114 protein-coding genes and 2 tRNA genes (1 of these 116 running past the window's edge) are annotated in these 115,343 nt (G+C 34.1%); 62 read left to right on the forward strand and 54 right to left on the reverse strand.

Annotated features, from left to right (window positions below; all coding sequences use genetic code 11):
- The 8 genes from V7719_RS15635 to V7719_RS15670 all read left to right on the forward strand — a co-directional run.
- A partial coding sequence (locus V7719_RS15635; RefSeq protein WP_335730879.1) for a hypothetical protein occupies positions 1-432 on the forward strand: 432 nt, incomplete at its 5' end.
- Positions 419-997 carry a hypothetical protein gene (locus V7719_RS15640; RefSeq protein WP_335730880.1) on the forward strand — a complete coding sequence of 193 codons (579 nt, stop codon included), beginning with the start codon at positions 419-421 and terminating at the stop codon, positions 995-997. The genes V7719_RS15635 and V7719_RS15640, both read left to right, overlap by 14 nt.
- Positions 998-1,031: 34 nt before the next feature.
- On the forward strand, positions 1,032-1,454 hold the full coding sequence (locus V7719_RS15645) for a hypothetical protein (RefSeq protein WP_335730881.1): 423 nt from the start codon (positions 1,032-1,034) through the stop codon (positions 1,452-1,454).
- 29 nt (positions 1,455-1,483) lie between these two features.
- Entirely contained in the window at positions 1,484-2,062 is a 579-nt protein-coding gene (locus V7719_RS15650) for a hypothetical protein (RefSeq protein WP_335730882.1), read from the forward strand.
- Between the two features lie 3 nt (positions 2,063-2,065).
- Positions 2,066-2,647 (forward strand): hypothetical protein, encoded by a 582-nt coding sequence (locus tag V7719_RS15655; RefSeq protein ID WP_335730883.1) that lies wholly within the window; start codon positions 2,066-2,068, stop codon positions 2,645-2,647.
- 242 nt (positions 2,648-2,889) lie between these two features.
- Positions 2,890-3,342, forward strand: coding sequence for a hypothetical protein (locus V7719_RS15660; protein ID WP_335730884.1), 453 nt, complete (start codon positions 2,890-2,892; stop codon positions 3,340-3,342).
- A 168-nt stretch (positions 3,343-3,510) separates the two neighbouring features.
- A complete protein-coding gene (locus tag V7719_RS15665) occupies positions 3,511-4,176 on the forward strand; it encodes a hypothetical protein (RefSeq protein ID WP_335730885.1) in 666 nt (221 codons plus the stop codon).
- 169 nt (positions 4,177-4,345) lie between these two features.
- Positions 4,346-4,864: a hypothetical protein gene (locus V7719_RS15670; RefSeq protein ID WP_335730886.1), complete on the forward strand. Its 519-nt coding sequence runs from the start codon at positions 4,346-4,348 to the stop codon at positions 4,862-4,864.
- Positions 4,865-5,452: 588 nt separating this feature from the next.
- Here the strand turns inward: V7719_RS15670 and V7719_RS15675 are convergent.
- From V7719_RS15675 to V7719_RS15720, 10 genes are all read right to left on the reverse strand, one after another.
- Positions 5,453-5,998: a hypothetical protein gene (locus V7719_RS15675; RefSeq protein ID WP_335730887.1), complete on the reverse strand. Its 546-nt coding sequence runs from the start codon at positions 5,996-5,998 to the stop codon at positions 5,453-5,455.
- A gap of 18 nt (positions 5,999-6,016) precedes the next feature.
- On the reverse strand, positions 6,017-6,691 hold the full coding sequence (locus tag V7719_RS15680) for a hypothetical protein (protein WP_335730888.1): 675 nt from the start codon (positions 6,689-6,691) through the stop codon (positions 6,017-6,019).
- 9 nt (positions 6,692-6,700) lie between these two features.
- A complete protein-coding gene (locus tag V7719_RS15685; protein ID WP_335730889.1) occupies positions 6,701-8,023 on the reverse strand; it encodes a tyrosine-type recombinase/integrase in 1,323 nt (440 codons plus the stop codon).
- A gap of 55 nt (positions 8,024-8,078) precedes the next feature.
- Positions 8,079-8,151 (reverse strand) — tRNA-Met (locus tag V7719_RS15690).
- Between the two features lie 178 nt (positions 8,152-8,329).
- Positions 8,330-9,241 (reverse strand): Two component regulator three Y domain protein, encoded by a 912-nt coding sequence (locus tag V7719_RS15695; RefSeq protein ID WP_335730890.1) that lies wholly within the window; start codon positions 9,239-9,241, stop codon positions 8,330-8,332.
- A 142-nt stretch (positions 9,242-9,383) separates the two neighbouring features.
- Positions 9,384-9,566: a CPXCG motif-containing cysteine-rich protein gene (locus tag V7719_RS15700; protein ID WP_335730891.1), complete on the reverse strand. Its 183-nt coding sequence runs from the start codon at positions 9,564-9,566 to the stop codon at positions 9,384-9,386.
- A gap of 19 nt (positions 9,567-9,585) precedes the next feature.
- The gene (locus V7719_RS15705) at positions 9,586-10,905 is read right to left on the reverse strand and encodes a TolC family protein (protein ID WP_335730892.1); all 1,320 of its coding nucleotides are present in this window, start codon (positions 10,903-10,905) and stop codon (positions 9,586-9,588) included.
- Positions 10,895-14,185, reverse strand: a complete 3,291-nt coding sequence (locus V7719_RS15710; RefSeq protein ID WP_335730893.1) for an efflux RND transporter permease subunit — start codon at positions 14,183-14,185, stop codon at positions 10,895-10,897. Before V7719_RS15710 ends, V7719_RS15705 begins: the two co-directional genes overlap by 11 nt.
- A gap of 3 nt (positions 14,186-14,188) precedes the next feature.
- Positions 14,189-15,376, reverse strand: coding sequence for an efflux RND transporter periplasmic adaptor subunit (locus V7719_RS15715; RefSeq protein ID WP_335730894.1), 1,188 nt, complete (start codon positions 15,374-15,376; stop codon positions 14,189-14,191).
- A gap of 122 nt (positions 15,377-15,498) precedes the next feature.
- Positions 15,499-17,406, reverse strand: coding sequence for an ABC-F family ATP-binding cassette domain-containing protein (locus V7719_RS15720; RefSeq protein WP_335730895.1), 1,908 nt, complete (start codon positions 17,404-17,406; stop codon positions 15,499-15,501).
- Positions 17,407-17,557: 151 nt separating this feature from the next.
- On the opposite strand from V7719_RS15720, the gene V7719_RS15725 reads away from it, so the two are divergent.
- Complete coding sequence (locus V7719_RS15725) at positions 17,558-17,878, forward strand: DUF983 domain-containing protein (protein WP_442969098.1); 321 nt, start codon at positions 17,558-17,560, stop codon at positions 17,876-17,878.
- Here V7719_RS15725 and V7719_RS15730 read toward each other — a convergent pair whose 3' ends face one another.
- The 10 genes from V7719_RS15730 to V7719_RS15775 all read right to left on the reverse strand — a co-directional run bounded on the left by V7719_RS15730 (position 17,879) and on the right by V7719_RS15775 (position 29,957).
- Positions 17,879-18,925: an NAD(P)/FAD-dependent oxidoreductase gene (locus tag V7719_RS15730; RefSeq protein WP_335730897.1), complete on the reverse strand. Its 1,047-nt coding sequence runs from the start codon at positions 18,923-18,925 to the stop codon at positions 17,879-17,881. It abuts the gene before it with no gap.
- A 74-nt stretch (positions 18,926-18,999) separates the two neighbouring features.
- Complete coding sequence (gene porN, locus V7719_RS15735) at positions 19,000-19,899, reverse strand: type IX secretion system ring protein PorN/GldN (protein ID WP_335730898.1); 900 nt, start codon at positions 19,897-19,899, stop codon at positions 19,000-19,002.
- Positions 19,900-19,940: 41 nt separating this feature from the next.
- Positions 19,941-21,503: a type IX secretion system motor protein PorM/GldM gene (gene porM / locus V7719_RS15740; RefSeq protein ID WP_335730899.1), complete on the reverse strand. Its 1,563-nt coding sequence runs from the start codon at positions 21,501-21,503 to the stop codon at positions 19,941-19,943.
- A 48-nt stretch (positions 21,504-21,551) separates the two neighbouring features.
- Positions 21,552-22,181 carry a type IX secretion system motor protein PorL/GldL gene (porL, locus tag V7719_RS15745; protein WP_335730900.1) on the reverse strand — a complete coding sequence of 210 codons (630 nt, stop codon included), beginning with the start codon at positions 22,179-22,181 and terminating at the stop codon, positions 21,552-21,554.
- Positions 22,182-22,254: 73 nt separating this feature from the next.
- Entirely contained in the window at positions 22,255-23,619 is a 1,365-nt protein-coding gene (gene porK / locus V7719_RS15750) for a type IX secretion system lipoprotein PorK/GldK (RefSeq protein ID WP_442969100.1), read from the reverse strand.
- A 191-nt stretch (positions 23,620-23,810) separates the two neighbouring features.
- Positions 23,811-24,977 carry a formimidoylglutamase gene (locus tag V7719_RS15755; RefSeq protein WP_335730902.1) on the reverse strand — a complete coding sequence of 389 codons (1,167 nt, stop codon included), beginning with the start codon at positions 24,975-24,977 and terminating at the stop codon, positions 23,811-23,813.
- A gap of 6 nt (positions 24,978-24,983) precedes the next feature.
- The gene (gene topA, locus V7719_RS15760; protein WP_335730903.1) at positions 24,984-27,488 is read right to left on the reverse strand and encodes a type I DNA topoisomerase; all 2,505 of its coding nucleotides are present in this window, start codon (positions 27,486-27,488) and stop codon (positions 24,984-24,986) included.
- Positions 27,489-27,711: 223 nt separating this feature from the next.
- Positions 27,712-28,152: a hypothetical protein gene (locus tag V7719_RS15765; protein WP_335730904.1), complete on the reverse strand. Its 441-nt coding sequence runs from the start codon at positions 28,150-28,152 to the stop codon at positions 27,712-27,714.
- A 173-nt stretch (positions 28,153-28,325) separates the two neighbouring features.
- A complete protein-coding gene (locus V7719_RS15770) occupies positions 28,326-29,075 on the reverse strand; it encodes a hypothetical protein (RefSeq protein ID WP_335730905.1) in 750 nt (249 codons plus the stop codon).
- 84 nt (positions 29,076-29,159) lie between these two features.
- Complete coding sequence (locus tag V7719_RS15775; RefSeq protein ID WP_335730906.1) at positions 29,160-29,957, reverse strand: hypothetical protein; 798 nt, start codon at positions 29,955-29,957, stop codon at positions 29,160-29,162.
- A gap of 136 nt (positions 29,958-30,093) precedes the next feature.
- Between V7719_RS15775 and miaB the strand changes: the two genes are divergently transcribed.
- The 8 genes from miaB (at position 30,094) to groL (ending at position 37,092) form a co-directional block, all read left to right on the forward strand.
- A complete protein-coding gene (gene miaB, locus V7719_RS15780) occupies positions 30,094-31,539 on the forward strand; it encodes a tRNA (N6-isopentenyl adenosine(37)-C2)-methylthiotransferase MiaB (protein ID WP_335730907.1) in 1,446 nt (481 codons plus the stop codon).
- 4 nt (positions 31,540-31,543) lie between these two features.
- Positions 31,544-32,809, forward strand: a complete 1,266-nt coding sequence (locus V7719_RS15785; protein WP_335730908.1) for a sigma-54 interaction domain-containing protein — start codon at positions 31,544-31,546, stop codon at positions 32,807-32,809.
- A gap of 98 nt (positions 32,810-32,907) precedes the next feature.
- Positions 32,908-33,099, forward strand: coding sequence for a hypothetical protein (locus V7719_RS15790; RefSeq protein ID WP_335730909.1), 192 nt, complete (start codon positions 32,908-32,910; stop codon positions 33,097-33,099).
- Positions 33,099-33,608, forward strand: a complete 510-nt coding sequence (lptE, locus tag V7719_RS15795) for an LptE family protein (protein ID WP_335730910.1) — start codon at positions 33,099-33,101, stop codon at positions 33,606-33,608. The genes V7719_RS15790 and lptE overlap by 1 nt, the downstream gene beginning before the upstream one ends.
- Positions 33,609-34,559, forward strand: a complete 951-nt coding sequence (locus V7719_RS15800) for a hypothetical protein (RefSeq protein WP_335730911.1) — start codon at positions 33,609-33,611, stop codon at positions 34,557-34,559. It begins immediately after the preceding gene.
- 4 nt (positions 34,560-34,563) lie between these two features.
- Positions 34,564-34,917, forward strand: coding sequence for a preprotein translocase subunit SecG (gene secG / locus V7719_RS15805; protein ID WP_335730912.1), 354 nt, complete (start codon positions 34,564-34,566; stop codon positions 34,915-34,917).
- Between the two features lie 168 nt (positions 34,918-35,085).
- Complete coding sequence (locus V7719_RS15810; protein ID WP_335730913.1) at positions 35,086-35,361, forward strand: co-chaperone GroES; 276 nt, start codon at positions 35,086-35,088, stop codon at positions 35,359-35,361.
- Positions 35,362-35,457: 96 nt separating this feature from the next.
- On the forward strand, positions 35,458-37,092 hold the full coding sequence (gene groL, locus V7719_RS15815) for a chaperonin GroEL (RefSeq protein WP_335730914.1): 1,635 nt from the start codon (positions 35,458-35,460) through the stop codon (positions 37,090-37,092).
- 116 nt (positions 37,093-37,208) lie between these two features.
- Here the strand turns inward: groL and V7719_RS15820 are convergent, their stop codons facing one another.
- The 6 genes from V7719_RS15820 to xrtF form a co-directional block, all read right to left on the reverse strand.
- Entirely contained in the window at positions 37,209-37,562 is a 354-nt protein-coding gene (locus V7719_RS15820; RefSeq protein ID WP_335730915.1) for a heavy-metal-associated domain-containing protein, read from the reverse strand.
- A 7-nt stretch (positions 37,563-37,569) separates the two neighbouring features.
- The gene (locus V7719_RS15825) at positions 37,570-39,810 is read right to left on the reverse strand and encodes a TonB-dependent receptor plug domain-containing protein (protein ID WP_335730916.1); all 2,241 of its coding nucleotides are present in this window, start codon (positions 39,808-39,810) and stop codon (positions 37,570-37,572) included.
- A gap of 1 nt (position 39,811) precedes the next feature.
- Positions 39,812-40,543 carry a heavy-metal-associated domain-containing protein gene (locus V7719_RS15830; protein WP_335730917.1) on the reverse strand — a complete coding sequence of 244 codons (732 nt, stop codon included), beginning with the start codon at positions 40,541-40,543 and terminating at the stop codon, positions 39,812-39,814.
- 72 nt (positions 40,544-40,615) lie between these two features.
- Positions 40,616-41,029, reverse strand: a complete 414-nt coding sequence (locus V7719_RS15835; RefSeq protein ID WP_335730918.1) for an HYC_CC_PP family protein — start codon at positions 41,027-41,029, stop codon at positions 40,616-40,618.
- Positions 41,030-41,087: 58 nt separating this feature from the next.
- Positions 41,088-41,516, reverse strand: coding sequence for an exosortase F system-associated membrane protein (locus V7719_RS15840; protein WP_335730919.1), 429 nt, complete (start codon positions 41,514-41,516; stop codon positions 41,088-41,090).
- Entirely contained in the window at positions 41,509-42,060 is a 552-nt protein-coding gene (xrtF, locus tag V7719_RS15845; protein ID WP_335730920.1) for an exosortase family protein XrtF, read from the reverse strand. The genes V7719_RS15840 and xrtF overlap by 8 nt, the downstream gene beginning before the upstream one ends.
- A gap of 74 nt (positions 42,061-42,134) precedes the next feature.
- Here xrtF and V7719_RS15850 point away from each other — a divergent pair, with 74 nt between their 5' ends.
- Positions 42,135-42,587 (forward strand): GAF domain-containing protein, encoded by a 453-nt coding sequence (locus V7719_RS15850; protein ID WP_335730921.1) that lies wholly within the window; start codon positions 42,135-42,137, stop codon positions 42,585-42,587.
- A 38-nt stretch (positions 42,588-42,625) separates the two neighbouring features.
- On the opposite strand, the gene V7719_RS15855 is transcribed toward V7719_RS15850, so the two are convergent.
- Positions 42,626-43,873: an ABC transporter permease gene (locus V7719_RS15855; protein WP_335730922.1), complete on the reverse strand. Its 1,248-nt coding sequence runs from the start codon at positions 43,871-43,873 to the stop codon at positions 42,626-42,628.
- A gap of 189 nt (positions 43,874-44,062) precedes the next feature.
- On the opposite strand from V7719_RS15855, the gene purH reads away from it, so the two are divergent.
- From purH to rodA, 5 genes are all read left to right on the forward strand, one after another.
- Positions 44,063-45,595, forward strand: coding sequence for a bifunctional phosphoribosylaminoimidazolecarboxamide formyltransferase/IMP cyclohydrolase (gene purH, locus V7719_RS15860; RefSeq protein WP_335730923.1), 1,533 nt, complete (start codon positions 44,063-44,065; stop codon positions 45,593-45,595).
- 216 nt (positions 45,596-45,811) lie between these two features.
- Positions 45,812-46,840 (forward strand): rod shape-determining protein, encoded by a 1,029-nt coding sequence (locus tag V7719_RS15865; protein ID WP_335730924.1) that lies wholly within the window; start codon positions 45,812-45,814, stop codon positions 46,838-46,840.
- 21 nt (positions 46,841-46,861) lie between these two features.
- On the forward strand, positions 46,862-47,692 hold the full coding sequence (gene mreC / locus V7719_RS15870) for a rod shape-determining protein MreC (protein WP_335730925.1): 831 nt from the start codon (positions 46,862-46,864) through the stop codon (positions 47,690-47,692).
- A gap of 495 nt (positions 47,693-48,187) precedes the next feature.
- The gene (gene mrdA / locus V7719_RS15875) at positions 48,188-50,149 is read left to right on the forward strand and encodes a penicillin-binding protein 2 (protein ID WP_335730926.1); all 1,962 of its coding nucleotides are present in this window, start codon (positions 48,188-48,190) and stop codon (positions 50,147-50,149) included.
- A gap of 2 nt (positions 50,150-50,151) precedes the next feature.
- A complete protein-coding gene (gene rodA, locus V7719_RS15880; protein WP_335730927.1) occupies positions 50,152-51,435 on the forward strand; it encodes a rod shape-determining protein RodA in 1,284 nt (427 codons plus the stop codon).
- A gap of 58 nt (positions 51,436-51,493) precedes the next feature.
- On the opposite strand, the gene V7719_RS15885 is transcribed toward rodA, so the two are convergent.
- Complete coding sequence (locus V7719_RS15885) at positions 51,494-54,127, reverse strand: valine--tRNA ligase (RefSeq protein WP_335730928.1); 2,634 nt, start codon at positions 54,125-54,127, stop codon at positions 51,494-51,496.
- A 186-nt stretch (positions 54,128-54,313) separates the two neighbouring features.
- Between V7719_RS15885 and V7719_RS15890 the strand changes: the two genes are divergently transcribed.
- Positions 54,314-54,739, forward strand: coding sequence for a DUF1573 domain-containing protein (locus V7719_RS15890; protein WP_335731023.1), 426 nt, complete (start codon positions 54,314-54,316; stop codon positions 54,737-54,739).
- 34 nt (positions 54,740-54,773) lie between these two features.
- On the opposite strand, the gene V7719_RS15895 is transcribed toward V7719_RS15890, so the two are convergent.
- Positions 54,774-56,129, reverse strand: a complete 1,356-nt coding sequence (locus tag V7719_RS15895; RefSeq protein WP_335730929.1) for an aspartyl protease family protein — start codon at positions 56,127-56,129, stop codon at positions 54,774-54,776.
- Positions 56,130-56,239: 110 nt separating this feature from the next.
- On the opposite strand from V7719_RS15895, the gene V7719_RS15900 reads away from it, so the two are divergent.
- The 4 genes from V7719_RS15900 (at position 56,240) to V7719_RS15915 (ending at position 60,022) form a co-directional block, all read left to right on the forward strand.
- Positions 56,240-57,430: a pyridoxal phosphate-dependent aminotransferase gene (locus V7719_RS15900; protein ID WP_335730930.1), complete on the forward strand. Its 1,191-nt coding sequence runs from the start codon at positions 56,240-56,242 to the stop codon at positions 57,428-57,430.
- Positions 57,430-58,443 (forward strand): UDP-N-acetylmuramate dehydrogenase, encoded by a 1,014-nt coding sequence (murB, locus tag V7719_RS15905; RefSeq protein WP_335730931.1) that lies wholly within the window; start codon positions 57,430-57,432, stop codon positions 58,441-58,443. Before V7719_RS15900 ends, murB begins: the two co-directional genes overlap by 1 nt.
- A 239-nt stretch (positions 58,444-58,682) precedes the next feature.
- Complete coding sequence (locus V7719_RS15910) at positions 58,683-59,222, forward strand: RNA polymerase sigma factor (protein WP_335730932.1); 540 nt, start codon at positions 58,683-58,685, stop codon at positions 59,220-59,222.
- Positions 59,223-59,224: 2 nt separating this feature from the next.
- Positions 59,225-60,022: an anti-sigma factor gene (locus tag V7719_RS15915; protein WP_335730933.1), complete on the forward strand. Its 798-nt coding sequence runs from the start codon at positions 59,225-59,227 to the stop codon at positions 60,020-60,022.
- 80 nt (positions 60,023-60,102) lie between these two features.
- Here V7719_RS15915 and aqpZ read toward each other — a convergent pair whose 3' ends face one another.
- A complete protein-coding gene (aqpZ, locus tag V7719_RS15920; RefSeq protein ID WP_335730934.1) occupies positions 60,103-60,801 on the reverse strand; it encodes an aquaporin Z in 699 nt (232 codons plus the stop codon).
- Between the two features lie 179 nt (positions 60,802-60,980).
- On the opposite strand from aqpZ, the gene V7719_RS15925 reads away from it, so the two are divergent.
- From V7719_RS15925 to V7719_RS15955, 7 genes are read left to right on the forward strand one after another with little or no spacing between them, the layout of a single operon-like run.
- A complete protein-coding gene (locus tag V7719_RS15925) occupies positions 60,981-61,184 on the forward strand; it encodes a membrane or secreted protein (RefSeq protein ID WP_335730935.1) in 204 nt (67 codons plus the stop codon).
- Positions 61,185-61,190: 6 nt separating this feature from the next.
- On the forward strand, positions 61,191-62,303 hold the full coding sequence (locus V7719_RS15930) for a glycosyltransferase (RefSeq protein WP_335730936.1): 1,113 nt from the start codon (positions 61,191-61,193) through the stop codon (positions 62,301-62,303).
- A complete protein-coding gene (locus V7719_RS15935) occupies positions 62,294-62,842 on the forward strand; it encodes an RNA polymerase sigma factor (protein WP_335730937.1) in 549 nt (182 codons plus the stop codon). Before V7719_RS15930 ends, V7719_RS15935 begins: the two co-directional genes overlap by 10 nt.
- On the forward strand, positions 62,842-64,053 hold the full coding sequence (locus tag V7719_RS15940) for an Nramp family divalent metal transporter (protein ID WP_335730938.1): 1,212 nt from the start codon (positions 62,842-62,844) through the stop codon (positions 64,051-64,053). The genes V7719_RS15935 and V7719_RS15940 overlap by 1 nt, the downstream gene beginning before the upstream one ends.
- Before the next feature lie 50 nt (positions 64,054-64,103).
- Positions 64,104-64,982, forward strand: a complete 879-nt coding sequence (lipA, locus tag V7719_RS15945; RefSeq protein ID WP_335730939.1) for a lipoyl synthase — start codon at positions 64,104-64,106, stop codon at positions 64,980-64,982.
- Entirely contained in the window at positions 64,982-65,977 is a 996-nt protein-coding gene (gene gap / locus V7719_RS15950; RefSeq protein WP_335730940.1) for a type I glyceraldehyde-3-phosphate dehydrogenase, read from the forward strand. Before lipA ends, gap begins: the two co-directional genes overlap by 1 nt.
- 51 nt (positions 65,978-66,028) lie before the next feature.
- Positions 66,029-68,260, forward strand: a complete 2,232-nt coding sequence (locus tag V7719_RS15955) for an ATP-binding protein (RefSeq protein WP_335730941.1) — start codon at positions 66,029-66,031, stop codon at positions 68,258-68,260.
- Here the strand turns inward: V7719_RS15955 and lpxK are convergent.
- A complete protein-coding gene (lpxK, locus tag V7719_RS15960) occupies positions 68,252-69,268 on the reverse strand; it encodes a tetraacyldisaccharide 4'-kinase (RefSeq protein WP_335730942.1) in 1,017 nt (338 codons plus the stop codon). The genes V7719_RS15955 and lpxK overlap by 9 nt on opposite strands.
- 46 nt (positions 69,269-69,314) lie before the next feature.
- Between lpxK and V7719_RS15965 the strand changes: the two genes are divergently transcribed.
- From V7719_RS15965 to V7719_RS15980, 4 genes are all read left to right on the forward strand, one after another.
- The gene (locus V7719_RS15965) at positions 69,315-70,409 is read left to right on the forward strand and encodes a Nif3-like dinuclear metal center hexameric protein (RefSeq protein WP_335730943.1); all 1,095 of its coding nucleotides are present in this window, start codon (positions 69,315-69,317) and stop codon (positions 70,407-70,409) included.
- A 2-nt stretch (positions 70,410-70,411) separates the two neighbouring features.
- Entirely contained in the window at positions 70,412-71,191 is a 780-nt protein-coding gene (locus V7719_RS15970; RefSeq protein WP_335730944.1) for a zinc ribbon domain-containing protein, read from the forward strand.
- 128 nt (positions 71,192-71,319) lie between these two features.
- Positions 71,320-71,979, forward strand: coding sequence for a peptide-methionine (S)-S-oxide reductase MsrA (msrA, locus tag V7719_RS15975; RefSeq protein WP_335730945.1), 660 nt, complete (start codon positions 71,320-71,322; stop codon positions 71,977-71,979).
- Positions 71,980-72,076: 97 nt separating this feature from the next.
- Positions 72,077-73,639: a T9SS type A sorting domain-containing protein gene (locus tag V7719_RS15980; RefSeq protein WP_335730946.1), complete on the forward strand. Its 1,563-nt coding sequence runs from the start codon at positions 72,077-72,079 to the stop codon at positions 73,637-73,639.
- On the opposite strand, the gene V7719_RS15985 is transcribed toward V7719_RS15980, so the two are convergent.
- The gene (locus V7719_RS15985) at positions 73,636-74,430 is read right to left on the reverse strand and encodes a class I SAM-dependent methyltransferase (protein ID WP_335730947.1); all 795 of its coding nucleotides are present in this window, start codon (positions 74,428-74,430) and stop codon (positions 73,636-73,638) included. The genes V7719_RS15980 and V7719_RS15985 overlap by 4 nt on opposite strands.
- Positions 74,431-74,505: 75 nt before the next feature.
- On the opposite strand from V7719_RS15985, the gene V7719_RS15990 reads away from it, so the two are divergent.
- On the forward strand, positions 74,506-75,195 hold the full coding sequence (locus V7719_RS15990) for a hypothetical protein (protein ID WP_335730948.1): 690 nt from the start codon (positions 74,506-74,508) through the stop codon (positions 75,193-75,195).
- 176 nt (positions 75,196-75,371) lie between these two features.
- On the opposite strand, the gene V7719_RS15995 is transcribed toward V7719_RS15990, so the two are convergent.
- Positions 75,372-75,791 carry a (4Fe-4S)-binding protein gene (locus V7719_RS15995; RefSeq protein ID WP_335730949.1) on the reverse strand — a complete coding sequence of 140 codons (420 nt, stop codon included), beginning with the start codon at positions 75,789-75,791 and terminating at the stop codon, positions 75,372-75,374.
- A gap of 126 nt (positions 75,792-75,917) precedes the next feature.
- Between V7719_RS15995 and kynU the strand changes: the two genes are divergently transcribed.
- From kynU to V7719_RS16035, 8 genes are all read left to right on the forward strand, one after another.
- Positions 75,918-77,186: a kynureninase gene (gene kynU / locus V7719_RS16000; protein ID WP_335730950.1), complete on the forward strand. Its 1,269-nt coding sequence runs from the start codon at positions 75,918-75,920 to the stop codon at positions 77,184-77,186.
- A gap of 61 nt (positions 77,187-77,247) precedes the next feature.
- Entirely contained in the window at positions 77,248-78,666 is a 1,419-nt protein-coding gene (locus V7719_RS16005) for an FAD-dependent oxidoreductase (RefSeq protein WP_335730951.1), read from the forward strand.
- A gap of 6 nt (positions 78,667-78,672) precedes the next feature.
- Positions 78,673-79,077 carry a RidA family protein gene (locus V7719_RS16010; RefSeq protein WP_335730952.1) on the forward strand — a complete coding sequence of 135 codons (405 nt, stop codon included), beginning with the start codon at positions 78,673-78,675 and terminating at the stop codon, positions 79,075-79,077.
- Complete coding sequence (locus V7719_RS16015; RefSeq protein ID WP_335730953.1) at positions 79,077-80,516, forward strand: aldehyde dehydrogenase; 1,440 nt, start codon at positions 79,077-79,079, stop codon at positions 80,514-80,516. Before V7719_RS16010 ends, V7719_RS16015 begins: the two co-directional genes overlap by 1 nt.
- A 204-nt stretch (positions 80,517-80,720) precedes the next feature.
- Positions 80,721-81,503 carry an SDR family oxidoreductase gene (locus V7719_RS16020; RefSeq protein WP_335730954.1) on the forward strand — a complete coding sequence of 261 codons (783 nt, stop codon included), beginning with the start codon at positions 80,721-80,723 and terminating at the stop codon, positions 81,501-81,503.
- 157 nt (positions 81,504-81,660) lie between these two features.
- Positions 81,661-82,194, forward strand: a complete 534-nt coding sequence (locus tag V7719_RS16025; RefSeq protein ID WP_335730955.1) for a 3-hydroxyanthranilate 3,4-dioxygenase — start codon at positions 81,661-81,663, stop codon at positions 82,192-82,194.
- A 143-nt stretch (positions 82,195-82,337) separates the two neighbouring features.
- Positions 82,338-83,426: an amidohydrolase family protein gene (locus tag V7719_RS16030; protein ID WP_335730956.1), complete on the forward strand. Its 1,089-nt coding sequence runs from the start codon at positions 82,338-82,340 to the stop codon at positions 83,424-83,426.
- Positions 83,426-84,067 carry an O-methyltransferase gene (locus V7719_RS16035; RefSeq protein WP_335730957.1) on the forward strand — a complete coding sequence of 214 codons (642 nt, stop codon included), beginning with the start codon at positions 83,426-83,428 and terminating at the stop codon, positions 84,065-84,067. Before V7719_RS16030 ends, V7719_RS16035 begins: the two co-directional genes overlap by 1 nt.
- Before the next feature lie 20 nt (positions 84,068-84,087).
- Here V7719_RS16035 and V7719_RS16040 read toward each other — a convergent pair whose 3' ends face one another.
- The 7 genes from V7719_RS16040 to V7719_RS16070 form a co-directional block, all read right to left on the reverse strand.
- Positions 84,088-86,355 (reverse strand): ATP-binding protein, encoded by a 2,268-nt coding sequence (locus V7719_RS16040; protein WP_335730958.1) that lies wholly within the window; start codon positions 86,353-86,355, stop codon positions 84,088-84,090.
- A gap of 260 nt (positions 86,356-86,615) precedes the next feature.
- A complete protein-coding gene (locus V7719_RS16045; protein WP_335730959.1) occupies positions 86,616-86,909 on the reverse strand; it encodes a Sec-independent protein translocase subunit TatA/TatB in 294 nt (97 codons plus the stop codon).
- Positions 86,910-87,009: 100 nt separating this feature from the next.
- Positions 87,010-89,301 (reverse strand): M1 family metallopeptidase, encoded by a 2,292-nt coding sequence (locus V7719_RS16050; RefSeq protein WP_335730960.1) that lies wholly within the window; start codon positions 89,299-89,301, stop codon positions 87,010-87,012.
- Between the two features lie 20 nt (positions 89,302-89,321).
- Positions 89,322-89,822: a DUF6702 family protein gene (locus tag V7719_RS16055; protein ID WP_335730961.1), complete on the reverse strand. Its 501-nt coding sequence runs from the start codon at positions 89,820-89,822 to the stop codon at positions 89,322-89,324.
- Positions 89,823-89,907: 85 nt separating this feature from the next.
- Complete coding sequence (locus V7719_RS16060) at positions 89,908-90,708, reverse strand: carboxypeptidase-like regulatory domain-containing protein (RefSeq protein WP_335730962.1); 801 nt, start codon at positions 90,706-90,708, stop codon at positions 89,908-89,910.
- Complete coding sequence (locus V7719_RS16065) at positions 90,695-91,462, reverse strand: carboxypeptidase-like regulatory domain-containing protein (protein WP_335730963.1); 768 nt, start codon at positions 91,460-91,462, stop codon at positions 90,695-90,697. The genes V7719_RS16060 and V7719_RS16065 overlap by 14 nt, the downstream gene beginning before the upstream one ends.
- Positions 91,449-92,261 carry a carboxypeptidase-like regulatory domain-containing protein gene (locus tag V7719_RS16070; protein WP_335730964.1) on the reverse strand — a complete coding sequence of 271 codons (813 nt, stop codon included), beginning with the start codon at positions 92,259-92,261 and terminating at the stop codon, positions 91,449-91,451. The genes V7719_RS16065 and V7719_RS16070 overlap by 14 nt, the downstream gene beginning before the upstream one ends.
- Before the next feature lie 113 nt (positions 92,262-92,374).
- Between V7719_RS16070 and pepE the strand changes: the two genes are divergently transcribed.
- The gene (gene pepE / locus V7719_RS16075; protein WP_335730965.1) at positions 92,375-93,082 is read left to right on the forward strand and encodes a dipeptidase PepE; all 708 of its coding nucleotides are present in this window, start codon (positions 92,375-92,377) and stop codon (positions 93,080-93,082) included.
- Positions 93,083-93,114: 32 nt separating this feature from the next.
- Here the strand turns inward: pepE and V7719_RS16080 are convergent.
- Both V7719_RS16080 and V7719_RS16085 read right to left on the reverse strand, forming a co-directional pair.
- Positions 93,115-93,187, reverse strand: a tRNA-Gly gene (locus V7719_RS16080).
- A 46-nt stretch (positions 93,188-93,233) separates the two neighbouring features.
- Positions 93,234-93,659 carry a GNAT family N-acetyltransferase gene (locus V7719_RS16085; protein WP_335730966.1) on the reverse strand — a complete coding sequence of 142 codons (426 nt, stop codon included), beginning with the start codon at positions 93,657-93,659 and terminating at the stop codon, positions 93,234-93,236.
- 85 nt (positions 93,660-93,744) lie between these two features.
- Here V7719_RS16085 and V7719_RS16090 point away from each other — a divergent pair, with 85 nt between their 5' ends.
- Both V7719_RS16090 and V7719_RS16095 read left to right on the forward strand, forming a co-directional pair.
- The gene (locus tag V7719_RS16090; protein ID WP_335730967.1) at positions 93,745-94,479 is read left to right on the forward strand and encodes a M15 family metallopeptidase; all 735 of its coding nucleotides are present in this window, start codon (positions 93,745-93,747) and stop codon (positions 94,477-94,479) included.
- Between the two features lie 27 nt (positions 94,480-94,506).
- Entirely contained in the window at positions 94,507-95,277 is a 771-nt protein-coding gene (locus V7719_RS16095) for a M48 family metalloprotease (RefSeq protein WP_335730968.1), read from the forward strand.
- 59 nt (positions 95,278-95,336) lie between these two features.
- Here V7719_RS16095 and V7719_RS16100 read toward each other — a convergent pair whose 3' ends face one another.
- Positions 95,337-95,720, reverse strand: a complete 384-nt coding sequence (locus V7719_RS16100) for an ankyrin repeat domain-containing protein (protein WP_335730969.1) — start codon at positions 95,718-95,720, stop codon at positions 95,337-95,339.
- A gap of 266 nt (positions 95,721-95,986) precedes the next feature.
- Here V7719_RS16100 and gpmI point away from each other — a divergent pair, with 266 nt between their 5' ends.
- Together gpmI and V7719_RS16110 are read left to right on the forward strand one after the other, a co-directional pair.
- The gene (gpmI, locus tag V7719_RS16105) at positions 95,987-97,504 is read left to right on the forward strand and encodes a 2,3-bisphosphoglycerate-independent phosphoglycerate mutase (protein WP_335730970.1); all 1,518 of its coding nucleotides are present in this window, start codon (positions 95,987-95,989) and stop codon (positions 97,502-97,504) included.
- A gap of 46 nt (positions 97,505-97,550) precedes the next feature.
- Positions 97,551-97,964: a BT0820 family HAD-type phosphatase gene (locus V7719_RS16110; protein ID WP_335730971.1), complete on the forward strand. Its 414-nt coding sequence runs from the start codon at positions 97,551-97,553 to the stop codon at positions 97,962-97,964.
- Between the two features lie 3 nt (positions 97,965-97,967).
- Here the strand turns inward: V7719_RS16110 and V7719_RS16115 are convergent, their stop codons facing one another.
- A complete protein-coding gene (locus tag V7719_RS16115) occupies positions 97,968-99,239 on the reverse strand; it encodes an acetyl-CoA hydrolase/transferase family protein (protein ID WP_335730972.1) in 1,272 nt (423 codons plus the stop codon).
- A 128-nt stretch (positions 99,240-99,367) separates the two neighbouring features.
- Between V7719_RS16115 and map the strand changes: the two genes are divergently transcribed.
- The 3 genes from map to V7719_RS16130 are packed head-to-tail and all read left to right on the forward strand — an operon-like array spanning position 99,368 to position 101,282.
- Complete coding sequence (gene map / locus V7719_RS16120) at positions 99,368-100,186, forward strand: type I methionyl aminopeptidase (RefSeq protein ID WP_335730973.1); 819 nt, start codon at positions 99,368-99,370, stop codon at positions 100,184-100,186.
- Complete coding sequence (locus V7719_RS16125; protein ID WP_335730974.1) at positions 100,186-100,503, forward strand: cupin domain-containing protein; 318 nt, start codon at positions 100,186-100,188, stop codon at positions 100,501-100,503. The genes map and V7719_RS16125 overlap by 1 nt, the downstream gene beginning before the upstream one ends.
- Complete coding sequence (locus V7719_RS16130; protein WP_335730975.1) at positions 100,503-101,282, forward strand: class I SAM-dependent methyltransferase; 780 nt, start codon at positions 100,503-100,505, stop codon at positions 101,280-101,282. The genes V7719_RS16125 and V7719_RS16130 overlap by 1 nt, the downstream gene beginning before the upstream one ends.
- A gap of 92 nt (positions 101,283-101,374) precedes the next feature.
- Here V7719_RS16130 and V7719_RS16135 read toward each other — a convergent pair whose 3' ends face one another.
- Genes V7719_RS16135 through V7719_RS16145 form a run of 3 tightly spaced genes read right to left on the reverse strand, consistent with a single transcriptional unit; the run spans position 101,375 to position 103,644 of the window.
- Positions 101,375-102,379, reverse strand: coding sequence for an FAD:protein FMN transferase (locus V7719_RS16135; RefSeq protein ID WP_335730976.1), 1,005 nt, complete (start codon positions 102,377-102,379; stop codon positions 101,375-101,377).
- Positions 102,380-102,757, reverse strand: coding sequence for a Na(+)-translocating NADH-quinone reductase subunit F (locus V7719_RS16140; protein ID WP_335730977.1), 378 nt, complete (start codon positions 102,755-102,757; stop codon positions 102,380-102,382). It lies immediately after the preceding gene.
- Positions 102,758-102,777: 20 nt separating this feature from the next.
- A complete protein-coding gene (locus V7719_RS16145; protein WP_335730978.1) occupies positions 102,778-103,644 on the reverse strand; it encodes a DUF4846 domain-containing protein in 867 nt (288 codons plus the stop codon).
- A gap of 180 nt (positions 103,645-103,824) precedes the next feature.
- On the opposite strand from V7719_RS16145, the gene V7719_RS16150 reads away from it, so the two are divergent.
- Genes V7719_RS16150 through V7719_RS16165 form a run of 4 tightly spaced genes read left to right on the forward strand, consistent with a single transcriptional unit; the run spans position 103,825 to position 106,096 of the window.
- Complete coding sequence (locus tag V7719_RS16150) at positions 103,825-105,312, forward strand: M28 family peptidase (protein ID WP_335730979.1); 1,488 nt, start codon at positions 103,825-103,827, stop codon at positions 105,310-105,312.
- Positions 105,313-105,336: 24 nt separating this feature from the next.
- A complete protein-coding gene (locus V7719_RS16155; RefSeq protein ID WP_335730980.1) occupies positions 105,337-105,738 on the forward strand; it encodes a cupin domain-containing protein in 402 nt (133 codons plus the stop codon).
- A 3-nt stretch (positions 105,739-105,741) separates the two neighbouring features.
- Positions 105,742-105,876 (forward strand): hypothetical protein, encoded by a 135-nt coding sequence (locus V7719_RS16160; RefSeq protein ID WP_335730981.1) that lies wholly within the window; start codon positions 105,742-105,744, stop codon positions 105,874-105,876.
- A 28-nt stretch (positions 105,877-105,904) separates the two neighbouring features.
- Positions 105,905-106,096, forward strand: a complete 192-nt coding sequence (locus V7719_RS16165; protein ID WP_335730982.1) for a hypothetical protein — start codon at positions 105,905-105,907, stop codon at positions 106,094-106,096.
- A 134-nt stretch (positions 106,097-106,230) separates the two neighbouring features.
- Here V7719_RS16165 and nqrF read toward each other — a convergent pair whose 3' ends face one another.
- The 6 genes from nqrF to V7719_RS16195 form a co-directional block, all read right to left on the reverse strand.
- Positions 106,231-107,544, reverse strand: coding sequence for an NADH:ubiquinone reductase (Na(+)-transporting) subunit F (gene nqrF / locus V7719_RS16170; protein ID WP_335730983.1), 1,314 nt, complete (start codon positions 107,542-107,544; stop codon positions 106,231-106,233).
- A 1-nt stretch (position 107,545) separates the two neighbouring features.
- Positions 107,546-108,259, reverse strand: coding sequence for an NADH:ubiquinone reductase (Na(+)-transporting) subunit E (nqrE, locus tag V7719_RS16175; RefSeq protein ID WP_335730984.1), 714 nt, complete (start codon positions 108,257-108,259; stop codon positions 107,546-107,548).
- Between the two features lie 51 nt (positions 108,260-108,310).
- On the reverse strand, positions 108,311-108,955 hold the full coding sequence (locus V7719_RS16180) for an NADH:ubiquinone reductase (Na(+)-transporting) subunit D (protein WP_335730985.1): 645 nt from the start codon (positions 108,953-108,955) through the stop codon (positions 108,311-108,313).
- Positions 108,956-108,959: 4 nt separating this feature from the next.
- A complete protein-coding gene (locus V7719_RS16185; protein WP_335730986.1) occupies positions 108,960-109,709 on the reverse strand; it encodes a Na(+)-translocating NADH-quinone reductase subunit C in 750 nt (249 codons plus the stop codon).
- Between the two features lie 2 nt (positions 109,710-109,711).
- Positions 109,712-110,938: an NADH:ubiquinone reductase (Na(+)-transporting) subunit B gene (locus V7719_RS16190; protein ID WP_335730987.1), complete on the reverse strand. Its 1,227-nt coding sequence runs from the start codon at positions 110,936-110,938 to the stop codon at positions 109,712-109,714.
- A 77-nt stretch (positions 110,939-111,015) separates the two neighbouring features.
- A complete protein-coding gene (locus V7719_RS16195; protein ID WP_335730988.1) occupies positions 111,016-112,365 on the reverse strand; it encodes a Na(+)-translocating NADH-quinone reductase subunit A in 1,350 nt (449 codons plus the stop codon).
- Positions 112,366-112,623: 258 nt separating this feature from the next.
- Here V7719_RS16195 and V7719_RS16200 point away from each other — a divergent pair, with 258 nt between their 5' ends.
- Entirely contained in the window at positions 112,624-113,877 is a 1,254-nt protein-coding gene (locus tag V7719_RS16200) for a type IX secretion system plug protein (protein ID WP_335730989.1), read from the forward strand.
- Here V7719_RS16200 and V7719_RS16205 read toward each other — a convergent pair.
- Positions 113,874-114,404, reverse strand: a complete 531-nt coding sequence (locus V7719_RS16205; protein WP_335730990.1) for a cysteine dioxygenase — start codon at positions 114,402-114,404, stop codon at positions 113,874-113,876. The genes V7719_RS16200 and V7719_RS16205 overlap by 4 nt on opposite strands.
- Before the next feature lie 85 nt (positions 114,405-114,489).
- Between V7719_RS16205 and V7719_RS16210 the strand changes: the two genes are divergently transcribed.
- On the forward strand, positions 114,490-115,343 hold the 5' portion of the coding sequence (locus V7719_RS16210; protein WP_335730991.1) for a pyridoxal phosphate-dependent decarboxylase family protein. It continues 508 nt past the right edge of the window; only the first 854 of its 1,362 coding nucleotides appear in the window; it begins with the start codon at positions 114,490-114,492; its stop codon lies off the right edge, out of view.

A 115,343-nucleotide genomic window follows, 5' to 3' on the forward strand; every position in this document is an offset into this window, starting at 1 on the left:
GCAGGCTCTAATATGGAAAAAATGATTTTAAATTTTATTGGAGTATCTAAAGAAGACCCAAATTATAAAGAAAAATTGACGAAATTTTGGAATGAAAATTCTGAAAAATTTATTTGCTATGAAGGTCCAGAGGATGAAACAAGAAACCCACAACACTTTATGAAAAGAATTGTTGATTTGGGGATGTATAACACTGTGCTTTATGATTTTCTTCTTTCAGATGAAGATGAATATTCTATTGATGTCAATGCTATAGAGATATACAAAGGCAAAGAAGAGACTTTGTTGGATTATTTAGATTCAATCATTGCAAATCCTGAGAAGGCAAAAGAGTATAATATGCCTGAAATAAAAGATTTAAGAGGTGTGATAATTGAAGATTATGGTGCCAAAACAGCATCTGAATTAAAAAAAGATTATGAGAAGTATTAAATATGTATTATTGGTATTCGTTGTTTTAGTTTCATTTAATACTCAAGCACAAAATGAGACTAAAATTAGTGAAGAGCGTATGGAAGATTTCATAAAAAATATGTGTAGTGCGGCTTTAGCTTTTAGAATAGCAGATGCATCAAAAGCAGGTCAAGGTGTCGAAGGATTAATTTTAAATTTTTTAGGAACCTCAAAAGAAGACCCAAATCATAAAGAAATATTTACTGCATTTTGGAATGAAAATTCTTATAGATTCATTTGCCACGAAGAAGGAACAACTAAATACACTAGAACCCCACAACACTTTATGAAACGAATTGTTGATTTAGGAATGTATAAGAGCGTAGGATACGATTTCCTGTTGTCTGATGAAGATGAGTACCCTATTGATGTAAATACAATTGAGATATACAATGGAAAGGAAGAAACTTTATTGGATTATATTGATGCTATTTTAAAAGACCATAAGGTAGAATCTAAGTATAATGTAAAAGAAATTAAAGATTTAAGAGACGTTATAATATTAGATTACAATGGAAAAAAAGCATCTGAATTAAAAAACTAACGAAAGATTAACAACGTAATAGATTAATTTAATAATGAAAGTGTTTTTAAATCAAATTGAGGTAAATAAAGAGTTATTTATTGTAAATGACGGTTTAAATTATGGTAGACTTTTTGACAAAAAAATAAAAGAATATCAAATTCAATTAACCAATTTTGAAATCATTGAATTAATAGAAAAAGAATATTGTGAAGTGCGAGATGAAATAAAGGTAGATGACCAAATAAATAAAGACACTTCAGATTTCACAAAAACTAACTATTGTTCATTATCACAGTTACTAAGTCATGAATCTGATTTTGAAGAAATAATGAAAACTTATTTAGATATAACGCTATTTAAAAAAGTATTCATCGAATCATCTAAAAAAACATATGTTATAAATAGTACTGATTCTATTCAAATTAAAAATGATATGGTAATATTCAGAGGCAGAATTTTCGAATTGACGAAATAATAAAAGCATCTGAATTAAAAAACTAGATTATGAGAAGACTTAAATATTTATTATTGGCATTTGTTGTTTTAGTTTCAATTAATGCCCAAGCACAAAATGAGACTAAAATAAGTGACGAGAGAATTGAAGACCTATCTAAAAGAATGTGTATTGCTGCATTAACGTTTAGAGTCTCTAGTTCGAAACAGGCTGGGGATAGGATTGAGAGATTAATTTTAAATTTTCTTGGAAGTTCCAAGGAAGATAAAAATCACAAAGCTATTATAACTAAGTTTTGGAATGAAAATTATGAAAAATTTATTTGTTACGATGAAGGCACAACAGAAAGAACTAGAAACCCACAACAATTTATGAAACGAATTGTTGATTTGGGGATGTATAAAAGTGTTTTATATAACTTCCTGTTGTCTGATGAAGATGAATACCCTATTGATGTAAATGCTGTGGAAATCTATAATGGCAAAGAAGAAACTTTGTTGGATTATCTAGATGGAATTATTTCAAATCCCGAGAAAGCAAAAGAATATAATATAAAAGAAATTAAATTGTTAAGACTGACAATTATAGAAGATTACAACGCCAAAATAGCCTCTGAATTAAAAAACTAGATTATGGAAAGTATAAAATCTTTATTATTGGTATTTGTTGTTTTATTTTCATTCAATATTCAAGCACAAAATGATGAAATTGAAATAAGCGATGAGAGAATTGAAATCCTTTCAAAAAAAATATGCAGTTCTGCTTTAACTTTTAGGACTTTATCTGCCAAAGAAGCAGGCTCTAATATGGAAAAAATGATTTTAAATTTTATTGGAGTATCTAAAGAAGACCCAAATTATAAAGAAAAATTCACCAAGTTTTGGAATGAAAACTCTGAAAAATTCATTTGTTATGAAAAAGGAACAACACAGGACACTAGAAACCCACAACACTTTATGAAACGCATTGTTGATTTGGGAATGTATAAAACCGTATTTTATAAATTTTTACTTAGTGACCCTGAAGGTTATCACATAGATGTAAATACAATTGAAATCTATAATGGAAAAGAAGAAACGATACTTGACTATATAGACAATGTTTTAAGCGAGCCTAATGCAAGTTCAAAGTATCACGTTAAAGAAATTCAAAGTGTGAGAGATTGGCTAGTAATGGGCTACAATGCCAAAAAAGCATCTGAATTAGAAAATTAACGAAATGGCAACACCGTGTATAATTAATTGCTGCGCTAGCTGGTTAAGAGGAAGAGTTTGTTTTCTTTCGTATATTCACTAATCGGAAAATTCTAAACGAAATTCCCGCAACTAACCATACACGAACACGTTAGCCCACATTAAAACCCACAATGAAAACCTTAACCAAAATCCTATTTTTACTACCAATTTTATTCCTTGCTTGTAAAAATAAAACGGATAAAAATGAAACCTCCAACGAAATGAAAACAAATTTTGTCTCTCGAATTCATAAAACGGATTACGAAACGGACTCTTATAAAGTGCTTGGAAAAACAGATTACGAAAAACACTTAACGGATTTTAATAAGATTAATTGGAGCGATGAATACTGGAAAGAATTTCGAGATTTAACATTCAATTTTCCTGACCTTGAAGTTTTGGATGATAAAAACGGGAAATATTTGTCGATTTCGTTGGCTCCAAATGCTGATGATAGTTTTCAATTCACAATCGGATTAGGGAATCATAAAGAAAACGGAAGCGGACAAAACCCAATTCGAACTGTAAAATTGTACGGAACTGAATCGGAAAACAAAGAGTTACCCAAAAAAATAATTCGATTGATTTTCGATAATAACTATGAACAAATCGACTTCGAATTAAATAAATTATTTCTAATAGACGAAATAGAAGATGTTTACATAAACCAATAATAACGTGGGCTAACAATGTATAAAAATAATGCGTAAGTTTATTCCTAAATCTAAAGGCTAGTGCTTGTTTGCTTGCATCCGATTTTCCTTCGGAAAATCCTCGCACTCAAACTACGCACTATTCTTATACGTAACCGTTAGCAAACATATGACCAACAAATGAAAATATTGAAAAACCTCATAATTCTACTTCTACTTTGCAGTTGCTCAAATAAATCTGAAATAGCTGAATTTGAAAACACTTTGGGGAAAGAAAATATTGAATCACTCAATTCATTAGTAATTGACTTTGAAACAACGTTTTTAAAGAAAAAATACCCAAACTCATCGACTGAAAAAGCATACGTAAAATATTTGACAGAAATAGAGTCGGATATGAACGGAATTTGGGGAAGACCATCCAAAAAAAGTATCGGAAAATTTAACAATAGTCAACTTAAAAATATTGTTTACGGAATACCAGATTCTATTTGGGTTATAAATAGTCCATATAAGTCTCGCACTGAATATCGAGTTAGAAGAAAGTATTTGAACATAAAAGGAGAATATGATTTTGGAACTTTAGAGGCTTCTATACCTAAAGTTAATAATGAGGATTCATTAATCGCTACATTAGAAAATCATTACGACATAAATTATTTTGGGAAATATATTAAAGCTTTAAAAGGTGTTTCAAAAAAAAATAAATTTGTTGAAGAATATCTTGAAATGATTCAAGATGGTGGAATGTTAGACCATAGGCTTTTGGCTTATAAAATGCTAATTGCTGATTTAGATTTTGATAATTATTTTACAAAGCGACTAATTTTAACTGAAATTGTTCATAGAATATAAAATACGTTTGCTAACACCGTGTATAATTAATTGCTTTGGCAAGTGCTTATTTGGAAAATTCCTTCGGAATTTTCTCGGGTTCGTATTTGTTTACTAAATTAGTTGCTTAACCACGCAACTAACCATACACAACAACGTTGTACATAATTAAGGAAAACAGAAAAAATCCATGAACAAAGAAAAGAAAGAGCATATTTTAGTTGACAAATTCTTCTTTCATATGTTCGGAATAAAAGACCTTGATTATTTGATTTTAAAAGGACATATTTTAACCGAACATTCACTCAATTTTTTCATTGAAAAGGCATCGATTGAAAAAATAAATTTTGACAGAATAAAATTTTCTTACTCTAACAAAATTGAAATAGCAAAGACATTAGGTCTTTTTAAAGCCAACCCAAAAATATATGAAGAATTAAAACTTTTGAATAAACTGAGAAACTCGATTGCACATAAATTAAAATACGACGAAAAACTATTCTCTGATTTTATAAAAGGATTTAAACCATATAAAGATTATTTCCAATCTGATAGTTTCAAAAAAACTACTATAAATAAAGATATCTTTAAAGAAAACGAAAACGGAGAAATGCCTGACGAAGGAAAATTAAATATATCTATGCTATATATCTCAACGATATGTATGAAAATATTTTCTGAAGGTATTAAATTGGAAAAGGAAAAATAACTATGTACAACACCGTGTATAATTAATTGCTACAGTTGGTTAAAACGAGGAACTTCTCCTACAAATTACTATCTTTAACTAATCGGAATATTCTAAACGAAATTCCCGCAAATAACAATACACAAATCCGTTGCCATTCATTTTGAGCCGTCCAGAAATAAGGCTACATAATTTACAACCTGATACTTTAATTTACCTTACTTACTCAAATGACCTTATATAGAAAGTAATACTGTTTCAAAATATCACAAAACATTTATAAATAAAAATCTAGTTTATTTTTTTCGGTTTATTTTTTGAGATTTAAAATAAAAAAACCGAAAAATCATCTATCTCCTATTTCAATTAATATCATAAATAGCTCATAACACAAAGACTATTTTATGATTTTTGTATCACACAAAAACAACAGTGTTTCTTTAAGTTCGTTAAGGCTAAAGTCCCTAAAATCGACTTTCTGATAACATTTGTTATCATAAACAATGGTTCAAATCAATTGTTTTTAATTTGTGATATTATTGTATTACAAAAATATCACATAATTTATCACAAAAAAATTTGGGTTGATTTTTAAATTACAGCACCTTCTTATAAAAGAATATTAGGTATAGGACTCTCTCCATTATCAATAAAGACTTCCATTACATTTTCATTCAATAAAAACTTCTCTACCTTTTCGTAGTTGAATTTTTTGTCATTACTGTGGTACTTAGGAAAATCGAAATGATCTCCATCATATCCCTTAACAACTCTAACTAAAAGTAAATTGTTTAGAACTTTATCAAACTCCCGCACTAAACTTTCAGGAAGATACTTCTCAGTTCTTTTTAATGTTTTAACATAACGTTCTAAATCATTTTTCTCGACTTCACGTTTATTGTTTTCACGTTTTTTATAAATCCAAACTATCAGCTGTAAAAACTCCATTGAAAACAAAAACTCTTCACGTTCCGATTTCAACTTCTCCAAGTGACAATAACTACCATTGTGAACTGCTTCCAATAAATCACGCAGATATTTAGAACTGGTTATATTTTCTTTCTCAGCCTTGGCAATAATCGTCGCTTTTAATACTTTCGGTATTCTAAAATTAAGCGTTGCATCTTCATCTGTGATTGATTTTTTATTAGTCATTTATGTCGATTTAGATTACTATAATTGCACGTTAAATACAGTTTTTAGAAGGAGTTTTTCAGCCTCCTCTTCTGTAATAAGTATTTTCTTTTTATTCTTTATCGGTTTAGCTAGCTTCTCAAATATGCGTTCTGTCTGTGACTTGTCACCAGTTATAAAATCAGGTATATTAGCTACATCTTGAGTGTTCAATTGAGAATTATCAAAATAATTTTTTATATGATCTGGAACAGAAAAATGCTTTTGAATATAATCCCAATGTTTAGCAAATGCTTCTTTCTGGATTTCAAATGAATTTATAGTTTCTTCACTACAGTTAGAAATATCGTCTTTGACATGCTCTACCATCCAATTGGATGCATGTTTGTAAAATGCAACGCTTAGAGAATATCTTTCGGACAGAAAACGGAAAGCTTCAGAGGTTAACTTAACTTTCAAATCTAGGAGCTCATAGATATTTTTATCCAATGACGAAGCTTTCCCTAATAAATAAAAATTGGAGGCACCATTATTAAGTATATAATTATCTCCATTCTCACGCATTAGAATAACAGTATTGAACACGGTATCGAATTCTTTATCCATCCACTTGTCATCCAAATCAGCCCACATCTTTCGAGGTAAGTAAAATATGAGTGGCTTATACAATCGATGTATTAATTCACTGTGCTTATCTTTTAAAGGCTTTTCCAAAATACGAACTTAGGATTTTATTAATTCAGAATAATCATCAGGAAACTCGGCATCAATATCGCGTAGATATTTCTCAAGGGCTTTCATTGAGGAATGCCCTGTAATCTGCATCAATTTACTTTTAGATTCGAATGGTGACGACCCCTTGACTAACTCGCGATATAATTTTGTAATATATGTATGTCTAAAGCTATACAACCCATAATCTGCTCCCAAATTAAATGGGTCTTTGACAACACGCTTGAACCGTTTAGAAAAGTAATCCCGCTTGTTGCTTAACTCGGATTCCCAAATCCCTCCTATACCATCAGGTGTAAACAAACTATCTTCTTTATTTAGCTTCGAGAGATCTGGCAAATCTTTAAGCAATAAATCAGGTATGATTTTAGTCTTTAAAGGACTATTCTTGGCTTTAAATTGAATGCGCTTATTCTTTATGTCTAGATCACCAACACGCAATCTACAGACTTCTATTGGCCTCAAAAAATTGTAGGATATAAATTTTATAAAGAGCAATAAGGTTTTGTCAGTTTTCTCCAAATGTTCAAAAATATCCTTTTGCTCCTCCTTTGAGTACGTTTTGTTTCTTTGCGGTACAGATTTTAATACAGGTATCTTTTTTATAAAGTTGGTCGGGATAATATCATTATCCTCCAACGCCTGCATAATACTACTTAAATCAGTTCGATAATTATTCCGATTTCTAGGACTGGTTTGGTCTAAAATATGATTTAAAAAATCCATTACCACTTTCTTGTCAATATCGGTAATCGCTTTTAGGTCTGGATGATGCTTTTCAACCCAAAGCAAAAAATTCTTTAAACGATTTTCATAACTACGTCTTGTGGTATCGCTTATTAGCTTTTCCTTGTACTTCAAACCCTTTGTGAAGGCTTCTTTACAGGATAAAACGGATACTTTCGGCTCAATCATTAATTCAACTTCAGGTACTATATTAGTTTTTACAACATTCGTATCTGTAATTGGATTTAGTTTCTTATCCTCACGATCCTCATAACGTGTGGTATTATCTTCAAAGGGATTAAATCCCTCATTTAATAAACTTAAAAGCTTTACTCTATAAACACTTAAAATAATAAGTCGATCTTCTTTTGTATTATATCTATTAGCACCGCCATAGACATTTTTCATGCGTTGGAGTATTCCAGATTCAGGATTTCGATAAGTGTAATAGACGTACCAACGCTTGTTTAAATTTCCGTTAGCAGAATAAATTTTTGGGGCTGAAAAATTTTTCTTTTTTGACAAACTGTGTTCTAAAATGTGTTCGTTTCCGTGTTCATTTGTAAGATAAGAATTTAAACTAAACATAAAAAAAATGGCTTTGCGTAAACAAAACCATTGATCTTAAACAGATTACATTTAGTAGCGGGAACTGGACTCGAACCAGTGACCTTCGGGTTATGAGCCCGACGAGCTACCTACTGCTCTATCCCGCGATTTAATCTTAAAAATGGTGATCTTAGCTTTTAACTTTCGGTTCATAATGCCGACTCAATCATTTTAGGACTGCAAATATACGATGCTTTTTTATTTCTACAATACTAATATTAAAAAAATAACTCCCAACAAATAAATGCTGAGAGCTATCACTAATTTATAACTATATAACTACTTTTAATTGTCGTCTTCTGTATCAAGGGTAACAATTGTTCCCTGACTACTAATGTTCACAAAATCGAATTGCTTCAAATTTGGAAGTTGATTCTTTAATTGTACTAATTCACCTTTAAAATCATTGTTACCAATAAGCAATACTTTAAGGTTTGTAAGACTAGCCATGCCATTAGGCAAGTTTCCGTAGAATGCATTATCAGATAATACAAGTTCTTCTAATTTTGTCAAACTACAAATGGAGTTTGGTAATGTTCCGAAGAAATTATTATCGAAAACACTAATCACTTTTAAATCTTTGGCATTAGCAATACTCGCTGGCAACTTTCCAGAAAATTTATTACTGCTTAGCAACATTTCCTGCAGGTTAACTAAATCACCAACAGTTGATGGTAACTCACCACTTAATTGATTGTTGTATAACTCTAATGTGTTTAAGTTAGTTAACTGTCCTATAGTAGATGGAATTTCTCCATCAATAGTGTTCATAAATAACTTAAGCGTTCGCAAGGATTCTAAATCACCAATCTCATTTGGTAAAGGTGCATTCAACATATTGAAAGCAACATTTAAAGTCACTAAGGATTTTAAACTTTTTATTGTTGAAGGAAGTCCTCCAGAAATTTTATTTCTAAAGAAGTTGATATGTTTTAAGTAAACCAAATCTCCAATGGATTCAGGGATTTTTCCCCTAAGGTTATTGAATTCCAAATTAAGCTCAATGACTTTGTCATCTTTAACCACAACACCATGCCAATCTTTGACAGGTGAATTTAGATCCCAAGTGGTCCTCCAAAGAGCACCATTTGTTGAATTGTAAAGGTCTTTTAAAGCTTCTTTTTCTTTTGTTGAAACGTTACCAAAGGACAATAGGGTAACAAAACACAATAATAATGTAAGTTTTGCGGTTTTCATAATAATAGATTTGTTTAGGGACAAATGTCAATATTACGAATGTAGCAGAATATCGGTTAACTGGCAAGTTTTTTCGATGAACTGCAATGTCGTTTATCGAATAATTATTCAATCATTTGATTATCAACTATTTAACAAAAAGCTATTGTTCTATGTTTTTGGCATTAAAACTCGTAATTTCTTGATTTTCAGTGGAAATTTCAACTTGAATTGGATTGCAACACACCTCACAATCTTCTATATAGTTCTGATAATTTTGTGAAATATCGACTAACATAGAGATGGATTCCCAACAATATGGACATTGAAAAAAGTGTTCTTGCATGGTAGTATGTATTCAGAATTTATAACTGAACATTTAATAATTCGCCACTCAATTGAAGCACATCTAACTCGGCTAATTTCGCGTCGTATTTTGCTTGATTTCGACTTAATTCGGCATTTAATAAATTGAGTTGTGCTAATCTAAATTCTATGGAAGTGACTTGACCAATTTTAAATTTTTCTTGAGTACGATCAAAGTTGTTTTGAGATGTTTTAATGTTATTTTCTTGCACTTGAAAAATCACCAATTTATTTTGATAATCATCCCAAGCATTATTAAAATTTCGTTCAATATCAATGAGTAATTGTTCTTTTAGAAGCTTTTGAATTTCTAGATCAATTTTAGCATTTCTTATACGTGTTATTGTTGTTCCACCATCAAATAAATTCCAAGAGAGATTGAGACCTCCTGACAAACCCGTATTTGTGGATACAGCAACAAAAGATGCTGCATTATTATTGTTTTTATTCCAACCATATGAGCCTGTGAGACTAATTGCTGGAAAAAATTGTGTAGCTCTATTCTCTTTAAGACCAAATTGACTTATAGTAATATTTTTTTCTGATTGTAATAAAGACACATTATTAGCTTTTGTCTTTTCCAAGAGTTCATTTTTATTTAACTGAAGTAAAAAACTCACATCAGTATTAACATCAAAACCTTCAGACAATTGATTACCCATAACCACATTTAAATCCCGCTTTGTGTTTTTTAGCTGTTGCCTAATATTAATGAGGTTAATACTATCGTTATTAATATCTACTTCAGCGTTTAACACATCTAGTTTAGTGCTTTGTCCGTAATCAAATTGATAACCGGCTCGTGTTAATCGATCCATAGAAATCATAATGGTTTCCTCTAAGGCGTTTGTGTTTTCTGAAAGTCGAGCGACTGTATAATAAATTGAAAACAACTGAACAATTGTGGTTTCAATGGTTTCACGAGCTTCCAACTTAGATAATTGATGTTGTTCTTTTAAACGTTTGTAGTTGTATTTGCGCCCAAGGCCATCAAAAAGGATATAGTTTAAATTCAAAGAGGCGTTATATCTATCGCTTTCAGCACCAGTTAATATTGTTGTTTCTCCATTAGAAAATTCTGCTTCAGTATTATCTATATTATGAATTGCTCCAGCGTTTCCCGTTAGAGTAGGTAAATACCCAGAGTTTAATATACTGGTATTGTTTTCAGCAACTTCAACTGTATTATTGGTAATCTTTATTCCGTAGTTATATTCTAACGTTAATTCAACAGCTTCTTCTGTGGTTACGACTTGTTGTGCATTGGTATATATTCCAATAAGAACTAAGCCAAATACGATATAATTTTTAAAGTTCATCTGCTTGATTTTTGTCATGTAATTCAAACTTTATTTTTTCCTTAACCTCCTTATCACTATTGACTAGTGTTTGTGAATCGCCCTCCAGAAAATGTTCTTCGTTCTGTTCTTTTATGGCACGCTCAACTTCTTCTTTGGTTACATCTTTGTTTGTCCATAACCATTTTGCGCTTTTTTTGATATTATTACTAAAGGCTAAAAATAAGGGTAAGACTAATAAAGTTAAAATGGTTGCGTAAGCAATACCGAAGGAAATTGAAATTGCCATTGGTTTTAAAAATTGTGCTTGTCTACTTTTTTCCAAAAGCAAGGGTGCCAAACCTGCAACGGTTGTTAAAGACGTTAAGAAAATCGCTCTAAAACGGGATTTTCCAGCTTCGGTTAAAGCCATATCGAATTTCATGCCTTCTCTTAAATTACTATTGAATTTACCTATAAGTACCAAACCATCATTAACCATAATACCGATAAGTGCAATGATTCCTAAAAGTGATAAAATATTCACAGAAAAACCTAAGAGCCAATGTCCCCAAGCCACAGCAGTTAAACTAAAAGGCACCAAAAGAATTAACAAAATTGGCTGGCTATAACTTCGGAATGTAAAGGCGATAGTAATATAAATAAGTATTAAAATAGGAATTCCGGCGGTTTTTAACGAGCCCAACAGTTTATCTTTTTCTCTATTTTGTCCTTCAAATGAGGCTGTTATTGTTGGATATTTAGATTGTAAATCAGGAATTGTATTATTTCGTATATCATTAAGAATATCTGTAGCACTTGAACTTGGATCTTTTAAATCTGCTGAAATACGAATTTCGCGTTGACCTTCTAAATGATTAATTGCAACATCTCCTCGCTCAATAGTATATACTGCTATATCTTTTAGGGTCACTCGTTCTCCAGATGGGGTTGTAATTCGCATATCATCTAAATCGTTGATAGACGCCCGATTACTTCGGTCGTATCGTACCCAAACTCTTATTTCATCCTGTCCACGCTGAAAACGTTGAGCCTGAACCCCAAAAAATCCTGAACGCACTTGTGACATGACAGTTCTTAGATCTAAGCCCAATAAATAGGCGCTTTCTTTAAGCTCTAATCGGATTTCTTTAATACCAGCAGGATCATTATCCTGAACATCTTTAAGCAATGAGTTTTCGATTAGCACCTGCTTCAATTCAAGTTTGGCAGCTTTTAATTCTTCAATATTTTTTCCTAATAATGCTACGGAAACTGGACTTCCTCCAAAATTACCTTCAGAACTAAAAATTAATCGTTCAGTTCCAATTACTGGTCCGACTAACTCACTCAGTCTATTAGCCACTAAAGACGATTTAATGGCGTCTGGTCGTTCTTCTCCAGGTAATAAATTTATGACTAATTGAGCGCTAGAGCTACTATTTAAAGTCAATATAGTATTTTCAAAAAGCGTTTTATCTGTACCTTTTAAATACTCTTCAGTGAATTCTTTATTGACAATAAATGACTTTTCTTCAATCATCGAGATGATAGAATCTGTAATTGCTACATTAGTTCCGTTAGGCATATCCAATTCAATAGATACACGATCACTTGCGATAGATGGGAATAAAGTGACACCAATAATACCGCCTCCAATAGAACCAAAAGTTAAGACTAGTAGTGCAATAAAGATTCCTAAAGACAATATCTTAAATTGAAGAACCTTCCCTAAAACGGGTGCATATACTTTATCTCTTAAAAAACTCATGATTCGATCACCAAAAGCATTGATCCCTCTCATTTTAGAAAAGAACTGTTTCATCTTGGATGGATTTTCATCAATGACTTGCTTCCTAAGCGCTTTAGAATGTGCCAAATGTGCCGGAAGAATAATTAACGCTTCAACAAGAGAAACGACTAATGTTAGAATAACAATTACAGACACTTCACTAAAAAATTCGCCAATCCTACTATCTAAAAACAGGAATAACGAAAATGCTAGTATCGTCGTTATAATAGCAGAGACTACTGGAGGAATTACCTCCATCGTGCCATCAATAGCAGCCTGAACTGGAGTTTTTCCCTTTTCGTAATGCTGGTAGATGTTTTCGGCAATCACAATACCGTCATCAACTAAAATACCGATGACAATAATCATCCCAAAAAGCGATAAGACATTAATGGTGACATCAAACTGACCCGCAAAAATAAACATCCCCAGAAATGATATTGGCAATCCTAATGCGACCCAAAACGCCAAACGCGTGTTAAGGAATAAGGACAGAAAAAGAAGCACTAGAATGACACCTGCTAATGCATTCCAAAATAAAAGTTCAGTACGTTGATTTAACGTAATTGATAAGTCTCTTACAACATCCAATCTTATATTTTCATGCTTTTGGTTGTAGTCTTCAATGTATACCTTAACTTTATCAGCAGAAGCAATTAAGTCTTCATTATTGGTGCTTGTCACCGTAATATTTACCGATAGATCCTGATTAAAAAAAGTTGCATTTGGTGTTTCTGAAAACCGATCTCTTACAATGGCCACATCTTTTAATCTCACTGTTTTTCCATCTGGTGTAGCACGAATGATTAAGTTGGATAGTTCAACACCATAATAGGCACGGTTATTCGCACGAATAAGGTATTCTTCAACATCTGTCTTAATATTTCCTCCTGTAACCAAAATATTAGATGCACCAACAGCTTGAGCTACTTCATTGAACGTTAGATTGTAAGCGAGTAAATTGACTTCGTTAACTGCGATTTCAATTTCTTCAGCCGGATAACCAGTAACATTCACTTGTGAAATCCCATCAATAGCGCGCAAATCGTTCTCTATTTCACGCCCTAGTTGTTTCAATGTTGCCAGCGGAATATTATCCCCACTTAATGCAAATGATATCGTTTCTCTTACTTCTTCACGTTTTGCCACCACAAGTGGTTCCATTCCTGTAGGGAACGAAGGCACGCGATCTACGGCATTTTTAACTTCAAGGAGCATGAAGTCTATATTTTCATCTTTTTCAATCTCAACAGTGATGGTTCCACTATTTTCTCTGGATGAGGATGTGACGCGATCTATACCTTTTAATCCTTTGAGGTTATCTTCAATTTGCAATACAATACCTTCTTCAATCTCTTGTGGTGAAGCGCCAGGATATGCAATGCTTACGTTGATAATTTTTGAATCTACAAGCGGGAAGAACGAAGATTTTAGTGATATATATCCTAGAATTCCAAAGGCAAAAAATGCAAGAATGAAGATATTAACAGCAACGTGATAACGAATAAAATAAGCAATTAGCTTTCTCATAATCTAATTTGCTGTTTTTGATTTCACAATTTCGTTAGACGTTTTTTCTATTTTTGTATTAGGAGCTTTATCATCCTCTTTTTTAGCTTGGAAGGGCTTTACTAACATTCCTGCGTAGGCTCCTGGCACAGGTTCAGACAGCATAATTGTGCCGTTAGGGACATTTTTTAAAACCACTTTTGTATCTGAAAAATAGACAGGTTTGACATCTATCACATCCAACAAACTATCTCTAACTACATAAATTTGCTGTCCTTCAAGTATTAAATTTCTGTTGATTTCAATCGCATCAGTTTCTTTTTTAGCATTGAGATTTGCTTCCAAAAACATCCCTTCTTTAAGCGTTTCGTTTTTAACTTCAATAAATACTGTAATGGTTTGCGTTGTAGCATCAATACTTCCATTAACGCGAGACACAATACCAGAATAGGTTTCGGTATGTTCAAGATTATTTAACACTACGTCTTCACCAACCTTTAATAGGCTCGCATACGTTTTACTCAGCGCCACTTCCATTTCATAAACTGAAGGATCAATATATTCTCCTAACTTTTGTCCGTTACGAATTAGGGAACCTTCTGTAACTAGTGCTTCAGTTAATATCCCTGGGAATGAAGCTCGAATATTATATTTAGCCAAACGCTGTTCTAGGTTTTTGACATTGTAGAAATTTGAAACAATTCCTCGACCAGTAATAAAATAGTTTTCTTTTTCCGAAGTCATCTCAGGTAACTTAGGCGTGGTTTTATTTAAATCAAAACCACTGAGATAGTTTTGCCATTTAGGAAAGATTTCTGGGAAATCCAATCTTAAATCAGGCATGATTGCCGCAATCGAATTATAGAGATTACTTTTTGAAGATTGCACGCTGGCATAGTACTCTGAAGCATCAATACGAATTAATGTTTCACCTTGACGGTATTCTTGTCCGGGTTTAAAAAGTTTCCCACTAGTTCTAAAAACACCTTGAACTTCAGAATACAACTCAACACGACGCTTAGCGACTAGACTTCCATTCGCTGGAATTATGATTCGAACCGTACCGTTTTGAACCGTATCAATAAACACCGTTTTAATGACTTTTTCGGAAACTGGTTTTGGTTTTTTCTTATTCGCTATGAGTCGTTTAGCAACTAAAAAAGAGCCAATGATAATAAGGACTCCAATAATGGAAAGAATAATATTTCGCATAGGTATGATGGTTAGTCAACTACTAATAGGATTTGATTATGATCCTTTAAGTAAATTCAATACAAAAGTATTCAAATACGCCTCGTTTGCAGTTAAAAAAAACATAAAACCCTATAAATTAGCTAGGATAATTCTTCCAACTGATACTGAACAGCTTCCCAATCTGACATCAATTGCTTTAACTTTTCCTTTTTCTTTTGATAGCGATCAAAAAAGGTATCATCAGAAACCGTTTTATCATAATCAGTCGCTAAATCAACATCATCTGATTTAATTTCCTGTTCAAACTGATTAATTTTTGATTCTATATTACTCAATTTATTATTGAGAGATTTCAGTTTTTTCTGGTCTTGGTACGATTGCTTATTAGTTTCTTTAGGTGTTTCTTTAACAACAGTTCTTCGTTCTACTTCACGTAAATTCTCAACATTTCGTTGTTCTAAATAGAAATCGATATCTCCTAAATATTCTTTTATTTTCTCGTCTTTAAACTCATAAACTTTATTCGTTAAGCCCTGTAGAAAATCTCTATCGTGTGACACTAAAACCAAAGTTCCTTCATACTTTTTAAGCGCCTCCTTTAAAACATTTTTAGACATCATATCTAAATGGTTGGTGGGCTCATCCATTATTAAAACATTAATAGGTTGCAGCATAAGCTTTGCCAGAGCTAAACGATTCCGTTCTCCTCCAGATAGGACGCGTACAAACTTTTCTGCCTCTTCACCACGAAAGAGAAACGATCCTAAAATATCACGAACCTTACTTCTATTGGTTTCATTGGCAGCATCAATCATCGTGTCTAGAACAGTTTTACTTCCGTCCAAATACTCTGCTTGATTTTGGGCGAAATATCCAATCTGAACATTATGACCGAGTTTTAAATCGCCTTTATGTTTGAGTTCTCCGACAATAATTTTGGCCAATGTGGATTTACCTTGTCCGTTTTGCCCAACAAAAGCCGTTTTGCTATCACGCTCAATCATTAAATTGACATTAGACAATACATGATTGTCACCATAATTTTTCGATATGTTTTCGGCCTCAACAACTACTTTTCCAGGTGTTACTGAAACAGGAAAATTTAAAGTCATCACACTATTATCATCTTGATCAACCGTTATGCGATCAATTTTATCTAACTTTTTGATAAGCGATTGGGCCATTGTTGCCTTACTAGCCTTAGCTCTAAACTTTTCAATAAGTTTTTCGGTTTGTACTATTTGTTTTTGCTGATTCTTTTGTGACGCTAGCTGTTGCGTTTTAATCTCATTACGAAGGATTAAAAACTTAGAATACGGTTTTGGGTAATCGTAAATCCTACCGAGGGAAATTTCTATGGTTCGGTTAGTCACATTATCTAAAAACATCTTATCGTGAGAGACGATAACCACTGCACCTGAGTAATTTTTTAAGAAGTTTTCTAACCAAATTATAGATTCAATATCTAAATGATTTGTTGGCTCATCCAGCAATAGAACATCATTATTTTGAAGTAGAAGCTTCGCTAGTTCAATTCGCATTCGCCATCCTCCAGAAAATGTATCGGTAAGCTTCGTGAAATCCCCTCTTTTAAAACCTAAACCTTGTAATATCTTTTCGGTTTCGCCTTGATAATTATAACCTCCTACAATTTCATATTGATGTTGGATATCATTCAGATCAATCATCAATTGGTGATAACCGTCACTTTCATAATCTGTACGTTCAGCCAATTCCGTATTAACGAACTCCATTTTAGCTTCTAGCTCTTTAATTTCTTTAAAGGCTTCGTAGGACTCTTCTAATACTGTCCTTCCCAGGGTAAAATCAATATCCTGCTTTAAAAAACCAAAACTTAAATTCTTATCGGCAGCTATTTGTCCGGAGTCTGGCTCCAATTCTTTAGATAAAATCTTAAGCATAGTTGATTTACCGGCACCGTTTTTTCCAATCAAACCAATGCGGTCTCCAGGACTTAATTTAAACGTGATATCTTCGAATAGATATTCGCCTTGAAAAGATATAGAGAGATTATGAATATTTAGCATTTGCTACTTTTGTTATACTATTTTACTTATTAAAGTTTAAATTTGTATTCTATTTACAAAATGCAAAAGTAATCAAATTTATAGCATGTTAAAAGGCACAAAAATATATAGCATTTTTACAGGCTCTTGCCCAAAATGTCATCAAGAATCGATGTATAAAACTAAGAACCCTTATAGATTAACTGATACCTTAAAAATTAATGATAATTGTTCACATTGTAGTACACGCTATCGTTTAGAGCCTTCATTTTTCTTTGGATCAATGTTCATAAGCTATGGTGTTGGAATTGCATTTGCTGTTGCTGCTTTTATAATTAGCTACAACATCATTGAAACATCATTAGTTACTGCATTTTTAGCAATAGTGGGCACATTAGTGCTTTTAGGACCCATTATAATGAGGTTGTCGAGAAATATTTGGATTAACTTATTTATGAGTTATGATAAAGATTTAGCGAAGAAGAAGAAATAATTACTTATCAAATCGTTTGATGTCAATTTCAGAATCTAATGCTGTTCCTTTTTCAATATGATTAAATAATTCTTGGGCTACAAAAGGTGATATCATGACGCCACGAGTACCTAATCCATTCAGCACATGTATATTTTTATATTCTGAATGTGAGCCAACAAAAGGTCTACGGTTTTTTGTAGTTGGACGAATAGCAGCAACTTGCTGAACAATTTCAAAATCACAAGTGATAATTAGCCTCACCTTTTCAATCAAATCGTCTTTAGCTTCTTGGGTAACTTGATGTGTTTTATCTTCTCTTTCGTATGTCGCTCCAATCCAAAACAAATCATCTTCCAAAGGCACAATAAACACCGACGATTTTAGAATAAAATTCATTTTTAAATCTGGGGCTTTAATGGTCAACATTTCTCCTTTTGTTCCATTTAGTGGCAAATGGTTAAAAAATGGATTTTTAGTCAATCCAAAGCCTTCAGCAAAAACAATATGTTTAGATGTGATGTTTTTATACTGAATCGCATTGGATTCCATTTCTAATAATTCATATTGAAATTCTTCGGGAACTAGCCTATCAGTACTCCGAAGGTAATCACCATAAGATTTTACTAGTTGCGCTGTATTAATTCTTCCAGAATGTAAGACTTCACCATAACCAAATTCTGCATTGATAGATTCATTGATGTCACCAATTAGGTCAGTTGATAAAAAGTCGCATAGAACGGGCTTATCTGAAGCGACAAACCATTCATTCTGTTCTTCGATAGATGCGAATTTTCTATAAACAGGTAATTCATAGTTTAGCTTAACTGCTAATAAATTCTCGAGCACTTTGTACTTTGGTAATGCCAATTCTAATTGAGATTTGGCATTCCATACTTTAGTAAAACGTTTTAAAATCACTGGATTATACAATCCTGCTGCGACTCTGGAAGATTGTTGAGATGCGTTATCAAATACAACAAAATCTTTATTTGCAGCGCGCAACTGCTCACAAAAAGCAATACCTGCTAATCCACCACCAACAACAATATAGTCAAGCTCTTTCATTATTGTAAAAGTAGTGCAAATAAAAAACGCTCACTAAAATATAGTGAGCGTTTTGATATAATTTATGCCTTTACTTAGTAAGACCACATATCTTGTTCGAAATCACGAATCTTATCTTTGATACGATCTGATTCTAATAATTGCATTAATGCATTATCTGCAATATATTCTTTCACTTCTCTATCTCCAAATACATTTTCTTCTTTGTACATGTATCCATTAAAGCGTCTTGAATTTAACAAATGATCAAACGTTATAGGCTTAGCACTATTTTTGTTATTAAATGCTTTTCCTTCGTGTAATACTTCTCTAGCTTCTGGAAAGAAGATCCAAAACAGTGCATTAGGCAATTTGTTAGTTTCATCGGCAGAATCAATAAAGTTAATGTCTGGTGCAGCTGGTGCTATACCAAGAATTCTATATTTTAATTCTCCATGACGCTTATCAAAATACCAAAGTCCTTTAATTAAATAGGCACTAACATCGAATGCTTCGATATTTCTAGTTACTATATATTCAGGATCTACAAAGCCATCAGCATTTAATTGGTCATAACCTTGATCTAAAGTATCTATAGACGTTGTGATATCTTTGAGTTCCTTTAAAGTTCTTTTTTCATTAAAATAAGAATCATTATAAACGTTCTTAATTCTTCCACTCTTCACTGCTGTTATCAATGTATGATATAGTGATCGTCTTTCCTTACCAATATTATTAGTATCAACAGGAAAGTATAAAGGGAAGTTTACACGTTCGTCTAAAACTACTTTTTCCCAAGTTAATTTAGAAAACAGTATGTCTCTATCATCAACATAACCATATTCTAAAGGCTCGTCATTATCTAATGCTAACTGTGCTTCAGTTTTCTTGCCAACCTCTTGAGGTGTCTTCGCATTTAAAATGTTTGCTTGAGCAGACATACTGAATGTGAAACCTACAGTGGCAATGATTGATAATAAAAATTTATAATTCATCTTTTTAAATTTTAATTTGGGTTAATCAATAAATAGGTTGATTAGTTCGCTAATTCAATAACAGCTGGTGTTGCAGGTTTGATCGCTGGACCAGTACTTCTTGATTTAATATCAAAAATTTGAACCGTCGCACCACGTTTCGCTTTACGTAAAGCAGATTTTGCAGCTCCATTAAGCTTGTTACCAGAACAAATCACAGATGGCTGCCCAGGAACTTTAAACTTAAAGCTTGTTACTGTTAATGGTAAATCAAAATCGAAGTCTTCTAATACCGCTTCTACTCTACCAATTTCTACGTTGTTTCTCGGCAATTTACCATCACTCTGACCAACAATTTTACCAGTTGGTTTTGGGATGTCTTTAATTCTAAATACTGCTTTATCGCTTACTTTAGAACCATCGTCAAGTGTAGCCGTAACATTAATAATTACTTCACGACCTGATGTAGGTGTCATATTATATTTACCCATACCTGAACCTTTCTTAAGTCCAGCACCATTAGCCGCTACCTTATTATCAGGCACACCTGCAAATGAAATCGTCATTGGGTTAACAACACCACGATATACCACATTCATTTTATCTGCTGAAATCGTAGCAGAATTAGGTCTAGGTACTACCACATAGTTTCCTTTAATAGGAATTTCTAATGGCTTCCCATCTTCTAAGAATGTAAATTTACCGTTAATCTCATGCTCTCCAACACCACCTACGTTAAAATCTAAACGCGCAGCACCAGTAGAATCAATAGCTTCTGCTAAATCGACAGATTGCCCACCGATACTTAAACCTGTTGGTGGCACTTTAGCATACTTACCAATAACAACTCTACCTTGGAATTTTTCACCAGCAAAGAATGCTGATTTATCAGCTAGAATAATAGCTTTATACTTATTAAGCGTTATTGCATCTGTTAGTACATTCCCTAAGAAAAGGTTCATCATACCAGCTTCTGTAACTTTTACATCATTTTGCATTGCTGTAAGCTTAGTGTATGATGCAATAGCCGGAAATCCTTGAAAATGGTAGTTTAACCATTCTATTTTCTTTCCATCTTTATTAGCTTGTTTTCCAGTACCAAATAAGTCTTCAAAACTTAATAGAGCTTTACCGTATTTAATATCTTCTCCTAATATACTTCTTATTTTAGATTTATAACCTGCAATATTAGCCATCACTTCATCACCTTTCTTAGTAAATCGATCACCTGTAAACCAAGCTTCGTCTAAGATATCGGTCTTATCCATTTCTTCAAATGGTAATTTACCAGTTTCAGGATCGATTGCATACTCTCCCTCCTTTAATAAATCTCTCTTTAACGTCTCAATGTAGTTATAAAACTTTTCAGAAGCGATGCTAACTTCTTTTGCTTTAGAAGCTGGAATCATAAATTCTTCTGGTTTTTCTCCAGATTTACGCTCCAAATCGGCAAGCAAAGCTTCGTTTCTATCCGTTGTTGATACGTTTGAGTTAGCAAACTTTGCTTCCATTAAACCGAAAGCAGACAATACTTCTTTCGACATGTTCATAGCCATCATCGCAATGAAGACTAAGTACATTAGGTTAATCATTTTCTGTCTTGCGGACAATTTTCCTCCTGCCATGTTAATTAGTTTTTAGTTGTTAATTAATTATAGTTCAATAAAAACTAATTAGTTTTTGTTCATTGCAGATAACATTCCTCCGTAAACACCATTTAATGATGATAAGTTAGAAGCTAATGATTGCATTTGCTCTTTTAACTTAGTTGCATTTTCAACAGCTTCTTCGTTAATTACAGCTTGGCGGTTAGCGCTTTCCATTTGTACTTTGTAAAGGCTATTTAATGATTCCATTTGAGCAGCAGCTAAAGACATTTCTTCGCTATATCTCTTTTGAGCATTCATTCCCTCAACAGTTGGACTAATACCTTTGGCAGCATCTTCAAAATTTCTGATGCCAGTTCCAAGACTTGCCATTAATTCACCATCAATTTTTGCTTCTTTTAATAAATTATCTAATTTTTGAGATAATAATCCTTCGGCATCTTTAGGCGCTTCTTTCATTTTTTTACCTATCATTCCTCCAGCTAACTCTGGATATACTAAAGACCAGTCTAAATCTGATTGTTGTCTTTCAAATGCTGAATATGTAAATACTAAGGCTTCTACAATCATACCTACAGTTAAAATCTCAGAACCAAAAGGCCAGTGCTGAATTTTAAATAAAGCGCCTACAATTACGATTGCTGCTCCTAGTCCGTAGACCATGTTTGTGAGTGTGATGTTTCCTTTCTGTGCCATAATTTTGTTTTTTTTAGTTTTAAGCAGTTAACTTAAGTAGATTAATATTTATTTAGTTGAGTTAATTATTTTATTAGTTGGTTGCTGCATTCTTGGTTACTTCTGTTCCCATATAATCTTGGACAGTTCTAAAACCAATATAACTTCTTGCTGAATCGGCATACTCATAATCCCGTGAGCTCACCTGTAAGAAATATGCAACATCTTTCCAAGAACCACCACGTACGACTTTACGTGTGTTCTCTGGGTTGTTTACACTTGGGTTAAACGAAGCCATATATTCATAGGAAGCAGCATCATAAGAGCCTTGTACCCACTCTGAAACATTTCCAGCCATATTATATAGGTTGAAATCGTTTGGTTCGTAAGCATCAGCTTCTACAGTATATAATGCTTGATCGGCTGCATAATCTCCACGTAAGGGTTTAAAGTTAGCCATGAAACATCCTCTGTCATTTTTAGCATATGGTCCACCCCAAGGAAAAGTTGCTCCTTGAAGACCTCCTCTTGCAGCATATTCCCATTCTGCTTCAGATGGTAATCTATATGCGTTTACAAAGTGTTTTCCTTTAGATTTTCTGTATTCGTTATGATGGAGTGTTCTCCATTGGCAAAATGCTTTAGCTTGTTTCCAAGACACCCCTACTACAGGATAATCACCATAAGCGTCATGCCAGAAATAATCATTGTGCATTGGTTCGTTATATGAATAAGAGAAATCTCTAATCCAAGCCGTTGTATCTGGATATACCTCTACCTCTTCGGTAACAATAACATCACTACGACTTAAGCTACGGTCTTTTGCAGCTTTTTGAATGTCCATAAATTTATACTGAAACTTGAATTTTTTCACATCCCAAGTACGTTGACCATTATATGATTCTTCGATTGGTAAATACATGGTATCCATAACCTCAGCGTAGTACTCATCTGGATAATCTGCAGTATCGAAAATCAAATCAACTTCCTTGTTGAATTTTCTGCCTTCATAACCTGTTGGGCCAAGGCCACTGTAGTTATTATACATGTATTTTTCGTAAACAGACATATTATCTGGATCTGCATCGTTAAATGCAAATTCACCAATACCTCCATTACCAGGAGTTTCGCCAATGTCGTCGGCTAATATTGCTAATTTCGTTCTAAGAGTAGAATCTCTTACCCATTCCACAAATTGACGATACTCACTATTAGTGATTTCTGTTTCGTCCATGTAAAAGGCTCTTACCGTTACGGTTCTTGTTGGAGCATCTTGTACTCCAGCTAAATCGTCATCTGACTTTCCCATTATAAATGCTCCTCCAGGAACAAGTGTCATACCATAAGGTTTTTCGGGATGCCATTTCTTTCCTTTAACTCCTACGAGCTGTCCTCTGTCTCCAGAGTTACAACTGACCATTAGGGCTAAAACAGTGGTTAATAAAGCAAACTTCTTAATATTCATAGAAACTCGAGGTTAAATTATTTAGTTGTAATTGTTTGTTATTTGATGTCTTGATTTTTTCAAGGCAGTAAACATATTTATATATTTTGTAAAAACCTACTTTTTTTGAATGTTTTTTGCACTTTATCCCCAAAAGTTAACATTTCATCGATTAAAAAAGTGTTAATTAACATTCGATAAATATACTAAAAACTGTTCTTTTTATAGGCCTTGTACCATCTTTCTGGTATTTTACCTTGACTTGCCTCCACATAATCATCATGTGTGCAAGGTAATAACGTATGCTTTTTTAATTTATTATTAACATTTGGCAAAAAAGGTATCTCTATCCACCAACGTCCAGTTTTTGCACTTTTATAGAATATCAATTCATCATCTTCAATCAAGACATTGAATTTCTGATGATTATCTGAACTTCTAAAATCATCATCATTCACTCTACAATTAATACCTTCGATGAAATACCATATCATTTGTGATATCAACATAGGCGTTGCATCCAATTCATTGGTTGATTTATACTCATAAATCCCAAATGAAGACACCTTATTACTTATTCCAGCATATCGTGCAATAGCACAAATCTCTTTTCCGTTGAAACCATTAGGAGAATACTTTTGTTTAGCGCCAACTTCTGCTGCTCTTACAGATTTTAAATCCATAGTCACAATATGTGCATCTCTCATAACGGGTTCTACCATATTTATATTATAGGTAACTTCACCTAATCGGTAAGCTTCAAAATAAAGCTTATCCATTAAATCAATTTCTTCTTGAGAATTGAAATAGGTTTGATAACCAATAGCAGAATAATTAAATAGGTTGTATGGTTGCTCTAGGATGATTTTACCGAGAAAACTATTATTTTTCATCTCTACCGAAGCATCACCCAAATCAAAGTTACTATCTACATTAACAATATTAACCATTGGAGACATGGTGTCGTAGGCTCTATAGTTAGCATAAGTTAAATCTTGGCTTCCTCCTATTATTATAGGTATGATTTTTTTTTCAAGTAAAACTGAAATTATTGTTTGTAGTGCATAATACGTATCATCAATAGATGCGCCTGCAGGAATATCACCTAAATCGGCAACAGTTGTATGCCAGTTTCCAGGAAATAAGGAATACAATGCTATTCTAATGGCGTCGAAACTCAGTTCTTCTCCCATATAGTTCACATCATTTCGACTTTCTTGCACACCTATAATCGCGAGCTTAACACCATCTAAATCTGGAATGCCATTTTGAGCAGAGTGAATTTCCATCTTTTTCCCAAGCGCTTGTTGCGATAATAGCTCGTTATGAGCCAGTACTGCATCAGAGACTGGTGACAAAAAATTAAAATTCATTTGGTATTATTTTTTAGTAGCCGTTTTCTTTTTAGTTGTTTTTTTCTTGGCCGCAGCTTTCTTCTTAGGTGCTTTCTTTTCGATATGAGCTTGTGCTTCTTTTAAAGTCATCTTAGAAACATCAACGGTTTTTGGTAGCTCAACTTTTATTTTACCTTTTAAGATATTATGTCTTCCCCATCTTGCTTTCTCAACACGAATCCCTTCGTCTTCCCAGTTATGAATGACTTTATCTATTTCCTTCTGAATCTTCTCTTCAATCAATGTTACAATATCACTATCAGATAAATTATCCCAATCGTATTTTTTATTGACGTTGATAAACATATTGTTCCATTTTATAAATGGTCCAAAACGCCCTTTACCTTTTTGTACAGGTAATTCCTGATACATATATACAGGCGCATCTGCTTCTTGTTTCTCTTTAATTAGTTCAATAGCCTGATCCATTTCAACATCCATAGGATTTGTTCCTTTTGGAAGGGAAACGAATTTCTTTCCAAATTTCACATAAGGACCAAAGCGACCATTATTAACTTCTATAGCTTCATCTTCGTACGTTCCTAATTGTTTAGGCAACTTAAAAAGCTCCATGGCTTCTTCGTAAGTAATTGACGTTAATTGCTGATCTGGAGATAAACTCGCAAACTGCGGTTTGTCTTCATCATCAACAGTACCAATCTGAACCATTGCTCCAAATTTACCTAAACGCACGCTTACTTGCTTTCCTGTTTTAGGGTCTTTACCCAAAATACGTTCACCAGATTCACGATCAGCATTTGCAGCAACATCTTCTACTATAGGATGAAAGCTCTTATAAAAGTCTTTCATCATTTTAGTCCAGTCTTCCTTCCCTTCGGCGATTTGATCAAAATCTGCTTCAACTTTAGCTGTAAAGTTATAATCTAATATATTGCTAAAATGAGTTACCAAAAAATCGGTTACAATCATACCTATATCTGTAGGTACAAGTTTCCCCTTATCGCTATTTACTTTTTCAGTTAATTTTTTATCGGTAAGACTTCCGTTTTGCAATAGTAATTGAGAATAGTCACGTTCTTCACCTTCATTAGAACCTTTTTCTACGTAATTTCTATTCTGAATTGTTGAAATTGTTGGCGCATAAGTAGACGGTCTACCAATCCCTAACTCTTCCAATTGTTTTACCAAAGATGCTTCGGTATATCTATATGGTGGACGCGAAAAACGTTCGGTTGCCGTAATATAACTATTGAGTAAAGTCTCATTGACTTTCATTGCTGGCAACATTCCTTCTTGTTCTGTATCTTCATCATCAGTCCCTTCAAGGTATACCTTTAAAAAGCCTTCAAATGTAATCACCTCTCCATTAGCCGTAAAGGTTTCGTTATGTGTTGATGCTTCAATCTTAACATTAGTACGTTCTAGTTGCGCATCACTCATTTGTGAAGCAATGGCACGTTTCCATACTAAATCGTATAATCGAGCTTGATCTCTTTCTACATCTGCAGAATGTTTTTTAAAATCTGTAGGTCTAATCGCTTCGTGAGCTTCTTGAGCGCCTTTTGATTTTCCTTTATATTTTCTTGGCTTACTGAATTGAGAGCCAAAAGCTGTTTCTATTTCTGCCTGAGCACCATTTCGAGCTTCGTCAGATAAATTCACACTATCAGTTCTCATATAGGTAATCAAACCTGCTTCATACAAACGTTGTGCATTTGACATTGTTCTACTTACCGAAAACCCAAGTTTTCTTGAAGCTTCCTGTTGTAAAGTTGAAGTTGTAAATGGTGCAGCTGGTGATTTTTTAGCTGGTTTTTTCTCTAGGCTTGCAACTTTAAAATTAGCACTTGCGTTTGATTCTAAAAATTTATAAGCTTCTTCTTTAGTTGAAAAGTTCTTCGGAAGTTTTGCTTTAAATGTCTGTCCGTCTTCGTTTGAAAATTCGGCATCAATTCTATAAGACCCAGTGGGTTTAAAACCTGAAATCTCACGTTCTCTTTCAACAATTAATCGAACAGAAACCGATTGTACACGACCTGCAGACAAACCACCTTTTACTTTTCTCCATAGTACAGGAGAGAGTTCATAACCTACAATTCTATCTAAAACACGACGTGCTTGTTGCGCATCTACTAGGTCATAATCTATACCCCTAGGGTTTTCAATCGCCTTTTGGATGGCCGATTTTGTAATCTCATGAAAAACAATTCGCTTAGTCTTCGTTTTATCCAATCCTAAAGTTTCAGCTAAATGCCAAGCAATAGCTTCACCCTCTCGATCCTCATCACTTGCTAGCCAAACCATTTCGGCCTTCTTAGCAAGATCTTTAAGCTTTTTAACAACGTCCTTTTTGTCTTTTGAAACTTCATATTTAGGTTTAAAATCTCCTTCGACATCAACTCCTAACTCTTTTGAAGGCAAATCGGCAATATGACCAAAACTAGATTCTACTTTGAAATCTTTTCCAAGAAATTTTTCTATGGTTTTGGCTTTTGCTGGTGACTCTACAATGACTAAATTCTTCGACATATATGAATTTTTGAGGCTACAAATGTATGTGAAAAAAAAGTTATCTTCCTAATTAAAATAAATATCGATAGCATTTTAACTTAAAAATCAAGACTTTCATCTATGAATTTTTAATAAAAAAGCCTGAAAATTTCAGGCTCACTTATGATTAAATCGTTCATATCAATTTAAAACAAACGTACTTACTAATACAATTGAATATCCGATTTGGTGTTGATTGTTGCTAATAGATATAGGGTAATGGTTCAGGGAAATCTTCGATATTCAAAATCGTTTCGTTACTCCCGTCTACTTGAATTGGTGTTAAATCGAAAGAGCGTTCTTGACTAAAAACCGCCAAACAAGTTTCGGTATTGGCAAATATAAATTTTAGAAAACGTTGCTCAGGCAAAGTCTCCGAAACATCTCCAGAGTCTACCAAAACGATACTCCATGAATTACCATCACAACCACTTGCCGATATATCTATTGTTAGGCAGTTCCCTACAATTTCGGTACTAATGAGGCTATAAATATCAGATGCTGCAGAATCGTAAAACCCGCTATCAACAACTACAGTTTGTCCACAAGGTGTTTGAATCCAATCGTCATCATCATCACATTGCGTATTCATTAATAATAATGTAAAACAAAAACAAGCAGAAATAATTTTAGTTAGCTTCATAAATAGATATTTCTATTTAGATGTAACAATCCTTAAATGGTTGCGTCAAAATTTGTGTCATTTCCAATTCTTTTTAGTTCCTCATTGTCATCATCAAAATCATCATCTTCTTTGTAAATAAAATATACTGGTATAGCGGCAAATAGAAGTTTAAAAGTAGTATAGATGTTTTTTTATTCTCTTCCTATGTATTGAATTTCATTATCATCTTCAAAACCTACAACATCACGATATATAAAATATACTGGAAGGTAGATAATAGAAATTGTGAATAACACGCCTATTCCACAAGCGATAAATCCAAGCATACCTAAAATCCCAGTTACAAACATCAATCCAAAGGTTAAAAACCACTTCTTAGTTCCTAAACTGAAACTTAGCTTAACAATTTCTGTCTCGCTCAATTCTGGATTATTAGCAAAAATTACAGCAAAAAACGACAATGGGATAAAAGCATATATATAGGGCAATAAAAATAATGCTTGTGCTACTGAAGCAATTAAAGCATAGATTAAGCCAAGCAAAAAAACCTTTCTAATATGATCACCTTTAAAAAAATAAAACATATCATCATTTTGAGACTCCGTTAAATCAACTTGTTTACACATTCTATAAAACCCAGACAACATTCCCAAAACTATAGGGGTAACCAATATAGTTTGAGGCAAATTAACAAATGAACTTCTAGCATAAGACGTAAAAAAACTAAACTCTTCATATCCCGTAACATCATAGGGATTAGGAATAAGACCAATAGAAACTAATAAGAAAGCTATAATAACTCCTAAAACCATCGTAATTAAAATCATCAAAAATCCTTTTAACCATACTTTTTTAAATAGATTAATTGAGAGGTCTAGAATTTTTCCAAAGTCTAAATTTTGAGAGTTCTGTATTTTATTTTGAATATTTTGAAATGTCATTAAATTAAAATTTGGTTAATTCATCAAATGTAATTATTCTAGTGAGCTTCATAAATAAAAATTTCTATTTAGAGGTAACAATCCTTAAATGGTTGCGTCAAAATTTGTGTCATTTCCAATTCTTTTTAGTTCCTCATTGTCATCATCAAAACCAACAACTTCCTTATATATAAAATAAATTGGATGATACGTAAATGCAGCAGTTACGAACGCTCCAATACCACAGAGTAAAAACCCAACAAACGAAGCAAGTAATGACGCTACAAAGATTAACCCAAATGTAATTAACCATTTTTTAGTACCAATACTAAAACAAAGTCTAACTAAATCACCAGTACCTAAATCTGGATTAAATGCAAACATTATGGTGAAAAACGACAAGGGTATCATGGCATAGAATATTGGTATAAAACACAATAACATAGCAACAACAGCAATGATAAACGAAGCCAACATTAAAAGCACGATACGTCCAAAATATTTCCCTTTTAAGAAATAGAATAAATCTGATGTTTTCACAAGTTCGTTATGATCCAATGCTTTTAACACTCTAAAAAAACCAGCAGTCAATGCCAACTGTACTACACTCATAATCATGATGCCAACAAAAATTAACACAAGATACAATATGGAAAATCCTGCAAAGAATGTATTAAACGATTCAGTATCTGAATAACCACTTTCCTGTTGTGCTATCATCATAATAACCAAAGGCGCATATATAATTATGACAAATGGCAATGCCATTAGTATTAAGAACAATTGTAAAATGAGTCCATTTACCCAACTCTTTTTAAATAATTCTATAGATTTATTAAAAACATCTCCAAAGTCAAGCGCTTTGTTTAAATTGATTTTTGATTGAATGTCTTGGAAGGTCATTTAGATATAAAATTGGTTAGTACTTCAAATGTAATTATTCTTTTTAACAATATTCTATGACTGCCACTTTGTCATAATACTTAAATTTGTACTATCTTTGCATACTTAATGGACTGTACACTACTTTCAAAGATTTATGGAGAAAACGATTGACGAAAACAAACAAGGTGAACACCTAGTTTTAGAGAAAAAAGAAGGCAATACACGAAAACTTTTCATTGAAAGTTATGGCTGCGCTATGAATTTTAGCGACAGCGAAATTGTGGCTTCCATACTTTCAGATCAAGGGTATAATACAACTCAAAATCTTGAAGATGCCGATTTAGTTCTAGTCAATACCTGTTCTATTCGTGATAAAGCTGAACAAACCGTTAGAAAACGTTTAGAAAAATATAATGCTGTAAAACGCATTAATCCTAAAATGAAAGTGGGCGTTCTAGGCTGTATGGCTGAACGACTAAAAACCAAATTCTTAGAAGAAGAAAAAATAGTAGACCTCGTTGTAGGACCCGATGCTTACAAGGATTTACCAAATCTGTTGGCTGAAGTAGATGAAGGCAGAGATGCTATAAATGTTATTCTCTCAAAAGAAGAAACCTATGGAGATATTGCTCCTGTAAGGCTCAACACCAATGGCGTGACTGCTTACGTGTCTATTACGCGTGGTTGTGATAATATGTGTACGTTTTGCGTGGTGCCATTTACGCGAGGTCGCGAACGTAGTCGTGATCCTCAAAGTATTATTGAAGAAGTTAATGACTTATGGAATAAAGGCTACAAAGAAATTACGCTCTTAGGTCAAAATGTAGATAGCTATTTATGGTATGGTGGCGGACTCAAAAAAGACTTCGTTAAGGCTAGTGATATGCAAAAAGCAACGGCTGTAAATTTCTCACAGCTGTTAGAATTATGCGCCAAAGCACAACCTAAAATACGTATTCGTTTTTCAACATCAAATCCGCAAGATCTGACCTTAGACGTGATTGAGACCATGGCTAAGTTTGATAATATATGTAAGCATATTCATTTACCAGTTCAAAGTGGAAGCAATCGCATTCTCAAGGAAATGAATCGTTTACACACGCGAGAAGAATACTTCGAGCTCATTGATAATATTAGACGAATCTTACCAAATAGTTCGATTAGTCAGGATTTGATTTCTGGTTTCCCTTCGGAAACTGAACAAGACCATCAAGACACCTTAAGTCTTATGGACTATGTGAAATATAATTTTGGTTATATGTTTACCTATTCGGAACGACCAGGAACTATGGCAGAACGTAAAATGGATGACGATGTTCCTGAAGATGTTAAGAAACGTCGATTAGCGGAAATCGTACAACGACAACGTGAGCACAGTGAAATAAAAACTAAAGAATATTTAAACACTATTGTAGAAGTCCTAATTGAGCGTGAATCGAAAAAATCAGATCAGCAATGGTCTGGACGAACGTCTCAAAATATTGTGGCAGTTTTTCCGAAGGAAAATTATAACATTGGAGATTTGGTAAAGGTGAAAATCACAGATTGTACTAGTGCGACGCTGATAGGTGCAACAATTAAATATTCTAAAGACAATTAACTAAATGGAATCCATTCAAGCCATAAAACAACGTTTCGGAATTATAGGAAACGACCCAAAACTCAACCGAGCTATCGAAAAAGCGATCCAGGTTTCACCTACTGATATTTCGGTATTGGTTACAGGAGAAAGTGGTGTTGGTAAGGAAAGTATTCCTAAGATCATTCACCAATTATCTCATCGTAAACATGGCAAATACATTGCTGTTAACTGTGGCGCCATTCCAGAAGGAACGATCGATAGTGAACTTTTCGGCCATGAAAAAGGCGCCTTTACTGGAGCAACACAAACACGAAATGGTTATTTTGAAGTAGCGGATGGCGGAACCATTTTTTTAGATGAAGTTGGCGAATTACCGCTAACAACACAAGTCCGTTTATTGCGTGTATTAGAAAATGGCGAATTCATTAAAGTCGGCTCTAGTAAGGTTCAAAAAACAGATGTAAGAATCGTTGCTGCTACAAACGTTAACATGTTTGAAGCGATCAAAAAAGAGAAATTTCGTGAAGATTTATATTATAGACTGAGTACTGTAGACATCAACATTCCGCCGCTTAGAGAACGTAAGGAAGATATTCACTTACTATTCAGAAAGTTTGCCAGTGATTTCGCTTTAAAATACAAAATGCCAACCATCAAATTAACTGATGATGCTGTAATTATTCTAAAAAAGCATCGCTGGAATGGTAACATCAGACAGTTGCGAAATGCGGCTGAGCAGATTTCGGTATTAGAGCAAAATCGTACCATAAGTACAGCGACACTTCAAGGCTATTTACCAAATGGTAGCAGTAATCTTCCAGCTGTCATAAAAACTTCAAAAGCTGAAAGTGATTTCAGTAATGAACGTGAGATTCTTTACAAAGTGCTTTTTGATATGAAAAGTGACTTAAACGATCTTAAGAAGCTCACAATGAAATTGATGAAAAACGGCAACGTTTCCGAAGTAGAAAAAGATAACGAAGGTCTAATCCAAAAAATATATGGCGAACCTCAAAAGGAAAGCGCAATTGAAGAATTTGAAGATTTAGAAATATTAGCAATACCAGAACAGTCTAGTGAAATTTTTGATCCAGAAGATAAAAATCAAGACAAATATCATTTTGCTGAAGAAATCGAAGAAGAGGAAACCCTCTCCTTACATGACAAAGAACTAGAATTGATTAAAAAATCACTAGAACGTCACCAAGGCAAGCGCAAATTAGCAGCAGCCGAATTAGGAATTAGTGAACGCACATTATATAGAAAAATTAAACAATACGATCTTTAAGAAAAGTTTATGAAACCAACCAGAATAAAGCATTATCTTTAATGTTCTTTTTTAATTGTGGTTGATTACATTTGACAAGACATAAAAAAAAACCTCAAATGAAAGCTGTAGAAATATTTAGATTGCGATTATCGTTTTCACCAAATAGCTCTGAAGCAATTAGAAAAGAGGCTGAAGATCTAATTAACGACAAACATTACAAAGGTTACCGATTAATCACGACATCATTCACAATAGAAGGTGGTTATATTTATGCCTTTATAACTATGAAACGTCCAAACACGTATTAATGAAACAACTTAAATACATTACTCTACTTTTGATTTCGGTAACTATTTATGGTTGTAGCACGACATATTCATTTACCGGAACCTCAATTGCTGATAACATTGAAACCTTTCAGGTGAATTATTTCCAGAATTCATCAAATTTAATCGAACCAGGTTTTGATAGAGATTTCAAATTAGCTTTGGAAGATTTAATCTCCAATCAAACCAATTTAAACTTAACAACTACTAATGGTGATTTGATTTATGAAGGTGAGATTACAGAGTATCGCATCTCTCCTACTACAGCTCAAGCAAATAGTACAGCTGCACAAAATAGATTAACTGTTAGTGTCAACTTGAGATTTTATGATAAGAATGAACCTGACGAAGAATTTGAAAAGCGTTTTTCGTTTTTCTTCGATTTTGGTGGAAGTCAATTATTACAAGGCTCACAAAAAGATGCGGCACATGAAGCTATTTTTGAACGCTTAACACAAGATATTTTTAATGCAACCTTAGCTAAATGGTAGATGAATACTAAAGATTTTGCATATATATTACAAAACCCTCAACACATTACAGGTGAGCAAACCAGTGATTTGCATAATCTAACCATTCAATATCCTTACTTTCAATCGGCTAGAGCTTTATACCTTAAAGGCCTTAAAAACCAAGAAAGCTATGCCTACAATCAAGAATTAAAAACAACTGCTGCCCATATAACAGATAGAAGTATTTTGTTTGATTATATCACTTCGGAAGCATTTAATCAGAATGAAATATCTCAAATCATTAAACAAAACTCAGAGCACCTTAAAGAAATTACGGTTAATGAAGTCGATGATATTTCGATAGATAAAAGTGTAACTATAGATGATGCATTAAAACAGCATATTAAAAATACTGAAGGTGTACTCGATCCAGACTTGTTTGAGCAAAAAGTAAAACCAGAAGAAGTTGCACACTTTTTGACCTTACCAAAAAACACACCTGAGCAGGTTATTATTGACATCGATGACAAACACATTCAAGTAACACCTGAAGAAAAATTACAAATTGGCAAGCCTCTAGAATTTGAAAAAGATGAAACACATTCTTTTACGGAATGGTTAAAAATCACAAGTTTCAAACCTATAGAACGTAATGAGAACAAGACAATTTCCGTAGAAAAAATCGAAGAACCTGAAGCTCAAAATAGTACAGATAAAAATAAAAAGTTTGAGCTTATTGATCGATTTTTAGAAAACAATCCAAAGATTGTACCTTCTAAAGACGTACCAAAAATCAATATTGAGACTGATGATAAAGTTGCTCACGACGGACTAATGACTGAAACTTTAGCCAGAATTTATCTAGAGCAAAACAACTATGGAAAGGCAATTCAATCTTATAAAATTTTAAGTTTGAAATATCCAGAAAAAAGTGGTTTCTTTGCAGACCAAATTAAAGCAGTAAAAGAATTACAACAAAATAATACATAGACAAATGGAAGCGTTTACTATATTTTTAATCTTAATCATACTAGTTTCATTTTTACTTATCGTAGTAGTTATGGTACAAAACCCTAAAGGTGGAGGATTATCTTCTTCGTTTGGAGGTGGTGGCACTCAACAATTAGGAGGCGTTAAGAAAACAACCGACTTTTTAGACAAGAGTACTTGGGCTTTAGCTACTTTATTGTTAGCATTAATTTTAGCCTCTAATTTTGCTATTCCAGGAGCGAGAGGTTCACAAGAATCTAAAATAATCGATGGAACTGATCAAACAACTACTCCTTTGACAACTCCAGCAGACAATACTGATAATATAGCTAATCCAGCTGATTCTACAGGACAGTAGTAAGTCATTAAAACATATTATAAAAAATGCCAACTAAATAGTTGGCATTTTTTATTTCCCCTAATTCGGCAGGTAAGCCTGTAACTTTGTCAGTAAAATTTCATTGGCACATTTTTAGCATAATGCTTAAGCATTAACTGATACATTAAATTAAAAACACACATAACAATGAGCTTAAATATTAAACCATTAGCAGACAGAGTTCTTATCGAACCTGTAAAGGCTGAAACTAAAACAGCTTCAGGAATTATTATTCCAGACAATGCTAAAGAAAAACCACAAAAAGGAAAAGTTGTGGCTGTTGGTAAAGGCACAAAAGATGAACCTACGACGGTAAAACCTGGTGATACTGTTCTCTACGGAAAGTATGCTGGAACAGAATTAAAATTAGAAGGCAAAGATTACCTTATCATGCGTGAAAGTGACATTTTAGCGATTGTATAAACAACCTGTCATTCCGTACTAGATGCGGAATCCAATTAAACTAAGTTAAAACTAATAGATTCCTGCCTTCGCAGGAATGACAAAAAAATAATAAAAATGGCAAAAGATATAAAATTTGATATTGAAGCACGTGACGGATTAAAACGTGGTGTTGATGCATTAGCAAATGCAGTTAAAGTAACATTAGGACCAAAAGGTCGTAACGTAATTATTAGTCGATCATTTGGCGCACCTCAAGTCACTAAAGATGGTGTAACCGTTGCTAAAGAAGTAGAGCTTGATAATGAGCTTGAAAATATGGGAGCTCAAATGGTAAAAGAAGTTGCTTCTAAAACCAACGATTTAGCAGGTGATGGTACAACTACTGCTACCGTTTTAGCACAGGCTATAGTGAAAGAAGGATTGAAAAATGTTGCTGCAGGCGCTAATCCAATGGATTTAAAGCGTGGTATCGATAAAGCGGTTAAAGCAATTACTGAAAACCTTGAGAAGCAAGCAAAAAAAGTTGGAAATTCTTCGGAAATGATCAAACAAGTCGCTTCAATCTCTGCAAATAACGACGATACGATTGGTGACTTAATCGCTACAGCATTTGGTAAAGTTGGAAAAGAAGGTGTCATTACTGTTGAAGAAGCTAAAGGAACTGATACGTATGTAGATGTTGTTGAAGGAATGCAATTTGACAGAGGGTATTTATCACCTTATTTTGTAACAGATTCGGATAAAATGATTGCCGATTTAGAAAATCCGTACGTTTTATTATTCGATAAGAAGATTTCTAACTTACAGGAAATCCTTCCAATATTAGAACCGGTATCACAATCTAGTCGTCCACTTTTAATTATTGCTGAAGATGTAGAAGGTCAAGCCTTAGCAACTTTAGTGGTTAATAAACTACGTGGTGGATTAAAAGTTGCTGCAGTGAAAGCTCCAGGATTTGGTGATCGTCGTAAAGCAATGCTTGAAGATATCGCTATCTTAACTGGCGGAACAGTGATTTCTGAAGAACGTGGCTTTTCACTTGAGAATGCAGATTTAAGCATGCTTGGAACTGCTGAATCTATAATGATTGACAAAGACAATACGACTATTGTTAATGGTGCTGGTAATTCTTCTGACATCAAAGCAAGAGTGAATCAAATCAAAGCTCAAATTGAAACTTCAACTAGTGATTACGATAAAGAAAAACTACAAGAACGTTTGGCTAAGTTAGCTGGAGGTGTTGCAGTTCTTTATGTTGGTGCAGCAAGTGAAGTTGAAATGAAAGAGAAAAAAGATAGAGTTGATGATGCATTACACGCAACAAGAGCCGCAGTTGAAGAAGGTATCGTTGCTGGTGGTGGTGTTGCTCTAGTTAGAGCAAAATCTGTTTTAGAAAAAATCACTACTGAAAACCTTGATCAGACGACTGGTGTACAAATCGTAAATAGAGCAATTGAAGCACCTTTACGTACTATTGTGGAGAATGCTGGTGGCGAAGGTTCTGTAGTAATTAATAAAGTATTAGAAGGCAAAAAAGACTTTGGTTTTGATGCGAAGTCTGAAACTTATGTCGATATGCTTAAAGCAGGAATCATTGATCCTAAAAAAGTAACACGTATCGCCTTAGAAAATGCAGCATCTGTAGCTGGAATGATTTTGACTACAGAATGTGCTTTAGTTGATATCAAAGAAGATGCACCTGCTGGTGGAATGCCACCAATGGGAGGCGGAATGCCAGGTATGATGTAACAACGAATGGCGAATCGCCATAGATGTGCTACTTACCCAAACGCACACTACATATTTTAAATAAAAAGAGCCTTTGATAAAAATCAAAGGCTCTTTTTATTATTACTAAATTCTAATTAGTTTTCATGATCATCAACCACGTCGACATCTCTGTATTTACAACAAGGATGAACTGTTGCATAAGCTTCTGCTGTAGCTTTTAAAGCTTTGGTATCATGACCAACAGCCGCGATTTTTTTACCAATCGTTTCAAGGTTGGTTTTACGTTCGTCAAAAATTAATTTGAGTTCATGGGTTTTCACATTCCAAATAGCAGATTTAACACCTTTGGTTCTAATTGCTGCTTTTTCAATTCGTTCTTTACACATTAAACACACACCATCTACTTCCATTGAAGCTTTAGCATTTTTATTTTGCGCAAATGTTAGTGTTGTTAACATAACAGCCAATACTAATAATATCTTTTTCATCTCTCTATTATTTTATTTTAAATCGTAATCCTGCGTAATACATGCTTCCAAAAATTGGTCCATATACAAACGTTGTATCAAAATTTGAACCAAAAGGATCATCGGCGCCCAAAATCGGGTCACTCTGTCTAACATTTGTGATATTTTCACCGCCTAAATATACTTCAAATTTAGGAGAAAAGACTTTCGTCACTTGGGCATTTAGGGTTCCAACCGTTGGTGATTCTTCTGAAAGCCTAAACTCTATTGGGTTTGAGCTAGTCGATGCAAATCGTTGCTCGCTTAGCCAATTATACGTTAGATCGAATTTCCAACGTGCAAATTCACCTTCTTGAACACGTGTTTCATATGAAGCATTTGCAAAAAACCGATGCTTCGGTATTAATGGCTTCGCTTGTCTTCCAGATGTATAATCGGTTTGGACATCATAATACTTGTACGCGGTTCTGAAATCGAAAAGCTCAAACATATTATAATTGAGTTCTACCTGAAAGCTATTAGCAAAACTATCACCCTCCAGGTTATAGAAATTAACTTCCTGAGGATTTTCCCAATCTACAACGACTTGATTCTCAAAATCGGTTCTATAAAAATCAAATGTGATGTCTGCTTTTCTTTCGAAGAGATTAAATCCTTGAAGATATGAGATACCGTAATTCCATGCGATTTCAGGATCTAATCCATAGATGTTTCCGCCAGAATTTAAAATATTAATCGTTCTCGACGTTGCAAAAATATTCTGATTTTCAGCAAAAACATTAGCACTTCGTTTTCCTCTTCCTACGGATGCTCGTAAAGCAGATTTTTCCCAAGGCGTGAATCTCGCATGCAAACGTGGCGTGATAAATTCTCCTAATAAATTATGTGTATCAAAACGCAAACCGGCTGTTAAAGTAAATTTATCCAAATCATCATAAGCATATTCAAAGAAGGCTCCTGCTGATCGCTCACTACGTTCAAATTTCGTATCAAGCGTAAACTCATCATAATGATCATAAGTAAACCCAAGACCTGTTTTAATCTTGTGTCTGGAGTCTGTAATTATTGAGTTATAAATCACATTCGAGTATATACTATTGTGCTTAATATCATATTTATTTAAACCAAAATACGAATCCTGACTATGCGTACTATAAGCAAATTGCACACCTAAACTTTGCCAAGGGACTTCTGGATTTACATATCCAAACTTCGTAGTAATTTCAAAACGTTCTGTATCAATTTCGCTTCCCCACGCATTGGTTGTTAAACGATCAGTATCCGGATTAAAATCCATTTGACCTGCTTGATTATTGTCGCTTAAATATCTAACATTTATAAAGCTCACAAAACCTTTTTCAGGATTAGTATATTGCCAACGGTTCATCACATTAATTTGTTTCTTGAGTGGCACATCTAAAAATGTATCGTCATTTTTATCAAACTTTTCATCTCTCAGGTTACCATGAATATACAATCCTGTACTCCACTTCTCACTGACTTTAGTATTGAAATGTGTATTAAGTTCAAGCCTACCATTCATTGAACCATACAGATTAACAAAAAACTTATCATCTGTAGTTGGCTTTTGAAGCTCGGCATTGATTTGACCTGCTATACTTTCAAATCCGTTAACCACACTTCCTGCACCTTTGGTGATTTGAATACTCTCTACCCAAGTTCCAGGAATAAAACTCAATCCATAGGCCTGTGACGCACCTCTTATGGATGGAATGTTTTCTGTAGTAATCAAAATATATTTACTCGTTAATCCCAACATTTTAATTTGACGCGTTCCTGTAACTGCATCAGAAAAATTGACATCTATTGACGGGTTGGTTTCAAAACTTTCCGATAGATTACAACAAGCCGCTTTAAGTAATTCGGCACTACTTACCGTCGTTATATTTTGCGAACTCAAATATGATTTTCTAGTGGCTTGTTTTCGCGCAGTTAAAGTGATTTCATCCAAATCGCTTGTAGCTTCAAGCAAATGCTTGATATATCTAGGCTTAGTGATGGTTAGCGTATCTGTTTTAAAACCAACAAAACTAATCACAAGTTTCATATAACTAGGCTCGTATGGAATACTAAACTTTCCATCAATATCTGTAACTGCACCTACTGAGGTATCAAGCCAAAATACATTAGCTCCAGCTAGAGGGAAAATTTTATTTCCCGAAGTTGCTTCGGTTACTATGCCTTCTATTTTTTCTTGAGAAAAGGAAAAAATGGGAAGCATTAATAAGATTAATAGTAATCGTTTCATTTTAATTGTAGGTTTTTATAAGCATAATGACAGCCATAATAATCATGACACTGTTTTCTATAAACGTGGCCTTGGTCATTGGGAGTTTTAAAGCGGTTCCTAGGCACGCACATTGAATCGATTTTTTATCTACTAGTGTTTTTATAACTCCGAAAGTCGTAATACCTAGAACAACTAATGTTAGGATCAAAGCGAATGAAATTTGAAAACGTATCAAAAATAGTATCCCAAGTGCAACTTCAACAAACGGATACACCCAAGCATAAGCTGGAATCACCTTTGCCAATGGATCGTACATTCTGAAACTTTTTGGGAAACCCTTTAAATCTAATAATTTAAAAAAGCTAAATACGATGTAAAATAAACCCATAAAATCAAGCATAAATGCTTCAGAATTCCATGGACTGACATTCAACAAGACTGAAGCAACGATGATATAAGCGAAAATCAAGAACAACGGAAATAATTGTCTCAACTCGCTTTTTTCGACGTCTTTTTCTTCGGAAACCGGAGTAAACAAAGCGGCATCTTCCTTTTCAGAAATCGTAAATTTCTCTGGCAAGGCTTGTTGTAAAACTTCTGAAGTTATAGGCTTAGACATCCTAATTTCAGCTTCAGAATGCTCTAAATCTACCGTAACGACTTCAACATTATCAACTGATAATAATGCCTTTTCTACCGAAGATTTGCATCCATTACAAGTCATACCTGTAACTCTATATATATGTGTCATTATGTTTTTTTTTGATATAATACTTGAAGACTGAATGTTGTCAGTCCTTAAAATCTTAAAAGCAGCATAATATCAAATTAGGAATACTTGATCAAGCACATGTATATCTGTAATCAAGTTGGGAGGTGTGTAATTTTTATGAGGAATAATCCGGTTTGGGAGAAATTCAAACAAATCCTGAAACGCATGCACAAAAGCCAACATAAATTGCTGTTGCTCAAATTCTAAATCATCAAATGTCTTAACTGTTAATTGATCCTGACCTTCAATTAAGTCAAACGTAACTTTACAACAAGACATTTTAGTGATCTGTTCTTGCTCGATTTCAAAAGCTTCTATCACGCATTTTTCGACATCGCTAAATACAGCAACGTCAATTAAAACATCGCCACAAAAATGCTTCTCAACAGTAAAAGACACCGTAGAAAATAACAATAGTATTGCTATTGTTATCGAAGCTAGTTTATGTAAAACTTGTTTTAACATAAGGCAAAGTTAAGAAAAAAGAAATTAGCCGTAATTAAATTACAGCTTGATTAACCGTTTAATTTTTAAGCTTATAATAATAAAATGCAGGAAGTAAAAGCAGTAAAAACATAGGCTGAATCAAGAAACGTCTAAAATTGAAAAATAAATAATAATCTTCTTGTTTTGGATTAATTACAAAGTACAAGAAGAATAGCATTAAAATAACATAAGCTATGGTATAGACCGCAACCGAAAATTTGACAATCGATTTATCTCGAAAGAAGATAAAAATAATACCAAGTGAAATTACAGAATTTAGCAGATATCGCAAGGTCGTAAACAGTGATAGTTTTAAAATTTCTCGACGTGGAGAATCCATATGCAAATAATCACTCTTAAAAAATAAGAGGTAAGGATCGTAAAATAATTCATTTTCAAAAAAACGAATTAGAATTAGTATTCCAAAAAGAGTTAAGAGCAATATGTAGATAATTGACTTACGCATTCTTTTTCCTTTTTTTTGAAAATCGATTCACCCAAAACATCCAAAGCAGAAAAACCATTCCGTAGATAATCATTGGGAAAATTACCGTATGCAAAATATCTTTTCGCCAAGGATAATTATACAAACCTATAGAAAGTATCGCTATTCGCAATAAGTTTACTGAGTAAATGAGTACACTACCTGATAACACATACAAAAACGTTGGTTTAAACTTATCTGCAAAAGCGATGACAAATGACATAAAGAGAATGATAACACTTACAGAATTACAACCCTCAACAACCCTAGCGACAAATTTATGATTAACAATTAATTTCATAGAAGTTTCATTGGCATGAGGCTTTGTTACAGCATCATAACCAAAAACATCTATCAGCATTTCGCTTTGATTTGCCACCAGGTTGGTGATATAATCTGGATAGTATTTAGAACCATCCGAAAAATCCAAATACAACTTATAAGCCATTGTAAAGACAACATAAACCGTTAGAAAGGTTAGTATAAATTTTACAACCGACTTATATTTTAAAAAGAGTGCTTTCATTAAGAGTTAAAATTATATAAATTGAATCTAGAAATGACGCTTTTTAAATACTTTTACCAAAAATTTTGAAACCTATGACATTCGAAGCCTTAAAACTTCAAGTTGAAACAATCATCACTAGCTCTAAAACTGTTGATGAACGTTTATTAGCTATTTGTACTCTTTTAGAAGAAAACATATCCTATTATAATTGGGTAGGTTTCTATTTTAAAAATGGTGATAAAAATGAGTTGAAGTTAGGTCCTTACGTTGGTGAACCTACCGATCATATAATTATTCCCTTCGGAAAAGGGATTTGCGGACAAGTAGCTGTATCTAATGAAAATTTTGTGGTTCCAGATGTATCTGCTCAAGATAACTATATAGCCTGCAGCATAACGGTTAAAGCAGAAATTGTGATTCCTGTTTTTGTGAACGGCGAAAACATTGGTCAAATAGATATTGACTCTAATACAACAGATCCTTTTACTTCGGAAGATGAACGCTTTTTAGAATTTGTTTGCGAGAAGGTAGCCGATATTATCTAAATATTCTTTTTGGTCTAACATTCTCTTTTAACTAAATTCTACATTCCTGTTCTAATCGCCTCAACTGGATCTAATTTAGATGCCGAAATTGCCGGTATGACTCCGGAGAGTAATCCAATTAATGTAGATAGCGAGAATCCCAAGAAGACGTTGCTAAAAGAGAGAACAAATTCAAAATCTAAAGCAGCTGTGGCTATTAAGGATATAATCCAAACCATAATAATTCCAATTACTCCACCTAAAACAGATAAAATAACAGCTTCAAACAAGAACTGAAACAAGATAAATCTGTTTTTTGCTCCTAATGACTTCTGAATTCCAATGAGATTCGTTCGCTCACGTACACTTACAAACATAATATTAGCAATTCCAAATCCTCCAACGAGTAGTGAAAATCCACTAATAATCCAGCCAATCGTATTTAGTGTTGCAATAATACCATCAATAAATTGGGTGAATCCAGAAATTTTATTAACAAAAAAGTTATCAGGCTCATCAGCTTTCAAACCTCTGTAAGCCCGATATTTTTGTTTTAAAACTGCTTCAAAAGCGCCAATATCTACATTTTTTTCTGGTTTGATAATAATAGCCCCAGGAATACCATCTGAACCTCCATTTTGAAAACGACGCACAAAATTTGCAGGAACATAGGCCTTTTCATCAGGGGAATCTCCTAATCCAGAACCCACTTTTTTCAACACACCAATAACCGTTAACTTTCGTCCGTATGCACGAATTGTTTTTCCTATTGGATTTATATTTTCAAAGAGATTATCTGCAGTAGCACTACCTAAAACCATGACGTTTGCTCCAGAGATAGATTCAGATTCAGTATAAAAACGACCTTCGGCAACTTTCATGTTTTCTATGTCGTAAATGCCTTCAGAAACTGGCGTAATATTAACTCCAGAAACCGTATTTCCTTCATACTTGATGTTTTCGCTACCGCCAAAAATAACATATGCTATGGCATTAATGTCAGGCACATTACGCTCAATAAACTCAAAATCATCATGTTCAGTTTGCGGGAAATTATCGCGTTGCCATCTCGGCACTTCAGTTGGGCCAAAAGAATACTTCGTTAAATACATCGTATTCTTATCTAAACCACTCAATTGATCTTTAATACTTTTATCTAAAGAATCTACTGCAGACAAAACCGCAATAATGGAGAAGATTCCTATAGTAATTCCTAAAAGTGATAAGAATGTTCGTAGCTTATTATTACGCAACGCGTTAATAGCGAACGAAAAACTCTCCTTAAATAACCTTAGATAAACAAGCATGAGATTGGTTTAGTTTTCTAGAAAACTACTAGAATTATAAAGGTAGGACGTTTTCAACAATTTTTTGTTACAAAAAACTCAAATAAACTGCCTTTTCGACTTACAGAAACTCTTGATATTGTGTATTTTTGAGCATTAATTTTCACAACTTAGTTTCTTCAAAAGAACTACAACGACAACAACACCAAAATGAGCAACAACAAAACAATTAAATCTGCATTAATTTCAGTTTTCAGTAAAGACGGACTAGAACCCATAGTCAAAAAACTTAACGAACAAAATGTGACTATTTATTCTACAGGTGGTACAGAAAAATTCATCAAAGGCTTAGGTATTGATGTCGTACCCGTTGAAGATGTTACCTCATATCCATCAATTCTTGGCGGACGTGTAAAAACGTTACATCCTAAGGTGTTTGGAGGTATCTTAAATCGTCAAAATAATGATAGTGATGTGGCAGAATTGGTTGATTTTGATATCCCACAAATCGACTTGGTGATTGTCGATTTATATCCTTTTGAAAAAACGGTAGCATCTGGAGCTTCAAATCAAGATATCATCGAGAAAATTGATATTGGAGGTATTTCCCTTATTAGAGCTGCCGCAAAAAATTATACTGATGTCGTTTGTGTTTCATCTGTTGATGATTATTCTGAATTTTTAGAGGTTCTAAAATCTAAAAACGGAGACACTTCCGAAGATGACAGAAAACATTTCGCAGCTAAAGCCTTCAATGTGTCTTCACATTACGATTCGGCTATTTTTAACTACTTTAATGCCAACCATGAGATCCCATCACTTAAGATCAGTGAGACCAACGGAAAAGTATTGCGCTATGGAGAAAACCCTCATCAACGTGGGTTTTTCTTCGGAAATTTTGACGACATATTCACCAAACTTCACGGAAAAGAGCTCAGTTACAACAACCTTTTAGATGTTGATGCTGCCGTGAACTTAATGAATGAGTTTAAAGGTGAAATACCAACATTCGCTATCTTAAAGCATAATAATGCCTGTGGTTTTGCGCAACGTGATACGATTCACCAAGCTTATGTAGATGCATTAGCTGGAGATCCTGTCTCTGCATTTGGTGGTGTTTTAATCGCTAATTCTGAAATTGATAAAGCTACTGCCGAGGAGATTCATTCCTTATTTTGCGAAGTGGTTATTGCTCCTTCATTTTCCGATGATGCATTAGAAACTTTAAAAGGAAAAAAGAATAGAATTCTTTTAATTTTACATGATATCGATTTTCCTCAAACTTCAGTTAGAACATGTCTTAACGGTGTTTTAGTTCAGGATAGGAATAATAAAACAGATAGCGTTTCAGATTTAACAAACGCAACCAACAATAAACCAACTCAAAATGAGCTAGAAGATTTGATATTTGCCTCAAAAATTTGCAAGCATACCAAATCTAACACGATTGTTTTAGTAAAAAATAAACAGTTGTGTGCTAGTGGAACAGGACAAACAAGCCGTGTAGATGCTCTTAACCAAGCGATACACAAAGCGCAGTCGTTTAATTTCGACTTAAAAGGTGCTGTTATGGCTAGTGATGCATTCTTCCCGTTTCCAGATTGTGTAGAGATTGCGGATAACGCTGGAATTACTGCTGTGATTCAACCTGGAGGATCAATAAAAGATCAATTGACGATTGATTATTGTAATGAAAATAATTTAGCAATGGTAATGACTGGAACACGTCATTTTAAACATTAGCATTCCTTTAAAAAAGGGAATCTACAACATTGAAATTTTTTACTCAATTTCAAACATCCAAAACCAAAAAGCAAACGTTTAACTATAAAAAGTTAACCACTTAGCTTTCATATAAATTGAAGTAAAAATAAACTGTAAATATTTAGTAAGATTTACTACTTTTACAACACGCCAAAAACTGAATACAATAACACCCTCATAATATTAGAATAACGTATGGGATTTTTTGATTTCTTAACCGAAGAAATAGCTATAGATTTAGGTACCGCAAACACATTAATTATCCACAACGACAAGGTTGTGGTTGATAGTCCATCAATAGTTGCAAGAGATAGAATTTCAGGCAAAATCATTGCTGTTGGAAAAGAAGCCAACATGATGCAAGGAAAAACGCATGAAAACATCAAAACGATTAGGCCTTTGAAAGATGGTGTGATTGCCGATTTTGATGCGTCCGAGCAAATGATAAGTTTGTTTATCAAAAACATTCCTGCCTTAAAAAAGAAATTATTTACACCAACACTTCGAATGGTCGTTTGTATTCCTTCCGGAATTACAGAAGTAGAAATGCGAGCTGTAAAAGAATCTTGTGAGCGCGTAAATGGTAAAGAAGTATATTTAATTCACGAACCAATGGCAGCAGCTATTGGTATTGGTATTGATATTATGCAACCTAAAGGAAACATGATTGTCGATATTGGAGGTGGAACAACTGAAATTGCAGTTATTGCACTTGGCGGAATTGTTTGTGACAAATCTGTTAAAGTTGCAGGTGATGTATTTACAAACGATATTATTTACTACATGCGAACACAACATAATCTTTATGTTGGTGATCGTACTGCGGAAAAGATAAAAATTCAAATTGGTGCTGCTACCGAAGATTTAGACTTACCACCAGAAGAAATGAGTGTTCAAGGTCGTGACCTTCTTACTGGAAAACCTAAACAGGTACAAATTTCGTATCGTGAAATTGCAAAAGCATTAGATAAGTCGATTTTAAGAATTGAAGACTCTGTGATGGAAACCTTATCACAAACACCTCCAGAACTAGCAGCCGATATTTATAACACTGGTATTTATTTAGCTGGTGGTGGATCGATGTTAAGAGGCCTAGACAAACGTTTGTCACAAAAAACAGACTTACCAGTTTATATTGCTGAAGATCCGTTGAGAGCTGTTGTTAGAGGTACAGGAATAACACTTAAAAACCTACCAAAATATAAAAGTGTACTGATTAAATAACTCAATTCAGAATAGCTTAGCATGCAACAAATCATAAACTTTGTCCTTAGAAACAAAACCTTCCTTTTGTTTCTGTTGTTGTTTATTATTTCGTTAGCACTCACCATTCAGTCACATTCTTATCATAAAAGTAAATTCATTAATTCCGCCAATGTTTTAACAGGAGGTATCTATGAAAGTGCAAGTGGGATCTCCGACTATTTCGGATTAAGAGAGCAAAATAGAATTCTTATTGAAGAAAACAATACGTTGCGTTCTCAGGTTTTTAATGCTGGAGATTCTTCTTCTACTTCAATAACTACAATTGACAGTGTATCTTACAGTGGTCGTTATAGAGTTCAATCGGCTAAAATCATCAATAACAATTACGCGTCTACCAAAAACTACCTCACGATCAATAAAGGTGAGAAACATGGCATTAGAGAAGATTTTGGTATAATGACCTCAAAAGGTATTGTTGGTATTATTGACAATACCTCTAAGGGATATGCGAGAGTGCTTTCGATATTAAACACGAAAAGTAGAATAAATGCACAACTAAAAGCTTCTAACCACTATGGTTCTTTGCAATGGGACGGAAAAACATCAGTCTACAACGTTCAATTAAAAGATATTTCAAAATTTGCCCCGGTAAGAGAAGGTGATACTATTGTGACAGGCGGACAGTCAACAATTTTCCCTCAAGGTATTCCGATAGGAACTATTGACGGTTTTGTATTAGACATTAGTGGTGATACGTATACTATTGAAGTCAAACTTTTTAATGATATGAAGAACCTAAAACATATCTATATCATTGAAAATCTGGATACCGAAGAAATAAAACAACTAGAAAATCCAATTGATGAATAGTCTTAACTTTAATAGCATCATTAGGTTTGTTTTTCTAATATTGGCTCAAGCACTGATATTCAATAACATCAATTTCATGGGTTCTGTGAATCCGTACCCATACCTACTTTTTATTTTACTATTTCCAGCAAATAACAATAGAACGCTATTTATTTTTCTAAGTTTTATGTTGGGATGGTTTGTAGATATATTCTCAGATTCTGGAGGTGTTCATGCGGCGGCATGTGTTACAATAGCATTTATTAGACCGGCGGTTTTAAAATTTGCTTTCGGAATGATCTATGAACACCAAACCATTAAGTTCAACAATACTGAATTTGGCAACAGACTTATCTACTTTTCGATATTGGTTATAATCCATCATTTGATCATGTTTTTATTAGAAATTTTTAACGTTTCAAATATAATTTTAGTTCTTCAGAAGACGTTATTTTCAAGTATTTTCACTATAATACTTTGTGTATTAATTTCGATACTTTTTAGTAACAAACAACGATGAGAAAACTTCTCCTTTTATTAACCGTAGTTGCCGTAGGGCTTTTATTTATTGCTCGCTTATTCTATTTGCAAGTTTATAAAAAAGAAACCTATAGTTTATTTGATGACAATGCGATTGGAAAGGCCTACGATTATCCAAAACGAGGTTATGTCTATGACAGAAATGGGAAATTGTTAGTTGCTAACCAGCCATCTTACGATGTGATGGTCATCCCAAGAGAAGTTGAGCCACTTGATGATACTCAATTAGCAGAATTTTGTAGTCTTTTAAAAATTACAACTGAAGAGTATCATAAAAAGTTTGAAAGAGCAAATAATTATTCAACAAGATTACCTTCTCCATTTGTACCGCAATTATCAAAAAAAGATTATGCTGTTCTTCAAGAAAAAATGAGAAAGTTTCAAGGGTTCTATATTCAAAAGAGATCTTTACGTGACTATCAAACTTCAATAGGAGCGAATGTTTTAGGTGACTTAGGAGAAGTCAATCAACGCATCATTCAAAACCAACCTTATTACAAATTGGGTGACCTTATTGGTAAACAAGGTGTCGAGTTATCTTATGAAGATGTATTGCGAGGCGTTAAAGGCATTAAGTTTAGTCAAAAAGATAGATTCAATAAAAACATTGGACCATACAAAGAAGGACGATACGATACTTTGCCTCAACCAGGAAAAGACATTAAAATCACAATCGATTCTGAATTACAACAATACGGTGAGTTGTTAATGACCAACAAACGAGGTGGTATCGTTGCTATAGATCCAAGCAACGGGGAAATCTTAGCATTAGTCTCTGGCCCTAGTTATAATCCAAATTTATTAGTAGGAAGAGATCGCTCTAAAAATTTCACAAAACTTTATCGCGATAGTATTGCTAAACCATTATTTGATAGAGGCTTGCAAGCCCAGTATCCACCTGGATCACCATTTAAAGTGATCAATGCGCTTATAGCTCTACAAGAGGATGTCATCTCTCCTGAAGAAAAGGTTACATGTCGAATGGGTTACTACTATGGTAGTCGTAGACTAACAGGTTGCCACCATCACAAAAGTCCGGTAAACATGAATAATGGTATCGCCCTATCTTGTAATGCTTATTTTGTAACTGCCTACCGTAAAATAATCGATAAGTATCAAGATGCTGGAAAAGGCATGAACATTTGGGCAGACCATGCCAAAAGTTTTGGTCTTGGAAACTATTTGGGATACGATTTACCTGTTGGACAGAAAGGACGAATTCCCAATGGAAATTATTACGACAGAGCTTATGGAGAAAATCGTTGGGGCTCAACTTATATTGTGTCTAATGCAATTGGTCAAGGTGAAGTTGAAGCGACACCTATTCAATTGGCCAATATGGCCGCAGCAATTGGTAATCGTGGCTATTACTACACACCTCATATCATAAAAGAGATTGAAGGAGACACGGTTCCGAGTAAATATTTAAAACCAAAACATACAACCATTGATAAACGTCATTTTGAACCAGTTATTCAAGGAATGTTTGATGTGTATAACAAAGGAACTGCTCAAACACTTCGGATTCCTGGAATTGATATCTGCGGAAAAACAGGAACAGCAGAGAACTATATTAAAATTGATAGTGTAAAAACACAATTAACAGACCATTCAATTTTTGTGGCTTTCGCTCCTAAGGACAACCCAAAAATTGCCATTGCTGTATTTGTAGAAAACGGCTATTGGGGAAGTCGATTTGCGGGTCGTATGGCAAGTTTAATGATTGAAAAATACATTAAAAGAGAGATTACCAGAACAGATATGGAGAATTGGATTCTCACACATAGTTTAGAAAATGAGTATGCTAAACCTTATTCCGGAGAACCTTTTAAAATTAATGGAGAAACTACGCTTCAGGTTGTTGAAAAGATAAAACCGGAAGAAAACAATGACCTTAACAGCTCTATTAGAATTAATTCTGATTCACCTAACCAATAAGAATGAATAGAGAAACTCATAGAGCTTATAAATTTGATTGGATTATAATAGTCTTGTTTTTAATACTAGTAGGTTTTGGTTGGTTAAATATCATGTCAGCTTCTCATGTTGGTGAGATTGAAAGCTACTTTGACATGAGTCAACTCTACGGTAAACACTTAGTTTTTCTAGGCCTAACCTTCGTTTTAATTGTACTTATACTTTCTGTTGAAGCCAAATTTTATGAACGGTTTGCCAGTATCATTTACATCGTAGCCATGTTAGCGCTTGTTGGATTATTTATCTTTGGAAAAGATGTCAATGGTGCTCGTTCCTGGTATGGCATTGGAAGTATGACTATACAACCTAGTGAGTTTGCAAAGTTTGCAACGGCTTTGGCTATTGCTAAATATATGAGTGATCTTCAAACCAACATGAATACACTCAAAGACCAATTAAGAGCGGTCGCTATTATCATAGTTCCAGCATTTTTAATTCTACTTCAAAATGATGCTGGAAGCACACTTGTCTACGCCTCTTTCTTTTTTGTTTTTTACAGAGAAGGCTTACAACAGATTTACCTGGGAATTGCATTATCAACTATCATTCTAGCAGTTTTGGGATTAAAATTTGGTGTATTAGTTACAGCTATCATTGCAGCCGTTGTTATTTTTGGTATTTATTTTTTCCGAAGGAAAAAGAAATCGCTTTCTATTGTTCAGTCCATAGTCATTCTGTTGATCTGTATCTCATTTTCGTCAGGTGTAAAATTATTTTATGAACATGTTTTAAAAGCACATCAGCAGAATAGGATAAGCCTTTGGTTACGACTTGAAAAAGACCCAGCTAAGCTAGAGCAAATGAAAAAAGAAGAGGCCTATAACCTTATTCAATCGGAACAAGCTATCAGTTCTGGTGGATGGACAGGGAAAGGGTTTTTACAAGGCACGCGAACTACTGGAAAGTTTGTCCCTGAGCAGCACACAGATTATATATTTAGTACAGTAGGTGAAGAATGGGGGTTTTTAGGAAGTACTTTGGTTGTGATTTTGTTTATGGGATTAATCATTAGAGTGCTCTTTCTAGCCGAATCCCAAAAATCACAATTTAGTCGTGTATATGGCTATGGCGTCGCCTCCATTTTATTTATTCACTTTACCATTAACACAGGAATGGTGATGGGATTAATTCCAACGGTAGGAATCCCTCTACCCTTTTTTAGTTATGGCGGTTCTGGTCTTTGGGGCTTTACAATTTTACTCTTTATTTTCGTAAAACTAGATAGCAATAAGATTAATGAGTGGTAAGAAGAAAAGACCATTTTAAAAATGGTCTTTTCTTCTATATTCTATTTCAAAACAATAGTTACTTCAAACTAGCTAAACTTGATTTTAAAGTTTCAATCTTCGCTAAAGCATCTGCTTCTTTTTTCTTTTCTGAAGCAACGACTTGCTCAGGTGCTCCTGCTACGAAACGTTCGTTTGAAAGCTTCTTTTGTACAGATTTCAAGAACCCTACAGTGTAACTCAACTCTTCTGTAAGCTTCTTTATTTCGGCTTCTACGTCAATACTTCCTTCCATAGGAATAAAGTATTCGTTAGATTTTACACGATAGGTTATTGCGCCTTCAACTGATTCGTTCACATAATCGAAACTCTCTAGATTTCCTAATTTTGAAATCACCTCATCAAATGTAACTGCAACATTTTCATTATTTACAACAGAAAATTTAATTGTTTCTTTAAAAGCGATGTTCTTCTGTTTTCTAACATTTCTTATTCCAGTAATCACTTCAGAAGCAAACTCAAATTCAGAAATCAAAGTCTCATTAATTGGTTTAGCCTCTGGCCATTTAGAAATAATTAAAGCCTCTTCTGGAGAACGCTCTTTAATATAATGCCAGATTTCTTCAGTTAAGAATGGCATAAAGGGATGTAATATCTTTAGAATATCTTCAAAGATAGCGTTTACGCTTTCCAATGTTTTTGCATCAATAGGTTGCTGATATTCTGGTTTTATAATCTCTAATAACCAGGACGCAAAATCATCCCAAATTAACTTGTAAGTCGCCATAAGCGCATCACTTAGTCTGTATTTACTGAAATGATCTTCAATCTCAGCAATCGTTTTTTGAAACTTAGATTCAAACCATTCAATAGCAATTTTACTTGAATTTGGCTGACTGATTGCATCATCAACTTCCCAGCCTTGCACTAATCTAAAGGCGTTCCATATTTTATTAGCAAATTGCTTTCCTTGCTGACATAAATCTTCATCGAACATTAAATCGTTTCCAGCTGCAGAGCTTAATAACAAGCCTACTCTAACGCCATCTGCTCCAAACTCTTCAATTAGTTTTAAAGCATCTGGTGAATTCCCTAAAGACTTAGACATTTTTCGTCGTTGCTTATCTCTTACTAATCCTGTGAGATAGACATTTTCAAATGGTCTTTGGTCTTTATATTCATAACCTGCAACAATCATTCGCGCCACCCAGAAAAATAAAATATCTGGTCCAGTAACTAGATCGTTGGTTGGATAGTAGTACTTAATCTCTTCATTTTCGGGATTACGAATACCATCAAACACACTCATTGGCCATAACCATGATGAGAACCATGTATCCAATGCATCTGTATCTTGAGTTAAGTCTTCAGCAGTTAAACTTGAATTACCTGTTTTATCTTTAGCAAACCTTAAAGCATCATCACTGTTTTCTGCAACAACAAAATCATCTTTTCCATCACCATAGAAGTATGCAGGAATTTGTTGTCCCCAAAGTAGTTGTCTTGAGATATTCCAATCACGAATATTCTCCATCCAATGTCTATAGGTGTTTTCAAATTTCTTCGGAAACAGTTTCACATCGCCAGTTTTTAAAACTGCATCAATAGCCGGTTTCGCCAAATCTTCCATTTTTAAGAACCATTGATCACTTAATCGAGGTTCGATAACAGCTTTGGTACGTTCTGACGTTCCAACTTTATTGATATAATTTTCAGTTTTCACTAAAACACCAGCGGCTTCGAGTTCTTTAGTAACAGCTTTTCTTACAACAAAACGATCTTGACCTTCGTAATGCATTCCGAAGCTATTTAACGAAGCGTCATCATTAAAAATATCTACAACGTCAAGATTGTGCTTATCCCCTAAAACTTTATCATTTTCATCATGAGCCGGTGTCACTTTTAAGCAACCTGTCCCAAACTCAATATCTACATACTCATCCTCAATGATAGGAATAACTCTTCCGCAAATAGGCACAATAGCTTTCTTTCCTTTTAAATGTGCAAAACGCTCATCATTAGGATTGATACAAATGGCAGTATCACCAAAAATAGTTTCTGGACGTGTCGTTGCAATGGTTAACTTCTCATCGCTACCGTCAACTTGATACTCTAAATAATAAAGTAAGCCTTGTCTTTCAACATGAATTACCTCTTCATCAGATAATGTTGTTTTAGCCTCTGGATCCCAATTCACCATTCTGTAACCTCTGTAAATCAAACCTTTGTTGTATAAATCAACAAAAACTTTAATTACAGCTTCACTCATATCGTCATCCATTGTGAATTTGGTACGATCCCAATCACATGAACAACCCAGTTTTTTTAATTGCTCAAGGATAACACCTCCATATTCTTCAGTCCATTCCCAAGCATGCTCTAAAAATTCTTCACGAGTTAAATCATTTTTATCAATTCCTTGTGCTTTTAGCTTCGCAACTACTTTAGCCTCGGTAGCAATAGATGCATGGTCAGTTCCAGGCACCCAACAGGCATTTTTACCTTGTAAACGTGCACGACGAATGAGGACATCTTGAATAGTGTTATTCAACATATGTCCCATGTGTAGAACTCCAGTAACGTTTGGTGGCGGAATCACAATGGTATAAGGTTCTCTCTCATCTGGAGTAGAATGAAAATAATTGTGTTTCATCCAGTAGTCGTACCATTTGCTTTCTACTGATTGGGCTGAATATTTTGATGGAATTTCCATGCTTTGGTATTGTTTTTGCTTTATGACTGACAAAAGTACTTATATTTCTTTTTTAGCGAAATGATTAAAAGGAATAATGACCACTTAAATCGTAAATAATGTTAATTAATAGGTCATACAGCTAATTTATTTTGCAGAATCACAAAAAGTAAGTAGTTTTGATAGTATCAATTTAAAATTAAAATGATGAAAAATTTAGCAGTAATATTATGTATAGCATTCTTAAGTGTAGGAGTTTATGCTCAAGAGAAAATAGCGAAGATTGAATTTAAAACAGATGTAATAGATTACGGAACCATTGAAAAAGGTGCTGATGGCGTTAGAGTATTTGAATTTACAAACACTGGTAATGCCCCACTAATTATATCTAAAGCAAAGTCAACTTGCGGTTGTACTGTGCCAGATTGGCCAAAAGCGCCAATCATGCCAGGTGAAACAGGTGAAATAAGAGTAAAGTATGATACTAATAGAGTAAATCCTATTAGAAAGACAATTACGGTTAGTTCGAATGCTGACACACCTAGTGTAGCTTTAAAGATTAAAGGGTTGGTTGTAGACCCAAGTAAGACAAGTGTTTTAGAAAAGAAAGACAAAAGCGTAATGGAGCAGTAAAAAACGACATTACTTACAATTTATAAAGAACTCTCTATTTAGGGAGTTCTTTTTGTTTAAAGACGTCTTCAAGTTTAAACTCAAAGTTCATAATTTCTTTACCCCGTTCAACTTTAAGTCGAATAGACTTTCCTGGACTATTTCTAAAATAACTTATAACATCTTGAAGCTTAAGCGTGTGCGTTTCTTTCCCATTAATATTTAGGATAACATCATCTACTTTTAGTCCCGCTATTTCTGCTACGGAATTTTCCCTAATTAAAACTATAGTGTAAGCTGGTTTTATATTAAACTCATAAGATTGAACATAGTTTATAGAAATTTTATCTTTACTAGCCTGACCATAGGAATCCAAAATCGTATTTTTAAGGACTTCCTTAACGACTCTCACTCCAGTTTGTTCTAAAACTATGCCGCTTCTATTGTAATGAAAACTAGCTTTAAAATTTCCGTTCTTTTTTAGTGTCATTTTAGAACTTCGGTAGTCAATAATAAGATTAAATCGCCTTAATATTTCCGCACCTATACTCCCATTTCGGTCTTTAATTTTTCGAGCATAACTAATCGATGTCGAATCTGGAAACGCAACATTAACGTCATTTAACTCGAAGCTTTTGAGGTTTATCGATTTGATTACAGATCTTTTGCCATGCACATTTCCGCTTAACCCTCGACCTAAGAAATCATTAAAATAATTATAGTGTTTTGTAGAAAGACCTAAACTATCATCTTCAAATAACCATAAAGCATCACTACTTCCAGTATCGACCAGAAGTTTAACCGGCACACGGTTTTCATCTAGTGTCACTTGCATTTCTATATAAGGTTTATTATTAAAGAATGATAAATTGAAAGTCTCACAGTTTTTACAATCTTTATATTTATAAGTCTCTGGTCTATGCAGTTTCAAATATTTTGACCTATAATTAATCTCTACAATAAAATTCTTAAAGACATCATACCCAATTATACCATGCACTGGCACGCCTAACTTAGGCGTGAAATTTATATTTTGATCGAAGACCACATAAATATATTGATTGATATTAACTGCATTCCCAATTTTAAAAAAATTATTCTTCGATCTTAGTGCCTTAACAGATTCACCGCCACCAAGTCCTCTCAAAAAAATAGTCTCAACATTATTGATTTGAAGAGAGTCTGTATTTGTGATATTGAATAAAATAGGTTTGCTCACACCTGTATCCAATAAAAATGATAATTCTACACCATTAATCTCAACAGGGATTATGATCTGGTTATTAATAAGTTGGAATCTAATTTTATCAGTTTTTTTCCTTGGTAAGTTAAATTGCCCTTGCCCAAAGGAAAAGGTAAAACTCAATAAGCACAAAAGAGTAGAAGCGGCTATTTTTTTGAATAATTTCATAAGTATTATAAACAAGTTACAAATCTTTGTCACATCTTATGTTTTTACCTCTATTTTTTAAATAAAATTTAAGATAATTTTCAGAACTTTACCATTCTAAATTAATAATCATGCCAAAAATTTCAAAGAAAGGTATTTCAATGCCAGAATCACCAATTCGGAAACTAGCTCCTTTTGCTGAAAAAGCATACAAACAAGGGAAAACGGTTTTTCATTTAAATATAGGTCAGCCAGATATCAAAACACCTAAAGTGGCAATGGATGCTGTAAAAATTCACTCTTTAGAAATTTTAGCTTATACGCGTTCTGAAGGGTCTGAAGGCTATAGACAAAAAATTGCCGGCTATTACGCCAAAAATGATATTCATGTTAAGCATGACGATATAATAGTTACCACTGGAGGCAGTGAGGCCTTGTTATTTGCATTTGGAACTATTATGGATGTTGATGATGAAGTTATTATACCAGAACCTTTCTATGCTAACTATAATGGTTTCTCGACAGCCTCTGGCGTTAAGGTCGTTCCGGTAATTTCTAAGATTGAAGATAATTTTGCTTTACCTCCAATAGAAGAATTTGAAAAATTAATTACGCCAAAAACAAAAGCTATTCTTATTTGTAACCCTGGAAATCCAACAGGATATTTATATTCCAGAGAAGAGATTAAGAAATTAGCAGCTATTGTAAAAAAACATGATTTGTTTTTAATTGCTGATGAAGTCTATCGCGAGTTTGCTTACGATGGTGCAAAACACTACTCGATTCTTCAAGAAGAAGGCTTAGAAGATTACGCCATTGTTATCGATTCTGTTTCTAAACGTTATAGTATGTGTGGCGCACGTATTGGGTGTTTGGTTTCAAAAAATAAAGCCGTTATCAAAACTGCGCTTAAATTTGCACAAGCTCGATTGAGTCCACCAACTTTAGCTCAAATTGCTAGTGAAGCTGCTTTAGACACACCGCAAAGCTACTTTGATGATGTTATTGAAGAATATGTAGGGCGTCGAAATGTATTAATTCAAGAACTCAATAAAATTGAAGGAATACAAGTCGCTAATCCAAAAGGAGCCTTTTATTGCATCGCGCAGCTTCCTGTGAAAAATTCTGATACTTTTGCACAATGGCTACTAGAATCTTTCGATGTTGATGGTGAAACTATTATGGTCGCTCCTGCAGCAGGTTTCTATAGTACCCCAGGTGTAGGTTTAAACCAAATTCGAATTGCTTACGTTTTAAATAAAGAAAGTCTCGTAAAGGCTGTAAATATCTTAAAAGAAGCGCTTAAAATATATAAAGACTAGTGCAAATTCAACAGAACATATCTTTAAAACCTTACAATACCTTCGGAATTGATGTCAAAGCGAATCATTTTGTTTCGGTAACTTCAATAGAAGATTTGAAAGCTATTTTTTCTTCGGAAGACTTTCCACAGAAATTCATTTTAGGAGGTGGAAGCAACATGCTGCTCACCAAAGATATTGATGCGCTAGTTATTCATTTAAATTTAAAAGGAAAAGAGGTATTACGTAAAACAGATTCTGAAGTTTTAGTCGAAAGTCAAGCAGGTGAAAACTGGCATGAATTTGTATTATGGACACTCGAAAAAGATTTTGGAGGCGTAGAAAACTTATCTCTTATTCCTGGAAATGTTGGCACAAGTCCAATACAAAATATTGGTGCATATGGCGTTGAACTAAAAGACACGTTTCACTCATGTAATGCTTTAAACCTTGAAACTTTAGAAGTTGAAACATTTACCAACTCGGAATGTGAATTTGATTATCGAAATTCTATTTTCAAACAACAGGGTAAAGGAAAATATATTATTGTAAGCGTAGTTTTTAAGCTCACAACCAAAAATCATATACTTTACACGAATTACGGGGCTATTACTTCAGAATTGGAGCACATGAATGTTAAGCAACCAACAATTCAAGGCATTTCTAAGGCAGTCATTTCAATACGCGAAAGCAAGCTTCCAAACCCAAAAGAGATTGGAAATTCCGGTAGTTTTTTTAAAAACCCTGTGATTCCAAAACATGACTTTTTAAAATTACAGGAGAATTTTCCAGAGGCACCAAACTATGTTGTTTCAGAAACCGAAATCAAAGTCCCAGCTGGTTGGCTTATTGAACAGGCAGGGTTTAAAGGAAAAACCTTTGGTAATTATGGTGTGCATAAAAAACAAGCCTTAGTTTTAGTAAATTATGGAGGCGCAAAGGGAAGTGATATTTTAGCACTTTCCAAACTTATTCAAGATACAGTATTGCGTATTTTTGATATTACTATTGAAACTGAAGTCAATATCGTATAAAAAAAAAGCCTCAAATAATTGAGGCTGTTAATCACTATAGAGTAGTTTTTGAAAAAGCTATTAATCAATTTTTCTTTTGGGAAGAAAAAAATTCTATTCCACAGAAATTGTTATGATAATGGATTAAATTCCGTTTTGTTATTATTTTACTAATTTTACCTTCTTAATATTATATACGGTCGAAATTTATTTTTGGTCGTTTTAAAATTGATTTTTTAATTTTTTTCAAATCCTTGGTTTTGGGCACTTCTGTAGAACAACAAATAGTAGACTTACTTGCAAAAGGTAACAAAAAAGCGCTAAATCTTCTTTACGAAAATTACGCAGACAGTCTCTATGGCGTAATTTTAAAAGTGACTATTAATGAAGAATTAGCTCAAGACGCCTTGCAAGAAACTTTTGTGAAGGTTTGGAAAAATGCAAAAAAATACGATTCAGAAAAAGCAAAATTGTTTACATGGTTGTATAGAATTGCAAAAAATACAGCCATAGATAAATTAAGAAGTTTTAACAATAGATTTGAAAAAGAAGTCCAAATTGATAAATCTAACGTATATATCTTACCAACAGTAAGTTTAAACCAAGATGTTATTGATTTAAAGGAACATGTTGCTAGGTTAGACGAAAAGTACCAAATAGTCTTAAAAGCCCTGTTTTTTGAAGGCATGACCCAACAGGAGGCAAGCGAAGAATTAGATATTCCGTTAGGTACGATTAAGTCTAGATTAAAAATTGGATTACGTGAGCTTAAAAAGGTCTATGATCCAGAAACAAGTTAATTATGGAAAAAAAACTACATACTTTTTTTCAATCTGGTTTACTTGACAAGTACATACTAGGTGAAACATCTACTTCAGAAAGTCTGAAAGTAGAACATTATATTGAGACCTACCCAGAAGTGGAAAGCGAATATCTTAGATTGCAAGACAATCTTGAGGTAATTGCTAAAGCCAATTCTATAGAGGCTCCAAATTTTGTTTTAGACAATGTCTTAAATGAAATTGAAGCAGACAGTAATCCGGTGATCAAACTGGAAACACAAAAACGCAGAACACCTTGGTACAGTATAGCAGCAAGTGTTGCCGCTCTCGTTTTTTCAGGGGGATACTACATGAAGACACAACAAAACAAGGAGTTACTTAAAGAAAATCAAGTTGTTGTGGACGAAATTTTCGATCTAAGAAGTGATATTGAGAATAACAATAAGATGCTAGACAATTTAATGCGTCAGTTTATGAAACTCAATAATCCAGAAACTGAAAAATACGTTTTTAGAGGAAACGATCGTGCTAAAGATTTAAAAACAGTAGCATATATAAATGCTGTTGAAAAAACATCTATGATTGATGTAGTGTCTTTACCGCAATTACCAGAAAATTACACCTATCAAATATGGGCCGAAATGCAAGACCGAATGGTAAACCTTGGTATTTTAGATCCTGCTCAAAGCGAATTACAATCTATTCAGTATATTGAAGATGCGCTTGGTTTAGCAATTACTATTGAACCTAATGGTAATAAAAATGAAACATCAGATAATGCTGTTGCAGAGATTACCTTAAAAAGCAGGAACAACTAACAGCAATTATACTTAAAAATTTAAGCCACTTTTGAATCATCAAAAGTGGCTTTTTATACATTTTAAGTACTGATTAAGAACTATTCTTTATCAAAAAATGCTTTATGAATTAAACCAGCCACAATTGCCCCTGCTATAGGAGCTGCCCAAAATAACCAAAGCTGAGGAACAAATTCTCCACCAGCAATTAATGCTTGACTTGTTGAACGTGCCGGGTTGACAGATGTATTAGTAATAGGAATACTAATTAAATGAATTAAAGTTAACCCAAGACCAATTGCTATTGGTGCAAAACCTTTAGGAGCTCTCACATTAGTACTCCCTAAAATAATTAGCAAAAAGAACATTGTTAATACAAACTCGGCAATCAATGCAGCTGTCATTGAGTACCCTCCAGGAGATAAGTCTCCATATCCGTTAGCAGCAAATGCACCAGCTTGCGTATTATCAATAATAAAACCTTCTTTTCCAGTGGCAATCAAATATAAAACACCCGCAGCAACAAAAGCTCCAATAAGTTGAGCAATGACATAACCAATTAAATCTTTAGCAGGAAACTTCCCTCCAGCCCAAAGACCAAAAGAAACAGCAGGGTTAAAATGCCCTCCAGAGATATGCCCAACAGCATAAGCCATGGTTAAAACTGTCAAACCAAATGCCAATGCGACACCTGCAAAGCCAATACCCAATTCAGGAAATCCAGCAGCAAATAATGCGCTACCACAACCTCCAAAAACCAGCCAAAAAGTTCCAAAAAATTCAGCAAATAATTTTTTCATAATAATAATTGTTAGTTAGTAAAAATTTAATTTATTAACTTTTAGACACTTAAACAAATTTTAAAGTCACCTTTTTTAAAAGATCACTGGTAATCTGACAAACAATTTTGGGATAAAAACAGCGAAAACCTGTATCTTTACACAAAATAAATTTCAATAAAAATTATAACGATAAGCAGATGAAACTGGTTCTTATTACATTAGTACTTTTAGGCTTAGGTGTCGCTGGTATAGCCATAAAAATATGGGCAAAAAAAGACGGCAAGTTTGCTGGCACTTGTGCAAGCCAAAATCCGATGATAAATACAGAAGGTGAAGCTTGCGGATTCTGTGGGAAATCGCCTGATCAATTTGAGAACTGTGACGAACCTCAACACTCTTAATCGTTGATGCTGATTTTTGAAATTCTATTCTACTCTTTTCTTGCAATAGTAGGAATTCAACTTATTTTTTACACTTTTATCTTCGGAAGATTTTCAACTTCAAAACTTCAAGAAACAACAAAAAAGAATATTGGTGTTTCAGTTATTATCTGTGCAAAAAATGAAGCCGAAAACCTAAAAGAGCACCTACCGTTTTTCGTTGAACAAGACTACAAAACCTTTGAATTAGTCTTAATAAATGATAATTCTTCTGATGACACATTAGAGGTTATGGAAACCTTTAAAAAACAATGCGAGAATATCAAAATCGTAGATGTAAAACCTGTAGAAAAGTATTGGGGAAACAAAAAATACCCACTTACTCTGGGTATAAAAGCTGCAACTCATAATTTCTTACTGTTTACTGATGCCGATTGCAAACCACTTTCTAAAGAATGGATTTCGCAAATGAGTGCTCATTTCAGTAATGAAAAATCTATAATCATCGGTTATGGTGCTTATGAGAAAATTAAAGGGTCTTTCCTTAATCTTCTCATTAGGTTTGAAACCTTTATGACTGCTGTCCAATATTTTTCTTATGCAAAAATAGGGATGCCATATATGGGAGTTGGTAGAAATTTGGCTTACAAAAAGGAATTATTTTTTGAAGCTAATGGTTTTATAAATCATATGGATAAAACCTCTGGTGATGATGACCTTTTTGTTAATCAAATGGGAAACAAAACTAATGTGGCACTTTGCATTTCCGAAGAGAGTTTTACCGAATCTAAACCCAAAACAACATTTAAGTCTTGGATATTTCAAAAGCGTAGACATATTAGTACAGCTGTGCATTATAAACCAAAACATAAAATCCTACTTGCTTTATTTTATATCTCTCAAGTATTTTTTTGGATTCTGGGTAGCCTACTCTTAATCGTTCTATTTCAATGGAAAATTGTTATTGGACTAATTGCCTTAAGATTTATTGCACAGTATACAACTCTCTATTTGTCATCAAAAAAACTTAATGAAACAGGTTTAATACTTTTTATTCCGTTTTTAGAAATTTTCTTAATTATCTTTCAATTCTTTATATTTATAAAAAATCTCTCATCAAAACCACACCATTGGAAGTAAAAGACGCGATAGAAAATGCTAAAAAAAATGATCAAATCGCTTTTAATTTTCTGTTGGATAGATTTTGGAATAGCGTCTACGGGTTTCAGTTAAAACGTACCCAAAACGAAAATGACGCTGAAGACATTACCATTCAAACCTTCTCTAAGGCATTTGATAAAATTCATACATATAACGAGAAGTATGAGTTTAACACGTGGTTAATTACCATTTCAAAAAACATCCATATTGATTTAATTAGAAAGCAAAAATCAACGATTTCTAATACATCAAATGGTAATGAAGATGATGCGTATTTTGCGATTATTGATGAATCTCCTTCACCTGAAGACAAACTTATTACTGAACAAAACTTGGCGAAACTACTTCGTGATATCAAAAAACTGAAACCTCACTACCAAGAAGTAATCAACTTAAGATATTTTCAAGAGTTAAGTTACAAGGAAATTTCTCAGAGTTTAGATGAACCGATTAATAATGTAAAAGTGAAGTTATTAAGAGCAAAAAAATTATTAGCAGAGATTATTGAAAAGCAATAATGGCTATAAGTCTTAAAAATATAGGTCCAGGTTTATTGTTTGCAGGTGCAGCAATTGGTGTATCACATTTAGTGCAATCTACAAGAGCTGGAGCCGATTTTGGCTTTGGACTGATTTGGGCTTTATTGTTGGTTAATATTTTTAAATATCCGTTTTTTCAGTTTGGGCCTCGTTATGCCATGGCAACTGGTGAAACACTTTTGGACGGTTACAAAAAATTAGGTAAAGGTGTTTTAATAGCTTATTTCATATTGTCTTTCGCAACGATGTTTACGATTCAAACTGCTGTAACAATAGTTACCGCTGGTTTAGCATCTTCAATTTTCGGCAATTTTATTTCTACTGAAATTTGGACTGTAGTCATCCTAAGCATTTGCTTTTTAATTCTAATTCTTGGCAAATACAATTTTTTGGATAAGCTGATGAAAATTATCATCATCACCCTCACTATAAGCACTATAGTCGCTGTGATTTTTGCCTTTCAGAATACATCTGAACCAACCTCGCTAACACAAATATTCCCAAATGCAATGGAGTTTGGTTTTTTAATTGCTTTTATGGGTTGGATGCCTGCACCTTTAGATATTTCGGTTTGGCATTCCCTTTGGGCAATAGAGAAACAAAAAACGGAACAAGAGTACACCGTAAAGTCGTCCCTTTTCGATTTTAACGTTGGGTATTTTGCAACGATTGTTTTAGGCCTTGGGTTCATAGCTCTAGGTGCTTTGGTGATGTTTAATAGTGGTGAGAAATTTAGCGGAAAAGCTGGTAAATTTTCTAACCAACTTATTTCGATGTATACTAAAAGCCTCGGTAATTGGTCGTATATCATTATTGGTGTCGCTGCATTCACAACCATGTTTAGCACCACACTAACGACGCTAGACGCCTCACCAAGAGCAATGGCAAAAACAACTCAACTTCTATTTGGGAATATTCTAAAACGAGGCTACTTGCTTTGGATATTAATTTTAATCTTTGGAACCATCCTCATTTTCTTTTTCCTTAAGTCTGAAATGGGATTACTCATAAAAATCGCTACCATATTATCATTCTTAACGGCTCCTTTTTATGCCATAATCAACTATAGATTAATTAGTAGTCAACACACACCAAAAGAATGGCGACCTAGTATGAAACTTCATATACTAAGCTGGTTAGGCATACTTTTTTTAATAGGCTTTAGCATCTGGTACCTTACCATATTATAACCACTAATTAACAATATACTTCGTATCTTTGCAGTCTCTAATTAATGTAGATGGATACAAAAATCGAATCAAAACCAGTTGTTGCGCGCCAGCCTAAACCAAAATGGCTTCGTGTTAAACTTCCAACAGGAAAAAAATACACCGAGTTAAGAGGTCTTGTCGATAAGTATAAACTCAATACAATTTGTACATCAGGTAGTTGTCCAAATATGGGTGAATGTTGGGGAGAAGGTACTGCTACGTTTATGATTTTAGGAAATGTATGCACACGCTCTTGTGGATTTTGTGGCGTAAAAACTGGACGACCGGAAACTGTAGATTGGGACGAGCCTGAAAAAGTGGCACGTTCTATCAAAATCATGCAAATTAAACATGCTGTTTTAACAAGTGTCGATAGAGATGATCTTAAAGATATGGGAAGTATTATGTGGAGCGAAACTGTAAAAGCAGTAAGACGCATGAATCCTGAAACAACACTTGAAACTCTAATTCCTGATTTTCAAGGTATTGAAAAACACATAGATAGAATAATTGATGTGGCTCCAGAAGTGGTATCACACAACATTGAAACCGTAAGACGTTTAAGCCGCGAGGTTCGTATTCAAGCAAAATATGACCGAAGCATGCATGTGCTTAAATACTTAAAACAACAAGGACAACGTAGAACTAAATCGGGTATTATGCTTGGCTTAGGTGAAACACGAGAAGAAGTTATCACTACACTACACGATCTTAGAGAAAATGATGTTGACGTTGTCACTATTGGTCAATATTTACAACCTAGTAAAAAACACTTACCCGTAAAACAGTTCATCAATCCAGAACAGTTTGACGAGTATAAGTCCATTGGTCTTGAACTTGGTTTCCGTCATGTAGAAAGTAGTGCTCTTGTGAGATCTTCATACAAAGCCCAAAAACACATCAACTAATGATTCGCGTAGCAATTAACGGATTTGGTCGTATTGGTCGTCGTGTATTTCGATTAATTCAAGACAGAGATGATATTCAAGTTGTTGCCATAAACGATCTTGCAGATGCTAGAACACTTGGGCATTTATTAAAGTATGATAGCATTCATGGGGTTTCAAAACATCTCATTTCTTCAACCCAAGATTGTATTGTTTTAAATGGAAGACCAATCAAACTCCTCAATCATAATCATCCAAAAGATATCGATTGGACACCATTCGATGTAGATTTTGTAATAGAATCTACCGGAAAGTTTAAACTTTCCGAAGATTTAAAACAACACATCTACAACGGAGCGAAACGTGTCATTTTATCTGTTCCACCAATTGAAGATGATATAAAAACAGTTGTTTTAGGAGTTAATGACAAAGAAATTGAAGGCAATGAACTCATCCTTTCTAATGCATCATGTACCACGAATAATGCAGCGCCAATGATTGCTATTATTAACGAATTATGTGGTGTAAAACAAGCCTATATAACCACGATTCATTCGTATACTACAGACCAGAGCTTGCACGACCAGCCACATAGAGATTTGAGAAGAGCAAGAGCTGCCGGACAATCTATAGTGCCAACAACAACAGGGGCAGCTAAGGCATTGACTAAAATATTTCCGGAGTTATCAAATGTTATTGGTGGCTGTGGAATTAGAGTTCCTGTCGCTAATGGATCACTTACTGATATTACGTTCAATGTTGAAAAAACGGTAACCATTGATGAGATTAATAATGCGTTTAAAACTGCGGCGAATACACATTTAAAACACATCCTCGAATACACAGAAGATCCAATTGTATCCATCGATATTGTTGGAAATACACATTCTTGTATCTTCGATTCACAAATGACATCTGTTATTGGAAATATGGTAAAAATCGTTGGTTGGTACGATAATGAAACTGGTTATTCAAGTAGAATTTTAGATTTAATTTGCAATTTATCGATGAAATAGTGTCTTTTATCGAATAAATATTTATATTTGTCCAAATGAAAGTGGCCAAATATGTCCCAAACTAAATATTACATAGTTGCTTTTTTAATGTGTTTTTCTTGCGCAATATCTGCTCAAACGAACAACATTGAAGATATTGATGTCTTAAAACTACGTATCCAAAATACTATTACCCAATCAGGATTTGATACTGAAAGAGGTGATTATTTTAGTGCGAAAGATCATCTTGAAAAAGCTTTAGAACTCGCAGTTCAAATAGAAGACAAAAAAAGTCAAGGTATTATCTATGCCAAAATTGGCGAACTTCAATTCACTGTCAACGAATTTGACAAATCATTAGCATCTCTAATTAAGGCCGCAGATTTACAGAGAGAAATAGAAGATAAAGAGAATTTAGCGATTACTTATAGTATAAAGGGTGCACTTCATGCTGGTAAAAAAGAATATAAAGATGCTTTAGAATATTTAAATTCGGCTAAAACACTTTTTGAAGAAAAAGATTTAGAGATCAATATTCCAGAAATCACACTCAATCAAGCTAAAATACATTTAGAGTTAAAAGATTATAAGACTGCCAAATCACTATTAGAACAGGCGATTGTTTTAGCCAAAAAAAACAATCAAAACGATATTCTTTCGACTGCATTAATTTACAGTGGAAAAGCTTTAGATAAGTTAGGAAATAATCAACAAGGCATTAACTTAACTAACGAAGGCATTGAAATCGCCAAGGCTAAAAATTTCACTAAAAATATTAATGAAGGATATTTGACATTAAGTAAGATATATGAAAATGACAAAAGCTTTGAGTTAGCACATCAATATCTTCAAAAGCATGTGTATTTATCCGATTCAATACTAAATATTCAACGTGCAAATCTGTCGCCTGAAAAACGTGCAGAATATATAGAAACCTATAATGCCGCTGAATTTCAGAAATTAAAAAAACAAGTTGAAGATCAAGAATCTGATAGTAATTTAGCCAAAATCACAACCATACTTAGTATTGCATTAATTACTATTTTATCTTTATTAACCTTATCGCTTTATAAGAATAACAATATTAGATTGAAGTCTAATAATATGCTTCAAGAGAAAAATGACGATTTAATTGAAGCCATGAAAAAGGCAGAATTGGCATCAAAAACGAAAGCTAATTTCTTATCAACAGTGACGCATGAGTTGAGAACTCCGCTTTATGCTGTAACTGGATTAACTAATATGTTGTTGGAAGAAAAACCTAATCCAGATCAAATTCCGCATTTAAAATCCTTGAAGTTTTCGGGTGATTATCTGTTAACATTTATCAATGATATTTTACAAATTAACAAGATTGAAGCCAACAAAGTTGAGTTAGATCCAGTGTTATTTAATTTAAAAACTAAAGTTGAAAATGTATGTTCTGCATTAAATAATTCTGCATTGGATAATAACATCATTATGCATTATGACTTCCAAAAAGATTTACCAGAAACCTTTATTGGTGATAACCTTAAAATCTCTCAAATATTAATCAACCTTATTGGTAACTCTATCAAGTTTACCAAAGATGGCGACATTTGGGTAAGAGTCTATAGTATTAATAAAAATAATAATGATCACGTCTTGCGATTTGAAATTGAAGATAACGGTATTGGTATCTCAAAAGAAAAGCAAGATAATATGTTTGAGAGCTTCTCCCAAGGCTCGATTCAAATCAATAGAAAGTATGGCGGGACAGGACTTGGTCTCTCTATCGTAAAAGGTCTTATTGAAATATTAAAAGGAAAAATCTACCTTAAAAGTGAACTCGGAAAAGGCACAACCTTCTTTTTCGAAATTCCATTAACCTACGCTCCAGAAACTATTAAAATCGAAAAAGAAGATTACTCTAAAAGCATTAGCAAATTGGACATTAGCAACATTAAAATCTTGATTGTAGAAGACAACAAGATCAACCAAATGATCACCAAAAAGATTCTAAATAAAATGAACCTTCAGTGTGATATCGTAGACAATGGTGAAGCAGCAGTAGAAAAAGTCAAGCAAAGCAATTACAATGTTGTCTTGATGGATATACACATGCCAGGAATTAGTGGTTTAGAAGCGACTAAAATCATTAGAACTTTTGATAAAGAATTAACCATTTTTGCGCTTACCGCGGTGACGTTAGAAGATAAAATGCATGAGTTTGACGAAGCTGGTTTTGATGATATTATCTCTAAACCGTTTAAGCAAGATGACTTCGAAAAGAAATTATACGAAGTACTCGCAGCCAACGAAAACAAAAGAGCATCAGTTTGAAATTGAACTTATTAGCGTAAGGATCTGATTATCAAAATCACCCTTTACATCAATTTCAAAGGAAATTGGTAAATACCACAATTGTGATGGATTGAATTTAAAACTATCCTGCAATCTCATATAATCTTTCTCTGTCGTCAAAATAACCTCCTTTTGCTTCAATGTTTCAATTTCTGAAGTAGAAAATACATGATGATCATTAAATTTTAAATGTTCAAAATCTATCGATTCAGATTTCAAATAGGCTACCAATGGATTCGGATTTGCAATTCCAGTAACTAAGGTTACTTTTTTTTCTACAAATTGTTTAACAGGTCGTGACGAACTTTCACTTAAAACCTTATCCGAATACGAAATAGCACTAAAATAAACCGATTGATACGTTAAAGGTTTCAGTTTCTTTCTGATTTGATCTTTTTCCGAAGACGATAAATTTCTCGGGCATTTAGTCACAATAATAATATCTGCTCTCTTGGCTCCTGCTCTTGGTTCTCTCAAATTCCCAGTAGGTAATACAATGTCATCGGTGTATAAATTACCATAAGCAGTGAGTAGAATATCAAAACTTGCCTTTACTTTTCTATGCTGAAATGCATCATCCAACAAAATAACATCTGATTGATTTAACTTGATGAGTTCTGAAATCCCATTTTGCCTGTCTGCATCCACAGCAACTATCGCTTTTTTAAACTTTTTATAAAATTGAAATGGTTCATCTCCAATGGTTCTTGCCGTTGCATGTTCATTTGCAATAATAAATCCTGAAGTTTCCCGCTTATAACCACGACTTAAAGTTGCTACTCTATATTGATTTTCCAACAACCGAATTAAATACTCAATAGTTGGTGTTTTGCCTGTACCTCCAGTACTCAAATTTCCAACGCAAACAACAGGAATATCGTATGATTTTGAAGGTTCCCAACCCAAATCGTAAAACTTATTTCGTAACCAAGTCACCAAATAATAAATTGGAACAATAGGAAATAATATGTATCTCAATAATTTCATCGTAACGAAAGTATAATATTTTATCTTTGGTACAAACTAATATCATATGATTGTAAAAGATGTCATCTCACTTTTAGAAGCACTCGCGCCATTGGCTTATGCCGAAGATTTTGACAATGTGGGGCTTCTTGTTGGCGATAAAAACTCAAAAGTTTCAGGAATCTTAGTCACTTTAGACACATTAGAAGCAGTTGTGGATGAAGCTATTGAAAACAACTGCAATCTTATTGTGAGCTTTCATCCTATCATATTTAATGGCTTAAAAACACTTACAGGCTCTAATTATGTTGAGCGAACTGTTTTAAAGGCTATTAAAAATGATATTGCGATTTATGCCATTCATACTGCTCTGGACAATGCACTTAAAGGAGTTAATGATATTATTTGCAATACACTTGGCTTGGTAAATAAGAAAATTTTAATTCCGCAAAAAGGCACGATCAAAAAGCTAACGACTTATGTTCCTATAGGAAATGCAAACGCTCTAAGAGCTCAACTTTTTAAAGCAGGCGCAGGTAATATTGGTAACTACGACAACTGTAGTTTTAATACTGAAGGTACAGGAACTTACAGAGGAGATGAAAACTCTAATCCTACACTGGGAAAGAAAGGTGAGCTCCATGAAGAACAGGAAATGCAAATATCAGTAACGTTTAACAAACATATAGAATCAAAATTGCTCAATACCTTATTTGAACATCATCCTTATGAAGAGGTTGCTTTTGAAGTAGCAACTTTAGATAATTACGATCAAAATATCGGAATGGGCATGGTTGGCGAACTTAAAGAACCTCAAGAAACCAATGCTTTTTTTGAGTTTGTAAAAGAAAAAATGAACGTATCATGTATTAGACATTCTGAAATCGTAAAAAACTCAATTAAAAAAGTGGCTGTCCTTGGTGGCTCTGGAAGTTTTGCTATTTCGGCAGCCAAACGTGCTGGAGCTGATGTTTTACTTACTGCCGACTTAAAATACCATGATTTTTTTTCTGCAGAAAACGATATCATTTTGGCAGATATTGGCCATTATGAAAGCGAACAGTTCACAAAAACCTTTTTAGTAGACTATCTCTCGAAAAAAATCACTAATTTTGCAGTCGTTTTATCAACGACGACTACAAATCCGGTAAAGTATTTATAATTATGGCAAAAAAAGCTGAAGCATCTGTTGAAGATCGATTAAGAGCTCTTTATGATTTACAATTAATCGACTCTAGAGTCGATGAAATAAGAAACGTGAGAGGCGAATTACCTCTTGAGGTTCAAGATTTAGAAGATGAAGTTGAAGGTTTAAATACAAGACTTGAAAAGTTATCTACTAATCTAGATTTAATTGACGATCAAATTAAATCAAAGAAAAACTTGATGGAAGAAGCCAAAGCGCTTATCAAAAAGTATACAGAGCAACAAAAAAATGTTAGAAATAACAGAGAATACAATTCTTTAACTAAAGAAGTTGAATTTCAAGAATTAGAAATTCAATTGGCTGAAAAGCACATCAAAGAATTTAAAGTTCAAATTGATCAGAAAAAAGTTGTGATCGACGAGACTAAAGATCGTCTTAAAGATCGCAAAACACACTTAAAGCATAAGCGTAGTGAGCTAGATGCTATTTTAGCTGAAACTCAAAAAGAAGAAGAAGCTTTAAATAAAAAATCTGAAGATTTCCAAAAGAAATTGGATGAGCGTTTAGTTAATGCTTACCAACGTATTAGAAATAATGTTAAGAATGGACTTGCTGTTGTACCAATTGAAAGAGGTGCATCTGGAGGATCGTTCTTTACTATTCCACCACAAATTCAAGTAGAAATTGCATCTCGTAAAAAAGTTATTACAGATGAACACAGTGGAAGAATCTTAGTGGATGCGCAATTAGCACAAGAAGAAAAAGAAAAAATGGAGAAAATGTTTTCAAAACTTTAATCCAAAATAAATTTCATTTAAAAGCCTTTATCAATTCGATAGAGGCTTTTTCATTTTAATAAAACTTTCACAAACTTCATATTAAGGTTTCTTATCTTTACTCGACCTATTGAAAAGAAAAAACTATTATGAAAAGACTACTATCTACATTAGCTATTATATTATTTTTCAGTTGCCAGAACAATGCTCAAGTCAACGAGAAACAACAAGTAGTCATAGATGCAACACCAATTGAGGTTCCTTTAAAAAACGGAAAAGCCAAAGCCTATTTTGCAAGCGGATGCTTTTGGTGTGTAGAGGCTGTATTTGAAAGTGTAAAAGGAGTTGAAGAATCCATTAGCGGATATGCTGGTGGACATACAAAATACCCAACCTATAAATCAACAAGTAATAGTTACAATAAAGATCATGCTGAAGCAGTAGAAATACTATACGACCCAAAAGTGGTAAGCTTTGAAACCCTAGTTGATGTGTATTTTGCATCTCAAGACCCAACACAAGTTAATGGTCAAGGTCCTGATAAGGGGTATCAATATCGCTCAATAATCTTTTATCAGAATGACGCTCAAAAGAAAATTATTGAGAATAAAAAAGTAGCATTAGCGGAAAACCTTAAGGCCAAAATTGCAGCCGAAGTCTATCCTTTTCAAAAATTCTGGGTTGGAGAAGACTATCATCAAGACTACGAAAGACTTCATCCAAACCAAGGCTATATTAGAAATGTATCTATTCCAAGATTAAATAGATTTAAGGCTAAAATGCCTAAAATTTTGAAGGAAAAGCATTAAATTCGTGTCGTTCGTCGATAAAATTTGGTTTTTCGTCGATAAAAGGCGTATTTTAGTGATCTAGTAACAATAGATTACCCAAATCTAAAATACACTTATGATGAAAAAAATTACTTACCTACTAGGCTTTGTTATGATTTCGTTTGTGGCAAATGCTCAAACTCCTGGTGTTTCAGAGTTTTCAAATCCTAATCAGTATATTGAATATATTCCAGGAAATTTACCCATAATTATATCTGCTCCTCATGGTGGTGTTTTGCAATCTGGCGAAACCATTGGAGGCGTATTTTATCCTGATGATGATTCAAACTTACCTGATCGAACTTGTGGCACAAACGAAAGAGACGACAATACAGAAATCTTAGTAAGACGAATTCAAGACGAAATATTTGCCCAAACTGGTGGATATGCACACGTAATCATTAATAATCTTCACAGGTCTAAAATGGACCCAAACCGTATGACAAGTGAAGGCTCTTGTGGTAATGGTCATGCAGCATCCTATTGGAGTAATTTTCAAAATTACATTAACGATGCCAGCTCTGCTGTAGAAGCAAATTGGGGAAAAGGTTTTTACATTGACCTACATGGTCAAGATCATACTGTACCAAGAATTGAAATAGGATATAATATCACTTCTGCAGACTTAAACTCGGCAGACTTAAATAGCACATCTATTATTGATAAATCTACAATCATGAATCTTGTTTCTACAAATCTGAATGGCTATACCCATGAGGAGCTTGTAAGAGGAGAAAATAGCCTAGGACAATTGTTTCAAGAAGCACCAGGTGTTTTTTATAATGCAAATGAAAATCCAGGTTGTGGTGTAACATCAGGTTACAGAGCCATTCCTAGTAATTCAGATTATGGAGATACAAGCTGTGATGATACAACTCCTTATAGTAATTCGTATTTCGATGGAAATTTTTATAACAACAGAAGACATGGATCAGGAGATGGAACAGGAGGACCAGCAAGTATAGGTGGTAGCGGAAATATTGACGGTATAACAACAGAAGTTAATGGTCGTGTAAGAGATTTAGGATCACCTTACGACTCTAGACCGAATACTTTAGAACCTTTTGCCATAGATTATGCTAATGTCATTTTAGAATACCTTAGTATTCATTACAACAACTTTTCAGAGTTTGATTATGCAGCTTCTATTTATGACATAACAGATACAGACCCTACTCCATCGCTAACAAATGGTATATCTGGAGGCATTTACTTAAGTGATTCTGTAGGACTAGTAATAGATCAAAATACAGGTACTATCGATGCATCTGCTTCAGTAGTGGGTAACTATACAGTAACCTATTCTGTAGGACCAACCTCTGCATCAAGTTCACCAAATAGGTATTATAGTGCGTCTAGAAATATAGAAATCACAGATGATGCATTAAGCGTTTCAAATGAAGAACTCGCTACTGTAAAACTGTTTCCTAACCCAACAACAGGAATCGTGAATTTTGAATCAAATTCACAAATATCAGAAATAAAAATATATACAATTCTTGGTCAACGCGTGAAAACCAAAGAAATAAATAGCAATGAATCTTCTGTTAATTTATCAAATTTGAGAGCGGGCTCCTATGTTATTACTTTCTATATTCACGGACAGTCGGCAGGCTCAAAATTGATTGTAAAAAATTAAAGTTTAGTCGCTTTAATTTCAAAAATAAGAGGATATAATCTATCCTTTGATATATAATTGCCAGATTTGGTTTCGACTAAATCTGGCAATACGTTATAAGGGCTTTCATCATGCTCATTTAAATAATCAATGCGCAATCCTGCTTCAACAAGCGCATTAATCACTTCACTCAAACCGTGGTTCCAACCATACTCTTTACTTATCATCTTTGACTCCTGATCGGCATATGTCCCTTCATGTTCTTCATAAATTGCCTCCTCTTGCATGTAGCCATATTTCATGACCTGTTTTCCGTCTAAATAGTCAAACATCCAAACAATGGGATGAAACTCTGCCATATAAAACGTACCCCCTTTTTTCAAACGCTCTCCAATCATCTTGCCCCATGGTTTTAAATGGGGCAACCAGCCTATTACTCCATATGATGTAAAGACGATATCAAACGTATCTTGAACATACTTGGAGGTATCCAAAACATTACAACACACAAACTCGGTATCCAATTTTAGTTCTTCATTTAAAGATTTAGCTAAAGCAATTCCTTCATCACTTAAATCGACACCAACACATGTCGCTCCCAATCGATTCCAACTCAACGTATCCTGACCAAAATGACATTGTAAATGCAATAACGATTTACCTTTAACATCACCAATTGCATTACGTTCATAAGACATTAATGATGACTTCCCCCTTTTGAAGGCTTCCAAATCGTACATCTCACTTTTAGAATGAATTTTCACCTTCTCATTCCAGGTTTTCCTATTGACGTCAAAATGATCTTCGCTCATAACATTTCGTTTAAAGCTCTAAAGTAATAATAACTTCGGAAATGAGAAGACTTTCATACCTTTACAAAAAAACAGATGATCCGATTACTTACCATCTTATGTATGATTATCGTTCTGGTATCTTGCAAAACTGAAACAAAAGAACAAAACACAACAACTGAGACGATTTCCGAAGAACAAAAGGAATTAACCGTCGCCGAAAAGATTGCCCAAGCTCATGGTTTTGATAATTGGAAAAACGTCAATGAAATTGAGTTTACGTTCAATGTTGATAGAGGTGAAAACCATTTTGAAAGAATATGGTTATGGGAACCTAAAAAGAATCGAGTTATATTTTCTACTGGTACTGACTCTATAGTAGTTTTTAATCGAAGCAAGATAGATTCTACAACGATCAAACTTGACCAAGGCTTTATTAATGATAAGTATTGGTTATTAGTTCCTTTTCAGTTAGTTTGGGATGAAGGCACTACCATTTCTAAGCCTTTAAAGGAAGTTGCTCCAATTTCTAAAACCGAATTAAATAAAATCACTTTAACCTACGGAAATGAAGGCGGATACACCCCTGGAGACGCTTACGACATTTTTTATGATGAGGACTTTATGATTAAGGAATGGGTATTTAGAGAAGGCAATAGCAAAGAACCATCAATGACGACTACTTTTGAAAACTATGAAGATTTCAACGGAATCAAAATAGCGAAAGACCATAAAATGGCTGAAGGTAATTTTAATCTTTACTTCTCAAACTTAAAAGTTAAGTAGGCCGGTTTTCAAATCTTAAAAAAACATTAAAGTTAGTATTTCTTTGTAATATCAAAGTCCAACTTACGACTTAAATATGCACATAAAGTATATTAACATTCCGCATTTGCGTCCATATATATTTAAAGCGCTTCACCTACTTAGATGAAGTGCTTTTTCCTTAGTATATTTCTAGCTTATCCCTCAAACCCATCTCTTACATGAGCACCATCACAATACGGTTTGTTATGTGATGCGCCACATCTGCAAAACGCAGTCGTTTTATTTTTTGTTTCTTCGCTTCCATCTTTATGAGTCACTTTTAAAGTCCCATATACCAAAAGCGGTCCATCTTTCAACACTTCAACTTTTGTTTCTAAAGATTCGGCTTCCTCATTACCCTCACCATTCATATAATAGCCTAAGGCCCCAGACGGACAAGCTTTAACTTGTTTTACGAGCGCTTCAGTAGAAGCGGCATCTATTTTTATCCATGGTCGCTCTTTAGGCTGAAATACATCGCTCAACCCGTTAACACAGATTGCAGAATGTATGCATTTTTCGCCTTCCCAAACTATTGTAACTTCACCATTACTGTATTCATTAGTCTTTCCCATAAGTCATTGTTTTCATTAAAGATACTAAAAAAAGTGTTTCATTTTTCTTTGTAAAATGGCTAACTCAGCTATTCCATTCTACCATATTTATTCTTACTTTTGTTAGATACCATAAAACTATAAATCTTGTCCAACTTTAAATTAGGTCTTGAATTCGCAAAACTACAAGACCAAAATGACGAACTATCATCATACAAAACTCAGTTTTATATTCCGAAAGACACTAACGGAAATGAACTTGTATACATGACTGGAAACTCTCTAGGGTTACAACCTAAAATCACCAAAGATTATATTAATCAGGAACTTGAAGACTGGGCAAATCTAGGTGTAGAAGGCCATACCGAAGGTCGAAACCCATGGTTACACTACCATGAGCTTTTAACCAGTACCATGGCAGAAATCGTTGGTGCAAAACCATTGGAAGTTGTGGTGATGAATTCACTAACAGCTAACCTTCACTTTATGATGGTGAGTTTCTATCAGCCAACACCTAAACGATATAAAATTCTTATAGAAGCCGATGCGTTCCCAAGTGACAAATATGCTGTAGAATCACAGTTACGTCATCATGGTTATGATGATAAAGAAGGATTGATTCTTTGGAAAGCCCGTGAAGGCGAAGAATTGGCAAATTATGACGATTTAGAAACCATTTTAGAACAACAAGGCGATGAAATCGCTTTGATAATGATTGGTGGTGTCAACTACTATACAGGGCAATTTTTCGATTTGAAACGTATTACTAAACTCGGGCATCAACATGGGTGTGTAGTTGGTTTTGATTGTGCTCATGGTGCAGGCAACGTTCAGTTAAATCTACATGATTCAGAAGCAGATTTTGCCGTTTGGTGTAGCTATAAATATTTAAACTCAGGACCTGGAAGTTTATCTGGTGCTTTTGTTCATGAACGTCATGCGAACAGAAAAGACCTCAACCGTTTTACAGGTTGGTGGTCACATAATAAGCAAACACGTTTTAGAATGCGTGACGATTTTGACCAATTACCAGGAGCTGAAGGTTGGCAATTGAGTAATCCATCTATTTTATCAATGGCAGCTATTCGCGCCTCGTTAGACGTATTTGCAATAGCAGGTTTTGATAAACTTTGCGAAAAGTCAAAGCAACTCACAGGTTATTTTGAGTTTTTATTGAATGAACTTAACAATTCAGACATTAAAATTATAACACCAAGCCATCCTGATGAACGTGGATGTCAATTGTCAATACAAGTTAAAAATGCAGACAAGGGTATGCATACCAAACTCACAGAAGCTGGTATCATAACCGATTGGAGAGAACCAGATGTGATTAGATGTGCTCCCGTCCCACTCTATAATTCGTTTATGGATGTATATGAGTTTGTAGAGCGATTGAAAACGATTTTGAATTAAATAAAGCCATCTCGTTCGTAGCCGAGAAATCTCAACTACAATCGAACAGACATAAAAATATATGAATAAACAACAAAACATATTAATCATTGGCGCAGGGCTCTGCGGAAGCCTATTAGCCTTGCGTTTAGGACAACGTGGTTTCAATGTTGCCGTTTATGAAATGCGTCCTGATTTACGTAAAACAGATATTTCGGCTGGGCGTTCTATCAACTTGGCATTTTCAGATCGTGGTAATAAAGCCATGAAATTGGTTGGTATAGAAGACAAGGTAAAATCACTCTGTATCCCAATGAATGGTCGAATGCTACATGATAAAGAAGGGCAAACATTTTTATCTAATTACAGTGGGAGAGATCATGAGTATATCAACTCTATTTCGAGAGGAGAACTCAATGGTTTGTTATTAACTGAAGCTGAAAAACACGATAATGTTACTATTCACTTCAATAAAAGATGTAAATCGGTAGATTTTGAAAATACTACAGTCCTTTTTCAAGATTATAGCACCAAAGATGAATTTATTGAAGATGCAGATGCTATCATCGCGACAGATGGCGCAGGTTCCGCTTTGCGCAAAAGTTACTATTTAGAAAGGAAGTTCTTGTTTAGTTTCTCACAAGATTATCTCACTCATGGCTACAAAGAACTCTCTATTTTACCTACGGAAACTGGAGATTATAAAACTTACAAAAATGCCTTGCATATTTGGCCAAGAGGTGATTTTATGGTGATCGCTTTACCAAATTTGGATGGTAGTTTTACCGTTACTTTATTCTTGAGTTATGATAAAGGTGAATACAATTTTAATAACTTAACCACTCCAGAAGTTGTGATTGAATTCTTCCAGAAAGAATTTCCAGATGCCCTGGAACTTATGCCAAACCTTGCCGAAGATTTCTTTGAAAATCCAACAGCTCCTTTAGGAACAGTAAAATGTTCACCTTGGCATTTTAAAGGCAACACCTTACTCATGGGAGATTCTGCACATGCTATTGTACCGTTTTACGGACAAGGGATGAACGCGTCCTTTGAAGATGTGGTAGAGTTTGATGGTATTCTAGACAAACATGAAGCCGAACTATCTAACGGACAGTCAGCTTGGGAAACTATTTTTACTGAATACGAAAAAACAAGAAAAAAAGATACTGATGCGATTGCCGATTTAGCTATTGATAATTTCCATGAAATGAAAGACCATGTGTCCAATCCTATTTTTCAAGAGAAACGAAAAATTGAGATGGCTTTGGAAAAGGAATTCCCAAATGACTATTCATCAAAATACAGTTTGGTTACCTTTAATGAACATATTGGCTATCGAGAAGCGATGTTAAGAGGTCGTGCGCAAGACAAAGCCATTATAAATATGCTTGACGACGGAATCATTTCTCCAAGTGATGATTTAAAAGTCATATTAAAAAAAGTAAAAACCAAAACAGAAGCGATTTTAGAAGATGACAGAATCGCTGGATTACATTAAGAACTTATGAGCGAAAACATAGTAACACCAAGAGGAGCATATCCACACGTTAAACAAGTTGGCGATTTTATTTTCGTTTCAGGAACAAGTTCCCGTAGGCCAGACAACACCATCGCAGGTGTAGATATCATAGACGACATGGGAACCAAACGCCTCAATGCAGAAGTACAAACGCGAGAAGTCTTAAAAAACATAGAAGGGAATCTCGCTAAAGTTAACGCTTCACTCAAAGACGTAGTTGATGTCACATCATTTCTAGTCAACATGAATGACTTTGCTGGTTATAATAAAGCTTATGGAGAATTCTTTGATAAGCAAACTGGACCAACACGAACAACCGTTGCTGTACACCAATTACCACATCCAGATTTGGTAGTTGAAATTAAGGTGATGGCTTACAAGAAACAATAATGAACATTAAAAACTACATCAACGGAAAATTCATGTCTCCCATTGCTAATGGGTGGATAGACAACTATAATCCTTCTAACGGAGAAATTTACGGACAAATACCTAACTCAACCAAAGAAGACGTTGAGAACGCCTACATCGCAGCCAAATCTGCCTTTCCTAGCTGGTCGCAAACCACTTTAGATGAACGTAGTCGTATTCTCATTAAAATTTCAGAACTACTGGAAGCCAATCTGCAGCGGTTTGCAGAAGCCGAATCCAAAGACAATGGAAAACCCTTGTCTTTGGCAAAAACAGTAGATATCCCAAGGGCAGCCAGTAATTTTAGGTTCTTCGGAAATGCGATAACCCAGTTTGCTAGCGAAAGTCATGAAAGTGTTGGGCAGCAAGCCATTAATTACACTTTGAGACAACCGATTGGTGTTGTGGGATGTATTTCTCCATGGAACCTTCCACTCTATCTCTTTACTTGGAAAATTGCTCCTGCCTTGGCTACAGGAAATTGTGTTGTTGCCAAACCTAGTGAGGTCACACCAATGACGGCCTATCTTTTAGGCGAAATCTGTAACGAAGCAGGATTACCAAAAGGCGTATTGAATATTGTTCATGGTCTAGGTGGCTCAACGGGTCAAGCCATAGTTGAACATCCAGATATCAAAGCCATTTCATTTACAGGAGGCACTGCCACTGGAGCGCACATTGCTAAAGTCGCAGCACCACTATTTAAAAAACTTTCTCTTGAACTCGGCGGAAAAAACCCAAATATCATTTTTGCTGATTGTGATTATCAGGACATGTTAGAAACAACGGTTCGATCTTCTTTTGCTAATCAAGGTCAGATTTGCCTTTGTGGAAGTCGTATTTTTGTAGAAGCATCTATCTATGATAAATTTAAAAGCGATTTTGTATCTAAAATCAAACAGCTTAAAATTGGCCATCCTTCCGATTCCGACACCAATATAGGCGCTTTAGTATCAAAACCTCATCTTGAAAAGGTAAAAGATTATATCCAAATTGCTAAAGATGAAAACGGAATTATATTATGTGGCGGAAATGAAGTGATTGTTAAAGGTTATGAAAATGGTTATTATCTAGAACCTACGGTTATTGAAGTTCCAAATGATGAGTGTCGTGTCAACCAAGAGGAAATTTTTGGCCCTGTCGTGACCATTATGCCTTTTCATACCGAAGATGACGTTTTACAAATGGCTAACAAAGTTAAGTATGGATTATCCGCAACACTTTGGACTAACGATTTAAAACGCACCATGCGCATGAGTCATCAACTGCAAGCTGGTATAGTATGGGTTAACACTTGGATGATGCGCGATTTACGAACACCTTTTGGCGGTGTAAAAGCTTCTGGTGTTGGTCGTGAAGGTGGTTTTGAAGCCTTGCGTTTCTTTACTGAAGCTAAGAATGTTTGTATTAAATATTAATCTTTAGTCAAGATTTTAACTAGGCAATATATTTTGAAAAGAAAATTAAAAATTGGAGCGAAAAAAATAAATATGGGCTAGCAAGTCGAGAGTTTGATATGTTATAAAATTCTTTCTGAATATCGAAATACAACACATTCAAATTATAATCTAAAAAGCAAATGAGGTCTCGACTACGCTCGACCAGACATTAAACAAAATTTTATGAATTTAAACTTAAATAACAAATACGCATTAGTTTGCGGAAGCACTGCAGGCATTGGTAAAGCTACAGCATTAGCTCTAGCCGAAGAAGGCACAATTGTAACACTAATTGCCAGGAATGAAGACAAGTTAAAAGCCACATTGGCCGAATTACCTCAGCACAGAAACCACGACTACATTGTTGCCGATTTTTCTAACCCAATGGAATTAAAAGCAAAAGTGGAAGCTTATATCAGTCAAAATCATGGGTTTCACATTTTGGTAAATAATACAGGAGGCCCAAAAGGCGGACCTGTTTTTTCTGCGGAAATAGACGAATTTGAAAATGCCTTTACGCAACATTTAAAATGTAATCATGTCTTGGCGCAAGCTGTTGTTCCGTTTATGAAAAGTGAAAGCCATGGTCGTATTATAAATGTGATTTCAACTTCTGTAAAACAACCTCTAGATGGTTTAGGTGTGAGCAACACCATTCGTGGCGCAGTTGCAAATTGGAGTAAAACCTTAGCCAATGAATTGGGACAATTTGGAATTACAGTAAACAATGTACTTCCCGGGGCCACTGGAACCGAGCGCCTAACTGAAATTATAAAAAACAAATCCGCCAAAACAGGAAACACTGAAGAGGAAGCTGCCAATGCCATGAAAAATTCTGTGCCTGCAAAAAGGTTTGCAAAGCCTGAAGAATTGGCTGTAGCGATTACTTTTTTAGCTAGTGAACGTGCTGCCTATATTAACGGAATTAACCTTCCGGTTGATGGTGGGAGAACTAAGTCTTTATAAGTCAATAAATTCGTTTTTTATCACTAATTTTATTGAATTGATGAATTTGCGTTAAGGATTAAAAGGTTTGTTTGAGCTCATCTCTGATAGCGAGCCTTGAAAGCCTGACCAAGACAGTGCTTTTTGCATGTCTAGGTAACGCCCAAAATATAAAACCATGAGTACATTATTTCCGCCAATAAATTTCAAAAAATGGATTGAAGACAACCGACATTTATTAAAACCTCCTGTTGGCAATAAGGTGGTATGGAAAGATGGTGATTTTATCGTCATGGTTGTTGGTGGACCAAACAGTAGAAAAGATTATCACTACAACGAAACGCCAGAATTTTTCTATCAAGTGGAAGGCGACATCACATTAAAAGTGATTGATAAAGGCACTCCAAAGGACATTCATATCAAAGAAGGTGAAATGTTTTTATTGCCTCCAAAAGTTCCGCATTCTCCACAACGTGGAGCAAATACGGTTGGATTGGTTATTGAATATCCTAGAGAAAAAGGGGTTCAGGATGCTTTATTATGGTTTTGCGAAAATTGCACGACCAAACTATACGAAGAAGATTTCACACTAGACAATATTGAAACAGATATGCCCGCGATTTTTGATGCCTATTATGGCGACAAAGACAAACGCAGTTGCCCAAATTGTGGTGAAGTAATGCAACCACCTACAAAGGTGAAAGTAGATTAATACTGTCATTCCGCACGTGATACGGAATCCATTATAACATTAATAAGAAATAGTTTCCTGGCTTCTCAGGAAATCGAAGATTCGGCGCAAGCCAATGACAAACACTAATAAACGAGATGCTTAGACTGCGCTCAGTATGACATATGAAAGAAAAACGCAAACTTAGAATAAACGGTCACTCTCACCTACTTCCTTATCCGGAAGAAATACCTCAGTTCATGCAAGACAAAGGAATTTTCTGGGTAGATAAGGATAGAAAATTCATGCTACAAAAGGATTGGAATCGTCCAATTACTGATTCTAGTTTCTTTTTAGATGAAAAGTTAGCTTGGATGGAAAACTTCAAAATTGACCATGCCGTTGTACTCAATTTATCTCAATTATACGGAAATGGCCTACGTGTGGAAGAAATGAAGCAAGCCTTACGTTTTCAAAATGATTTTAATGCTAAAGTCCAACGTGAAAATCCGAGTAAATTCACTTGTGGTTTTGTGGTACATCCAGGTTTTGTTCGAGGTGCCTGTTGGGAGATAGAACGTTGCGTAGAAGAATTAGGCATGCAACTTTTATGTTTACCAACACATTATATGGACACCATAGGAACTTGGCGTTGTATTTTTGATGAAGAGAATGAGCCTATTTTTGAATTGGCAGATAAGTATAATCTAGCCGTAGAAATTCATCCATATGATGGCGAAAAATTCATTAAGCTAGAAAATACGTCTTGGCGTTTTCATTTAATATGGATGTTGGCACAGTGTGCCGACGCCTACCACTTTTTAACCTTAAATGGTTATCAGGATAAATTCCCAAATATGCGAACGTGTTTTGCACATGGTGGACAATTAGCACAAATAAACTTAGGACGTCGTATTCAAGGTTTTGATGGTCGTCCAGATTTATTTGAAGGTAAAAGTCATCCTAGAAAAGCCGTAGGACATCCCAACATCTTTTTTGACACTTTAGTTCATGATACTGGTGGCTTAGAACTACTGATTAGGAATCAAGGTTCTAAACAGGTCCTAATGGGACTCGATGACCCTTATCCTTTAGGTGAAATGGAAAGTGAAAAACAATCTTCATATCCAGGAAAAATTTTGGATCTAGCTATAGAACAAGATATTATTACTAAAATTGAACGCGATGCGATTTGGGAAGACAATGTGATTCAGTGGCTTTGTGGTGATAATCAAGCAGTGAAAAACAAATTAGTAAATCGTATTTTAGGATAATGTACTTTCTCCCTGAAAAATTAGACGATTATGTAGTAGCTCATTCTCAAGAAGAACCAGAATTATTACGGCAACTCACCAGGGAAACCTATCAAAAAATATTACAACCTATAATGCTTAGTGGACCTTATCAAGGTCGTGTGTTGAGTATGATTTCGAAGTTAATACGCCCGAAAAGCATCTTAGAATTAGGAACGTTTACTGGTTATTCTACCTTATGTTTGGCTGAAGGTTTGCAAAGCGATGGTGTGATCCATACCATTGATGTAAATGAGGAGTTGGTTGATTTTCAGCAAAAATATTTTGACAAATCAGATTACGGACAACAAATTCATCAACATTTGGGTAGTGCTATTGACATTATACCAATGCTAGATATGACTTTTGACTTGGTATTTATTGATGCCGACAAACCCAACTATGTCAACTACTTTCATTTAATCATTGATAAAATAAAAACTGGAGGAATCATCCTATCTGACAATGTATTATGGCACGGAAAAGTTGTTGAACCTGTTGATGAGAAAGACCTTTCAACCAAAGCTGTTTTAGAGTTTAACACGCTCTTAAAAAAAGATAACAGAATTGAAACTGTTTTACTACCAATAAGAGATGGACTTACCATCTGCAGAAAAAAATAAGTTTAAGAGACTTTACTCAATTAGAAATCTGCTATCTCCTCAGCAGATTTGGTGTTTTCTATATGTTCGGAAAGAGTTTGAAAGAACTCATAATTATCGAATGGCTTGGTAATGATACCATCAAATCCAATGAGATTATAATCTATTTTAATCCGATCTATATCAGCAGCTGTTAATGCAATAATTGGTGTTTTCGTGTCAAATTCACGGATAGCCTTCGTAGACTCGTTGCCATTCATAACTGGCATATTGATATCCATTAATATCAAATCAAAAGCGGTTTGTTTATGAGCCTCTAAAGCTTCTTGTCCGTTTTTAGCAATAACACATTCGTAATTTTCCTTTAGTAATAGATTTTGAGTTACAATTTGGTTGATTTTATTGTCTTCGGCAACTAATATTTTATACTTTTTTGACAAACTAATAACCTCTCCTTCAGACTCTTTGATTATAATCTTCTCCAATTTGGCTTCTCTATCGATTTCAAAAGTCAATTCGAAACTAAATAAAGTTCCTTGATCAACTTCACTTTCGACTTCTAAAGTACTTCCAAAAAGCTCGATTATATTCTTGGTAATTGGCAATCCCAATCCAGTACCTTGATAGTTGGTATTGTTGTTTTTATCTAATTGAGAGAAATTCTCGAATATCAATTTTTGTTTTTCCTTCGGAATTCCTGGACCATCATCTTCGACTTCAAAGCGTAAACTGACATGATCATCAATACTATTTAATAGCTTCACTCGAATATCAATTTTACCGTTTTCAGTAAACTTAACACTGTTACCCATAAGATTAATGAGCACTTGAGACATTCTTACATTATCGCATTTAATGAATTCTGGGACGTTTTTATCTACCGTAATCTGTATCTGATTATTTGCTTCTTCTAATCTGTAATCAAAAGAATTTACTAAATTTTCGAGTAATAGTCTAAGATTAACAGTTACACTTTTGAGTTCAATTTTTTGAGATTCTATCTTTCCTATTTGTAAAATATCATTGACAAGATTTAACAAATAATCTCCAGAATATTTTAAAGATTTCAAAAATTTAAAATCCTTTTTACTTAAATCGTTGTTCTTTAAGAGTATTGATGTTAATCCAACAACACCATACAAAGGTGTTCGTAATTCGTGTGTCACATTAGAAATAAAGTTACTTTTCAACTCTGAAGATTTTTCAGCTTGATTCTTAGCTATTTCTAACTCCTTATTTCTAACCTTCAAAATATTACTCAACTTTCGTTTAGACACATAACTTTTATACATTGTGATCAACGATATAAACAGTAAGAAACCTGTTATAGATATAATAACGTTTACATTTTTAATTTTGTTACTCTCTGCTAATTGCTCTATTCTTTCACTATTAGCGCGTTGAGCTACATTTTTATAGTTCTCTATTAAAAATTTTGATCTAACAATAATGTTTTGTCTGATTTTATCTTCATTAATATATTTGTCACTATAATTGTTGTGAAATAATAATGCTCCATAAGCCTCAGTATCCTTTTCGAGCATTGCAAAGGTTAAAGACATCTCTTTATATATATCACTTAAAAGTTCATTACTGTCTTTATTTTCTTTGATATCCTTCCCCTCCAAAAGTTTTACTGCATCAACAAATTTCATATTCGCATTATTATAAAACTGTTTATTAAAAAAGTATTGCCCTTTAATAAAATTCCATTTCGCTCTAGAATAACCATGATCTTGAATACTCCTAAGGTTTCCTTCTGCTCTTGACAAGTAAATAAGGGCTTTTCCGGTATTATTAGATTCTAAGTAAGCTTTTGCTAAACTCAATCTTGTATTTAATAATAATACAGCTCTCATATCCGTATTATCTTGATCACGGACATTATTTTGCTTCGCATAAGTGAGTGCCTTTTCAAAATAAGGAATTGGGTTTGTGGGCGGTTTTTTATATGCATAAATTTTACCTAAATGCAAATACGAACTCGCCAACAAAAAATTCTCATTCGTATTTTTAGATGCCTTAATCACTTGTGCAAAACTCGCTTCAGCCTTATCATATTCATGCATGAAATCGTAAATCTTACCAATAGTAAAATTTGCTTCAGCATGACCATAAGTATCATTTATAGAGTCTGATAACCTAATTGCTTGATTAAATAAATTGAAGGATTTAGCAATATCATTACTGTTGTAATGACTCAATGCTACAGCGTTTATACTATCAATTTTATTGATAAGCGCTCTTTCTGTTTGACTGAATGACAGGAGGGAACAAAACAGAAAGCAGATTTGTAGATTTGCTTTCATATTAGGTATAGGTTAATTTGGGTTTGTTAAAGTATCTCTAAGCGAACCACTTATAACAATATAATCGTTGAATGTGCTTTTTTATAGGACAAACTTCACGATTCCAAAACCAAAATCGACGAACGGCACACTGAATTTCAAGAGTTTAGATTGAACTCATTTTTATTTTTATAGAAAATTAGCCGAAATTCGCGTAGAATTACTAAATAATGAAACAGCAATAAGATTTATGCTAAAAAAGCAACTAAATGTAGTGAACTTTATAATTTAGGATTTCTCCTCACAGAACCTGTAAAATCTTCAAGTTCGTCTTTTACTTTTTTGATTTTATCAGTGATGTCCTTGGTAACGCTAGTATCGATACCTTGTTTTTCTGCACTTTTTGTGATTTCAGATTTTATATCACTTGTAGCATCTCTTAGCATGCGCATCCCTTTACCCAAACCACGAGCTACTTCAGGTATTTTATCCGCGCCAAATACCATGACCACGATTACAAGAATAAACACTACTTCTTGAAATCCTAAAAATAAAAACGTTGCTAACTCTATCACGATGCAAATATAATGAGATGTTTTATTATAATTGAATTATTCTATACCAAAAAGAGCCGATAGGTCTATCGGCTCTTTTTAAGTACATAAGGTTTATCTATTATCCTTTTACTTTATTTTTGAATTTATCAAAATCATTTTCCTTGACTTCTTTTGGCCAAGAGTTATTTGATGTATCAATATCCGCTGTTTCCAATTTTGGGTCTACTTTAATAGAAACAATTTCTTTTTCTGAAGCAATGGCCTTACTCACTTCATTATCATTATATCTCCAAATTTGAGCAGGATATGTTTCTGTTTTTGATGTACCATCAGCATAAGTAAACTCAACAATAATTGGCATTACCAATCCTCCTGGTTTTTCAAATGTGATATCATAAAAATACTTTGGTTGTTTAATGTTTTTACGTTCCTCTTCAGTGAAATTATCCATCATGTACTCTTTTAATGATGGTGAATTATCAGCAGATGTTCCTTTACGTAATTTTTCATTGAACTCTTCGCTACCTTCTTCAACAAGATATACCCAATTTAAATCTTCTAGATTTAAGTCTCTACTTTCAGCATAATTCTTTGCATATTGGTTAGGTTCAGAAGATACATAGTACTTTTTCACTTCTTTAAGACCTACATCTACCCAATCAGTAGAATAGAACCATCCTCTCCAATACCAATCTAAATCAAATGCCGAAGCATCTTCCATTGTACGGAAAAAGTCTTCAGGAGTTGGGTGCTTAAACATCCAACGGTTCGCATATTCTTTAAATGCATAGTCAAATAATTCGCGACCCATTACTGTTTCTCTCAAGATATTCAAGGCTGTAGCTGGTTTTCCGTAGGCATTATTCCCAAATTGATAGGTATTTAACCCTTTAGTCATAATTGGAGCAATTCTATCTTGGTTTCCTCCCATATATCTTGTGATTTTTTTTGCTGGCCCACGACGAGATGGGTATGCATCATCACTTGCAGACAATGCCGTTGGATACCACTCACCAAAATCTTGCTCAGCTACATATTGCATAAACGTATTTAAACCTTCATCCATCCATGTCCATTGACGCTCATCACTATTTATAATCATTGGAAAGAAGTTATGTCCAACCTCATGAATAATCACACTCATCATACCATATTTTGTGCGATCGTCATACTTTCCATTCTCATCTGGACGACCATAGTTCCAACAAATCATAGGATATTCCATCCCTTGACGTCTTGCATGAACAGAAATCGCTTTATGATATGGATAATCAAAAGTCATACGAGAGTATGATTTTAAAGTACTTGCTACAGCTTTGGTAGACCATTGTTCCCAAAGTGGATTTCCTTCTTTAGAATACAGAGATACAGCCATCACGTCTTTGTTTCCAATCTTAACAGCCATCATATCCCAGATATACTTTCTTGACGTTGCAAAACCAAAGTCCCTTACATTTTCAGCATAAAGTTTCCATGTATTTTTCTTTTTAGAACGTCCTTTTTCTCTTACTTCTGCTTCTGCTTGTGTTGAAACAATCACAGGCTCATCATATGATTTCTTAGCCTTTTCGTAGCGTTTCATCATATCGCTTGAGAATACGTCTTTTCTATTCATTAAGCGCCCTGTACCATCTAATAAGTGATCTGAAGGCACTGTAATATTAACTTCAAAGTTTCCAAATGGTAATGCAAATTCATCACGTCCCCAAAACTGTGAGTTTTGCCAACCTTCAACATCGTTATAAACTGCCATTCTTGGGTAGAACTGAGCAATCACATAGTTTCTATTTCCATCAGGAAACAATTCGTAACCCGAACGTCCACCATCTGTAACATGATTATTCACTTGGTACCACCATTTGATTTTAAAAGAAAATTGATCCCCCGTTTTCATTGGCTGTGGCAATTCTACTCGCATCATCGTTTGATTAATCATGTGTGGTAAATCACTTCCATTTGTTGCGGTGACGCTTTCGACATTAAAACCTCCATCAAAGCGTTCAGACATATATGAAGATGAAAATCTAGAAGCAGACATCGCAGGTGTTATTCTACTCGAATTGATATCTTTTGAAGGTGAATCTTTTTGTCTTACATTTTGATCTAATTGAACCCATAGGTAGCTCAATACATCTGGAGAGTTGTTCGTATAAGTAATGGTTTCATTCCCGCTTAAAACAGCTGTTTCATCGTCAATTTCAATATCCATTTTGTAGTCTGCTTGCTGTTGGTAGTAAGCTGGACCTGGAGCACCAGAACCTGTTCTATACATGTTTGGTGTTGAAAATTCATCATAGAGCTGCTTAAACTTATTCTGGTTAACATGACCAGATTGAGGCTCTTGTTCTTGTGCAACGACATTTAGCGAAATAAATGCAATGGACAAACAAAGGTATTTTAGTAATTTCATAGCTATTATTAAAGGTTGAGTTATTTAAAATTTAGGTATTGATTTCTATCATCTTTGGTGAATATTAAGTTATTCACTTTCGAATTTATTTTTGTTTTAATGACGTTTTTTTGCTTCGGAAATTTATCAAAAAGTATCGTATTACTGACTTCTATGGTTGTAATCTTATCGATATTTTCAATTTCTAGATAACACACCACAACATCATTATCATACTCTTTACCAATATAACTGAAGCCAACGTCTTTAGTATTAATCTTAATCTCTATCTTTTGATTTAAGTATTTCTTGACATAGTCATCAACCATTGGTTTTTCGTCAATATTTGTCATCTTGATGTTTTTGTCATAGCGCTCTTGAAGTGTGAGCTCAAAATCGGAAATATCAATTCTGCTAATAATTTGGACTACTTTTTTCTCTTTTACATAGTTCAATTGCGTAACACTCACATAATATTTATGAGCAGAAGACATAAAAAGAGGAAATATAAGAGCAAGTAAAGTGAGCTTTAATAAGTTCATATTAATCAATAAGTCGCAAAAATAGCTCTTTTATGAAAGATATTATTCTTAAAAAGTGTTAATAAATGCAATCTACTGTTAAGTCCTAATTTTTTGTTGGCTCTTCATTATCTGTGTAGAGATATAATTTTTGGAGTAAAAACTCATAGATTCTAAAACTGTTGTAGTCTATACAAAGTGTTGGAAAGTTTGGGTCTTCGGCTACATAATAAAAAAACTCGGTTTTTAAGTGCTCTTCAATCTCGTAGTCGACAAAAAGCATATTTGAAAATTCAAAGATCACTTTTTGTATGCATTTGTCTTGTTTTTCTAGCTTAACTGCTTGCTTTAATTTCTTAGTGCGTCCCGAAATTTTATTCAAGATTTTATGAATATTAATCCCAACATATAAAGGTGCAATAACTATCGATCTACCAGCATCTGCATCATAGAGTTTACGCTCCCTTTGAGTTTTCGGTTTACCAGTGTAACCAGGGATACCAACATCGTAGAAATTGATATCCCGCTTGGCATCGCTATTTTCGATATCAGACATTAAATCACCTGTTAATACCTTTCCAACGACAACCTCATCTAATTCGTTGACACGATCGGTAAGTGAAACAGATATAAATTTCATTGCTAAATTGGTTTTAGAAACCACAATCTTTTGAGGCGTATATTGAATACTGGAAATAAAAATAGTATCGTTGAGTTTTGCAGGAATTTCAAACTCGCCATTGTCGTTAGTAATGGTGAATTTTTGCGCAGTGATATTGAGTATGTGTATGCTTCCCAAATCTGAACTTGCTGTAACTTTTCCTTTTAAGTCAATTGATTGGGCATTACAAATCCAACAATTAAATATTGCTACGGTTATATATAATATAGGTCTAATCTTCTTCAATTTGTAATTTAAATTCTTTGAGCTTTTCTTTTAAAAACTCAAGCATTTCGAATTCTTTATTAGATTTACTCAATGGCAAAAACTTAGAATCGTAAGAACTAAAATAAAAAAATTCCCTTTGTTTAGTGAGATTTAATGAATCTTTCTCAAAAAGAAGCTTAGAATACTTTGCCATAGCTTCATCTGTAGCTAAGTTAAGTTCATCACGTTTTACTTGTTCTTTTAGACGTTTTGTTCGTCCTGAAATCCAATTAACCAAAGGGTTTAACGGAATTAAACCTCCACCACTTTTAGCTTCATAAACACGTCTTTCACTTTGCGTCATTCTTGGTCCAGTATACCCTGGTATGCCTACATCGTAAAAATTAACATCTCTTTTAACCTCGCTATTTTCGATATCAGACATTAAATAACCTGTCAATACTTTTCCGACGACAACCTGATCAAGTACGTTTATTTGGTCTTCAAGATTAACCGTAACTTCTTTGGTTTGCATGATGATATCTGAAACTACAAACTCTTTTGGTTCATATTGAATTCCTGAAACCATAATCGTATCATTCTGTTTTGCAGGAATGACAAACACACCTTTATCATTGGTAATCGTAAACCTACTCGCTGTTTTATTGATGATATGAATTCCAACCAAATCACCTTTTGCGACAATTCTACCTGTAATTTCTTGAGTTTGTGCTAATGCTTCCGAAGAAAAAAGCACAAGGAAAAAAAATAATAAAAATTTAATCTTTATCACTCTTGACCTTTAGGAATTCCTGACTTTTTTCATAAAGAACTTCCAAAAACTCTAATTCATTTCCATAGTTTAATAAAGAAAAATCAAAATTCTTATCTTCTTCTACATACTGAATAAACTCTTCAACGCGATGTTCTGGTATTTTGAAATTGTCGATAATAAACTCTGACCCAAAATAATATTTAACAGAACTCACAGGAACATCTGGAATTCCAGCTGCCTTTTTATCTTTTACTTTACTTCTAAATAAGGGAAGTAGCAATTGATCGACAACATTTACAATATCCAAACCGTTGACCATAGTTTGGGATTGGGAATGCATGGATTCGTTAATCGCTTTAGAGCGATTATCATCTGCAAACACATATTCGTCGCTTTTCTTAATTCCGAAGTACAAAGCATCTAGCTTTGGGTTAAAGGTTTTTACTGAATTTATGTCGGTTTTCAATTCCCCCTCAAGTCCTTTGGTTAGAACTAAAACCTCATCAAGTTTATTGATTTCTTCAATCAAAAAAACACGTATTCGCTTAGATTTTATAATGGCTTCACTTACCTGTAAATCAAAATTTTGGTATTGCAGCGCTCTAAACTCGATAAAATCGTTTACGGTGGCTTCTATGGCAAATTCTCCATTTTCATTAGTAATCACACCTTTGTTAGAAGAGGTATTAAATACCGTGATACCTTCTACATCATCACCTTCTACAATGATTTTTCCATCAACCTTTACACGCTTTATATCTTGTGAAGCTGACAATAAAGAAAAAAAGGCTATGCATAAGAGTAGTAGTTTTTTCATAGTTGATATTTTGTTTAGTAAAGAAATGATTTGAAACCTTAATTTATTAATAAAGCCTATCTAAACTTTTGTTAAATTATACTTATCCTTAAATTTACAATAAATTACGACCAATGAAAAAAATTATTATAGCCAGTACATCAACAATACATGAAGGAGAACCTCTAGATTACTTGTTAGAGGAATTAGAAATATTTTTTAAAAATACTTCAGAAATCTTATTTATTCCCTACGCTAGACCTAGTGGAATAACTCATGATGAATATACTTCAAGAATCAAAACCGTATTTCAAAAAATAAACAAGACTGTCGTTGGAATTCACGAATTTGATAATCCAAGAGATGCAATCTCACAAGCAAAAGGAATATTTACAGGGGGAGGAAACACCTTTGTTTTAGTGAACCAACTCTACAAAAACAATCTCATTGATGTCGTAAAAACTGCCATAAAAAACGGAACACCTTATCTTGGCACAAGTGCTGGAAGTAATATTTGTGGTCTCACGGTAAATACAACCAATGATATGCCTATTGTGTATCCTCCAAGTTTTAAAACCTTTGGTTTTGTGCCTTTCAATATTAATCCGCACTATCTGGATCCAGATCCTAATAGCAAGCATATGGGAGAGACAAGAGAAACGCGTATCCAAGAGTTTCATAAATTCAATACGCAACCTGTTATTGGTATTCGAGAAGGAAGTTGGCTGGAAGTAAATGGAGATTCTATTGTTTTAAAAGGAACTCTTGATGCTCGTATTTTTAAATATGATAAAGCTCCTTATGAGGTTAGTACTGGAGCTGACTTAAGTGCATTAAAATAAAAAAGCTTCATCGATTAAGACAAAGCTATGAGAGCGAGAGACCGGGTTCGAACCGGCGACATTCAGCTTGGAAGGCTGACGCTCTACCAACTGAGCTACTCTCGCATTCTACATGCAAAGATAAAGTATCTTTTTTTATTGAAATGGAAATTTATAATTTTTTAAGGAAGTGATATCCTAAAATTTCAAAACCTTCATTGTAGTAAAACTTATGTGACGGATAATTCTGCACATAAGTATTAAGCTCAACGATATTACAGTCTTTGGTTTTTAAATAGTCATAAATCCAATTTAAAAACTGTTTCCCTAGACCTCTGTTGCGATACTCATCATCAATATACACATGGTCAATCTCAACAGTTTTCCCTGCATAATGCCGTGTACAAAACCACATACCTGAAACCCCAATTAACGTTTCATCATCATAAACCACGGCACACTCGTAATTTTGAGTCACCATTTCAGCAAAACGTTCTTTTAAAATAGCTTCGGAAAATTTATGTTCTGTCAATTTCTGTATTAACGGAATAATCGAATTAATCTTTGAGGGTTCTAGGAGTTTAAACTGAAATGACATTGTATGAATTTTGAAGTGAAGATAATTATTTTGGTTAAGTTTGAGAAGTAAATGTTGGCACGTATTATGTAATAACTAAAATACAATGAACAGACGCCTTTTTTTAAAAACATCTTCACTTGTTAGCCTAGGACTATCTGTATTTCCTGAGTTAGCGTTTCAGGATTCTTCTCATAGTATATCTTACAAGGAACTCATTGGAAAAGGAACTCCTGAAGTATTCGGAAATGGTTACATATTGAGAAAGGAAGCTAGTGATGCGTTTTTAAAATTATCCGCCGAAGCCTTAAAAAGTGACATTCGTATTCAAGTTGTGTCTAGTTATAGAAGCTTTGCTCACCAAAACAGGATTTGGGAACGTAAGTATAAACAAAACACCAACAAGGGCTTAAGTCCAAAAGAAAGTATTAAAAAAATTATTAAATATTCGACAATTCCTGGTACATCACGTCATCATTGGGCAACAGATTTAGACCTCATTGACGCAAATGTGGCACAACCAAGTCATGTTTTGAGTCCGAGTCATTTTGAAGGTGACGGTTGTTTTTCGAAATTTAAGACTTGGATGGATGAATATGCCAACGCATTTGGTTTCTATCTAGTATACACTAACAAGGAAAGCAGAAAAGGTTTCAAATATGAACCATGGCATTATAGCTACAAACCGCTTTCAAAAACCTATTTAGAGCAGTATCAAAAACTAGATTTAAGAACTATTATCATTTCAGAGCAATTAATGGGGTCTGAGCATTTTTCAGAGGAATTCATTACTAACTACCTAAACGATAATATTTTAGATATAAATTCAGAACTTTTGTAAATTTATTGACATTAAGAATTTAATATCATGAGAGGAAGAAATTTTAAAGTAAGATTACTAATCGGTGTTGTTATAGCGCTCTTTTTTGTTATAAAACGCTGTAGTCAACGTGAAGAAAATCCATATACTGGGCGTATGCAGACCATTTCTATGACTTCAAGTGAAGAAATCCAGATTGGTTTAGCTAGTGCACCACAAATGGCACAGCAACATGGAGGATTCCATCCAGATAATCAATACCAAGCTATAGTAGACAATGTTGGTAATTCATTAGTCAATAATAGTATTGCTAGAGAAACACCTTATAAATATGAATTTCATTTGCTTGCAGACCCAAACACTATTAACGCATTTGCATTGCCTGGCGGGCAAGTTTTTATCACCTATGGCCTTTTCTCTAAACTAGAAAATGAAGATCAACTCGCAGGAGTTCTTGGTCACGAAATTGGTCATGTTCTTGGTCGTCACAGTGCTGAACGTATTGCAGAAAGCGAGTACTGGCAAGGACTTGTTACAGCAGGATCTGTTGGAGGTGACGTTGGTGGTTTGGTAAGTGGTATTGGTCAACAAACGTTATTAACAAATGGCAGAGATGATGAATTAGAAAGTGATGATCTAGGAGTGCTTTTTATGCTAAAAGCAGGTTATGATCCTGAGGAAATGATTGGTGTGATGGAAATCTTAAAAGCGGCCGCTGGACCAAATCGTGTTCCTGAAAGAATGAGCACACATCCAGATCCAGAAAATAGAAAAGAAAAAATTAGAGAATCTATTGAAAAACACAAAAACGCGTCATAAATGACGCGTTTTTCTAACTAACTAACTCAAATAATTGGTCTTCTCCAAGACATTATTTATTAAGAATCTAGCTCTTTAATAAAGGCTAGTGCATCTATCGCATTAGACAACTCTGCATACTTTTGTGCAGTCATTCCCTTAGCTGACTTCAAATTTAATTTCGCTCCTTTTTCTACAAGAAGTTTTAAAATATCAAGTCTGTTATATTTTGCTGCATACATCGCAGGTGTTAAACCATTCGATTTTCTGTTGACATCTTGACCTAAGCCAATAAGTTTCTTAACGGTATCAATATCTCCTTTAACAATAGAGATACAAAAAGGGTCAACAACTTTTTTGGTTACGGTTTCGTAAGTTGATGATGTTACAATGTTGTTTGTTGCATTTAAGGTTGTAAATGAAAACCCTAAGGCGATTGCGATAATTACTGCTGTTTTTTTCATGATGAAAGATTTTAAATTAATTGATTTATGTTTTTTGATTATAATAAAGAGACGACATAATTTTAAAAGTGTTACACAAAAAAATGTTTAATAACATTTTTTTAACTGTTTGTGATCAAATCTGTTAATAGTATCTTAAATAAAAACTCGGTGTTAACACTAAGTAAACCTTATTTTAATCCACTCTTAATTTTTGATATTTTGCAAAGTCATTTATATGATATACAGTATTAAACTTTTATCTTTGGTTTTCTAACTCAGAGAAAATGAATAAAAAAGTAATTTTAATGATTCTTGATGGTTGGGGTATGTCTCCAGATCCAAAAGTTTCTGCTATTGATAATGCTAAAACGCCATTTATAGACTCCCTATATCATAACTATTCTGATGCTACCTTAAGAACCGATGGTTTACATGTTGGATTGCCAGAAGGGCAAATGGGTAATAGTGAAGTTGGTCATATGAATTTAGGAGCGGGGAGAATCGTATATCAAGATTTGGTTAAAGTAAACTTAGCCGTAAAAAACAATACGCTAAAAGATGAGCAAGTACTTATAGATGCATTCAACTATGCAAAGAACAATAATAAACCTATTCATTTTCTAGGCTTAGTTAGTGATGGAGGCGTGCACTCTCATATTAATCATCTGTTTGGATTAATTGATTTTGCAAATGATTTTGGAATACAAAACTCATATGTCCATGGATTTACAGATGGTAGAGATGTAGATCCTAAATCTGGATTAGGGTTCATCACTTCTTTGGAAAACCATATTAAAAATACGAATACAAAATTGGCTTCTGTAACAGGTAGATATTACGCCATGGATAGAGATAAGCGTTGGGAACGTATAAAATTAGCCTATGATGCTTTAGTTAATGGTATAGGAGAACAATCACATTCGGCGACAGAATCTATTGAAAATAGTTATCACAACAATGTCACTGATGAATTTATCCAACCCATCATTAGGGTCGATGACAACAATCAACCTATTGCTAAAATACAAGATGGAGATGTGGTTGTATTCTTTAATTTTAGAACCGATCGTGGTCGCGAATTAACCGAAGCACTTTCCCAAAATGATTTCCATGAGCAGAATATGCACAAACTCAATTTGCATTATGTAACTCTAACCAATTATGACGACTCTTATAAAGGCATTAATGTCGTTTTTAATAAAGACAACCTTTCGGAAACTTTAGGTGAAGTTTTAGAGCGACACAACAAAACACAAATTAGAATTGCCGAAACTGAAAAGTATCCACATGTGACCTTTTTCTTTTCTGGCGGACAAGAAGAACCTTTTAAAGGTGAAAGCCGAATTTTAAGAAATTCACCAAAAGTAGCCACCTACGATTTAAAACCAGAAATGAGTGCTTACGAATTAACAGATGCACTCATAACTGAATTAAAAAAAGGAGATGTTGACTTTGTCTGTTTAAATTTTGCCAATGGTGATATGGTTGGCCATACAGGTGTTATGGAAGCTGCTATTAAGGCCTGTGAAGCTGTTGATGAGTGCGTGAAAGCCGTAATTGAAGTCGCTTTAGATAATGACTATTCTACCATTCTCATTGCAGATCATGGGAATTGTGAAACCATGATTAATCCAGACGGTTCACCAAATACTGCACATACAACGAATCCAGTTCCAGTGATTTTGATTGATAAAGACAAACCTGTAATCAAAGATGGTGTTCTAGGTGATATTGCTCCAACCATATTAAAACTTATGGGCATTGAGCAACCAAAAGCTATGACGCAAAAACCTTTAGTCTAATTGATTATGAAAAATTGTATTTTTGAAACATCACAAAAATTAGCAAATGAATTTTCAAGATAAACTAGTCATTGCCATTGATTTTGACGGCACCATTGTTGAAGACGCCTATCCCAAAGTTGGTAAAGCTCGTATTTTTGCATTTGAAACCATGAAGCGATTACAACAAGATGGCCATCGTCTTATTCTTTGGACATACAGAAGTGGTGAAAAATTAGAAGATGCTGTAACGTTTTGTGAAAATAACGGTATCAAGTTCTATGCTGTTAATCATAGTTTTCCAGAAGAAAAATATGATAACTCCGTAAGTAGAAAAATCTACGCAGATATCTATATCGATGATAGAAATATTGGCGGAGTTTTAGGTTGGGGGGAAGTATACCAAATGATTACTAATGAAGAACCAAATATAAAATCGGCATCACAAAAAAAAGGATTCTTTTCATTTTTAAAGCGATAAACGCTAACCTCCAATGAGCTCAAAATAGGTTTTATCGATATGTTCTCTATGATCGGGATGAGCAATCTCAACCAAAGCTTTTACACGCTGTTTAATTGTCTTTCCATACAAATTAGCCACTCCATATTCTGTGACTACATAATGCACATGAGATCGTGTTGTCACTACGCCTGCTCCTTGTTTTAAAGAAGGAACTATTCGACTAATTCCTTTGCGTGTTGTTGATGGTAATGCAATAATTGCTTTACCACCTTCACTTAATGAAGCACCTCTTATAAAATCCATTTGACCACCAACACCTGAATACATATGAGGACCAATAGAGTCTGCACACACTTGACCTGTAACATCCACTTCTATCGCAGAATTTATTGCTACCATTTTGGGGTTTTGTTTAATTATAGAGACATCGTTGGTGTAATTGGAAGCTCTCATTTCTACAAACGGATTATCATCAACATAATCATACAAACGTTTAGAACCCATCAAAAATGTGGTTAATGCTCGTCCGCGATTAATTCCTTTGTAATTCCCATTGATGACATCATTTAAAATTAAATCAATGACACCATCAGAAAACATTTCAGTATGTAAACCTAAATCTTTATGATTTGTCAATCTAGACAATACAGCATTAGGAATACTCCCAATTCCCATTTGTAAGGTACTTCGGTCTTCAATTAAATTGGCTACTAAACCACCTATCTCGTCTTCAATTTCATTTGGTTCGGCAATATGATGGGTTGGCAATGGTTCGTTAGACTCTACGAAGTAATCGATTTCAGATACATGGATAATTCCAGCACCATGTGTTCTAGGCATGTACTTATTAACTTGAGCGATTACATACTTAGCATTATCAATAGCCGCAAGTGTAGCTTCAACCGAAACACCTAAAGAACAGTAACCATGTCTATCAGGAACAGATACTTGTATTAAAGTAACATCTAAGTCAATAATGTTTCGTTTAAATAATAATGGCAATTCACTTAAAAACACGGGTGTATATGATCCATTCCCTGCTTTTAAAGTATGTCTTACGTTCTTTCCTATGAAAAAAGAATTCACATGAAAACTATCACTTAGCTCTGGATTAGCATATGGTGCTTCGCCTTCGGTATGCAATTGACACACCTCAACATTTCTCAATTCTTCATGCCTTGAAGTCATTGCTTTAATAAGTGCTTGAGGCGCTGCTGCAGCAGCTTGAATATAAACTCTATTATTTGATGAAATGACTTTTACTGCTTCTTCTGCGGTTACCGATTTATACATGATTCTTTAGCTTTATTATGACACAAAATTACAGTAGAATTTAAACATAAAAACTGTCAAATATCATATTTCAGCAAATAAGAATTACATTTTAATTTTAAGTATCTTTGCCCATATTTTTTTTAAAGATGATTATAGCTAAAACAAGAGAAGAAATTGAGTTAATGCGCCAAAGTGCATTGGTAGTTTCAAAAACTTTAGGCATGCTTGCCAAAGAAGTTAAAGAAGGTGTTACTACAATGCAATTAGACAAACTAGCAGAAGATTTTATTAGAGCTCAAGGTGCTTTACCTGGCTTTTTGGGGTTATATGATTGCCCGTCAACATTATTATGTAGTGTTAATGAAGCCGTAGTTCACGGTTTACCAACAGATATTCCGCTTAAAGATGGTGATATTGTTTCTATAGATTGCGGTGCCTTAATGAATGATTTTTACGGAGATCATGCCTATACTTTTGAAATTGGAGACGTTGCTCCAGAAACCAAAAAATTGGTTCAGGTGACTAAAGAATCATTGTATGTGGGTATACGAGAATTAAGAATTGGGAATCGTGTTGGTGATGTTGGTTATGCCATTCAACAACATTGTGAAGCTCATGGATATGGTGTTGTTAGAGAGCTAGTAGGTCATGGCTTAGGTCGCAAAATGCATGAAGATCCTGAAATGCCTAACTATGGTCGCAGAGGTCGCGGAAAGAAATTTATTGAAGGCATGGTCGTTGCAATTGAGCCTATGATTAATGGTGGAACTCACAAAGTGAAGCAACTCAAAGACGGCTGGACGATTGTTACTCAAGACGAAAAACCTAGTGTGCATTTTGAACACGATATTGCGATTTTAGATGGTAAACCTGAGATACTTTCAACCTTTGCCTACGTACATGAAGCTCTTGGCATAACGTCTACTGAAGAAGATGAATTTAGAAAAGAAGCATTTGTAATATAATGGATTTTGAAATTTCAAATATTCCTCAAAGAGAAATCATAACTGGTTTTAAAGCACGATTTATTCATAGTGAACATACGACAACCGCTTTTTGGGAAGTTGAAGCTGGAGCCGAATTACATCTGCACGCTCATATACATGAACAAATTTCGATAGTTACAGAAGGTCAATTTCAAATGACAATAGATAACATCACTAAGGTTTACTCTTCAGGCATGATAGTTATTATACCTTCTAATATTGAACATTCAGGAAAAGCGCTAACTGCTTGTAAGATTACAGATGTGTTTTCTCCTGTAAGAGAAGATTATAAATAGTGAAAAAACTGTTCAAAATAATATTAAACACCATTCCTAGACCTATATTAATAAGGTTGAGCTATGTGGCTCGTCCTATTCTGGCATTTTTTTTAAGAGGTAAGAAATTTATAGATCCAATAGACGGTACAGGTTTTAGAAGCTTTTTACCTTATGGTTATGGGAATCAACGTAACAACGTATTATCACCATCGACACTAAGTTTAGAACGTCACAGATTATTATGGTTGTACTTAAAGGCGGAAACCGATTTTTTCTCTTCGGAAATTTCAACTGAAAGAAAAAATATTCTTCATTTTGCTCCTGAACAATGCTTTTTGAAACGTTTTAAAAAACTGAAACATATTGATTACACAACAACCGATTTAGAATCGCCTATTGCTGATGTTAAAGCAGACATCTGTAACCTCCCTTTTGAAGACAATTGCTATGATGTTATTTTGTGTAATCATGTATTAGAACATATACCAGAGGACACTAAAGCTATGCAAGAATTGTATCGTGTTTTAAAACCTGGAGGTTATGGTATATTTCAAATCCCGCAAGATCTTTCAAGGGAATTTACGTTTGAAGACGATACGATTACAGACAGAAAAGAGCGCGCCAAAATCTTTGGGCAATATGATCATGTTCGTGTGTATGGTCGTGACTATTTTGATAAACTTCGCCGTATCGGATTTAAAGTAGATGAAGTGGATTACACAGCCCATCTTTCCAAAGAAGATATTGAAAAATACTGTTTGGCTAAAGGTGAAATTATTCCTGTGGTTTACAAATAAAAAAAGCTGAACTACATATATTTAGAACAACTTTTATAGTAAAGATTAATCGCACTTATAAGACACTATATATTTTAAAAAGGCACAAAAAATTATTCAGGGAAGTTATTCAAGTTTAAGGTTTCAATTTCGTTGGTATCATTTTCGAAAATGATAAATACCTTCAGTTCTGGATATGAATTCAAAAACGTTTTAACCTTCTCTATTCCCATAGCTTGAAACGCAGTCGCATAGGCATCTGCTGTCATACAATCTTCAGTAATCACAGAGACACTCAAAATATTGGTTTTGGTAGGATATCCTGTTTTGGCATTAATGATATGTGCATATCGATTTCCATTGTTATCAGTTTTAAACTTTCTATAGGTTCCAGAAGTTGCCATAGCTTCATCTTTCAAACTTATCGCTTTATAAACGGATTGACCACCATCAAAACGAGGTTCATCCAAACCAACGCGCCAAGGTGTATCTTTCTCTATATTTTTACCTCTAACTCGTATTTCTCCGCCTATTTCAACGAGACAATTCTCAACACCTTTACTTTTAAGAAATTCTACAATCACGTCAACTCCATAACCCTTGGCAATGGCATTAAACTCTAGATAGGTACCTTTGGATTTATTTAATTTAAAACCAGATTTATCGTAAATTGGATAAACTTTATCTAGGCCCACAAAACGCATCAAACTATCAATGGTTGTACTATCAGTCAAAATTTTATTTTTATCCGCTCCAAAACTCCATGCATTAACGACATTCCCAATTGTTGGATCAAATGCGCCTTCGGTAGTTTTAAAAATTTCGATAGAAGTTAAAAATACTTTTGCAAAATGCTGATCTAAAATCACATCTTCATTTCTATTTAATTTTGAAATATCTGAATCCGGAATATAAGTCGACATCGATTGATTCATTACAGCAAATAAACTATCAAATTGCTTGGTATAATTAATTTCAGAATCATATATCGCTGAGTAAGCTGTTCCAAAAACCGGTCCTGACAATTTTGTGTTTTCAATTTCTAAAACTTCGTTTTTAGGTGCTTCTTTACACGAGTACAAAACAATTAGGATTAATACTATTGAGAGTTGTTTCATTTAATTAAGATTAGCTTCTATGACTTGAATTCCATTATATTCTATAAGATACTCTTCATCTAAAAAGACTGGTAAATCTTCCCCATTTGGATTTCCTAGTCCAACACCTGCATATAAGACTTTGGCATCTTTCTCAAAGGCATGTTTTTTGAATGTTTCCATCCAAATCACATCATAATTATTAGGGTTTTCAGGAAGCTTCACAGCTCTAACAATAACAAAAAAATATTGACTTTTTTTATCAATACACACAAATTGAGGGTGCCGTTTTAATTTACTGTTAATCGCTACAAACTCGAAGCCACGTTGCTCTAAATCTTTTCCAACATGATTCATGGCAAGGTTATGAAGTTCTTGTGCTGTTAAGGGTTTACTCATTGTGCAAAGATACGAACTTGCTATTTAAACCTTGCAAACTTTGAACTACTAAACGTATAATTAGAGACTGGAATAACAGCATCTTTTTTAAGTGGATACCAAGGTGAAATCTCAGAATCTTCGAGGTTTTTCACCAAATGCACACTTTGAGCTGGTGTATTCCCTTGAAACAACAAAAACAACTGTTCGCCTTTCTCATTGACTACGGCATCACAGACCATAACGATGTGTCCTGGAGAACCGCCTTTGATAAGCATATCGCCAATTTTCAAATCTTTATCATCAATAGATTTAAGTTCATTAAAAAGTGATAACGTGCCTGAATACATATAGATTAAGTTCAGGTATTTATAGAAGTTTTCTTCCGAATGATTAGTCCTTGCTGTTCTACTAAAAGTTACTTTATTGCCTGATATTTTTGGACGATAGCCTTCTGCATATTTTTGCCATGAGCAGTAGTGACCAGAAGTGAAATTAAAGCCTATTTCATCTTTTCTATTATATTTCCATAGGTATTCACTTCGTATTCTAATCAATGCATCTGCACATTGCTGTAACCCATTTTTAGGAACCGGAACTTCTAAAATCCCTATATGACCACCTTGCCAGAAATATTCAGAATTGTCGTAGTTTATGATTTTTTTTCCGAAAGGTTTTAGTTTGTAATTCCGAAGGTACTCTGCAAAACTTCCGTCTTCGTAAACAACGCGTTTATAACCTTCAGGCACGTTAACTCTTGATTTTATTGTCAAGCTGTCTTTATTAATAAGACTTGGCGCTTCAACACTTGCTCTGACACTATTAACTACTTTTTTTACTGGCTTCAACTGAAATGCCAAAACTACAAGCGAGGATAGAATTAATAGGGTAAGTACTATTTTTTTCATACGTATCAGAACGTCAAAACATAAGATTTGTTATACAGTGAATAAAAAAGTGTAAATTTAAACATTAGCTGTTTGTAACATTATAATCAATTTATTTATACGCACATCATTAGCCAACCACTTCTAATATTACTCTACTTTCATGGAGTTAAATTCATAAATAACTCATAAAACAATACAATGAAATCAATTAAACTAATCTTATCACTACTAGCTCTTACTTTGACTGTATCGCTTCAGGCACAAACTGAAGAAGCAAAAGTTATCGAAACCACAAGCAAAGGAACTATTGAAGGGCATATCTATTTTTTAGCAGATGACTTATTAAAAGGTAGAGAAACGGGAACGCCCGAAAATAAAATAGCAGCTTCGTATTTGGCAAATACATTGCGTCGCTATGGCGTAAAACCAAATCCTAAAACAGGAACCTATTACCAAGAGGTAAAACTGAAACGCGAATCACCTCCTTATGAAGTCACTATAGAAATTAATGGTCAGAAAATTAAGGACTATGCTTTTGTGTCGCCATCTCCTGTAAATACAGATAGTGATGCCGTCTATTTAAATTACGGACTTGAAGATGATTATAAAGGAAAAGACCTTAAGGGAAAGGTTATTATTATTAAAGCAGGAAGTTCAGAAGCAAAAGATACAAGAGCAGCTTTTGGCTTACGTGGCAAAAAACAAGAACTAGCTCAAGCAAACGGTGTAGCTGCTATTATAGAACTTTTAAATGCAGATGACAACATGTGGGGTTTTATTGATCATAATTTTAACTCCTCAAAATTAATGGTCGCTGAAAACGAAGAAGATAAGAGTGACAACAATCAAACGGCTCATGTTTGGGTATTAGATAAAGACAACAAAATGGCCGAAGCTTTAAGTGTAACAAAACGCATAAGCTCTAAAGTTGCTATTAGCGAAAATAAAGAAGAAATTGTGATGTCTCAAAATGTTATCGGCATGGTTGAGGGTACAGATCCAAAACTCAAAGAAGAGTTTATTATTTACTCAGCGCATTACGACCATGTTGGCATTGGAACACCAGATGAAACAGGTGACACAATTTATAATGGTGCAAGAGACAATGCGATTGGAACAACAACTGTTTTGAGTATGGCTGAGAACTTGGCCAAATATCCAACAAAACGTTCAGCGTTATTTATTTTATTTACTGGTGAAGAAAAAGGGCTTTTGGGTAGTAAATTCTATGTTGAAAATCCTGTGCTTCCACTAAACCAAATGGTCTATTGTTTTAATAGTGATAATGCTGGTTACAATGATACCTCTTTAGCTACAATTATTGGATTATCACGAACCACAGCAGCGCAACACATTAAAGATGCCGCAACTACTTTTGGCATAACGGCAATTGATGACCCAGCACCGGAGCAAGGTTTATTTGACCGAAGTGACAATGTGCATTTTGCAAGAAAAGGCATTCCAGCACCAACGTTTTCATTAGGGTTTACTGCTTTTAATGGTGATGTCACTAAGTACTACCACAGACCAGGAGATGAAGCTGACACTTTAGATTACGATTACTTACTAAAGTTTTTTAGAGCCTATGTCTTGTCTGGACGTCATATAGGTAACGACCCAAAAACACCTGTTTGGACACCTGGTGATAAGTATGAAGAAGCTGCAAAGGCACTCTATGGGAACTAAGCAATTAAAAAATAAGCGCTGTCAATGACTAAATTCTTTCAATACAAAACATTAAAACAGACTCAAATTGTAACTTATGTATGCACCTGCCTACTAATAGTTAGCTGTAATAACCAAAACACTTTACCAGACCCTTTAGAAGCAGGCTGGAATAATGAAGCCGTTTGTGAAGTTGTAGAGGATAATAACAAGGTGAGAGTTTTGAGATGCACATTCGCTCCTGGAGTTGGTCATGAGAAACATTATCACAATCCGCATTTTGGATACACGCTTGTTGGAAGTAGATTTAGAATAAAAGATACTACAGGAACTAGAGAGGTCAATGTCCCAACGGGATACAGTTTCAGTAAAGATGACATATCAACGCACGAAGTCCTTAATATTGGTGATAGTACAGCTATTTTTTTAATAATAGAATACAAATAAAACATGAACGGACTTGATATCGTGATGGTGATTGCCATTATACTCTTTGCTAGATTAGGAGTACGATTGGTGACGGGTTATAATAAAATAAAAAAAGAGGATAAAGAAGAATCTGATATTGACCCTGATAATTCATGATTAAATTCTTCAAATAAACAAATAAGATATGGGCATTTTTTGGGACTTATTACAGCAAGACGAACTTGACAAACAACAAAAACAAGCAAATAGCATAGAAGAACGTGTAAAGATTTTGGAAGAAGATTTAGCCCATACAAAAGCACTTCTTAAGAAGACACTTGTCGCTTTAGAAACCCATCTCACACAAGATATAGATGGTGATGGCAAAATGGGATAATCCAAAAGCCATATGAGATGAGCATTCTCAATAAATAACATAAAAAAACCAACTCGTTATGAGTTGGTTTTTCTTTTATATAGACTCCACATCAAGTGTGGGATGACATTTATAATTAAATATCGCTTAGCGATTTATCCACCAAAGTCATCAAATCGAATGTGTTCATCTGCAATTCCATAATCTTCACCCATTTTCTGAACGGCTTGGTTCATTAATGGAGGTCCGCAGAAGTATAATTCGATATCTTCTGGTGCTTCATGTTTAGATAAATATTGATCAATTACCACTTGATGAATAAAACCAGTAAAACCATCACCTTCATTATCGTTAACATCTTTTTTAAGTTGCCAATTATCAGCTTCAGTTGGATCTGATAATGCAATAAAGAACTTGAAATTTGGAAAATCTTTTTCTAAAGCTCTAAAATAATGTATGTAAAATAATTCAGCTTTAGAACGTCCTCCATACCAATACGTTACTTTACGCCCAGTTTTTAAGGTTCTAAATAATTCGTATATATGCGAACGCATTGGAGCCATTCCAGCACCACCACCAACATACAACATTTCTGAATCAGACTCATTAATAAAGAACTCTCCATAAGGTCCTGAAATTATTACTTTATCTCCCACTTTTTGATTAAAAATATAAGATGAAGCAATACCAGGATTAACATCCATCCAACCACCTTTGGCACGATCAAAAGGAGGAGTTGCAACACGAACATTAAGCATAATTTTTCTTCCTTCAGCAGGATAAGAAGCCATAGAATAGGCTCTTTCAACCAGTTCTTCGTTTTTCATGACTAAAGGCCACAAACCAAATTTCTCCCAATCTGCTTTAAATTTATCTGGTTCTCCAGGATGATCTTCCGGATGTGCAGAAACATCCATATCCGAAAACTTTATTTCACAATTAGGAATTTCGATTTGTATATATCCTCCAGCTTTATAATTCATGTCTTCTGGAATTTCGACTACAAATTCTTTAATAAACGTAGCTACATTATAATTTGAAACTACAGTAGCTTCCCATTTTTTAATTCCGAAGACTTCTTCAGGAATGGTAATCTCCATATCCTGCTTCACTTTTACTTGGCAAGATAAACGTGCGCCATGTGCTAACTCTTTTCTACTGAAATGCGGTGTTTCCGTAGGTAATGCTTCTCCACCACCAGAAAGAACGTGGCACTCACATTGAATACATGTTCCACCGCCACCACAAGCTGATGGTAAGAATATTTTTTCGGCACTTAACGTGGTTAATAATGTACTTCCAGATGCTACTTCTATTTCACGCTCACCATTAATCATGATCTTTACTGGACCAGATGGTGATAATTTTTGTTTCACAAATAATAACAAGCTTACTAGTATCAATGTTACTATTAAAAACGCTGCTACTGTTGCTAAGACTGTTCCTAATGTCCCTGCTGCTAATATCATACTACTCTTCTATTTTAGTGTTGTTAGCTAATTCTGTTTTGTCTTTAGTTGGTGTTATTTTAACCTCAACTGTTGTCTCTTCTGCAACCTCTTCATCACCACCAGTTAACATACCACCAAAGCTCATAAACCCTATAGCCATAAGACCTGTAATGATAAACGTAATTCCCAATCCTCTTAGAGCTGGCGGAACGTTAGAATATCTAATTTTCTCTCGAATAGCAGCAATTGCTAAAATAGCTAAGAACCAACCAATACCAGAACCGATACCATAAGTTGTTGCCAATCCTAAAGTTTCAATTTCACGAGATTGCATAAACAATGAACCACCTAAGATCGCACAGTTCACAGCAATTAATGGTAAGAAAATACCAAGTGAGTTATATAATGATGGAGAGAATTTCTCTACAACAATTTCTACCAATTGAACCATAGTTGCTATGGTAGCAATAAACATGATGAATGATAAGAAACTTAAATCATAATCTGCATACTCTGCTCCCATCCAAGACAGAGCTCCAGGCTGCAATACATATTGATCTAATAACCAGTTTAAAGGTACCGTGATTGCTAATACGAATATTACTGCTGCACCAAGACCTACTGCTGTAGATACTTTTTTAGATACCGCTAGATAAGAACACATCCCAAGGAATGTTGCAAATACCATGTTATCTATAAATATTGATTTAAAAAATAATTCTAAATGTTCCATATTCTATATTTTGATGAGATTCTGAATCAAATCCAGAATGACAATTCAATTTTAGTCTTCGATTAAGTCTTTATTTCTACTACGCTGCACCCAAATAATGATTCCAACAACTATTAATGCCATTGGCGATAATAACATAAATCCGTTATTCTCATATCCAAATTCGTATAATCCAGTTTTTTCAATTGGATCTCCTAATACAGGAATACCTAATAATGTTCCTGAACCTAAAAGTTCTCTAAAGAATCCTACTATAATTAGAATCACAGCATATCCTAATGCATTACCAATCCCATCTAAGAATGAACGCCAAGGTTTATTCCCTAAAGCAAAAGCTTCAAAACGTCCCATGATAATACAGTTGGTAATAATTAATCCCACGAAAACGGATAGTGTTTTACTCAGTTCATAAGCAAAAGCTTTCAGAACTAAATCCACAATAATTACTAACGTTGCCACAACAATAAGTTGAACGATAATTCTAATTTTTGAAGGAATAATATTTCGCATTAAAGAAATAACAACATTACCAATACCTAATACAAACAATACAGATATTGACATTACAATAGATGCCTCAAGCTCTGCGGTAATTGCTAAAGCAGAACAAATACCTAATACCTGAATGGTAATTGGGTTATTATCTGCTAATGGATCTTTTATTAAAGCTGCGTCTTTTTTTGAAAGTAAGCCCATACTGTTATTGTTTTAAGTTTTTAAAATAAGGTACATAAAGCTTCAAATCACTTCTAATCATTGCTGAAACACCATCACCTGTAATCGTCGCTCCTGCAATCGCATCTACCTCATTATCTGTTTTATCATTGTTCTTAGGGTCTGCATTACCTTTAGCAACATTAATCCCTTTAAATTTTCCGTTGGACATTAAATGCTCACCAATAAAATCATCCATAAAGAAACGTTGCTTAATGTTTGCACCCAAACCAGGCGTTTCTCCCTTATGATCAAAATAAGCACCTTGAACTACCATGTTTTCATCCATTGCAACATAGGCCCAAATAGCATCCCAAAGCCCTTTTCCTCTAATTGGAGCGATGTAATATTTCTTACCCTTTTCATCTTCTCCAACAAACAATGGCAATTGTCTTACTTCGCCATTTTTAGCTTTGGCTTGCTCCTTTTTTACGTCAATTAAATAAGCCTTATCATTCTCTACAGCTTGTCCATCTTTACTCACAACTAATTGTTGTTTGATATATTGACTAAATAGCTCAGGCGCATCATCTGTTGATATAAAGTTTGCACTAGTACCTTCGTTTTCATTTATTCCCATAGCATAGAGAATATTTTGTTGTTTCTCTAAACGTTGGTTCTCTGTAATTGTAGGCTTTAATGAAGACGCCAAGTACGCCAACAATGATCCTACAACCAATACCATTACAATAGCAAATATTATGGTATACGAATTTTTATCTGTTCTCTTTTCCATCGTTAAGCAGTTTTAACTTTTAGACGTTTCATTCTTTTCTTTACATTTCCTTGAACCACATAGTGATCAATCGTTGGTGCAAAAACATTCATTAATAGAATAGCTAACATTACACCTTCTGGATATGCTGGGTTAAATACACGAATCATGATTGATATAAATCCAACTAAAAACCCGTAGATCCATTTTCCTTTATTCGTTTGTGAAGCCGTTACTGGATCGGTTGCCATAAAGACTGTACCAAAAGCAAATCCACCAATTAGTAGGTGATGCCAGAATGGTGTATTCATCAATCCATAGAACTTACTACCTTCTGTAATCCATTCAGAACTTACTGCAAAATTGAAAATTAATCCCATTGCTAAAGCCCCTACTGCTGAAGACAACATGATTCTCCAGCTACCAATTTTTGTGAAAATTAGTATACCCGCTCCTATTAAAATAATTAAAGTAGAGGTCTCTCCAACTGAGCCAGGAATTAATCCGTAGAACATATCCATGACCTCATAACCTGCGCCTTTATTTTGTGCTAAACTTCCCAGAATCGTTTCACCAGAAATAGCATCTAGGTTTTCTCCAGCCGCAATTAATTGATCACGTTCTACTGCACCTTGAACCCAAACCTTATCACCAGACATCCATGTTGGATACGCGAAGAATAAAAAGGCTCTAATGGTTAATGCAGGATTTAAGATATTCATTCCTGTACCTCCAAATACTTCTTTTCCTATTACAACTCCAAAAGCTACTGCTACTGCAAGCATCCATAATGGTGTATCAATTGGCACGATTAAAGGCACTAACATTCCTGTTACCAAGTAGCCTTCTTCTACTTCGTGGCTATTTTTCATAGCAAATAAAATCTCAATTGCTAAACCTACACCGTAAGACACAACGACTAACGGAATCACTTTCCAAAAACCAACCATGAAGTTATCCATCGTCCAAAATGTTGAACTAAAGAAACCTTCTGTTGCTTGTTGAATTTCTCCAAATGCCAGATGATGTTGGTATCCAGCATTAAACATTCCGAAGAGTAAACATGGTACCATTGCCATAATCACAATGTTCATGGTACGTTTTAAATCATCGGCTACTTTTATGTGAGTCCCATTATGAGTGGTCTCATTAGGCAAGAATAAAAACGTATGTATTGCAGAAAATGCTGGCAACCATTTTTTGTCTTTATTCTTTTCTTTAAAATTATGTAAACTACTTTTTAAACCCATCTTGTGTATTTTTCATTTTACTTCGTGCAATGAATAATTATTTTGCATTTTTCGCTTTACTGTGTAAAACAAATAATTTATCCAATTTCTTTAAGCATTAAGTCTAAACCTTTTCTAATAATATCTTGATGCGGTTGTTTAGACACACATATAAATTCTGTTAACGCGAAATCTTCAGGTGCAACTTCGTACATTCCTAAAGCTTCCATTTCATCTAAATCTTGATACTTACAAGCTTTTAAAATTTGCATTGGATAAATATCCAACGGAAATACTTCTTCATAAGAACCTGTAACTACAAAGGCACGATGTTCACCATTAGTATTGGTGTTTAAGCTATATTTTTTCTTAGGTGTTAACCAAGAAAACGTTAATGCTCTCGTTGTAGAAACTTTATTAAAAACCGGTTTGTTCCAACCAAAGAATTCATAATCATCACCTTCAGGAATCACAGAAATTAAGGTATCGTAATACCCTAAGCTTCCATCTGGCTTCACTTGTTTTCCTGATAGCACATTTCCTGAGATAATACGATCGTTACCCTCTTTCTCAACACCATTATCATACACCATAGTAGCAACTTCGCTTCCTATTTTAGTTTTGAAATATCTTGGTTTCTTTACTGAAGAACCTGCTAAAGCAACAATACGCTCGGCATTGAATTTTCCAGTAAGCAACAATTCTCCAATAACCACTAAGTCTTGTGCATTAACTGTCCAAACGGTTTCTCCTTTATTAACAGGGTCAATCTTATTGATATGCGTACCAACATTTCCTGCTGGATGTGGACCGGACACGTTATGAATCGTAGCATCACTCATATTTGCAAGTGGTGAGTTGTTAGACCCAACCCCAATATGAACTTGACCTTCAGTCAATTTTGATAAAGCAGATACTGCAGCTTGCAACTCCACTTCTTTGCCAGCAAGTACAAAATCTAAGTTTGCTGCTAAAGGTGCCGTAGAATAACCAGAGATAAAAATCGATTTAGGCGATTTCTCTGGATTTGCTATCACATCATATGGTCTTTGCTTGATAAAAGGCCAACATCCTGAAGCTAATAAATGAGCTTTAGTCGCTGCTGCATCAGAATTTGTATTGAACTTACCAAAATCTTTATAAGATTGCTCTTTATCTGCTTGAATCTTAATGGCATCAATACGTCGTTTCGGACCTCTTAATACTTCTAACACAGTTCCAGAAACTGGCGATACGTACTTTACATCTTCATTAGACTTATCATAAAAGATAACATCTCCTGCCTGTAATTTAGCACCTTCTTTTGCTACTAGTTTTGGAATAACGCTGTGAAAATCTTCAGGTCTGATAGTGCAGAAATTACTTATAATGGCTTGTTCAACTGTTTTATCAGCTTCGCCTACAAGTTTTATATCCAGACCTTTTTTAATCTTAATGTCTTTTGACATACGCTTTATATTGAAATTAGTTGTCTAAAAATCGGTGCAAATTTACAAATTTACCACGTAATAAAATAGTCAGGTTATCTAAGTTTGTTATTTTTAATAATTCTAAATAAGGTGTCTGTTAAAAATAAAAAATCACATCCAATTTTAAAGAAAGGATAAAAAAGACAAGAAAACACGAAGTGCAGATTATAGAACAATAAGTAACTGGCAATATTAAGGCACAGATTTTGTTTATATTTACATATCAAACTACTATTAATGATTAAAAACATCTATTTTTTTCTATTAGCCATCCTAATCTCTGCACAAGGATTTAGCCAAGTTGAAGAAGTTAATCCGCCAGATTACATAAAAACCGTCACCTTTAGAAGTCGTACATCTTCACAAGGACAATTACCCATTATACGTTTAGGTGAAGCTTTTCATTTAGAATTTGATGTGCTCACAACCGATGAGCCAGATTTCTATTATACTATAGAACACTATAACTATGATTGGACTAAATCTAATCTGGTTAAAATGGAATATATGAGAGGGTTTGACAACTACAGAATTGTCGATTACCAAAACTCATTTAATGCTTATCAGCTCTATTCGCATTATGACTTACAAATCCCAAACCAGCAAACTCGTGCTTTGATAAAATCTGGTAATTATATCCTTTCCATATATAACGAAGACCAAGAAGTGGTCTTTACTAGAAAGTTCATGATCTATAAAGAACAGCTAGGTGTTGGTGTTGCGCTAAAAAGATCTAGAGATGTATCGTATATCGATAGTAAACAAAGTGTTGATATTGTGATTAATTCTGGAGCCTTAGTTTTAAATAATCCAAAACAAACGGTTAAGACTTTAATTATCCAAAATAACAATCTAAAAACTGCTATTACCGATGTAAAACCTCAATATACTATAGGAAAGGAACTCATTTTCAGATACACTAAGGAAACTTCGTTTTGGGCAAGTAACGAATTCCGTTTCTTTGAAACTAAAGATGTAAGAGGTGCTAATGTAGGTGTTCAGTTTATTGATTTAAAAGATATTTATAACAGTTATTTATTTGCTGATGGACCTCGTTACAATCAACCCTATACTTACAATCCGGATATCAATGGTAATTTTCAAATTACAGCTATCGATACTGATGATGCTGACATCGAAGCCGATTACACTAATGTTCATTTTAAATTACGATACCCACAACTTACCGATGGCAGTAAAGTCTATGTCTGCGGAAATTTCAACAACTACACCTTAGAAGAACAAAATCTACTCGCTTTTAACACCGAGGGTCGCCAATACGAAGGCACTATTAAACTTAAACAAGGATTTTACAACTACAAATATGTTGTGGTCGATGCTAAAGGCAATCTTGATGAAGGCAGAATTAGTGGTGATTATTGGCAAACCGAAAACAACTACAAAGTTTTGGTTTACTACAGAGATTTAGGCGCTCGATTTGATCAACTTATTGGATTTGGAGAAGCTACTTCAGTAGATATTTCAAATTAATCTTTGAGTGTCGGCTGCTTAAATGTGTCGTAACTTAGTGCTCTCTCCACAAATTTTTGGGACACTTCATCAAAAGACACACAGTTTTCAATGGGCTTGGCATACAAATGTAGGCTTATAGATTTTCCGTTATTACTGTTCTCTATTTTATGAAAACCTATTCTGTCATTCATAAATGTGAGTTGTTGCGGTAAGATTTTATGTGAACCAACTTCTAGTAAATCCTTATCTCTATCCAATTTATAAAACACTTCTTCCATCTCTCCTTCCAACAAACAAACCCAACAATCTTCACCATCATGACCATGAATAGCAGTTTCTTGACCATGTTCCCAACACAATAAGATGAGTTCAAAATGCGCATCTCTATACAAACAGTTTCTCGTATACTTTTTGGAAGACCAACTTTCAAAAGGCTTAAAGTCTATAGAACTAAAATCGAAACTTTCAAGTATGGCATTGTAATCTTCAGTTGAAGATTGCGACAAAAGCGCTATTAGTTTTTGAATATTATCAGGCGATTTCAATAGTTATAATGGATTTTTATAATATTCCCAGAAAATAGGAATAAATTTACACAATGCCAAAAATAAAAAAAAAGAAGCCCAATACATGCAAAACGATCTCCAACTATTTACAGAACTTGTAGAATTTTTAATTTCCGAAGAAAAAAGCAACCCTGTTGCAACTCCTATTGAGACCAGTAGTCTTTATGAAAAATTAGACCTTCAGCTCAATGATAATGGAACTATTGATGCCGATTTTAAGCACATTCTCAAAGGCATTATTAAAAGCACACCCAAAACAGCATCTACTTCTTTTTTTAATCAATTATTTGGTGGCCGAATTGACAAAGCCACACTTGGAGACCTTTTAGCCGTCATGCTTAATAACAGTATGTACACCTATAAAGTTGCTGGACCACAAGTTGGAATTGAGAAAACCATTCTCAAGAAAATTTGTGATATCATTGGGTATCCGCAATCTGCTGATGGCACATTTGCTCCTGGCGGCTCAATGAGCAATTATATGGCAGTACTAATGGCAAGAGACAAATACAATCCATCTGTACGAAATGAAGGTATTACAAATACAATGACGTTGTATACTTCGGAAGTTTCACATTACTCTATTGCTAAAAACGCATCATTTATTGGTGTTGGAAGACAGCAAGTAAGAGCTATTAAATCTAATGATAAAGGCGAAATGCTAGCTGAAGATTTAGACCGTCAAATAACCAAAGATATTGCGCAAGGCTATCAACCATTTTTCGTGAATGCCACTGCTGGAACCACAGTTCTAGGTGCTTTTGATGATGTTAAAAGCATCAGTAAAGTTTGTAAAAAACATGATGTATGGCTTCATTTGGATGGTGCCTATTGTGGTGCTGTTATTTTTAGCGACACCTATAAACATTTGGTAAATGGCATTGAATTAACAGATTCCTTTAGTGTGAATGCTCATAA

Origin of the sequence: Psychroserpens sp., assembly GCF_036960315.1 — a bacterium.
Taxonomy (GTDB): Bacteria; Bacteroidota; Bacteroidia; order Flavobacteriales; family Flavobacteriaceae; genus Psychroserpens.

Bases quoted from the DNA above. Each gene is read 5' to 3' on its own strand.
- V7719_RS15640 (WP_335730880.1), top strand. From the start codon at position 419: ATGAGAAGTATTAAATATGTATTATTGGTATTCGTTGTTTTAGTTTCA.
- V7719_RS15645 (WP_335730881.1), top strand. From the start codon at position 1,032: ATGAAAGTGTTTTTAAATCAAATTGAGGTAAATAAAGAGTTATTTATT.
- V7719_RS15650 (WP_335730882.1), top strand. From the start codon at position 1,484: ATGAGAAGACTTAAATATTTATTATTGGCATTTGTTGTTTTAGTTTCA.
- V7719_RS15655 (WP_335730883.1), top strand. From the start codon at position 2,066: ATGGAAAGTATAAAATCTTTATTATTGGTATTTGTTGTTTTATTTTCA.
- V7719_RS15660 (WP_335730884.1), top strand. From the start codon at position 2,890: ATGAAAACAAATTTTGTCTCTCGAATTCATAAAACGGATTACGAAACG.
- V7719_RS15670 (WP_335730886.1), top strand. From the start codon at position 4,346: ATGAACAAAGAAAAGAAAGAGCATATTTTAGTTGACAAATTCTTCTTT.
- V7719_RS15675 (WP_335730887.1), bottom strand. From the start codon at position 5,998: ATGACTAATAAAAAATCAATCACAGATGAAGATGCAACGCTTAATTTT.
- V7719_RS15685 (WP_335730889.1), bottom strand. From the start codon at position 8,023: ATGTTTAGTTTAAATTCTTATCTTACAAATGAACACGGAAACGAACAC.
- V7719_RS15695 (WP_335730890.1), bottom strand. From the start codon at position 9,241: ATGAAAACCGCAAAACTTACATTATTATTGTGTTTTGTTACCCTATTG.
- V7719_RS15700 (WP_335730891.1), bottom strand. From the start codon at position 9,566: ATGCAAGAACACTTTTTTCAATGTCCATATTGTTGGGAATCCATCTCT.
- V7719_RS15705 (WP_335730892.1), bottom strand. From the start codon at position 10,905: ATGAACTTTAAAAATTATATCGTATTTGGCTTAGTTCTTATTGGAATA.
- V7719_RS15710 (WP_335730893.1), bottom strand. From the start codon at position 14,185: ATGAGAAAGCTAATTGCTTATTTTATTCGTTATCACGTTGCTGTTAAT.
- V7719_RS15715 (WP_335730894.1), bottom strand. From the start codon at position 15,376: ATGCGAAATATTATTCTTTCCATTATTGGAGTCCTTATTATCATTGGC.
- V7719_RS15720 (WP_335730895.1), bottom strand. From the start codon at position 17,406: ATGCTAAATATTCATAATCTCTCTATATCTTTTCAAGGCGAATATCTA.
- V7719_RS15725 (WP_442969098.1), top strand. From the start codon at position 17,558: ATGTATAAAACTAAGAACCCTTATAGATTAACTGATACCTTAAAAATT.
- V7719_RS15730 (WP_335730897.1), bottom strand. From the start codon at position 18,925: ATGAAAGAGCTTGACTATATTGTTGTTGGTGGTGGATTAGCAGGTATT.
- porN (WP_335730898.1), bottom strand. From the start codon at position 19,899: ATGAATTATAAATTTTTATTATCAATCATTGCCACTGTAGGTTTCACA.
- porM (WP_335730899.1), bottom strand. From the start codon at position 21,503: ATGGCAGGAGGAAAATTGTCCGCAAGACAGAAAATGATTAACCTAATG.
- porL (WP_335730900.1), bottom strand. From the start codon at position 22,181: ATGGCACAGAAAGGAAACATCACACTCACAAACATGGTCTACGGACTA.
- V7719_RS15755 (WP_335730902.1), bottom strand. From the start codon at position 24,977: ATGAATTTTAATTTTTTGTCACCAGTCTCTGATGCAGTACTGGCTCAT.
- topA (WP_335730903.1), bottom strand. From the start codon at position 27,488: ATGTCGAAGAATTTAGTCATTGTAGAGTCACCAGCAAAAGCCAAAACC.
- V7719_RS15765 (WP_335730904.1), bottom strand. From the start codon at position 28,152: ATGAAGCTAACTAAAATTATTTCTGCTTGTTTTTGTTTTACATTATTA.
- V7719_RS15770 (WP_335730905.1), bottom strand. From the start codon at position 29,075: ATGACATTTCAAAATATTCAAAATAAAATACAGAACTCTCAAAATTTA.
- V7719_RS15775 (WP_335730906.1), bottom strand. From the start codon at position 29,957: ATGACCTTCCAAGACATTCAATCAAAAATCAATTTAAACAAAGCGCTT.
- miaB (WP_335730907.1), top strand. From the start codon at position 30,094: ATGGAGAAAACGATTGACGAAAACAAACAAGGTGAACACCTAGTTTTA.
- V7719_RS15785 (WP_335730908.1), top strand. From the start codon at position 31,544: ATGGAATCCATTCAAGCCATAAAACAACGTTTCGGAATTATAGGAAAC.
- V7719_RS15790 (WP_335730909.1), top strand. From the start codon at position 32,908: ATGAAAGCTGTAGAAATATTTAGATTGCGATTATCGTTTTCACCAAAT.
- lptE (WP_335730910.1), top strand. From the start codon at position 33,099: ATGAAACAACTTAAATACATTACTCTACTTTTGATTTCGGTAACTATT.
- V7719_RS15800 (WP_335730911.1), top strand. From the start codon at position 33,609: ATGAATACTAAAGATTTTGCATATATATTACAAAACCCTCAACACATT.
- secG (WP_335730912.1), top strand. From the start codon at position 34,564: ATGGAAGCGTTTACTATATTTTTAATCTTAATCATACTAGTTTCATTT.
- V7719_RS15810 (WP_335730913.1), top strand. From the start codon at position 35,086: ATGAGCTTAAATATTAAACCATTAGCAGACAGAGTTCTTATCGAACCT.
- groL (WP_335730914.1), top strand. From the start codon at position 35,458: ATGGCAAAAGATATAAAATTTGATATTGAAGCACGTGACGGATTAAAA.
- V7719_RS15820 (WP_335730915.1), bottom strand. From the start codon at position 37,562: ATGAAAAAGATATTATTAGTATTGGCTGTTATGTTAACAACACTAACA.
- V7719_RS15825 (WP_335730916.1), bottom strand. From the start codon at position 39,810: ATGAAACGATTACTATTAATCTTATTAATGCTTCCCATTTTTTCCTTT.
- V7719_RS15830 (WP_335730917.1), bottom strand. From the start codon at position 40,543: ATGACACATATATATAGAGTTACAGGTATGACTTGTAATGGATGCAAA.
- V7719_RS15835 (WP_335730918.1), bottom strand. From the start codon at position 41,029: ATGTTAAAACAAGTTTTACATAAACTAGCTTCGATAACAATAGCAATA.
- V7719_RS15840 (WP_335730919.1), bottom strand. From the start codon at position 41,516: ATGCGTAAGTCAATTATCTACATATTGCTCTTAACTCTTTTTGGAATA.
- xrtF (WP_335730920.1), bottom strand. From the start codon at position 42,060: ATGAAAGCACTCTTTTTAAAATATAAGTCGGTTGTAAAATTTATACTA.
- V7719_RS15850 (WP_335730921.1), top strand. From the start codon at position 42,135: ATGACATTCGAAGCCTTAAAACTTCAAGTTGAAACAATCATCACTAGC.
- V7719_RS15855 (WP_335730922.1), bottom strand. From the start codon at position 43,873: ATGCTTGTTTATCTAAGGTTATTTAAGGAGAGTTTTTCGTTCGCTATT.
- purH (WP_335730923.1), top strand. From the start codon at position 44,063: ATGAGCAACAACAAAACAATTAAATCTGCATTAATTTCAGTTTTCAGT.
- V7719_RS15865 (WP_335730924.1), top strand. From the start codon at position 45,812: ATGGGATTTTTTGATTTCTTAACCGAAGAAATAGCTATAGATTTAGGT.
- mreC (WP_335730925.1), top strand. From the start codon at position 46,862: ATGCAACAAATCATAAACTTTGTCCTTAGAAACAAAACCTTCCTTTTG.
- mrdA (WP_335730926.1), top strand. From the start codon at position 48,188: ATGAGAAAACTTCTCCTTTTATTAACCGTAGTTGCCGTAGGGCTTTTA.
- rodA (WP_335730927.1), top strand. From the start codon at position 50,152: ATGAATAGAGAAACTCATAGAGCTTATAAATTTGATTGGATTATAATA.
- V7719_RS15885 (WP_335730928.1), bottom strand. From the start codon at position 54,127: ATGGAAATTCCATCAAAATATTCAGCCCAATCAGTAGAAAGCAAATGG.
- V7719_RS15890 (WP_335731023.1), top strand. From the start codon at position 54,314: ATGAAAAATTTAGCAGTAATATTATGTATAGCATTCTTAAGTGTAGGA.
- V7719_RS15895 (WP_335730929.1), bottom strand. From the start codon at position 56,129: ATGAAATTATTCAAAAAAATAGCCGCTTCTACTCTTTTGTGCTTATTG.
- V7719_RS15900 (WP_335730930.1), top strand. From the start codon at position 56,240: ATGCCAAAAATTTCAAAGAAAGGTATTTCAATGCCAGAATCACCAATT.
- V7719_RS15915 (WP_335730933.1), top strand. From the start codon at position 59,225: ATGGAAAAAAAACTACATACTTTTTTTCAATCTGGTTTACTTGACAAG.
- aqpZ (WP_335730934.1), bottom strand. From the start codon at position 60,801: ATGAAAAAATTATTTGCTGAATTTTTTGGAACTTTTTGGCTGGTTTTT.
- V7719_RS15925 (WP_335730935.1), top strand. From the start codon at position 60,981: ATGAAACTGGTTCTTATTACATTAGTACTTTTAGGCTTAGGTGTCGCT.
- V7719_RS15930 (WP_335730936.1), top strand. From the start codon at position 61,191: ATGCTGATTTTTGAAATTCTATTCTACTCTTTTCTTGCAATAGTAGGA.
- V7719_RS15940 (WP_335730938.1), top strand. From the start codon at position 62,842: ATGGCTATAAGTCTTAAAAATATAGGTCCAGGTTTATTGTTTGCAGGT.
- lipA (WP_335730939.1), top strand. From the start codon at position 64,104: ATGGATACAAAAATCGAATCAAAACCAGTTGTTGCGCGCCAGCCTAAA.
- gap (WP_335730940.1), top strand. From the start codon at position 64,982: ATGATTCGCGTAGCAATTAACGGATTTGGTCGTATTGGTCGTCGTGTA.
- V7719_RS15955 (WP_335730941.1), top strand. From the start codon at position 66,029: ATGTCCCAAACTAAATATTACATAGTTGCTTTTTTAATGTGTTTTTCT.
- lpxK (WP_335730942.1), bottom strand. From the start codon at position 69,268: ATGAAATTATTGAGATACATATTATTTCCTATTGTTCCAATTTATTAT.
- V7719_RS15965 (WP_335730943.1), top strand. From the start codon at position 69,315: ATGATTGTAAAAGATGTCATCTCACTTTTAGAAGCACTCGCGCCATTG.
- V7719_RS15970 (WP_335730944.1), top strand. From the start codon at position 70,412: ATGGCAAAAAAAGCTGAAGCATCTGTTGAAGATCGATTAAGAGCTCTT.
- msrA (WP_335730945.1), top strand. From the start codon at position 71,320: ATGAAAAGACTACTATCTACATTAGCTATTATATTATTTTTCAGTTGC.
- V7719_RS15980 (WP_335730946.1), top strand. From the start codon at position 72,077: ATGATGAAAAAAATTACTTACCTACTAGGCTTTGTTATGATTTCGTTT.
- V7719_RS15985 (WP_335730947.1), bottom strand. From the start codon at position 74,430: ATGAGCGAAGATCATTTTGACGTCAATAGGAAAACCTGGAATGAGAAG.
- V7719_RS15990 (WP_335730948.1), top strand. From the start codon at position 74,506: ATGATCCGATTACTTACCATCTTATGTATGATTATCGTTCTGGTATCT.
- V7719_RS15995 (WP_335730949.1), bottom strand. From the start codon at position 75,791: ATGGGAAAGACTAATGAATACAGTAATGGTGAAGTTACAATAGTTTGG.
- V7719_RS16005 (WP_335730951.1), top strand. From the start codon at position 77,248: ATGAATAAACAACAAAACATATTAATCATTGGCGCAGGGCTCTGCGGA.
- V7719_RS16010 (WP_335730952.1), top strand. From the start codon at position 78,673: ATGAGCGAAAACATAGTAACACCAAGAGGAGCATATCCACACGTTAAA.
- V7719_RS16015 (WP_335730953.1), top strand. From the start codon at position 79,077: ATGAACATTAAAAACTACATCAACGGAAAATTCATGTCTCCCATTGCT.
- V7719_RS16020 (WP_335730954.1), top strand. From the start codon at position 80,721: ATGAATTTAAACTTAAATAACAAATACGCATTAGTTTGCGGAAGCACT.
- V7719_RS16025 (WP_335730955.1), top strand. From the start codon at position 81,661: ATGAGTACATTATTTCCGCCAATAAATTTCAAAAAATGGATTGAAGAC.
- V7719_RS16030 (WP_335730956.1), top strand. From the start codon at position 82,338: ATGAAAGAAAAACGCAAACTTAGAATAAACGGTCACTCTCACCTACTT.
- V7719_RS16035 (WP_335730957.1), top strand. From the start codon at position 83,426: ATGTACTTTCTCCCTGAAAAATTAGACGATTATGTAGTAGCTCATTCT.
- V7719_RS16040 (WP_335730958.1), bottom strand. From the start codon at position 86,355: ATGAAAGCAAATCTACAAATCTGCTTTCTGTTTTGTTCCCTCCTGTCA.
- V7719_RS16050 (WP_335730960.1), bottom strand. From the start codon at position 89,301: ATGAAATTACTAAAATACCTTTGTTTGTCCATTGCATTTATTTCGCTA.
- V7719_RS16055 (WP_335730961.1), bottom strand. From the start codon at position 89,822: ATGAACTTATTAAAGCTCACTTTACTTGCTCTTATATTTCCTCTTTTT.
- V7719_RS16070 (WP_335730964.1), bottom strand. From the start codon at position 92,261: ATGAAAAAACTACTACTCTTATGCATAGCCTTTTTTTCTTTATTGTCA.
- pepE (WP_335730965.1), top strand. From the start codon at position 92,375: ATGAAAAAAATTATTATAGCCAGTACATCAACAATACATGAAGGAGAA.
- V7719_RS16085 (WP_335730966.1), bottom strand. From the start codon at position 93,659: ATGTCATTTCAGTTTAAACTCCTAGAACCCTCAAAGATTAATTCGATT.
- V7719_RS16090 (WP_335730967.1), top strand. From the start codon at position 93,745: ATGAACAGACGCCTTTTTTTAAAAACATCTTCACTTGTTAGCCTAGGA.
- V7719_RS16095 (WP_335730968.1), top strand. From the start codon at position 94,507: ATGAGAGGAAGAAATTTTAAAGTAAGATTACTAATCGGTGTTGTTATA.
- V7719_RS16100 (WP_335730969.1), bottom strand. From the start codon at position 95,720: ATGAAAAAAACAGCAGTAATTATCGCAATCGCCTTAGGGTTTTCATTT.
- gpmI (WP_335730970.1), top strand. From the start codon at position 95,987: ATGAATAAAAAAGTAATTTTAATGATTCTTGATGGTTGGGGTATGTCT.
- V7719_RS16110 (WP_335730971.1), top strand. From the start codon at position 97,551: ATGAATTTTCAAGATAAACTAGTCATTGCCATTGATTTTGACGGCACC.
- V7719_RS16115 (WP_335730972.1), bottom strand. From the start codon at position 99,239: ATGTATAAATCGGTAACCGCAGAAGAAGCAGTAAAAGTCATTTCATCA.
- map (WP_335730973.1), top strand. From the start codon at position 99,368: ATGATTATAGCTAAAACAAGAGAAGAAATTGAGTTAATGCGCCAAAGT.
- V7719_RS16125 (WP_335730974.1), top strand. From the start codon at position 100,186: ATGGATTTTGAAATTTCAAATATTCCTCAAAGAGAAATCATAACTGGT.
- V7719_RS16135 (WP_335730976.1), bottom strand. From the start codon at position 102,379: ATGAAACAACTCTCAATAGTATTAATCCTAATTGTTTTGTACTCGTGT.
- V7719_RS16140 (WP_335730977.1), bottom strand. From the start codon at position 102,757: ATGAGTAAACCCTTAACAGCACAAGAACTTCATAACCTTGCCATGAAT.
- V7719_RS16145 (WP_335730978.1), bottom strand. From the start codon at position 103,644: ATGAAAAAAATAGTACTTACCCTATTAATTCTATCCTCGCTTGTAGTT.
- V7719_RS16150 (WP_335730979.1), top strand. From the start codon at position 103,825: ATGAAATCAATTAAACTAATCTTATCACTACTAGCTCTTACTTTGACT.
- V7719_RS16155 (WP_335730980.1), top strand. From the start codon at position 105,337: ATGACTAAATTCTTTCAATACAAAACATTAAAACAGACTCAAATTGTA.
- V7719_RS16160 (WP_335730981.1), top strand. From the start codon at position 105,742: ATGAACGGACTTGATATCGTGATGGTGATTGCCATTATACTCTTTGCT.
- V7719_RS16165 (WP_335730982.1), top strand. From the start codon at position 105,905: ATGGGCATTTTTTGGGACTTATTACAGCAAGACGAACTTGACAAACAA.
- nqrF (WP_335730983.1), bottom strand. From the start codon at position 107,544: ATGATATTAGCAGCAGGGACATTAGGAACAGTCTTAGCAACAGTAGCA.
- nqrE (WP_335730984.1), bottom strand. From the start codon at position 108,259: ATGGAACATTTAGAATTATTTTTTAAATCAATATTTATAGATAACATG.
- V7719_RS16180 (WP_335730985.1), bottom strand. From the start codon at position 108,955: ATGGGCTTACTTTCAAAAAAAGACGCAGCTTTAATAAAAGATCCATTA.
- V7719_RS16185 (WP_335730986.1), bottom strand. From the start codon at position 109,709: ATGGAAAAGAGAACAGATAAAAATTCGTATACCATAATATTTGCTATT.
- V7719_RS16190 (WP_335730987.1), bottom strand. From the start codon at position 110,938: ATGGGTTTAAAAAGTAGTTTACATAATTTTAAAGAAAAGAATAAAGAC.
- V7719_RS16195 (WP_335730988.1), bottom strand. From the start codon at position 112,365: ATGTCAAAAGACATTAAGATTAAAAAAGGTCTGGATATAAAACTTGTA.
- V7719_RS16200 (WP_335730989.1), top strand. From the start codon at position 112,624: ATGATTAAAAACATCTATTTTTTTCTATTAGCCATCCTAATCTCTGCA.